Consider the following 115,343-nt stretch of genomic DNA (forward strand, 5'->3'; position numbering starts at 1 on the left):
ATACTCAATGAGCAGCGCGATGATTTTGAGGATCTGCATTATTCTCCCTCCCCGTGTTCGCGCACTTCGGTGATGTTGATCGCGTCGATGCGGCTGCTGTTGAAGAGGTTGAATTTGGTGTCGGAGCCGTGGCAGCCGTCGCCAAAAGTAAAGCCGCAGCCGTTTTTCTCCGGGAAGGCGTCGCGCGCCATTTCGCGGTGGCTGGTCGGGATCACGAAGCGGTCTTCGTAGTTGGCAATGGCCAGATAACGATACATCTCCTCAACCTGCGCCTCGGTCAGGCCCACCTCTTCGATGGCGCGGGTGTCGGTCACGCCTTCCACGGTTTGAGAGCGTTTGTAATGACGCATCGCCATCATGCGCTTCAGGGCGCGCAGCACCGGGCCGGTATCGCCCGCGCTGAGCATGTTTGCAAGGTACTGGACCGGAATGCGCAGGTTCTCTACCGCAGGGAGCACGCCGTCGTTCATCGGCAGGCCGCCCGCGTCGGCGTAAGACTGAATCGGCGACAGCGGCGGAACGTACCAGACCATCGGCAGGGTGCGGTATTCCGGGTGCAGCGGCAGCGCCAGCTTCCAGTCCATCGCCAGTTTATAAACCGGTGAGCGCTGGGCGGCGTCAATGACGTTCTGCGGAATACCTTGTTTGACGGCTTCTTCAATCACCGCCGGATCGTGCGGGTCCAGGAACACGTCGCACTGGCGCTCGTACAGATCGGTTTCATGCTCGGTGCTCGCCGCTTCTTCAATGCGGTCCGCGTCGTACAGCAGCACGCCGAGGTAGCGAATGCGCCCGACGCAGGTTTCGGAGCAGACGGTAGGCTGCCCGGACTCAATGCGCGGATAGCAGAAGATGCATTTTTCCGACTTGCCGCTCTTCCAGTTGAAGTAGATTTTTTTGTACGGACAGCCGCTGATGCACAGGCGCCAGCCGCGGCATTTATCCTGGTCGATCAGCACGATGCCGTCCTCTTCGCGCTTGTAAATTGCGCCGCTCGGACAGGTCGCGGCACAGCTCGGGTTCAGACAGTGCTCGCACAGGCGCGGCAGATACATCATGAAGGTGTTTTCAAACTGGCCGTACATCTCCTTCTGGATCTTCTGGAAGTTGCGGTCGCGGGCGCGTTTTTCAAACTCGCCGCCGAGCAACTCCTCCCAGTTAGGCCCCCAGACGATTTTGTCCATCCGCTTGCCGTCGATGAGCGAGCGGGGGCGGGCGGTCGGGAGATGATCGCCCTCCGGCGCGCGGTGCAGATCCTGATAGTCAAAGGTGAAAGGCTCATAGTAATCGTCGATTTGCGGCATGACGGGGTTAGAAAAAATCTTCGACAGCACGCCGAGCTTGCTGCCAAGACGCGGGGTCAGTTTGCCGTGAATGCCGCGGATCCAGCCGCCTTGCCACTCGTCCTGATCTTCCCAGTTTTTCGGATAGCCGATCCCCGGCTTGGTTTCGACGTTGTTAAACCACGCATATTCCATGCCTTCGCGCCCGGTCCAGACGTTCTTACAGGTGACCGAGCAGGTGTGACACCCAATGCATTTATCGAGATTCAGAACCATGCCAACCTGTGAGCGTATTTTCATTTTTTCGCCTCCTGTACCTGATCCCGACCTTCGCCATCCAGCCAGTTAATGTTTTTCATTTTGCGGATCATGATGAACTCGTCGCGGTTGGAGCCGACGGTGCCGTAATAGTTGAAGCTGTACGCCAGCTGCGCGTAGCCGCCAATCATGTGCGTCGGTTTCGGGCAGACGCGGGTGACGGAGTTGTGGATCCCGCCGCGACGCCCGGTCACCTCTGAACCCGGAATGTTCAGAATGCGCTCCTGGGCGTGGTACATCATGGTCATGCCCGGCGGCACGCGCTGGCTGACCACCGCGCGGGCGGTGAGGGCGCCGTTGGCGTTGAAGGCCTCGATCCAGTCGTTATCCTCGATGCCTAACTCACGGGCGTCGGTCTCGCTGATCCAGACAATCGGCCCGCCGCGCGACAGCGTCTGCATCAGCAGGTTTTCGCTGTAGGTGGAGTGGATGCCCCACTTCTGGTGCGGCGTCAGGAAGTTGAGCGCCTTCTCCGGGAAGCCGTTCGGCGGGATCTCGCGCATATGGGTCACGCTTCGGGTATCGATCGGCGGACGATAGGCCACCAGGCTCTCACCGAAGGCGCGCATCCAGGCGTGATCCTGATACAGCTGCTGACGGCCGGAAAGGGTGCGCCAGGGGATCAGCTCGTGCACGTTGGTGTAGCCTGCGTTATAGGAGACGTGCTCGCTCTCAAGGCCGGACCACGTCGGGCTGGAGATGATTTTGCGCGGCTGCGCCTGGATGTCGCGGAAGCGAATTTTTTCGTCTTCTTTGTTCAACGCCAGGTGGGTGTGGTCGCGCCCGGTTAGCTGGCCCAGCGCTTCCCAGGCCTTCACCGCAACCTGACCGTTGGTTTCAGGCGCGAGGGCGAGGATCACCTCGGAGGCGTCAATCGCCGTCTCGATCAGCGGGCGACCTTTCGCCGGACCGTCGAGCTTGACGTAGTTCAGCTTGCCGAGGAAATCGACCTCGTTTTGCGTATTCCACGAAATGCCTTTCCCGCCGTTGCCGAGCTTGTCCAGCAGCGGGCCGAGAGAGGTGAAGCGCTCGTAGGTTTCGGGATAGTTACGTTCAACGACGGCAATGCTCGGCGCGGTTTTACCGGGGATCAGGTCGCACTCGCCCTTGCGCCAGTCCTGAATATCAAACGGCTGAGACAGTTCCGCCGGGGAGTCGTGCTGCAGCGGCTGCAGCACCACGTCGGTTTCGGTACCCAGATGGCCGACGCAGACTTCGGAGAAGACTTTGGCGAGGCCCTTGTAGATCTCCCAGTCGCTGCGCGATTCCCACGCCGGATCGACGGCGGCGGAGAGCGGGTGAATAAACGGATGCATATCCGAAGTATTCATGTCGTCTTTTTCGTACCAGGTCGCCGTTGGCAGCACGATATCCGAGAACAGGCAGGTGCTGGACATGCGGAAGTCGAGCGTCACCAGCAGGTCGAGCTTGCCCTCGATGGCGGCGGTCTGCCATTCCACCTCCTCAGGCTTCACGTCGTCCGTTGAGCCCAAATCTTCCCCCTGAATCCCGCTTTCGGTGCCCAGCAGGTATTTCAGCATGTATTCGTGGCCTTTCCCGGACGAGCCGAGCAGGTTAGAGCGCCAGACGAACAGGTTACGCGGGTGATTTTTGCCGTTGTCGGGCTGTTCGCAGGCGAAGCGGATATCGCCCGACTTCAACGCCTGAACCGTGTAGTCCTGCGGGGTCATGCCCGCAGCCTCCGCGCGCGCCTTCACGTGCAGCGGGTTAAGGTTGAGCTGCGGGGCAGACGGCAGCCAGCCCATGCGCTCTGCGCGAACGTTGAAGTCGATCAGGTGCCCGGTGAATTTCGACGCGTCGGCCAGCGGGGAGAGCAGCTCCTGCGCGGTCAGCTTTTCATAGCGCCACTGGCTGGCGTGGTTATAGAAATACGACGTGCTGTTCATCTGGCGCGGCGGACGGTTCCAGTCCAGCGCGAAGGCCAGCGGCAGCCAGCCGGTCTGCGGGCGCAGCTTTTCCTGGCCGACATAGTGTGACCAGCCGCCGCCGCTCTGCCCGACGCAGCCGCAGAAGACCAGCATGTTGATCATCCCGCGGTAGTTCATGTCCATGTGATACCAGTGGTTCACCCCGGCACCGAGGATGATCATGGAGCGGCCGTGGGTTTTGTGCGCCGTGTCGGCAAACTCGCGGGCGATTTTTTCTATCAGATAAGCGGGTACGCCGGTAATCTGCTCGCCCCACGCCGGGGTGTAGGCTTTGACCTCGCCGTAGCTGCCCGCCGCGTTGCCGTCTTCCAGACCGCGATCCAGGCCGTAGTTTGCCAGCACAAGATCGTACACGCTGACCACGCGCTTCTGGCTGCCGTCGGCGAGCGTCAGGGTTTTGCTCGGCACGCGGCGCGTCAGCACCGGTTCCTGCTTCACGCTGCGGAAGTGCGGGTTTTCATTGCCGCCAAAGTAGGGGAAGGCGACATCCGCCACGCTGTCATGGGTAATCAGCAGGGAGAGGGTCAGCTCGGTTTCCTGTCCAGCGGCCAGCGACTCCAGGTTCCATTTGCCTTTTTCGCCCCAGCGAAAGCCAATCGAACCGTTCGGCACCACCAGGTTACCGGCTACGTCGAAAGCGATGGTTTTCCACTCCGGGTTATTGGCCTCGCCCAGGCCGTCGGCCAGGTCGGAGGCGCGCAGCATTCGCCCCGGCACCACGCGGCCGTCCTCCTGCTCGTCAAGCAGCACCAGCATCGGCATGTCGGTGTAGCGGCGGCAGTAGTTGAGGAAGTAATCGCTCGGGTTGTCGAGGTGGAACTCTTTGAGGATCACGTGGCCCATCGCCATGGCGAGCGCGCTGTCGGTGCCCTGTTTTGGCGCCAGCCACTGATCGCTCAGCTTGGCGACTTCCGAGAAGTCCGGCGTGATGGCGACGGTTTTTGTGCCTTTGTAGCGCACCTCGGTAAAGAAGTGCGCGTCCGGGGTACGCGTCTGCGGCACGTTCGAGCCCCAGGCGATGATATAGCTGGAGTTATACCAGTCGGCGGACTCCGGCACGTCTGTCTGCTCGCCCCAGGTCATCGGCGAGGCGGGGGGCAAATCGCAGTACCAGTCATAGAAGCTCAGGCAGGTACCGCCGAGCAGGGAAAGATAGCGCGTACCGGCGGCGTAGGAGACCATCGACATTGCCGGAATAGGGGAAAAACCGGCCACGCGGTCCGGGCCGTAGTTTTTGATGGTCCAGACGTTAGCGGCGGCAATCAGCTGGTTTAGCTCTTTCCAGTTCGAGCGGATGAACCCGCCCTTACCGCGCGCCTTCCTGTAGCTCTGCGCCTTTTGCGGATCCTGTTGGATGGCATCCCAGGCCAGCACCGGATCGGTATGTTGTGCCAGCGCCTCGCGCCACAGCTCAATCAGCCTGCGCCGCACCAGCGGGTATTTCAGACGGTTAGCGCTGTAGAGATACCAGGAGTAGCTTGCGCCACGCGGGCAGCCGCGCGGCTCGTGGTTGGGCAGGTCAGGACGCGTACGAGGGTAGTCGGTCTGCTGGGTTTCCCAGGTGACCAGCCCGTTTTTGACGTAAATCTTCCAGCTGCAGGAGCCGGTACAGTTGACCCCGTGGGTGGATCGCACAATTTTGTCGAACTGCCAGCGCTGGCGGTAGCCGTCTTCCCAGTCACGGTTGGTGTTGTACACCTGCCCGTGGCCGTTGGCGAAGCTGTCGCCTTTTGTTTTGAAATAACGAAAGCGATCCAACAGTTTACTCATGACATTTCTCCTGCTTCGATAACATTGCCGGACGGCGCGAGCGCTATCCGGCAAAAGATAATTTGTTATTTTTGTGAGGATTTGCGGCCATACACCAGCCAGGTGACGAACACGCAGACGATGTAAAACACGAGGAATACTTTCATAGCGCCCACGGGCGAGCCGGTCATGGCCAGCGAGGTACCAAACGCCTTAGGAATAAAGAACCCGCCGACCGCACCGATGGCAGAAATAAAGCCCAGCGCCGCCGCGGTTTCTGTCACCGCTTCGTGCTGCGCCTGTTCGTCACTGCCGCCCTGTTGCTTGACGCGGGTGAGGGTGATTTGACGAAAAATAATGGCAATCATCTGGAAGGTGGAGCCGCTGCCCAGCCCGGCGGTGAGGAACAGGCCCATAAAGACCAGGTAGAAGGCAATAAAGCTGCCGGAGCCCGAGCCGGGCAGCGTCAGGAAGATCAGCGCGCTGAAAATGGCCATAAAGACGAAGTTAATCAGCGTTACGCGCACGCCGCCCAGCCTGTCGGAAATCATCCCGCCTGCCGAACGCGCCAGGGCACCAATTAAGGGGCCGAAGAAGGCGAGGTGCAGGATATTCACGTCCGGGAACTGGGTTTTTGACAGCATCGCAAAACCCGCCGAGAAACCGATAAACGAGCCAAAGGTGGCGAGGTAGAGCAGGCTAAGCAGCCAGAGGTGAAAGCGCTTCAGAACCGGAAGCTGGCTGGCGATGGAGGCTTTAGAGCTGGCAATGTCGTTCATACCAAAGAAGGCGGCGATGGTTGCCAGAAGCAGGAGCGGTGCCCAGATCCAGGCCGCGTTTGCCAGCCACATTGTCGAACCGTCGTCCTGAGGTACACCGTGCACGCCCAGGAACGTAAACATCGGCAGGAAGATCACCAGTGGGGCGACCAGCTGCATTACGCTGACGCCCAGATTACCGAGCCCGCCGTTGATTCCCAGCGCGCTACCCTGTTTGGCTTTCGGGAAGAAGAAGCTGATGTTACCCATGCTGGACGCAAAGTTGGCGCCAGCAAAACCGCAGAGGAGGGCAATCACGATAAAGACCCAGTAAGACGTCGCGGTGTTCTGAATCGCGATGCCAAGCCACACGCAGGGAATAATCAGGATCACGGTGCTTAATACCGTCCAGTAGCGCCCGCCGAATATCGGCACCATAAACGAATAGGGTACGCGCAATATCGCGCCAGAAAGGGAAGGTAATGCCGTTAGCATAAAAAGCTGATCGGTGGTGAAATGAAATCCCACTTTATTAAGATTTACCGCAATGGCGCTAAATAACATCCAAACGCAAAACGCCAGCAGCAGACAAGCGACAGAAATCCAAAGGTTTCTTCGGGCAATATGCTTCCCTTTATTCTCCCAAAATTGTTCGTTTTCCGGTTTCCAGTTACTAAGCAGGTAATGATTATTCTTCTCACTTTGTTGTGACATATCGCCCTCTTGCTTACCAAAAAAAAAGAGAAAAATGAAATTAAAACAGAGAGATAACAGAAGAAAAGTCGTTAACGTTATTGGATGTTTTGGGATACTTCTGAAAGGATAGATAAAAAAGCCAACCCCTGAGTTTAGAAAGGGAATAAGGGGTGGCTTTATGTGTTACCAATTGTAACTTTTTTCGGAAAATAATACTTATTAAGAGGTAGCAAACAATTCTAGAGAGATGAGTTTATCGAGATGCTTATTGAACGCGGCATCATCTATTTCGGGCATGTTAAGGACATAAATACCGTCAAGCCCGCATACCAGCCCAATTAGACGCCAGGCAATATTTTCGGCCCGGTCGGTAAGGGTAAATACGCCAGCGTCTCTTCCCGCCCGGATAATGGCAACCGTCTCCTGATGCCACATTTCCATCGTCAGAACATAAGCGCCTTTGATCTCCGCATCGCGGCTGGCGAGGATCTGCGCTTCTCGCCACAGACGGATGTAGGGCTCAATGCCGCCCTCATCGCTGCCGAGCATGGCGTGCAGGCGCTCGCGCCAGGTTGCGTTTTCGCCGACCACCTCGGCATCCAGCAATTCGCGGATGAGGCGCACAAAGGCCAGCGATTTTAGCTCGCCGCCGGAAGCAAAATGGTGGTGGACCTGTCCGGTCGCGACGCCAGCTTCGTTGGCGATCCGCCGCACCGTCATCGCCCCCAGCCCTTCGGCCAGCGCCACGCGCATGGCGGCCTGCAGAATCTCTTCCCGTCGTTCGTCCTTGCTCAGATAACGCATTTTCACTCACTCTCAATGGGGACGAAACGAGTGTAACAAAGAGCTGGACAAGTGTTCAACTTTACGTAGGATCGCGTTCTGGACATGTGTCCAGGTTTTGAGTGAAAAGGAAATTTATGTTTCGTCAGTGGTTAGCGTTAGTGATTATCGTGCTGGTCTATATCCCGGTGGCGATTGACGCGACGGTGCTGCACGTGGCGGCGCCGACATTGAGCATGACGCTGGGCGCCAGCGGGAACGAGCTGCTGTGGATTATTGATATTTACTCGCTGGTGATGGCGGGAATGGTATTGCCGATGGGGGCGCTGGGCGATCGCATTGGCTTTAAGCGCCTGCTGATGATCGGCAGCACCTTATTTGGCCTGTCGTCGCTGGCAGCAGCGTTTGCGCCGTCTGCAGGCTGGCTGATTGCCGCACGCGCCTCGCTGGCGATCGGTGCGGCGATGATCATTCCGGCAACGCTTGCGGGTATCCGCACGCTGTTCGTTGACGCGCGTGACCGTAACATCGCGCTCGGCGTCTGGGCGGCTGTAGGGTCCGGCGGCGCAGCCTTCGGCCCGCTGATTGGCGGCATGCTGCTTGAGCACTTCTACTGGGGCTCGGTATTTTTGATCAACGTGCCTATCGTGCTGGTGGTGGTTTCACTTGCCGCGCGCTTTGTGCCCGCCCAGCGAGGGCGACCGGAACAGCCGCTAAACATCAGCCACGCGATCATGCTGATTGTGGCGATCCTGCTTCTGGTGTACACCGCCAAAACGGCGCTGAAAGGGACGCTGTCTCCGTGGATAGTGGCCTGTACGCTGCTCGTCGGGGCGACAATGCTGTTTATCTTCGTTCGCATTCAGCTGCGCGCCCGCGTGCCGATGATCGACATGCGCCTGTTCTGCCACCGCATCATTTTAAGCGGCGTGGTGATGGCGATGACGGCGATGATAGCGCTGGTGGGCTTTGAGCTGCTGATGGCACAGGAGCTGCAGTTTGTGCACGGCTTCACGCCGTTTGAAGCTGGGATGTTTATGCTGCCGCTGATGGTCGCCAGCGGGTTTAGCGGGCCGATCGCCGGCGTGCTGGTCGGTCGGCTCGGGCTGCGTCTGGTGGCGGCGGGCGGGATGGGGCTGAGCGCGGTGAGCTTTATTGGCCTGTCGATGCTGGATTTCAGCACCCAGCAGCTGCTGGCATCGGCCCTGATGGTGCTGCTCGGCTTTAGCGCGGCCAGCGCGCTGTTGGCGTCCACATCAGCCATTATGGCCGCCGCGCCGAAGGAAAAAGCGGCCGCCGCCGGGGCGATTGAAACCATGTCCTACGAGCTGGGCGCGGGGCTGGGGATCGCGATTTTCGGCCTGCTGTTGACCCGCAGCTTCTCGGCGTCAATCGAACTGCCGCAGGGGCTTAACGCGTCGCTGGTCGATAAAGCTTCGTCTTCCATTGGCGAAGCGGTGAAGGTGGCGCAGGATCTCGCGCCGTCGCTGGCGGAGTCGGTGATTGAGGCGGCGAAAGCGGCGTTTATCACCTCCCACAGCGTGGCGCTCGGCAGCGCGGGCGCGATGCTGCTTATGCTGTCCGTGGGGATCTGGTTTAGCCTGGCGAAGGTGCCGAAGCCGTAAAACACGCCCGGTTTGTCCCCTCTCCCTGTGGGAGAGGGTTAGGGTGAGGGCATCAGGACGCAGAAAAGGTTAGATTTCCTGCGCCGCAGCCAACACGCTGTGCAACAGCACGTTGGCCCCTTTCTCTGACCACTCCGGCAGGATCCTTTCCTCTTCGTTATGGCTTATGCCCTTCACGCAGGGGATAAAGATCATGCTGGCCGGCGCGATTTTGCTGACGTAGCAGGTGTCATGCCCGGCACCGGAAACCATCGGCTTCGACGAATAGCCCAGGTCCGCAACGGCTTTCTCGGTACGCGCCAGACACTCCGCATTAAACGCAATTGGCGCATAGTCGAAGATGCGTTCGACGTGAGCGATAACGCCTCGGGCGCTGAGACTCTCCGCAGCCTCATGCAGCGCCGCCTCCATCGCGTCGAGCGCGCTCTGCTCAGGATGACGAAACTCCACGCTGCACACCACGCGGGACGGCACCACGTTGCGCGAATTCGGCGTGATCTCCGCCATGCCGATCGTCGCGCGTCCGTCCGGTGCGTGTTGATAGCCCGTCTCTTCCACCTTCAGCGCAAGCTCGGCAAACGCGGTTAGCGCATCGCGACGGCTGTGCATGGGCGTGGTCCCCGCGTGCGCAGCAAAACCCTCCAGCGTAATCGTAAACCAGCGCTGCCCCATTGCCGCCCGCACCAGTCCGATATCAATGGCTTCATCTTCCAGAATCGGCCCTTGCTCAATGTGCAGCTCGTAACAGGCGTGGACCGGAAACGCGCGGGCAGGCTGTTCGCCCCGGTAGCCGATGGCTTCCAGCGCGTCGCGAACCGTGACTCGCCTGTTGTCCATGCGGGCGTAAGCAAACTCTTCGGTAAGCTGACCCGCCCAGACGCCCGAAGCGAGCATCGCCGGCGCAAAGCGCGCGCCTTCTTCGTTGGTCCAGTTCACCAGCACGATATCGCGTTCGGTTTCAACGCGGTTATCATTGAGCGTGCGCAGCAGCTCAAGCCCCGCCAGCACGCCGTAAATGCCGTCGTAATTGCCGCCGAGCGGCTGGGAGTCGACGTGCGAGCCGGTCATGACCGGGGCAAGATCGGGATTATTCCCCGCGCGGCGGATAAACATATTGCCCATGCTGTCGACGTCGCAGGTAAAACCCGCCTCCAGCGCCCAGTCGCGCAGCAGGTTGCGCGCGATGCGATCCTCCTCGCTTAGCGCCAGGCGGGTAACGCCCCCGGCGGGCGTGCCGCCGATCTGCGCCATCATCGCAAGCGTCGACCACAGTCGTTCTGCGTTTACGCGGATCATGCCGTGTCCTTTTTGCTGCGGTAGCGGAAGTCGCAGCAGGCGCCGCCCTGCATGATGGTGGTGGTGCGGGTTAGCTCGACGTCTGGCGCGTAGCCGACGATGAACTTTTCATCGCGCGCGCACGACAGCAGATGGCCGATCTCGCCCAGACCCATCTCGTGATACATCTCCGCGTAGCGGCAGCGGGTCACGTTGTAGTTGTACTGCCGATCGTCGGCATCGATCACCTTCACGTCCAGGGCGTTATCTTTCTCCCAAAGGTACTGAAGGGCGATAAAGCTCTTTACGTCTGCTCCGTCAGGCTCTTTGCTGGCAAAGGCTTTGCCCGCGTCAATGGCGGCCTGCTCAATGGCCTCGCCGATGACCGCCTGGGCGCGGGCCTTCCCTATCTCGCGCACCAGGATTTCATAAATCGGCTTAATAATTTCCGCTTCAATTTTGCGGCGGGCGAGAATGCCCAGCTCGTTATTATCACTCATCACATTGCCTCGCTGCGGTTACTTCGCTTTCGCGCCGCCCAGCACGGTCTGCGGCTGCCATTTGCCGTCGACAACCTTATAGACGGTGAACGACGGCGATTTGAGGTTGCCTTCTTTATCAAACGCGATCTGTCCGGTCACGCCTGAGTAGCTGATGGCGCGAAGGGCAGGCAGATACTCCGACGGATCGACGGAGTCGGCTTTTTCCATGGCCGCGACCAGCACGCGAGTGGCGTCGTAGGCGAACGGCGCGTGCAGCTCAATATGCGTGTGGTAGCGCGACTGATACGCCTGCTCGAACGCTTTACCGCCCGGCATCTGGTCAACCGGCAGGCCTGGTTCAAGGGCGACAACGCCTTCACCTTCCTTCTGCGCCAGCTGCAGGAACGTCTGGCTGACAAACCCGCCTGCGCCCATCAGCGTGGCGTTCATGCCCAGCTGTTTAATGCGGCGCGCCAGCGGTGCGGCCTGGCTGTCCACGCCGCCGAAGAAGATCAGGTCGGCATTTTTGCTGCGAATGGCGGTCAGCACGGCGCTGAAGTCCACCGTTTTGTCATCGACGTACTGACGGTCGACAATTTTCACGCCCTGAGCGTCCAGCGATTTGATAAATTCGTCTGCCAGCCCCTGGCCGAAGGCGGTACGGTCGTCGATCACCGCAATGCGTTTCGCTTTCAGGGTATTGACCGCGTACTGACCCGCAAACTGGCCGCCGTCATCGTCATGGCCCATCACGCGGAAGCTGGTGTCAAACCCCTGTTTGGTATAGGCATGACCGGTTGCCACCGGCGCAACCTGCGCGATGCCCGCATCGTGGTAAACGCGCGCGGCCGGAATGCTGGTGCCGGTGTTCCAGTGGCCGACTACGCCCGCCACGCCGCTATCTACCAGGCGCTGCGCCACGGCAACGGCGGTGCGCGGGTCGGACTGATCGTCTTCTGACTGCAGTTTGAAGGTCACCGCTTTGCCGCCGATGGTCGGGTGCTGCTTGTTGATGTCGTCAATCGCCAGCTGCGCACCGTTTTCCAGATCTTTACCGATACGGGCAGACGGGCCCGTCAGCGGGCCGGCCAGACCGATAATCACGGTTTCGCTGTCGGCAGCCCATGCGGCCGAATTGGAAAATCCGCCAAGCAGAAGTGCGGCGCTGAGCGCGCTGAGTTTTACTGTTTTCATTGTTATTCCCTGGTGTTGGTTGGTGTTGTTAAACGGGCATTTCGCCCAAATAAATCTGTGCAATCTTGTCGTCTTCGAGCATTGCCTTCGATGCGCCGTGATGAACAATGCTGCCGCTGTCCATCACCCACGCGTTATCGGTCACTTCCAGCGCCAGTCGGGCGTTTTGCTCGATCAGCAGCAGGGCGACGCCGCGCTCGCGCAGCCCGGCGATAACGGCAAAAATGTTCTCGACCATCTTCGGGGCAAGGCCCATCGAAGGCTCGTCGAGGATCAGCAGGCGCGGGCGGCTGAGCAGGGCGCGGTTGAGCGCCAGGAGCTGTTGCTCGCCGCCGGAAAGTAGCCCGGCAAGCTGATGCTGGCGCTCTCCCAGGCGCGGGAAGCGCTCGAAAATGGCATTCATCTCTTGCTTAACGGTGACAGCGTCACGCCTGAGCCATGCCCCCATCTGCAGATTTTCCAGCACCGTCATGCGGGCGAAGATGCCGCGACCTTCGGGAACCATTACCAGCCCGTCGCGCAGCAGCGCCTCTGACCTGTGCTTGCGCACGTTTTTGCCGTTGAATGCAATCGTGCCGCTAAAGCTTTCGAGCCCGGTAATGGCGCGCACGGTGGAGCTTTTGCCCGCGCCGTTAGCGCCGATCAGCGTGGCCTGTTCCCCTTCGTGCAGGGTGAAGGAGACATCGCGGACCGCCTGAATGCCGCCGTAATGCACGTCCAGACGTTCAACTTTCAGTAATTCAGACATGGGCATTGCCCCCTAGCCAGGCGGCGATGACCGCCGGATCGCGGCGCACGGTCTCCGGCGTACCGCTGGCGAGCGTTTTGCCGTAATCAAGCACCGTCAGGCGATCGCAAATGCCCATCACCAGCTTAACGTCGTGCTCAATCATCAGCAGGGTTTTGCCGTCATCGCGGATGCGGGTAAGCAGCTCGCCAAGCGCGACTTTCTCCACGGCGTTCATTCCGGCGGCGGGCTCGTCCAGCGCCAGCAGGAGCGGATCGGTCGCCAGCGCGCGGGCGATTTCGAGACGGCGCTGATGCCCGTAGGCCAGGTCGCAGGCGCGGTAGTGGGCGAATTTGGCAATGCCGGTGTATTCAAGCCAGTGCCACGCCAGCTCGCGCGTCTCGGCTTCTTCTTCTCGGGCGCGCCCGTGGCGGCTAAGCGCCGCCCACAGGCCGTTGCGGGTGCGCACGTGGCGGCCCACCATCACGTTTTCCAGCACGGACATGTCGTTAAAGAGACGCACGTTCTGGAAGGTACGCGCAATCCCGGCGGCGGTAACTTTCTCGATCTGCTTAGGGAAATAGGGCTTATCGGCAATCGAAAACTCACCGCTGTCCGCCGGATACAGCCCGGTGATCAGGTTAAAGCAGGTCGTTTTTCCCGCCCCGTTGGGGCCGATCAGCCCGTAGATTTCACCCTGATTAATCGAGAGTGAAACGTTGTCCACGGCGGTCAGGCCGCCAAAGCGCTTGGACATATTGCGTACGGTTAGCAGGCTCATGCCTTCACCTCCTTGTGGCGTACCGGCCAGATGCCTGACGGACGAACCAGCATGACCAGCACCAGCGCCAGGCCGTAGAACAGCTGGCGCAAGATTTCCGGATCGACCAGCACCGTGCCGAACAGCGCCTGCTGAACGGGCGCGGCCTGGCTGCGCAGCAGCTCCGGCAGGGCCGTGAGAAGCACCGCACCGAGGATCACGCCCGGAATGTGCCCCATACCGCCCAGCACCACCATCGCCAGCACGGCAATAGATTCCTGCAGCGTAAACGACTCGGGTGAGACAAAGCCCTGGAATGCGCCAAACAGCGCGCCCGCCACGCCGCCGAAAGAGGCGCCCATCGCGAAGGCCAGCAGCTTGTAGTTACGTACGTTGATGCCCATCGCGCGGGCGACGTCTTCATCTTCGCGAATGGCGTGCCACGCGCGACCAATGCGCGAATGCTGCAGGCGCAGGCAAACGAAAATAATGGCTACGATGAACAGCATCAGCAGGTAATACCACAGCCACAGGGCGGGCACCTTAAAGCCGAACCAATGGTAGACGCCGCTGAACTTGAGGCCGAACAGGTTCAGCGTATCCACCCCGGTAATGCCTTTTGCGCCGTTGGTGATGTTTACCGGACGATCGAGGTTGCGCATCAGGATGCGGATGATCTCGCCAAAGCCCAGCGTCACGATGGCCAGATAATCTCCCCGCAGCTTCAGCGTCGGCGCGCCGAGTAAAATGCCGCAGGCCGCTGCAGCCAGCGCCGCTATGGGAATAATCAGCAGCCAGGACGTGTGCAGCCCGTCAGGGAACCAGGCGGCAAGGATCGGGAACGTTTCAAGCAGGTGCGGCGAGGCAAGCAGAGCCGCCAGGTAAGCCCCGACCGCGTAAAAGGCGATAAAGCCCATGTCCAGCAGGCCGGTGTAGCCGACCACAATATTTAGCCCCAGCGCCAGCATAATGTAGAGCAGGGCGAAGTCGATCACGCGCACCCAGTAGTTGCCGCCGAGCTGCGTCGCGACGACGGGGGCAATCAGCAGGGCGAGGCAGAACAAGGTCATGCCTGACCAAAATTTACGCGTCGTCGCCGGAGTCTGTAGTTGAAGGGGCGTCATCGTTTTATGCCCTCTGCGCGACGCGCTCGCCCAGCAGGCCCGCCGGACGGAAAACCAACACCAGAATCAGCACCATAAACGCAAACACGTCCTGATAGTTGCTGCCGAACACGCCGTGAGTCAGTTCACCGAGGTATCCGGCGCCCAGCGCTTCAATAATGCCCAGCAGGATCCCGCCGATCATCGCGCCGCGAATGTTGCCAATCCCGCCCAGCACGGCGGCGGTGAAGGCTTTAATGCCGGGTAAAAAGCCCATGGAGAAACTGGCGTTGCCGTAGTTGCTTGCCATCATTACGCCTGCCAGCGCCGCAAAAACGCCGCCAATGGCAAAGGTCAGGGTAATAATGGCGTTCGGATTCACGCCCATCAGCGTGGCGACGCGCGGATTTTCCGCCACGGCGCGCATGCCGCGCCCGAGTCGGGTGTACTCCACCAGCAGCCAGAGTCCGGTCATCACGATGAGCGCCAGCGCGACGGTGACGATACCGGTGACGGTGACAATGGCGGGCGGATGTTCAGCGCTACCGGACGTCACGGCAATCGGCTCCATGGGAAGGATCTGGGGGAACATCAGGGGGTTGCGAGTCCAGATGACCATCGCCACGGTCTGGAGCAGAACGGAGATGCCAATGCCGGAAATCAGCGGCGCCAGGCGTGGCGCATTGCGCAGGCGGCGATAGGCAAAACGCTCCACCGCCATGGCCAGCAGCGCGCAGACGATCGTCGCCACCAGAAGCGCACAGCCCAGCTGTGCCAGCAGCGGCATATGCGGAAAAGTGCCGTTCAGGGCGTTGACGGCCGAGAGCGTGGTTAACGCACCCACCATCAGAATATCGCCGTGAGCAAAGTTAATAATGCGCAAAATGCCATACACCATGGTATAGCCCAGCGCGATCAGCGCGTAGATGCTGCCCAGCATCACGCCGTTGATCAATTGTTGTATGAGTGTATCCAACGTTCGTACCCGCAAATGACTTTTTCAGCGGCTACCATCCAATAAATGAATAAAATTGTAAAATACACATATATTATTTCTTATGATAAACCGGTATTGCATTATCTTTATGATTTATATGAAGATGATTAGGAGTGGTTTGAGAGCCAAAAGCCTAAAGAAATCAATATATGAATAAAACAGAACAATCAGAGGGTGCTGCAGCTTACGCAGAAAGTCGCCTGGCGAACGATCCGCCGCTGAGGGCAGTCCGCGCCTTTGAGGCCATTGCCCGGCTTGGCAGCGTGACGCTGGCGGCGCAGGAGCTGGATATTTCGCCGTCCGCCGTGAGCCATCAGCTCAAGGTGCTGGAAGGGTATCTGCAAATGCCGCTGACGGAACGCCAGGGGCGCAGGCTGGCGCTGAGCCAGCACGGGCGGGATTACTATCGTTCTATCCGCGCCGCGTTCAACGTGCTGCGCCAGGCAACGGAACACCTCGTGGAGCAGGCGCAAACGCGGCAGGTGACGATAAGCCTGATCCCGCTCTTTGGCATGGGGTGGTTTATTCCTCGCCTGCCTGCCTTCATGCGCGCCAATCCGCAGACGGAAATTAACGTGGTATACGCCAACCACCGCAACTACCTGAGCGATGCCTCGGATATGTCCATTCGCTTTGGAAACGGGCAGTGGGCAGGCTATCAGAGTGAAAAGCTGATTTCCGGGCAGATGGTGCCGGTGTGCAGCCGGGCATTTTTACGCATCCACGGGCATATCGACACGCCGGAGCAGCTGCTGCAAATGCCGCTGCTGCACGACGAGGAGCGTTCAACCTGGCAGCAATGGTTTACCCGGCAGGGGGTGAAGCGTCCGGCGCGGCGCAGCGGCCCCATGTTTGAAGATGGGCTGCTGACGCTGGCGGGAGTTCAGGCGGGTTTAGGCTGCGCCCTGATGCGCGAGCCGCTGATTGCGCCGTACCTGGAGAGCGGGGAGCTGGTGAAAATCTTCGATTTACCCATAGATGACGGGCGCGATTACTACCTTTGCGTGCGCTCGGATTCGGATATGACGGAGGACGGGAAGCTGCTGCAGAACTGGCTACGACGGGCGGCCGGCAGCGAGCAGCCGCAGCGCGCGTAAGGCAAAAAAAAGCCAGCTTATTCAGCTGGCTTTTGCACGGGCAAGTCTTAGAACTGGTAGGTCAGACCCAGTGCCACGATGTTGTCGGTGCCGATGCCTGCCTGACGGGTAAACTTGTTATCGTCGAGCAGGTTGATTTTGTAATCCACGTAGGTGGACATGTTTTTGTTAAAATAGTAGGTCGTGCCGACGTCTACGTATTTAACCAGATCCTGGTCACCGAAGTTCTCGATGTCTTTGCCTTTAGACTGCAGGTAGGCGATGGAAGGGCGCAGACCGAAGTCGAACTGGTACTGAGCAACCACCTCGAAGTTCTGCGCTTTGTTTGCAAAACCGTAGATGTCTGAACGGTCGCCGTTAGAGGTACCGAAGCGGGTTGCATTGTAGGTCTGAGAATACTGCGCCGCGAGGTACACGTTGTTCGCGTCGTATTTCACGCCGCCGCTGTACACTTCTGCGCGATCGCCTTCACCGTAAACGCCGGCAGCATTCTGGTCAGCGGTACGACGGGAAGAGGACATTGCACCACCCACGCTGAAGCCTTCACCCAGATCGTAGGTCAGGGAAGCGCCGTAGCCGTCGCCGTTCTGGTTCAGCAGGCTGCGACCGTTGGTGTTTTCGCCGCTCACGCTGCCGTTTTTGCCCTGGTACTGCAGAGCGAAGTTCAGGCCGTCAACCAGACCGAAGAAGTCCTGGTTACGGTAGGTTGCAACGCCGTTCGCACGAGACTGCAGGAAGTTGTCTGCACCGTAGGTGTCGCCGCCGAATTCTGGCAGAACGTCGGTCCAGGAGGTCACGTCGTAAATTACGCCGTAGTTACGACCGTAATCAAATGAGCCTGCTTCCGCAAACTTCAGACCGGCAAACGCCACACGAGTCCAGGACTGGTTGTCGCTTTCGTCTTTGTTGCCCTGAATCTGGTATTCCCACTGGCCGTAGCCGGACAGCTGGTCGTTAACCTGGGTCTCGCCCTTGAAGCCGATACGCATGTAGGTTTTATCGCCATCAGCGCCAGCATCGTCAGAGAAATAGTGCAGACCTGTTACTTTCCCGTACAGATCCAGTTTGTTACCGTCTTTGTTATAAATCTCAGCTGCGTTTACAACGCCTGCTGCCAGCATGGAAGTGACCGCCACTGCAACTAATTTAAGTTTCATCTTAAATAATCCTTATAATTTTCTTTAGGTATTTCCTGAGCCATTTTTAAACGAATGCTAAACGAGGCTGCTCGTCAATGGCATGCTATTTTTAAGAATGTTGTAGCTCTCTTTCAATAATAAGTTTCAAATTATTAGCGATAATTTCAATTAGTGTGATCGCGATCGGAAAAATTGCCGTAAATGGGAAGGGGTGGATTAGATTTTACTCAAATTACGATTATTTACGCGTCAATGCCGTTGGGGTGAATATAGTTTTCAGCAGGTGCTATTTCCCATCGGGACTATTGGGGATTTTAGTTTTCATAGCGATGCTGGAATATAAATACTTCAAGATAAACAGGTGCTTGAGTTTATTGCTGTGCAAAATGGCATCACGTTTTTTGAAACATCCAGAAACACACTATTGCATTTAATGCTATATAGGACGTGAGTATATGCCGTGAATTAATAACGAAGGGGTGTCAGTTTGTGTCAATTAATGAAAAGGCGCTTACGGTAGGCGGTTAATATAAACAGAAGCTAAACGCGTTTGCTAACATTCTGATGAATATTTTGACGGGCGATCACATTTTAAATTTATGTTAATTATGTTGCCGGATTGAAATTAATCCGGCAACGGGCATAAGAATTATTTTCGGGTGGCGTACCAGCACAGCAGGGAGCCGGCGCATACCATTAGCGCGCCTTGCCAGAAGGCAAACGACAGCGGCGAACTCAGCAATACGGCAGCCAGCGCGGCGGATAATACGGGCGTGAAATAGGAGACCGCAGCCAGTACGGTAACGTTGCCGTGGAGAATGCCGACATTCCATGACGCATAGCCAAATCCGAGCGCAACGCCGCACATTAAAAGCTTCACGACCACCGGGACACTGAACACCATTTCCGGCTGAGCGCTGAGGGCGTATTTCACCCACAGGCTAAGGGCGGTAAGCAATACGAAGAGCGTGATGCCGTTTTGCCCTCTGGCAAATTTGCTCGTCACGGTGCAGTAGGCCGCCCAGATAAAGGCTCCGGCAAAGGCCAGGGCATAGCTCAGCGGGCTGGAGACGACGTTGCGGACGATTTCATCAACGTGCAGTCCATTTTCGCCGCCTAATACCCAACAAACTCCCAGCAGAGAAATCGCTAATCCCGGTATGACCCACAGATTGGATCGTTGTCCGTTAAACAAAATCGCAAATACAATCGTCAGGCTCGGCCAGAGATAATTCACCATGCCCACTTCAATGGCCTGCGAGCGCGTGGCGGCATAGCCCAGGGAGAGCGCCAGGCAAATTTCGTAACTGACAAACAGCACGCTGCCCGCAATAAGGTAGCGTGGCGAAAATTTACGAAGATCGGGAAATCCTACCGTCACCAGACACAGCAATCCGCTGACGGTGTATATCATCGCTGCACCGCCAACCGGCCCAAGCCCCTCGCTCACGCTGCGAATCAGGCCCACCATCGTGCTCCATAACAGGATTGCCGCCAGTCCAATGAGCGTTGCTCTTTTTCTGTCCATTACCTTGCCATCGCCATAAAAATCAAAGGAAAAATTTATAGCATTAATTCCTTTGCTGCTGCGAATAATTCTGTTAGCCCGCTAATCATAAAGAGGTAGCTAAATTCAGCGGGGGTGACTATTAAGGGGGCGAAAAAAGATGACCTTGATTTGACGCAAAAAAATCAGGGACTTTGATGTTAGTTTGCGGCCCGAAGTCTTAGCGCCTATCCCATTAGGCTATTTCATTCGCCATTTTGGCACCGGGCAGTGCTCGAAATCCTCACGTACTACGTGTACGCTCCGGTTTCTGCGCGCTGTCCGGTACCAAACTGGCTTCAACAATTACGCCTACTGGGATAGGCTCTTATTCGAAAACGAGGACAACAATGGACGTCAGCCGCAGACAATTTTTTAAAATCTGCGCGGGCGGTATGGCCGGAACCACGGCAGCCATGCTGGGATTTGCTCCCAAAATGGCGCTGGCTCAGGCGCGCAACTTCAAGCTGCTGCGCGCCAAAGAGATCCGTAACACCTGCACATACTGCTCCGTAGGTTGTGGGCTTTTAATGTATAGCCTGGGCGATGGCGCGAAGAACGCCAAAGAAGCGATTTATCATATTGAAGGGGATCCGGACCATCCGGTAAGCCGCGGGGCGCTTTGCCCGAAAGGGGCGGGGCTGCTGGACTATGTTCACAGCGAAAATCGCCTGCGCTATCCGGAATACCGCGCGCCGGGTTCCGATAAGTGGCAGCGTATCTCCTGGGATGAGGCCTTCTCCCGTATTGCCAAATTAATGAAAGCCGACCGCGACGCCAACTTTATTGAAAAGAACGAGCAGGGCGTAACGGTTAACCGCTGGCTTTCCACCGGGATGCTGTGCGCATCTGCGGCAAGTAATGAAACCGGCATGCTGACGCAAAAATTTGTGCGCTCCCTCGGCATGCTGGCGGTAGACAACCAGGCGCGCGTTTGACACGGACCAACGGTAGCAAGTCTTGCTCCAACATTTGGTCGCGGTGCGATGACCAACCACTGGGTTGATATTAAAAACGCTAACGTCGTGGTGGTGATGGGCGGTAACGCCGCTGAAGCACACCCTGTCGGCTTCCGCTGGGCGATGGAAGCAAAAAACAACAACGATGCGACGGTTATCGTCGTCGATCCGCGCTTTACGCGTACGGCATCGGTGGCCGATATCTATGCGCCAATCCGCTCCGGTACGGACATTACGTTCCTGTCCGGCGTGCTGTTGTACCTGATCGAAAACAACAAAATTAACGCGGAATACGTTAAGCACTACACCAACGCGAACCTGCTGGTGCGGGATGATTTTACCTTCGATGATGGGCTGTTTAGCGGATATGACGCCGAAAAACGCCAGTACGACAAGTCGTCCTGGAACTACCAGTTTGATGAAAACGGCTATGCGATGCGTGACGAAACGCTGACGCACCCGCGCTGCGTGTGGAACCTGCTGAAAGAGCACGTATCCCGCTACACGCCGGACGTCGTGGAGAACATCTGCGGCACGCCGAAGGCCGACTTCCTGAAGGTGTGTGAAGTGCTGGCCTCAACCAGTGCCGCAAACAGAACCACGACGTTCCTGTACGCGCTGGGCTGGACGCAGCATACCGTCGGCGCGCAGAACATCCGCACCATGGCGATGATCCAGCTGCTGCTCGGCAACATGGGGATGGCGGGCGGCGGCGTGAACGCGCTGCGCGGTCACTCCAATATTCAGGGGCTGACCGACCTCGGCCTGCTGTCGACCAGCCTGCCGGGCTACCTGACGCTGCCGTCTGAGAAACAGGCCGATCTGCAAACCTATCTGGCGGCGAATACGCCAAAAGCGACGCTGCCGGATCAGGTGAACTACTGGAGCAACTATCCGAAGTTCTACGTCAGCCTGATGAAATCTTTCTACGGCGACGCGGCGCAGAAGGAGAACGACTGGGGCTTTGAGTGGCTGCCGAAGTGGGATCAGGCCTACGACGTCATTAAGTATTTCAACATGATGGATAAGGGCAACGTCACGGGCTATATCTGCCAGGGCTTTAACCCGGTGGCCTCCTTCCCGGACAAAAACAAAGTCGTTCGCAGCCTGAGCAAGCTGAAGTACATGGTGGTTATCGATCCGCTGGTGACCGAAACCTCTACCTTCTGGCAGAACCACGGTGAATCGAACGATGTCGATCCGGCGTCGATTCAGACCGAAGTGTTCCGCCTGCCGTCCACCTGCTTTGCGGAAGAGGACGGGTCTATTGCTAACTCCGGCCGCTGGCTGCAGTGGCACTGGAAAGGCCAGGACGCACCGGGCGAGGCGCGTAACGACGGCGAGATCCTCGCCGGGATATACCATCGCCTGCGCGAAATGTACCGTACCGAAGGCGGCAAGGGCGCGGAGCCGCTGCTGAAGATGGGCTGGGACTACAAGCAGCCGGACCATCCTGAGTCTGAAGAGGTGGCGAAAGAGAACAACGGCGTGGCGCTGGCGGATCTTTATGACGCTAACGGCAACCTGGTGGCGAAAAAAGGCCAGCTGCTGAACAGCTTCGCGCTGCTGCGCGACGACGGCACCACGGCGTCGTCCTGCTGGATCTACACCGGTAGCTGGACGGAGCAGGGCAACCAGATGGCCAACCGCGATAACGCTGACCCGTCCGGGCTCGGCAATACGCTGGGCTGGGCATGGGCGTGGCCGCTGAACCGCCGCGTGTTGTACAACCGCGCCTCGGCAGATATCAACGGCAAGCCGTGGGATCCGAAGCGCATGCTGATCCAGTGGAACGGGGCGAAGTGGACGGGTAACGACATCCCGGACTACAACACCGCCGCGCCGGGCAGCAACACCGGGCCGTTCATCATGCAGCCGGAAGGTCTGGGCCGTCTGTTTGCCCTCGACAAGCTGGCGGAAGGGCCGTTCCCGGAACACTACGAGCCGATGGAAACGCCGCTGGGGACTAACCCGCTGCACCCGAACGTGGTTTCAAGCCCGGTGGTGCGAATCTACGAAGAGGATGTGCTGCGCCTGGGCAAAAAGGACAAGTTCCCGTACGTGGGAACGACCTATCGCCTGACCGAGCATTTCCACACCTGGACCAAGCACGCACGGCTTAACGCCATCGCGCAGCCGGAACAGTTTGTGGAGATCAGCGAAACGCTGGCGAAGGTGAAGGGCATTGCCAACGGCGACCGTGTGACGGTAAGCAGCAAGCGCGGCTTTATTCGTGCCGTTGCCGTGGTCACCCGCCGTCTGCAGTCGCTGAACGTGCACGGCCAGCAGGTGGAAACCGTCGGTATTCCGCTGCACTGGGGCTTTGAGGGCGTGGCGCAGAAAGGCTACATCGCCAACACCCTGACGCCAAACGTCGGCGATTCCAACTCGCAAACGCCGGAGTACAAAGCGTTTCTGGTCAACATCGAGAAAGCGTAAGGAGCGATTAAATGGCGATGGAAACACAAGACATTATCAAACGCTCCGCGACGAACCCGATAACGCCCGCGCCTCGCGCGCGGGATTATAAGGCAGAGGTCGCCAAGCTTATCGACGTCTCCTCCTGCGTGGGCTGTAAAGCCTGCCAGGTGGCCTGCTCGGAGTGGAACGATATCCGCGACGAGGTGGGGCACTGCGTCGGGGTCTACGACAACCCGGCGGACCTGAGCGCCAAGTCCTGGACGGTGATGCGCTTTAGCGAAACCGACCAGAACGGCAGGCTGGAGTGGCTGATCCGCAAAGACGGCTGTATGCACTGTGAAGATCCGGGCTGCCTGAAGGCGTGCCCGTCTGCCGGTGCGATTATTCAGTACGCCAACGGGATCGTCGACTTCCAGCAGGACAACTGCATCGGCTGCGGATATTGCATCGCGGGCTGTCCGTTTAACATCCCGCGCCTCAATAAAGAGGATAACCGGGTCTATAAATGCACCCTGTGCGTGGACCGCGTCAGCGTGGGGCAGGAACCTGCCTGCGTGAAGACCTGTCCGACCGGGGCTATCCACTTCGGCACCAAGAAAGAGATGCTGGACGTGGCGCAGGAGCGGGTGGACAAGCTAAAAGCGCGCGGCTACGAGAATGCGGGCATTTACAACCCGCAGGGCGTGGGCGGTACGCACGTAATGTACGTATTGCACCATAACGATCAGCCGGAGCTTTACCACAATCTGCCGAAGGACCCGGCGATTGATACGTCAATTAACCTGTGGAAAGGCGCGCTTAAACCGCTCTCTGCGGCGGGCTTTATCGCCACCTTTGCCGGGCTGATTTATCACTACATCGGGATCGGGCCAAACAAAGAGGTGGATGACGACGAGGAGGAGGAACACCATGAGTAAGTCGAAAATGATCGTGCGCACGAAGTTTATCGACCGCGCCTGTCACTGGACGGTGGTGATCTGCTTCTTCCTGGTGGCGGTATCGGGGATTTCGTTCTTCTTCCCGACGCTGCAGTGGCTGACCGAAACCTTCGGGACACCGCTGATGGGGCGTATTCTGCACCCGTTCTTCGGCGTGCTGATCTTCGTGGTGCTGATGTTTATGTTCGTGCGCTTCGTGCATCACAACATCCCGGACAAGCAGGATATTCCGTGGGTGAAAGGGATCGTTGAAGTCCTGAAAGGGAACGAGCATAAGGTCGCGAAGGTGGGCAAGTACAATGCCGGACAGAAGATGATGTTCTGGACCATCATGAGCATGATCTTTGTCCTGCTGGTGACCGGGGTGATTATCTGGCGCCCCTATTTTGCGCACTACTTTCCGATTCAGGTGATTCGTTACGCGCTGCTGATCCACGCGACGTCCGCCATCATTCTGATCCACGCCATCCTGATCCATATGTATATGGCCTTCTGGGTGAAAGGATCGATTAAAGGGATGATTGAAGGGAAGGTGAGCCGCCGCTGGGCGCAAAAACACCATCCGCGCTGGTACCGTGACGTTGAACGTCTGGAAGCGAAAAAAGAGAGTACGGAAGGGATTAAGTAAGGTGAGTCCTGCGCCGTCGGCTTTGCCCGGCGGCGCTTCGCTTGCGCAGACAGGATAAATGCCTGACCGGCTGGCGTCATGTGTTAGTCAATAAACGATCGATTGCCGCGATAACGTCATGACGTGTGTTGCGTAAATTACAAACAAAGTCTTTAGGGTTAATTTTGCTGTTGTTAAGGTTCGTTATCATTGGCGAATAAATTAGAAACGTTTCAAAATCGATATTTACTCCAGGAGCCAGATGGCTCTGCCATAACGGTAACGTAGTGTGTTTCGCCAGCGGCACAATTACGCGCGTGGCAAGATCGTCATAACAATCATCCTGAATGAGCATATAGTAGGGAAGATTTTCCCGGGTAGCTGCCGATGTATTACGGTAAATATTAAATTGTCGCAGCATTAAAGCACCCTGAAAAAATCATCGTCAGTAATGGTTCCATGTTTTTCCACAAACTCATTCATTGTTCGAATAAATGAACGATCCGCTTCCGATGGCTGACGCGGGGCAACGACGTCTGACGCGGTGCGGCGCGGCGGTGCTGTTGGTTTGATACGTCGGGAGGGCGTGTGGTCTGCTGTGTGTTTCATCAATATCTCCTTTGTTGGTGCGGCCATTATCGACCGCAGCCAACAAAAAACAATACCCTTTGCTCTGGTAATATTAACTCTGCGAGCCGTCTTCCAGTAATCTTAGAATTTCTCATCTATATAGCGGAAAGGATATTTAGTCGGTTTCACTTTGCCAATTTTACGCTTCGGTAAATCCATCGCTTCTATATGCAGATCTTTATAAGGGATCTGCGAGAGCAGGTGTGAAATAATATTCAACCGTACCCGCTTCTTATCCTCAGAACGCGCGACAAACCACGGTGCCCAGGCCGTGTCGGTGGCTTTAAACATCGCGTCGCGGGCGGCGGTATATTCATCCCACATATTGAAGGATTTAACATCCATCGGTGAGAGTTTCCAGGTTTTGCGGCCATCGTTAATGCGATCCCGCAGCCTGCGCTCCTGCTCTTTTGGCGTAACCTCAAGCCAGTACTTCAGCAGAATGGTTCCCGCGTCAACCATGGCTTTTTCCATCACCGGCGTTCCGTCCAGAAATTTCTCCACCTGTTCCTCGGTGCAGAACCCCATCACCCGCTCAACGCCCGCGCGGTTATACCAGCTGCGGTCGAAGATGACGATTTCACCCGCAGAGGGCAGATGCGGGACGTAGCGCTGAAAGTAGAGCTGGCTCTTTTCCTTTTCGGTTGGCGCGGGCAGCGCGACAACGCGAAACACGCGGGGACTGACGCGCTCGGTAATGGCCTTGATGGTGCCGCCTTTTCCCGCGCCGTCGCGACCTTCAAAAACAATGCAGACCTTCAGCCCCTTGGCGACGACCCACTGCTGGAGCTTGACCAGCTCAACGTGCAGGCGGCGCAGCTCTTTTTCGTACTCTTTGTTCTTCAGGGCGGGTTTAACCACCTTATCGACGCTGGCTTTGCTCACGGTTTTTGTTTTGATTTTGTCCTGCTTTGCGTTTGCCATAATAACCCTCATCTCCGGATCGGGTGATGTGCTGAACGGACCTTACACGTTGAAGTGTAATTCTGACTGGCAGCCTTCGCGTGAATTTTTGACGTACGTTCCAGACAACGCAGTTTCCCTTCTTGATGCATCGGGTTAGAATGTCGCGATGTACTGTATAAATAAACAGGATGTTGCAATGGCATTGATTCTTGAGGGTGAAAAAATAGGTCGCCACCGCTTTACCGGTGAAAAAATTGAAAACGCGGTCTTTCGCAACTGCGATTTTTCAGGCACGGATTTAACCAGCACGGAATTTATAGGCTGTCAGTTCTATGACCGTGAAAGCCAGAAGGGCGGCAACTTTAGCCGGGCGCAGCTTAAAGATGCCGTCTTCAAAAGCTGCGACTTATCAATGGCCGATTTCAGGCACGCCAGTGCGTTAGGGATCGAAATTCGTGAATGCAGGGCGCAGGGGGCGGATTTTCGCGGGGCCAGCTTTATGAACATGATCACCACGCGGACCTGGTTTTGCAGCGCTTACATTACAAAAAGCAACCTGAGCTACGCCAATTTTTCTAAGGTGGTGCTGGAAAAATGTGAGCTGTGGGAAAACCGCTGGAACGGCGCGCAGATCCTCGGTGCAACATTCAGCGGTTCCGATCTTTCCGGGGGCGAGTTCTCATCATTTGACTGGTGTGCGGCCAATTTTACCCACTGCGATCTTACCAACTCTGAACTGGGCGATTTGGACGTGCGCAGAGTCGATCTGCAGGGCGTCAAGCTGGACAGCTATCAGGCTGCACAGATGATGGAGCGCCTCGGTATCCTTGTGATGGGCTAGCCGTATTCACAACTTACTCCGAAATAATGGATTAACGTGTCAGACGGCTGATTTGAACTGGCTCACCATACAAGATTGTTCAATAATGCTTGCAGCAAACTTTTATCAAGTGGTTGTGGTATATGAAAAAGACGATTTTTTCGTTGGCACTTGGCACCTTTGGCCTTGGCATGGCTGAATTCGGCATTATGGGGGTGTTGACGGAGCTGGCGCACGATACCGGTATCTCGATCCCTTCCGCCGGGAATATGATCTCGTTTTACGCCTTCGGTGTGGTAATAGGCGCGCCGATCGTGGCGCTTTTTTCCAGTAAGTTCTCGTTGAAAACGACGCTGCTGTTTCTGGTCGCCATGTGCGCGGCTGGCAATGCCATTTTTACCTTTTCATCATCGTATTTCTGGCTTGCGGTGGGGCGGTTGATCTCCGGTTTCCCGCACGGGGCCATCTTTGGCGTTGGGGCGATTATCCTGTCGAAGATTGCGCCGCCGGGCAAAGTGACCGTCGCGGTCGCGGGGATGATCGCCGGCATGACGGTCGCCAATCTGGTGGGGGTTCCGCTGGGAACCTGGCTGGGGCACGAATTCAGCTGGCGCTACACGTTCTTCGTGATTGCCATTTTCGATACGCTGGTGATCCTCTCGGTGCTCATGTGGGTGCCAAAAATCCATGATAAATCTGAAACCAAACTGACCGAGCAGTTCCACTTCCTGAAAAAACCGGAACCCTGGCTAATCTTTGCCGCCACGATGTTTGGAAATGCCGGTGTGTTCGCGTGGTTCAGCTTCGTGAAGCCGTTTATGGTCAACGTCTCGGGCTTCTCCGAGGGGCTGATGACGATCATAATGATGCTGATGGGTCTGGGCATGGTGCTCGGGAATCTGTGCAGCGGCAAGCTATCCGGACGCTTCAGCCCGCTGCGTATTGCGGCGACCACCGATATGGCGATCGTGGCATCGCTGCTGCTGCTTTTCGCTTTTGGTGAACACAAAACGGCCTCGCTGGTGATGGGCTTCATCTGCTGTGCCGGGCTGTTCGCGCTCTCCGCGCCGCTGCAAATCCTGCTGCTGCAAAATGCAAAAGGGGGCGAGATGCTGGGCGCCGCAGGCGGGCAGATGGCCTTTAACCTGGGCAGCGCGATTGGCGCCTATTTTGGCGGGATGATGATTACGCTCGGCTTTAGCTGGAGCTACGTCACGCTGCCGGCTGCCATTTTGTCCTTCTCGGCCATGACCTCTCTCTTACTTTATGGCCATGTGATCGCCAAAAAACGTCAGGCCAGCGCGCGCGCGCTGGCCTGATCACGATCAGGAGAGCCAGGGTTCGCCCAGGGTCAACATCAGACGGTTGGCCCAGGCGAAGAACGCGGTAGACTGGACCAGATCCAGCTGTTCAAGCGTGCCCAGCGTCTCTTTTTCCAGTGCTGAAAGGTGCAGGGGAGTCACGGCAGGCGGCGTGACCGACAGCGCTGCCGCAAAGTTGATTTCCGCCTGCCAGCGTGCAGACTGACCCTTGCTCAGGGATTGCCCCGGACGCACCGCCAGCAGCGCTTCTATCGCATTGTCATCCTTCGACAGCTGGCTTGCTTTACGCGCATGGACAGATGCGCAGTAAATGCAGCCGTTGATTTTGCTGACGACCGTGGCCGCCAGCTCGCGTTCAGCGCGCGGCAGGCCCCCCGGCGTGTAAAAAATCCCTTTATCCGTCAGCGTGCGCTGTTCAAGAACGGGCAGGTTGCGTGCGAGCAGGCGGAAATAATCGGAGTCGGTATGGCCAAATTTCGCCAGAATGGCGACCTCATCGTCGCGAAAATCTGCCAGCGGTTTGGCGGCCAGCCACGGCTCCCATCCCAGCTCCCGTTGGGTAAATGCCACCGGTGCCGCTTTGCCGGTTATCGTCGTGGGATTGGTGTGCCAGACGCCAGCCACGGCCTCGACATCGCTCGCGGCCACGGGTTTATCATTCAGCACGCGCAACCCGACGAGCAAACGGCTCTGGAAGCTGACAAAGGCGATCAGCTGTGCCAGGGTGACGATGCCTTCTTTGCTCCATCCCGCCTGTGTCAACGCGTGAAGCGCGCCCGGCGTCGCCTCAACCGGTGAAAAGGTGAGCAGGCGGGCGAAGCTGAGCGCCGGGGTTAGCCGCGCGGAAGTCGGGTCGCCCAGGCCAAAGCCGGCATAGTGTGCGGCCAGCGCCTCAACGTTATGCCATTTGGCGACTTTGGCCGCCACCGCGAAGCGTTCATCCAGCGCAAAGTCGCTCTCCTGCTGGCTGAATAAGGTTTCATAGCTGCCCTGGGCATGACGGGTTGAAGCCTCACGCGTGGTGCGCGCCTCTGCTAGCGGCGTGCCTGGGACGATCTCCGCCAGCTCGGCAAGAATATCCTGACTTAATGCCATAGGTTTCTCCTCAAAGAATGTGGGGGGCAATATGTTCTGCAATCAGCTCAATCGAGCGCAGGGTGTCGCGGTGCGACGGTTCGACCGAATGCACCTGGAATGAGACGTCCGTTGCGCGCGTGAGCACCGAATCTGCTTTTAGCGAGGCCAGCACCGTTTCAGGCGAGCCAATGTGGGCATCAAACTGGCGACGATAATCGTGGACGGTCTCGCCTTTCACCACGTGTCCGGCGGCACGATGCTGCTGAGCCTGCCTGGCTAAGCCCGGCGTGGCGACCTTCAGCGCATAGTCATCGCTATCGGCAACGAACGCGGTGCGGGAGGCGAGGATCCGTGGCGCCACGCCTGCGGGCAGCGCATCAAGATAGGCATCGACAATCGGGTTCTGGATCGCGTCGAGCGTGAGGTCCAGCCCCTCAGCCGGGCGCGGCTGGGTGCGGGAAAGCATCAAGCCGTGTCCGGCCCGCGCGGCGCGCACGGCACCGTCAACGGAGAAGGTCGCTATCCAGATGCGTTCAGCCAGCTGCGGTGCGGGCGGGTAAAGATGGTTATCGGGATGGGTGAGCGAATCCCCGCGCCAGGCGCTTTGGATAAGGTGAAGATGGTCAGCAAAGGCCGCGCCGCGTTCTTCAAACGTCAGGCCAAACGGCAGGAAGGAGGTCGGGGTGCCGCCGGAACCGAAACCCACTTCAAGGCGTCCGTCTGAGAGCAGATCCAGCACGGCGGCGTCCTCTGCGACACGCAGCGGATTTTCCATCGGCAGGGTGATAATGGCCGTACCAAGGCGGATGGTTGTCGTATGGGCGGCAACGTGCGCGAGGAACAGCAGCGGCGACGGCAGCCCGCCTTCGTGTTCATGAAAGTGGTGCTGGGCAATCCAGGCGCTGTTAAAGCCGTGGCGTTCGGCGTGGCGGATCTGCTCCGTCGCCAGGCGATAGCGCTCCTTTGGCGAGGCATCATCCAGCAGGCGGGTGAAAAATCCCAGGCGTTTTCGCGTCATGCGAACTCCTCCGTAGCGGGTAAGAAATGGGGGATGGCGTCAATCAGTTCGCGGGTGTAGTCGTTCTGCGGTGAAGCAAACAGCGTCTCGACCGTGCCCTGTTCAACGATCTGGCCGCTGCGCAGCACGGTGACGCTATGCGCAATGCGGCGAACCGTGGCCAGATCGTGCGTGATAAAGAGATAGGTCAGCCCCAGCTGCTGCTGTAGCTGCTGCAGGAGCGCCAGAATCTGAGCCTGCACGGTGACGTCCAGGGCCGAGGTGGCTTCGTCCAGTACCAGAATGGTCGGGTTAAGTATCAGCGCGCGGGCGATGGCGACGCGCTGGCGTTGCCCGCCGGACAGTTCTCGCGCGGTGCGCGTCAGTATATCAACGGGTAGGGCAACACGCTGCGCGACGGTCTCCACGCGGGTTTTGCGTTCCGCTTTAGTGATGCGGGTAAAGTTCTTCAGCGGCTCTTCGATAATGTCAAAGAGCGTCTGTCGCGGGTCGAGGGAGGCAAACGGATTTTGGTAAACGAACTGAATTTTTTGCCGCAGCTGCCGACGCGCTTCCCGGCTGAGGGTGGTCGCATCAATATCATCGATAATCACGCGACCGCTATCGGCCTGCTCAAACCCGAGCAAAATGCGGGCGAGGGTGGTTTTACCCGACCCCGATTCACCGACCAGCGCGTGGGTGCTGCCGCGCGTCACTTCAACGCTGACGTTATCGAGTGCCTGCAGGTGGTGCCCTCTACCCAGGGAGAATTTTTTGCTGATGGACAGCGCGCGAATAGCGGGCGAAGCCAGCGGACGGCCTGCTACTGGCGGAATGGTCAAACGCTGACCCTGCAAGTCACTCAACAGCTGGCGGGTATAGGCGTGCTGAGGGGTACGAATGATATCGCTCGTGATCCCTTGCTCCTGGACGTCGCCGTGGCGAAAGACCAGCACCCTGTCGGCGCGCTGAGCGGCAAGCGCCAGGTCGTGGGTCACCAACAGGACGGCGGTTCCGGACTCCCGACGCAGTACGTCAAGCAGGTCCAGAATGCGCTTTTGCACGGTGACATCCAGCGCGCTGGTGGGTTCATCGGCGACGATGACGTCCGGCTTTAGGGCAATGGCGATCGCAATCAGTACGCGCTGCTTCATGCCGCCTGAAAGCTGATGGGGATACTGCTTCATGCGCTGCTCCGGATGGCTCAGTCCGACCTTTGTCAGCAGGGCGAGCACCTGCTCGTCGCGCTCGGCGCGGGTCACCTTCTGGTGCAGCTGAATAATTTCGCCCACCTGGGCACCGATGGTTTTCACCGGATTCAACGAGTTACCCGGATCCTGCGGGACGAGGCTGATCCGCGCGCCGCGCAGCGCGTCGAGCCGTTTAGCCGACCACTGGCTTATCTCCTCGCCGTTGAGGCTGATTTTTCCGCCATCGCGCCGGGCGTTTTCCGCCAGCAGGCCAATAATCGCCTGCGCCGTGGTGGTTTTCCCTGAGCCGGATTCGCCGACGAACGCCAGCATTTCGCCGCGCGTGAGGGTAAAGCTGACGTGATGGACCACCTCGCGCCACTGGCGCGCGGTGCGGTAGCTGATCGTCAGGTTTTCCACTGAGAGAACGGTCATGAACGGCCTCCGCTAAACTGTTGGCTGATACGGTTGGTGGCCAGCACGACAGCGATCACCACCAGACCAGGGAAGGTGGTTAGCCACCAGGCGGTAGAGAGATAGTTTCGGCCTTCGGCGATCAGCAGCCCCCACTCGGGAACGGGCGGCGGCGTGCCGTAGCCGAGGAAGCTCAGCGTCGACAGCGCCAGGATAGCCTGACCGAACTGGAGCGTCGCGAAGGCGAGAACCGCCGTTAGCGAGTTGGGCAGAATGTGTCGCCACAGCACGGCAAAGAACGTTCCGCCGCTCCCGTAGGCCGCTTCGACATAATCGGTGTGGCGGATGCGTACCACTTCACCGCGCGCCAGGCGAGCGAAGCTGGCAATGGAGGCGACGCCAACGGCAATCGCCGCGTTGACGGTGCCAAACCCGAGCAGAATGATAACCGTCAGCGACAGCAGCAGGGACGGAATGGACAGCAGCACGTCAACGACACGCATCAACAGGGACTCCACGCGTCCGGCGAACGCCCCGGCAGTCACGCCCAGCCCGGTGCCAAACAGCAGCCCCAGGGTGACGGCGGCGAGCGCGGCACTGAGGGAGTGCGACGCCCCGTAAACAATGCGGGTATACACGTCACGGCCAAGCTGATCGGTGCCGAGCCAGTGGCCCGCCTGCGGGGCCAGACGCTGCGCCCCGGCGATCCCTTCAATCGGGCTGTAGTGGGTAAACAGGCCCGGCGCAACGGCCGCGAGGGCAGCGGCGATAATCACCGCCCACGCCAGCCAAAGCCCCGGCTGCCATTGCAGCCCTTGCCACGAGGGGACGCGTTTTCGCGCAGCGGCAGCATAATCGACAAGACTCATGAAGCACCTCCGGTAACGGTTTGCAGGCGCGGGTCAAACAGCGGCATCAGCAGATCGACCAGCAGGTTTATCAGCACAAAACCGAGTGCGGAAATCATGACGACGGCCTGAAGCACCGCGATATCCTGGTTATTCACCGCCTGCTGGGTCAGCTGCCCGAGCCCGCTGCGGCCAAAAACGGTTTCCGTTATCAGCGCCCCGGCAATCAGCTCGCCTAACAGCAGTCCGGCAATATTTAGAACCGGCAGCAGAGCGTTGCCGGTGACGTGACGCCACAGCACTGCGGTTTCGCTTAGCCCTTTTGCCCGCGCAACGGCCACAAACGGTTGCGCTGCCACCTGGTCCAGGCTGCGCATCAGAATTTGCGCCAGCGGGGCGGAGATCGGAATGGCAACGGTCACGATCGGCAGGATTAGACCCTGCAGCGGCGACGGGTTAATTACCGGGATCAGCCGCAGCTGGAACGAAAAGAGTTGAATCAGGGCGATGCCCAGCCAAAACGTCGGCAGAGAGATAAACAGCACCGGCACTGACTGAATGGTATTGCTCAGCCAGCGTAATCCCGGCAGACGCGATGCAAAGGCCAACGCGAACGCCAGCAGGACCGCCAGTACAAACGCGGGCAGGGCGAGGCTCAGGGTATCCGGTAGATTGCTGGCAATCAGCTCGCTGACCGGCACGCCTGCCTGCAGTGAATAGCCGAAATCCCCGTGCAGCATCGCCAGCAGCGTGTGGGCATACTGTTGCCACAGGGGGCTGTCCGCGCCGTAGGCTACGCGCATCTCCTCGATTTGCGCCGGGCTTAAGCCCAGATCCGGGTTCTGGAATTTAATGAGCACCGCGTCGCCCGGCAGCACCTGAAGCAACACGAACGAGAGGGTGAAGGCGGCCCACAGTACCAGCAGCCCGTGCCCAAAACGTTGAAGAAGTGCGTGGCGCATCGTCAGCTCCTCAGTGTTTTTTAATCCACGCGCCGTAGAACGACGGGCGGCCTACCGCTTCAAAGCTCACGCCTTTTAGCCAGGGGGCACCAGCAAAGACCTGCGGCTCCTCGAAGATCGGAATAACGTAGGCGTTATCCAGCAGATAGCGCTGGGCGTATCCGGTCAGCTGCAGGCGCTTTTGCGGATCGACCTCAGCCGAGATGTTCACCAGAAGTTCATTCAGCCTGTCGTCACGGAAGCTTTTAACTTTGTCGCTGGAGCCGCCTTTTTGCAGCAGCGCGTCGCGGTTAGCGGGGTAGAACATACTTTTCACCACGTCCGGGTCGGCGCGGCCTACTTCGGAGACGGTGAGCGGGGTTTTCAGCGGGTCGAGGTTATCCAGCGTGCGGCTGCCCGCGTCACCGGCCTTCACGCTCAGCGCAACGCCAACCTGGCGCCACTGCTGTGCCACGAGCTGCAGCACCTCTTTGTTTTGCGGCTGCGGCAGGGATTCATAAACGGTCATCGCCAGGCGCTGACCGTCTTTGGTGCGGATCCCGTCGGCACCCGCCTTCCAGCCTGCTTCATCAAGCAACGAATTGGCTTTGGTCGGGTCGAAAGTGAGCTTGTCGCTGAGGTCGACAAAGCCCGCTGCGGAATCAGCGATAACCGATTTGGCCTGCGGATAGTTTGGTGAGAAAAGGGTATCGACCACCTGTTTGGAATTGGTGGCGTGCAGCAGCGCCTGACGAACGCGAAGGTCGGAGACCAGCGGGTTGTCCGGCCGGAAGCTGATGCTGTCGTTTACCCCGCGCGTAGGGGCGGCGTAGATTTTATAGCCCTGATCCGTAGCCTGTTTTTCATCATAGGCCTGAACCTGACGAATAAAGTCGGCCTGACCTGCCAGCAGCGCGCCGACGCGCACGCTGTCTTCCTGGGTCACAATAAATTTAATGCCGTCGAGATTGGCTGGCCCCTGCTGCGCCAGATTTTTTGGCCCCCACCGATAGTCCTTGCGGGCTTCAAGCGTCACTTCGCGACCGAGCTTCTCGTCCTTCACCACAAACGGGCCGGAGCCGATGATATGGCGGGCATCGCCCAGCGCTTCAAAGTTACGCTTCAGCGTGCTCAGCGAGACAAGGCCCGAACCAATGGTTGCCGTGCCCTGAAGGAAGCCCGGCGACGGCTTTTTGAAGTAAAACTTCACGGTCAGCGGATCGACCACTTCGCTGCGATCGTAGTTATTGATCACTTCCGACACCGGCAGGCGCTGTGCTTTATTGCCCAGGCCGTAGGTATCGAAATTTTTGGCCACGGCGTTAGCATCCAGCGGCGTCCCGTCAGAGAAGGTGATGCCGGGACGGATTTTAAAGGTGTACTCGGTTTTATCGGCGTTGGTGGTCCAGCTTTCAGCAACCCAGGGTTCAACCTGCAGCGTTTTCGGGTTCTGCCAGGTCAGCTTGTCCGTAATTTGATTCAGGATCCCGCCGTTGGGATAGAAGCCACCGGCAGGCGGATAGAGGTTCGTGTGGGCCTGCTGTTCAAGATAAATCAATGTGCCGCCCTTCACGGGCGCATCCGCAGCGTAGGCGGTAGCGGTAGCCAGAATCAGCGCCGTCAGCAGCGGCAGGCGAAAGGGGGTTTGCATGGTGAATTCCTTTGTTATCTTCTTGTTAGCGTCGGATTCATCATCGGACGCGGGGCAAAACAAGGGAACAAAGGAATTGAGATAAGGATTGCCGGAAACTGAAAATAAAAAACGCCCCGGAAACGGGGCGATGACAGTGTACTAGACGAATTTCGCCAGCGGGTCGGCGGCGGCAAAGGCCACCGTTTTGTCCGCTGCCGGGGGGTAGATCAGCTCGTTGGTGATGGCGATTTTGATCTTCTTCGCCTCGTCGCGCACCGATTTCACCTCCTGCTCCCAGCCCTCGGTGTAGACCGCGCCCCATGCGCCTAAATCCAGGCAGGTCACGTAGTTCACCTGGCGATAAGGGTAGGGCTCGATGTTGAGCAGGCTGGCGGCTGCGTTGTGTCCGGCGAATTTCCCTAGCTGGATCGCGTGCTGGCAGGTCATCAGCGCCGTGTTACCCGCGTCGTCCGTTTTCGCGTGCGCCATATCCCCCGTGGCATACACGTCCGGACAGTCGGGAACCTGCAGCGACTCGGTGACGATAAGGCGTCCCTGATTATCACGTTCCCCCTCAATCTGCTGGCTAAGCGGGTTTGCCTCAACGCCCGCCGTCCACACCACGGTAGAAGCGGCAATATGTTCCCCGTTTTTTAGCGTTACGCCGTTCGCATCGATTGCTTCAACCTCGCTGTTAAGACGCCATTCCACGCCCAGCTCGCGGCTTGCGTCTTCAACGGTTTTGCGCAGGGCTGCACTGTAACGCCCGCCGATGACGGCACCGCGCTCAACTACGATAACTTTAATCTCAGTATTTTCACCCAAGCGTGCGCGGAGGCGGGCAGGAAGCTCGGTCGCCAGCTCAATGCCGGTAAAACCGCCGCCGCAAACCACCACGGTATTGCGCTCAGGAGAGGCGGGGCGTGAGGTCAGAGAATCCAGGTGCTGCTCGAAGACCTGCGCCGATTCCAGCTGGTCGATATCAAAGGCGTGTTCAGCCAGCCCGGCAATGGAAGGACGTTTGGTCTGGCTACCGGTTGCCAGCACTAAACGTTCGTAGGCTACCGTGGCTTTAAGACCGTCGGCATCCAGGTAGGTAACTTTTTTTGCCTTCGTATCAATACATTCTGCGCTACCCGCAATATACGCTATACCCAGTTCCGCAAACAGTTCGGTGAGCGGCGCGACCAGCGTCGATACGCTTTCTTCATAGAAGCGTGGGCGCACGCGCAGTTCAGGAGCTGGTGCCAGTACGGCGATATTCAGACCGTTATTCCCCTCAAGCGAAGATAGGCGAGCGGCGCTGACCGCGGCCCACATACCGGAAAATCCACTACCCACAATTAAAATCTGCTTCTTCATGTTCGATCCTTTTGATCGTCAGGCCGGATGTCTGACATAACTGCCACTATACTTGTCGGAGTTAACTGCGACAACTTCTTTCTGAGTTAAAAATCGTTATAATGGCCCGAACAGCAAACTGGAGTTACCCATGGCGTTTTACAGTTCCGGTGTGGAATATGGCATTCACAGCCTGATGTGCATGGTGGATGCGAAGGGCAACGAGCGGGAGATGAGCGTCCGGGAAATGGCGGCCCTGCAGGGCGTGCCCTATGATTACCTGGGGAAAATCTTTACCCGACTGTCGCGTGCCGGGCTGGTGATTAGCACCGAGGGCAAGGGCGGGGGATTTAAGCTGGCCAGACCGGCGGAACTGATCACCGTGCTGGATGTTGCCCATGCCATAGATGGTGAAAAAAATATGTTCGAGTGCCGGGAAGTGCGCCAGAGGCTGGCAGTTTTCGATGAAACGCCTCCAGCCTGGGTGTGCGAAGGCCCGTGCGGGGTACGTTCGGTGATGGACAGCGCGCAGCAGCGAATGGAAGAGGAGTTAGCGCGCCACACCATTCTCGACCTGGCGCGCAAGATGTACCGCAAAGCGCCGGACACGTTCCAGATTGAGGTTCAGGCGTGGATTTCTGACCGGCGTTCGTCGTAGAAGTTGGCCGGGTAAGGTGAAGCCTCACCCGGCAGAGACGTTTAGGAACGTAAATCAATCACCATACGGCCACGGATTTGGCCCTGTTCCATCTCTTTGAAAATGGCGTTGATATCTTCCAGCGGGCGCATCGTCACTTTCGGCACCACTTTGCCTTCTGCGGCAAACTGGAAGGCTTCCTGCAGATCCTGGCGCGTACCGACCAGCGACCCGACCACCTGAATGCCGTCCAGAACCAGACGTGGAATATCCAGGCTCATCGCTTCTGGCGGCAGGCCAACCGCGACCACGCGACCACCGGCACGAACGGCGTCAACCGCCGAGTTGAACGCCGCTTTTGCGACAGCAGTGACCACCGCGGCATGTGCGCCACCGGTTTTTTCCTGAATGACTTTTGCTGCGTCTTCATTGCGGGAGTTTACGGTTAAATCCGCGCCCATGCTTGCCGCCAGTTTCAGCTGTTCATCGTTCACGTCGATAGCGATAACTTTGGCATTAAAGACGTTTTTGGCGTATTGCAGCGCAAGGTTGCCCAGCCCGCCCAGGCCATAGATCGCAATCCACTGACCCGGTTTGATATCTGATACCTTCACGGCCTTATAGGTGGTCACGCCCGCACAGGTAATGCTGCTGGCCTCGGCAGAACCCAGACCCTCTGGCACCTTAACCGCGTAATCCGCCGTTACGATGCACTCTTCCGCCATCCCGCCGTCGACGGAATAACCGGCATTTTTCACATCGCGGCACAGGGTTTCGTTCCCGGTATTACAATATTCACAGTGTCCGCAGCCCTCGAAGAACCACGCCACGCTGGCGCGATCGCCCACTTTCAGCGAATGGACGCCCGGCCCAATCTCTTTTACGATCCCAATCCCTTCATGGCCCAGGATCACACCGGTTTTATCGCCGAAATCGCCATTTTTTACGTGAAGGTCGGTGTGGCAAACGCCACAGCATTCCATCTTCAGAAGGGCTTCGCCATGCTTCAGCGAGCGTAGGGTTTTTTCGGTGACGTTGACCTGATGATCCTGTGTAACGACAGCAGCCTTCATGTATTTCTCCTTGTTCATGATGAGTGTCTGCATAGCAGGGTATTACTCACTAAGGATTAATGGATTGGCGCTGTAATGCAAGGTGACGGCAACATAATGTCATAATTTCATTCGATTTCAGATTAAGAATACAGCGTTCCTCTAATAATCAGGGGGGAATAAAAGTGCCAAAAAAACGTCATGTTTCTGTCATGACCCAAACGTAACGTGTTGTCTTCCAAATAACCGAAGAGTTAAAAGACAATGCATCTGGTGAAAAAGCTTCTCGCAATCAGCATCCTCCTGTCCGCTTCCGTACAGGCGCAAAACATCCTCGACTTCCCTCAGCCGGAAAACAATCCGGAAGAGTTTTATGCCGTCACAGAGATCCCGGCGGGAGGCATTATCAAATATGAAACCGATGCCAAAACCGGCTTTATCGTCGCGGATCGTTTCCAGTCCATGCCGGTAGCATACCCGGCGAACTACGGTTCTTTGACCCAGTCCCTGGCAGGTGATGGCGATCCGCTGGATGTAATTTTCTACACCCGCGCACCGATGGCGCCGGGCACGCTTATCAAGCTGCGCGCGATCGGCGTGCTGAAGATGGTCGACGGCGGTGAGAAAGACGACAAAATCGTTGCGGTCCCGGCGAGCAAAATCGACCCGACCTATGACGACGTTAAAGAGCTAAGCGACCTGCCGAAAATAGAAGTACAGCGCCTGGAGTCGTTTTTCCGCGTGTACAAACAGCTGCCGGAAGGGCGCAAAAAAGTGGAGCTGAGCGGCTTCAACGACGCCGCGACGGCGAAGCAGGAAATTAAACAGGCATGGGATGCCTGGAAAGAGAAAAAACCGCAGTAAAAAACTGGCCCGGCGAGGCTACCGCCGGGCCCGGTTTTACAGCTGTGCTTCTATCATCTCAATCTCTTTACGCCATTGCGCCTGCAGCTGCGGCTTTTGATGCTTCGGCTTACGCGCCAGGTCTTCCTCGAGCAGCGTTTCCAGCGCGACCAGCCGTTCAAGCAAATCGTCAAACTCTGAACAGGACTCACCGTTGACCACTGGAGCAGATATCGGTGATGTAAGCCCAGTGCTTTCACGCAGCCGTTCAAATACCGCCTCAGCATCGTGCCATTCGCTCAGCTTTCCGTCCTCAATCAGCCAAAAACGATTGCAGCTTTGGCTGATTAACTGACGATCGTGGCTGACCAGCAGCACGCCACCTTCGAACTGTTGCAGGGTTTCCGCCAGCGCCTCTTTGCCTTCCATGTCCAGATGGTTGGTGGGTTCATCCAGCATCAGCAGGCTATAGCGGGCAAGCGTCAGGCCAACAAACAGCAGGCGAGAACGCTCGCCGCCGCTCAGGGTGCTGACCTTTTGTCCGTGGCGCGCCCAGGGGAACCCGGCGCTAATCAGGGCCATTTTGCGGTTCTGCGGATCGGGGGCAAACGGCTCCAGGGCGTCAAGCAGCGAGGCATCGTCCGGCAGCTGGTGCAGCGTCTGGTCGTAGTAACCTGGCGATACGCGAGGATGGATCTTCAATCCATCGTCTGTCCGTGCATCCGTAAACTGTCGCCAGATGAGCTTCATCAGCGACGATTTACCGCAGCCGTTACGACCCACAATCGCCACCCGATCGCCGCTTTTTAGCCGCGCGATGTCGATGTTGAACAGGTTCGGAAGGCCCGGCGCTGGCGGCACGCCGAGGTTTTCCATCTCCAGCAGGCGGTCAGCCCGAAGCGCGTCGCCGCGAAGGGTTAACGTCCACTGGCTGCCGGCCGTCACTTCCGTCTGGCTCTCCTTTAGCCGTTCGACCTGTTTTTCCATCTGTTTGGCCTTGCGGGACAGATCTTCGTTGTCGTAAACCTTGCCCCAGGTCGCCAGCCGCCTGGCGCTGGCGGCCACGCGGTCGATCTCCTTTTGTTCAGCTTTATGACGCTGCGCATCGCTTTCGTCCCTGGCAGCCAGCGCGCGGCGCGCGGCGGTGCAGGGAAGGGCAAAGTAATGCAGCGTTTTGTCACGCAGGAACCAGCTGCCGTTGGTCACGGCGTCCAGCAGCTGACGGTCGTGCGAAACCAGCACGAAGCTGCCAGCCCAGTTCTGTAAGAACTGCTCAAGCCATAGCATGGTGGGCAGGTCGAGGTGGTTGCTGGGTTCATCCAGAAGGAGGAGATCCGGCTCGCCTATCAGCGCGCGCGCCAGCAGCAGGCGCGTATGCTGTCCGCCGCTCAGGGTGGCGGATTGCAGCGCCATGTCCTGCGGCGTAAAGCCCATGCCCGCCAGCAGCGTTTCGGCTTTCCAGCACAGGCTGTCGCGTTCAGCAGACGGCAGCTGAGCCAGTACCGCATCCAGCATGGTCAGGGGATAAATCGCTTCCGGCAGATGTTGCTCCACGCGCGCCATCAGGCAGTGGCCGGCCAGCGCTACCGTTCCGGCAGCAGGGGAGTCCGTACCGTCCAGAATTTTTAAAAGCGTACTTTTTCCGCAGCCGTTATCGCCCAGCAGACCAATGCGGTCGCCTTTTTTCAGCGTAAAGGAGAGTGAGTCGAAGAGCGTGCCAAACGCCGTATCAACGCGTAAAGATTGTGCAGTGAGTAAAGTGCTCATTGTTGCTTACCCAAGAGTTACAGGCATGGTTATGCCTCGTCAAACATCGCTGACGATAACTCAGTAAGCCCGAGAGAAGGGATTTCAGGGGTTGGTGTCTTCGCTCAAGCAGAAGTTATCGCAGCACGATACCGATAACGCTTGAGCGAGTGCGATCGCCAAATGTATGTGAAACATTGAAAATTTCACGATACAGCATAATTAGCCTCCTTATATGTTGTGAGTTTATAGGTAGCTATCACTATATAACGTTTTTAAGCATAAGCCTACCTTTACCACTTATGGCAGCTCTGCGGTTAACTTAAGCATTTTCACTCTTCATCAGGGTCAATGGAGGTAAAGTACCTTTTGGTCCCCTTCGTTATCATGCGCAACAACGATCGTTCCATGAATCACGATAGATAATATTACCCTCCGTATACTTCCAGGTTATCGCTTCATAGCGCAATTCGAGCGTTTCAAGGTGTGTACTGCTCATACTGTTAGGAGCCAGGTAGGGTGCAACCGTTGTGAACTTGACGTTTTCCAGAATGATATTGAAATACTCGGCCTCAATGCCTGATTCGAGAATTCGGTACATTTTAATTGTGGCTTTCTTCATAGTTCGGCCTTCACAGACAGCGCGGTATAAAAGTGGTGTTGTCTGATCAAACTCCTTTACTATTGTGATAGGGCGATGAACTCGCGTTCCTGTCAGTTTTCCCCAGCTTGGATCTACTGGGATAGTGACACCGTGTGAGAAGGATTTTAACTCGATAGACCCCAGGCGAAGTGGCATAAGGCAATTGCCAACGATCGGAGAACCATTTTCATCTTCAAGCCATAAGTGTGCGGGTGTAGACATAATATTTCCTTATAAATAAGATAGCCTTTGACGGCTACCATTTAACATATCGATAAAAGACAACGATAACGAAAATGCAGAATATGGGGACAGGCCATATCGGTCCATCAGGGAAAAATTGAAAAAAGACAACAGCAAATGCAAGTGTCAATAAGGCAGGGCCGTACATCGATATCAATGACCTGAATATTCGCCTGAAAATCCGTTTAATAAGAATCATTATGCTCATCAAATCAGCCTTCTGATGATATCTGCAATTTCACCATCCAATCCCCATTGTGCTTTAAACGCTCCTGCTCGCTCAAACAATGGTTCTATCAGGAAGTACATCATTTCCAATTCCTGTGCATATAATGCCGAGTAGTACTCTGGATAGGTAATCTGAAGACGACTCGCGCTATCTGCCGCTTTCTGCACAACGCCATATACGCCAATAATCCCAACAAAACCGCCTGCTCTTCGTCCTGTCTGTACACTGAGTTCAAGGCTTATATTCAAGCCTGCAGCAACAAATGATGCTGTTGCTAAAGCAAATCCCGAGTTTGTCAGTGAACTTGCGGCGATATGAATATTTACTGCCATTAGTAATTTTTTGATGTGCTCTAGTTGATCGGAGGTTTTGTGCCGGAATACTTCTTCAAAATAGATTTTGAGCATTTCACACACAACATCTCTATGCCATATTACATGATATACACCCTTAGCAAATCGCATGTCTTGGGACTTTTGCTTCTGACATACATCCTGATATTCAGCAGTAAAGCAAGACGTATAATACAGCGCGCGCGTAGCACCTGCGCCGATCGTTTCAATCTGATTTGATACGGCTTTTCCTACACCCGCTAATGCGTGGTCGAGTTTTAACGCAAGGATGTTATTCGCCTGTAAATAACGTATCACTTGATCGCTATAGTACATAACCGCTCCTTTTTAGTGATGGGAAATGCTAATAAACCCTTAAAACAATCTTTTATTTAGGCAAAAAGTGTTATGCGTAATATTTATATTTCTACGGAATATGCATGGTTGTCGAAATATTAATTTTTTAAATACAGGGCAGGGAGTGCTGTAGTAGCAGAAAAGAAAATAAAGGAAGGAGGGGTTCACGTTCCCTCTCCCGTTGAGGAGAGGGAACGGTCGGAGCGTAGAATTAAATCGAAGTACGACGATAGCTGCGGTATTCCGGCATCCAGTAGTTATCGTCAATGGCCTGCTGCAGCGCATCGGCAGAGGTATTTACCGCCACGCCCTGCTGCTGGGCCATTTTGCCGACCGCAAACGCAATGGCACGGGAGACTTTCTGGATATCTTTCAGCTCCGGCAACACCAGGCCTTCACCATCGTTCACCAGCGGGGAGTGGCCCGCAAGGGTCTCACTTGCCGACATCAGCATTTCGTCAGTAATGCGCGACGCGCCGGAGGCGATAACGCCCAGACCAATGCCCGGGAAGATATAGGAGTTATTGCACTGGGCAATCGGATAAACCTTGTCTTTCCAGACTACCGGATCGAACGGGCTGCCGGTGGCAACCAGCGCATTGCCTTCGGTCCAGGCGATGATGTCCTGCGGCGTCGCTTCCACGCGAGAGGTCGGGTTAGAGAGCGGCATCACGATTGGGCGTTCGCAGTACTTGTGCATCTCGCGAATGATCTCTTCGGTGAAGAGGCCGGTTTGCCCGGAAACGCCGATCAGAATATCCGGCTTCACGTTGCGTACCACGTCGAGCAGGGAGAGCACGTCGTTGTCGGTGTCCCAGTTCTTCAGTCCTTCGCGCTTTTGCACCAGCTTCGTCTGGAACGGGAGCAGGTTTGGCATACCATCCGTCAGCAGGCCAAAGCGATCGACCATGAACACGCGGGAGCGTGCCAGCTCTTCGCTTAATCCTTCGCGCTGGGTCTGGGCGATAATCTGTTCGGCAATGCCGCAGCCCGCAGAGCCTGCGCCGAGGAACACGATTTTCTGATAGCTCAGCTGGCTGCCCGCCGCGCGGCTGGCGGCAATCAGCGTGCCCACGGTGACGGCTGCAGTGCCCTGAATGTCGTCGTTAAACGAGCAGATCTCATCCCGATAGCGGTTCAGCAGCGGCATCGCGTTTTTCTGCGCGAAATCTTCAAACTGCAGCAGCACGTCCGGCCAGCGGTGCTTCACGGCCTGGATGAAATCATCAACGAACTGGTAGTACTCGTCGTCGGTAATGCGCGGGTGGCGCCAGCCCATGTACAGCGGATCGGTCAGCAGCTGCTGGTTGTTAGTACCCACATCAAGCACCACCGGCAGCGTATAGGCCGGGCTGATACCGCCGCACGCGGTGTACAGAGAAAGCTTACCGATTGGAATGCCCATTCCGCCGATGCCCTGGTCGCCAAGGCCAAGAATACGTTCACCGTCGGTCACCACAATCACCTTGATGTTGTGGTTAGGCACGTTCTGCAGAATGTCATCCATGTTGTGACGATTCTGATAGGAGATAAACACGCCGCGGGAGCGACGGTAGATTTCAGAGAAACGCTCGCAGGCCGCGCCGACCGTCGGGGTGTAAATCACCGGCATCATCTCTTCGAGATGATTTTGCACCAGGCGGTAGAAGAGGGTTTCGTTGGTGTCCTGAATGTTTCGCAGGTAGATGTGTTTGTCGATTTCGGTTTTGAAGCCCTGGTACTGTATCCAGGCGCGCTCTGCCTGTTCTTCGATGGTTTCAACCACTTCCGGAAGGAGGCCCAGCAGGTTAAAGCTGCTGCGTTCTTCCATGCTGAAGGCACTGCCTTTGTTCAGGAGGGGGAATTCCAGTAATACCGGACCGGCGTATGGAATATATAAGGAACGATGTTTTTTCAGTTTGTTGTCCATGTCACTCACTCTTTTTTTGAAGATCCGTCCCTGACACTGCTGTTTGTCATCTTTCTGGCCTGTGCTGCGGGGCGCGGTCGGGCAGTATTATAGAGGAGCTAAATACTAATTACCGCAACACATAAAAAAAACACCATCGGGATTACCGATGGTGCTGTGGATTTCGTGCCGGAACTTACTTGCCTGCGTGGCGTTTCCTGCCCGTGGCGTGGGTGACCTGGGTTTCGCTGTCGCCCTCAATCACCACTTTGCGCTGGTTAGACAGCTTGTAGTTCAGTCCCAGAATATGGCGTGCCTGACGGTTCGATTTCATATTAACTCCTCAATCCTGTTGATAGTTTTAAGGACAAGCCTGCTTGCGCAAGCGAAATGTAACCCCTTAGGTTGCAGATCCAGCTTAGCAGGTTTTTACAAAGGTGCGCTTTGCCCGCTCACAACGTAGTTAATGGTCTGCTGGTAGATGTCACTGAGGATGTCATTGTCTGTGGCTTCCACCCACCGGGTCAGTTCCATCAAAATGTCATCTTCAGTCACAGCACCGTGCTCGGCGTGAAGACCTTGCGCAATCGCGTTCACGAGTTCTGGTTGTGCTGATGTAGTATTTGCCGGGTAATAAGTAAACATGCTGCCTCCGTTCGTTATCTGTTTAATGTTACGGCTTGCAAAATCGTAATTCGCATTCAGAGTGACAAATATTTTTGCCGTTGTGGTTCAGATTCGTCCTGGAAATAAAAATATCATATGCCTTAGCACAGAAATAAAATTTAGGGTTTCCAGCGGCGTAAATTTGTTGTTTTTTCGTAGGGCATCGGTGAAGGCCAGGAAATCAATTCCACAATGCTGCCCCATGGCGTTTGACCATAACAGAAAGCATTCCCTTCGCCCTGCTCGTCCGGGAAGGTGAGCGGCTTCGGCTCTGTAAACATTTCGCCCCCGGCGGCGGTAAATGCAGTGACGGCAGCGTCAAAATCATCAACATAAACAGCAAAGTGCTGCAGGCCGAAGTCGCTTGCACGGGCAGGCATACCCTGCTCAGGGCCGTGCATTTCGAAGAGTTCTATGCCGGGTCCGTGGGGCATGGCGAGCATGCGGATGGCGCGGATTTTAGTGCCGGGGAATAATCTCAGCGTGTGCTGCTGGGCGGAGTGGTCAATATTATCGGTTTCGGCATCGACAGAGTGATATAAAACCTGTGCGCCGAAAGCGCGTTCAAAAAATAGGGTGGATTTTTCAATGTCGGGCACCGTAATACCGATGTGGTCGATGCCCCTTACCGATGAATGCATATTTATCTCCTGCTATAAAAAATATAAATATAGCAGAAGATTGTCAGGCTATTACCACTTCATTTCGCCGGTATTGACTTTGGCGCTCAGTTCCAGCGAGCTGTCCTCAGCCAGGTTCGGCCACTGTTTTTTCATCGCGCTGATGACGCCAGCCGAATCTTTATGCTTCGATAACGCCACGTCAAACTGCTGCAGATACTGGCGGGTAAAGTCGATAGCGCCCGTTCCCGCAGGAGGGGTTCCGAGGTAATGCCCTGGAATAACGCGCTCTGGCTTATGGGCGGCCATGTTATCCAGCGTTTCCTGCCACTGCTTACGGCTTTCTGGCGTTTGCGTGTCCGCCGTCCACAGGTGAATGCCCCAGGAAACGCCGGTCCCGCCGAGGATCGTTTTCGCCGATGGGACCCACACGTAGGCCGCGTAGCTGTCTGCCTGCTCGATATCAACCTTCTCGCCATCCACCATAAACGTGTTGGAGGCGATGACCTGCGGCACAACCAGCTGCGTTGGCGCACCGTCCTTCATCTGCGGACCCCAGAAGGCGAGCTTGGCATCTTTTGTGGCGTTGATATGGTCAACGACCTGCTGCGTCGCCACCACCTTCGCATTCGGGAAAGCCTTCACCAGCGGCTGCAGCCCGAAATAGAAGTCAGGGTCGCCGGACGTGATCACGATCTTGTTCAACGTTTTACCGCTTCGGCGAATTTTCTCCACCAGCGCTTCGCCGTACTTGACGCTGAACTGCGCGTCAAACAGCACGGCCTCGGTTGGGCCTGAAACCAGCGTGGAAGAGACGGCAAAAATACCCTTTTCCTGCGGGTTATAGGTATCAATGGTCAACGGCGCAGCGAAAACGGCCGGGGTGAAAAGGGCGCACAGCACAGCAAGGCGGGTGATTTTCATTCTATTATCTCTGTTCTTCAGTAAAGTCTCTATTGTACGGATCTCTTCATTTGCCAGAATTCCTGAAACAAGACATGCTTAGTTTCATAATCCGAGCAAATGGAGCAAAGAATGGATCGCGTTATTGCCGCCCAGGTCTATAACCGCATATGCGAGCTGGGGAGCTTAAGCGCCGCGGCGAGAGCGCTGGGGATCTCCCGGCCCATGGTCAGCCGCTATCTCGAACAGATGGAGAAATGGGCGGGCACGCGGCTGGTGAACCGGTCTACGCGCAAGCTGACGCTTACGGCGGCAGGGGAGAAAGTGCTGTTGAAAACGCGCACGCTTTCGCAGATCTCACAGGAAATTGAAGATCAGTCCGCGAAGGATTTACCTTCCGGGACGCTGCGGGTCGCCTGCGCGCACTTTACCGCCATGCACATGATTGCCCCGGTGCTGCCGCAGCTTCTGTCGCGCTATCCCCAGCTGCGCATCGAGCTGGACGTGAACAACCATCCGGTGAGCCTGGTCGGGGAGCGCATTGATGTCGCCGTCCGCATCACCGATAACCCCGAGCCGGGGATGATTGCCCGCCGTCTGGGGGAGTGCCGATCCGTACTGTGCGCATCGCCGCAGTATCTCGCGACCCACGGAACGCCGCAGCAGCCAGCGGATTTAGCCGGACACAACTGCCTCCACTACAGCTTTTTCGCCGGTCAGTCGTGGCACTTTCTGACGCCAGAAGGAGAAAGCCTGAGCGTCGCGGTGAGCGGCAATCTTAGCGCCAGTATCTCCTCGCTGCTGATGGATGCGGCGGTCAAGGATTGCGGCATTGCGATGCTGCCCGAGCGCGAAGCGCAGCAGGCGCTGGAGCAGGGATTGCTGGTTCCCGTGCTGGAGCAACTGACGCCGAAACCCCTGGCCATCCATGGCATTTATCAGTCCCGCGACTACCAGCCCGCAGCGCTGCGCGTGCTTTTGGACGAGATTGCCCGTTACCTGAGCTGACCTATTTTGCCGCCAGCCAGGGCGTTTCCGTGCTCCAGAAGATAATGTCTGCACCAAGATAATCCTCGGCGAACTGCACAAACTCGTCACGGGTGAAGGGTTTGCCCGTGTTCGGGTTTTTGTAGGTCAACGTCGGCTCCTGAACGGCCATCGCCACCAGCGGCAGTCTGCCTTTGTAGTGATTGAACAGAGGGTATGCGTTTTTCATCTGCGCCTTGCGGTGTGGAACGATATCCGGACCGCCGAGGCCGATGCTGTTGGCGCTGGCAAAGGCAAACAGTCGCCCCATGTAGTTGTGGTCATTATTCCATTCGCACGGCCAGAAGTTGACGTACTGAACAACATGGGATTTTGTGAACACTTTTCGCGCGAAGGCCAGGTTTTCCATTTCCCCGGCAAAATAGCTGTCGCAGGTGAAGCCCTTAGGCGGTTTTTTCTCGTCAAGGTCGATAGCGGTTTCCGGCAGGTTGACGCCGTACACTTCGCCATCAAAACGCCTGGCGATAGCGGCCAGCAGCGCCTGATAACGTTCGCGTACGGCCGGGTTCCACTGTTGCGCCACCCAGCCTGCGCCCACCGGTTTTCCTTCGCCCGGGTTATCAAACTGCGGCGAAATGCCTCCGCCGTAGCGGGCATCCTGCATCAGATAATCAGGAACGTAACGGGCGTCCTGTTCGAAAAAACGATCCTGGATCTGGATGAAGAGCTTTTTGTTGGCGGCCTTGAGGCGGGCCAGATCCTCTTCAATTTGCGAAAAATTGTATTTGTCTTTCTCAGGCTCCAGCGCGCGCCAGCTGTAGACGATCTGCGCTCCGCCTATATCGCTGCGGGAGATCGGCAAAGCGGCGGCGTCCAGTTCGCCCGAGCTGGTATAGATAAAATTCTCGGGCGTTTTCGCCAGCAGGGGAAGCGCTACGACCAGCGATGTTAAGGCAGCGGCCATTCTGATAGTCAGGGTCATGATCAAGTCCTTTATGTCATCAGATACTCAGATTTCTCTGCGTTCCGGGGCGTGTCGGATGTGTAGTCTATACTTAACCCTTTGTAAGCCAAAAGGAGAGCAAGAATGACGATTCATAAGCACGGTTCAGCACACTGGTCTGGCGACATTAAGCGCGGCAAAGGGACGGTTTCCACAGAGAGCGGCGTTCTTAACCAACAACCCTACGGCTTTAATACCCGTTTCGAAGGTGAAAAAGGCACTAACCCGGAAGAGCTGATTGGCGCGGCGCACGCGGCCTGCTTCTCAATGGCGCTGTCGCTCATGCTGGGTGAAGCGGGTTATACCGCCGATTCCATTGATACCACGGCAGATGTGTCGCTGGATAAAACCGACGGCGGTTTTGCGATTACGAAAGTCGCGCTGCAGAGCAAGGTAACGGTGCCGGGCATCGACCCTCAGCAGTTTGACGGCATTATCCAGAAAGCGAAGGCGGGTTGCCCGGTGTCGCAGCTGCTCAAGGCAGAAATTACGCTGGATTATAAGCTGAACTAAGCCCGAGCCGGGTTAACGCCCGGCTATCCTTTTAGCCCCACAGGAAATACCTCTGCAAGCCACGCAATAAATACCCTCAGACGATGGGTCAAATGCCGGTTCTGCGGATAGACCACGTGAAAAGGGTAGACCTTAGGCCGCCAGTCCTGCAGGATTTCAACCAGGCTTCCCGACTTTAGGTGATGCTGCGCCGCATATCCAAACGTCTGAATAATTCCCAGCCCCGCCAGCGCGGCGGCCAGATGCGCATTACTTTCATTTACCCCCAGATAGTGCGGCACGCTTATTTCAAGCGCCTCGCCATCTTGCCTGAAGCGGAACGGAGAGGCTCGGCCGCTCACGGGCGAAAGATAACTTACCAGCTTATGGCCGTTGCGCAGCTCCTGTGGGTACGCCGGTACGCCGTGGTTTTTTAGATACCCCGGCGCGGCGCAGGTGACCATTTCCGCATCGCCAATGTGGCGCGCGATGAGCGATGAATCATCCAGCGGGCCCCCGCGGATCACGCAGTCTACATTGCCGCTAATCAAATCAACGGGTCGGTCAGCGACGCCCAAATCGATGCGGATATCCGGGTTACGCTGCATAAAGTCAGGAAGCAGGGGGATCAGCACGTCCCGCGCCGTTGAGCCCCCGACGTCAATGCGTAAATGGCCCTTTGGCGTACAGCAAGACGCCCGAAACGAGGTGTCAATATCCTCGATATCGATGAGCACCCGCGAGGCTTTTTCATAATACTCCTCACCCTCCAGCGTGGTGACGACGCGGCGCGTGGTGCGGTGCAGGAGGCGGGTTTCCAGGTGCGCTTCCAGCGATTTTACCAGCTTGCTAAGCGTGGCAATCGGCATGTTCAGGGAGTCAGCCGCTCGGGTAAAGCTCCCTGATTCCACCACCCGCGCGAAGGCGCGCATCGCCATAAGTTGATCCACGCGTTTCCCCTCTGATTATTTCTCTGTGTGAATAGTCATTTTCATTTTTGCCCATTTTTCACTAATCCTGCAAGCGCTACAGTCTGTCCGACGCATCCTAAACCACGACAAAAGGTACACGACATGAATACATCGCTTTCAGGAAAAATTGCACTGGTCACCGGCGGCAGCACCGGCATTGGTCTTGCTACCGCGCAGGAGCTGGCGGCGCAGGGCGCTAAGGTCTATATCACCGGGCGCCGTCAGGCAGAGCTGGACGCGGCGGTAGCGGAAATCTCCCCGGCGGCAGCGGGCATCCGTGCTGATGTTTCAAAACTGGCGGACCTGGACCGGGTCTATGCGCAAATAGCCAAAGAAGAGGGGCGCCTCGATATTCTCTTCGCCAACGCAGGGGGCGGTGACATGCTGCCGCTAGGGGCCATCACGGAGGAGCAGTTTGACCGAATTTTTGGCACCAACGTGCGCGGCGTGCTGTTCACGGTGCAAAAGGCGCTGCCGCTGCTGTCCGCCGGGTCGTCCATTATCCTGACCGGATCGACGGTGTCCGTTAAAGGAACCGCCAACTTCAGCGTGTATAGCGCCAGCAAAGCGGCGGTGCGCAACTTTGCCCGCTCCTGGGCGCTGGATTTACAGGGGCGCGGCATCCGCGTCAACGTGGTCAGCCCCGGCCCGATCAAAACGCCAGGCCTTGGCGACCTGGTGCCGGAAGAGCATCGTCAGGGATTGTATGACGCACTGGCCGCTCAGGTGCCGCTGGGCCGCTTGGGCGCGCCGGGTGAAGTGGGTAAAGCGGTTGCGTTTCTGGCCTCGGACGCCGCGAGCTTTATCAACGCCGTCGAGCTGTTTGTCGATGGTGGCATGGCGCAAATTTAAGGCTGATATAACGCGGTGAGATCGCCACCGAGGCGGCGGTTTTTCAGAGGACGAGCGGCGTCGCGCAGCGACTGCGTGACGCTGTCACATTTCACGAGGGTACAGTACGGCTCAAGCCACTGGCGATCCTGCCTGTCGTTACGCAAAACATACGATGCAAGCCGCTGGAGTGCATGGTTATTTTCCGCAAGGAGATCCACGTGATTTGCCTGCGCAAAGCTCGCTATCATCACCAGTGGCTGCAGAGCGTAGTTGTGATAGGCCACCGCGCGAGCGCGTCGTTTACGCTCGTTCGGCAGCGTGCCGTCTGCGCCGATCTGCCCGGCAGCGATGCGATACTCTTTCACCGACCAGTCAAACAGATCCCGTCGATTCAGCGCCACGGATGTCGCCATCACCGACCAGGCCGCCCAGTAGCTGTGGTTGTTGGTTTTTTCCAGCGGCAGTCCGTCCCAGTCTGCAATCGTCTGGTCTGCAAGCCGCCCCAGCCACCGGTCGACGCTTAACGGGGCCTTCAGCGGTTTTCCAGGCATAAACTTCAGCTCCAGCCAGCCGGTTGCCAGCGTGGCAAGCGCCCATTTGCGCATTGAACGTCCGGTATGGTTTGCCCTGCGGGAGGTTAACGCGCTCGCATCGGCCCAGCGCTGATAGCCTGTGACAATGCACGATAGCGTTTGGGGATCGCCGCTTCGCTTATATCGCCAGATCATCTGCGATATGCCGCGCTCAAAGTCGGTTATGGACTGCGTCTCTTCCCGAAATGCTTTCTCAGCCTGCGGATTGAGCGTAGCCCGGGCGCTATCCGAGCCCTCGTATTTGCTGCGAAACTCCAGCGGGGAGGTATAAGGCGCGGGCAGATCGAGACATTGACCCGCCTCAGCGTGAGGCAGGGGTTGGGTAAAACCAGACGGGGGAACGAGCTGCGCTGCACAGACGTATGCTGGCGAGCACAGCAGAAGTATTAGGCTACGCATCAGTTCACTTTACGCCAGCAGCTTAGATCGCGCCAGCGTCACGCTTTCTGCCGTTTCGCTTCGGTGAAGAGGTCAGCGCCTTCACATTTTTGTTAAGATATAAGCACTGTGAATAAGAAAGGGATAGCGGCATGGCAAATCTGCCCTGGCGTATCAGCGTGCGGCTGATGGTTTTCTTAAAGAAAACCGCGATGGTTCTGGGGATTGTGCTGCTTGTGCTGCTTGCCGTGCGGGTGTATCTCTCGCAGCAGGGGCCAGAACTGCACCTGTGGCACACGTGGCGCGCCGACGAAATGTCAGTGCAGGAGATGGATCGGGCCAGCTTCGCGCAGTATGTATCCCGCGAAAATACGATCTTCTCCAGCCTTGATGCGGACGTAACGGCAAAAACGGATCGGGATGAGCGTACGCCGCTGAACCGCTACTATCGCCAGAGCCTGGTCTGGCCTGGACAGTTTTCGCCCGACGCCAACCGTTCCTTTGTGCTGATGCCCAGCGGCAAGCCGCGCGGGGCGGTCGTGCTTCTGCACGGGCTGACCGATTCGCCCTACAGCGTTAAGCACATTGCGCTGGATTATCAGCAGCACGGTTTCGTGGCCGTGGTGCCCCGGCTGCCCGGACACGGAACGGCGCCCGGTGCCCTGACGAACGTTGACTGGGAGATGTGGCTGGCGGCGACGCGGCTTGGCGTACGCGAGGCGACCCGTCTGGCGGGTAAGGATGTTCCCCTGCATCTGGTGGGCTACTCTAACGGCGGGGCGCTGGCGATGAAATATGCGCTCGATGCGCTCGATTCGTCGACGCTTCGCAGGCCGCAGCAGCTTGTCCTGCTCTCGCCGATGATCGGCGTCACCGCATTCGCGCGTTTTGCCGGATTCGCCGGACTGCCCGCGCTGCTACCCGCCTTTGCGAAAGCGGCGTGGCTCAATATTGCGCCGGAATATAATCCCTATAAGTACAACTCGTTCCCGGTCAATGCGGCGCGCCAGTCGTGGCTGTTGACGCAGGCGCTGCAGCAGCAGCTCAGCCAGGACGCGCACGAGAATACGCTGGCACGGCTGCCGCCGGTGCTGGCGTTTCAGTCGGTTATGGATTCAACCGTCAGCACCCGCGCGGTGGTGACGGAGCTTTTTGATCGGCTTCCGGCCAACGGCAGCGAACTGGTGGTGTTTGATATTAATCAGGCCGGGAGCTTCCGGCCGCTCTTCAGGCCGTCATCATGGACCGCGCTCTCAGAATTACTCCCCGCGGCATCCCGGCGTTACAGTGTCACCGTTTTGACGAACGCCCGCGCCGACAGCTTCGATACGGTAGCCAAAACGACCCCGGCGGGCAGTACGCGTGAAACCACCGTGCCGCTGTCGGTCTCTTATCCACAAGAGGTTTATTCGCTGTCGCACGTGGCGGTGCCGTTTCCGCCGAACGACGATCTGTATGGTCGCCATCCTGATGAAAAAAATCGCTTCGGCATCAGCCTGGGAACGATTGCCCTGTGGGGAGAGACGTCCGTGCTAAGCGTCGGAAAAGACGCGCTGATGCGCGTGACCTCGAATCCGTTTTACAGCTACATGCAGGAGAGAATCGACAGGCGTATCGAGGGTGAAAAAACGCCGTGAAACATATGTGCAATGAATGCATTAGCCAGCAAACATAGAGTATGCTAGAGAATCATTTTCGGGCGCATTTCTCTCATCGGGACCGGTTACTGTGCTGACTACTCTAATTTATCGAAGCCAGTTAAATTCTTCCTGCGATTCCGCGCAGCTCGGTGCGCTGGTTGAACGGGCGAGGTTTCGCAATGCGGGACGCAATATCACCGGTATTTTGCTCTCCAACGGGCACGAGATCCTGCAAATTCTCGAAGGTTCGGAAGAGAGCGTTGTTACGCTTTTTCATAAAATTCGCGATGATAAACGCCACTACGGTGTGGTAGAGCTGATGCGGGACTACGGCCCCCGCAGGCGTTTTGAGAATGCCGGGATGCTGCTGTTCGATCTCCAGGTCAAATCACCAAAACAGGTTTTGCAGTCGGTTCTTCACTACAGCAAGCTCAATAGCTACCTGACATCTGACGATCGGGTATTTAAGTTTATCCAGACGTTTATCACCGGAAAAAAAGCTACTTCCTCCGCTGCGCTGTTTGACGCGAATAAATGGACACTCTCGCGTGAAAACTTACCCTTTGGCGAGGGCGTCGGCCTTATCGCCAATCAGTCCTGCCAGTTTGCCCTCCAGCCGATAGTCGAGCCGACGCAGGGAAAAATCAGCTCCCTTGAGGCGCTGATCCGCGGCAACGACGGCGGTAGCCCGGAGCATTTCTTTAATACCCTCGACCCGGAGAAGATCTACGACGTCGATTTGAAGACCAAAGCCTATGCGTTTGCCCTGGCGAAAACGCTGGGGATTGGCGACCACAAAATTGCGGTTAATTTGCTGCCGATGTCGCTGGTCAAAGTGCCCGGTGCCGTCGAGTTTTTGGTTCAACAGATCAAGCTCAACGGGCTGCAGCCGGAGCAGGTGGTCGTCGAAGTCACGGAAAACGAGATGATTTCCGGCTTCAACAAGTTTAACAGCGCCATCAAACAGCTGCGTGCCGAAGGCGTTGGCCTGGCCATTGATGATTTCGGTTCCGGCTATGCGGGGCTGTCTCTGCTAACGAAATTCCAGCCGGATAAAATCAAAATTGACCGGGAAATCATCAGCAACATCCATCTGAGCGGCCCGAAGCAGGCGATTGTGAAGTCGATTGTGAGCTGCTGTACTGACCTGGAAATTACGCTCGTGGCGGAAGGTATCGAAAAGATTGAGGAGTGGTGTTGGCTGGAGTCCGCCGGTATTCGCCGTTTTCAGGGCTTTTTGTTTGCCCGACCCCAGCTTAACGGCGTGGGTGATATCAGCTGGCCGCACCTGGCGCGCTAGCGTAATTCACGCGCTGACGTTTCCTCCTGTTGCACTCCTGTGCTTAAATAGCTAAAACGGTTTAACATTGTTTAGCTGAGGGTGAAATGGAAAAAATTTGGGTACTGGGCGATGCGGTTGTGGATTTACTGCCCGATGGCGCAGGGAGATTGCTGCAATGTCCCGGCGGCGCACCGGCAAATGTGGCGGTAGGGATTGCCCGTCTGGGCGGCAAAAGCGCGTTTATCGGCAGGGTGGGTGACGATCCCTTTGGGCGCTTTATGCAGCAAACCCTCACGGACGAGCGGGTTGACATGGAGTGGATGCGCCGCGATCCGGCGCATCGCACCTCAACGGTGGTGGTCGATCTGGACGCGCAGGGCGAACGCTCGTTTACCTTTATGGTTCGCCCGAGCGCGGATTTGTTCCTGGAGCCCGGCGATCTGCCGCCGTTTAACACCGGCGAATGGCTGCACGTCTGTTCCATTGCGCTAAGCGCCGAGCCCAGCCGTTCCGCGACGTTCGAAGCGATGGCGAGGATTAAACAGGCTGGCGGCTCCGTCAGTTTTGACCCCAATATTCGCGCCGACCTCTGGCAGGACGATGCCGAACTGCGCCGCTGTCTTGAAATGGCCTTAGCCTGTGCGGACGTGGTGAAACTTTCCGTTGAAGAGCTGGCTTTTCTCACCGGCAATGCCCGGGTGGAGGACGGGCTGTCGGCCCTGATGAGCATCTGCAGGGCCAGACTGGTGCTGATCACCCAGGGCAAAGAGGGGGTTAGCGTCTGGCATGAAGGGAAAATCGCGCATTACCCCGCTGCACCAGTCGAATGCATCGATACCACCGGCGCGGGAGATGCCTTCGTCGCCGGGCTTCTTTACGGCCTGGCACGCGACGGTAGCGGCACGGCTGACGTTGCCCCCATTATTGCGTTGGCCCAGCGCTGCGGGGCGCTCGCGACAACGGCAAAGGGCGCGATGACCGCGCTGCCGTACCAGCACGAACTCTAACGCCTCTTATCAAGGCCGCATTCGCGGCCTGAACTGTCGCCCCGATCACACTTACTAAATCGGTTTAGCAAAATAGGTTGCCCATCCAAAATTCATCAGTTTAGTATCAGCAACCTAAACCGGTTTAGCAATTTAGCAGAGAATAAACACTTTATTAAGGGATGCGACAAAATGTATAAAAAACGCAGACTTGCCGTGATGATAGGCATGCTGGCCGGAAGTACCTCTGTTTTTGCCCAAACGGATATGACGAGTATCGAATCGCGTCTGGCAGCGCTGGAGCAGCGTCTGCAGGATGCTGAAACCCGCGCGCAGCGGGCTGAAAAACGCGCCGCTGCGGCTGAACAAAAGACGCAGCAGCTGGTGGTGGCTCAGCAGCAGGCGCAAACCACCGCGCATGACGTTTCCCAGCGTACCGCCGCGCTTGAGGAGAAAGCGGATCGAAGCAGCGGGTTTGAGTTCCATGGCTACGCCCGTTCAGGCCTGCTGATGAACGACGCGGCGTCCAGCAGCAAAAGCGGTCCGTACCTGACGCCTGCCGGGGAGACCGGTGGGGCAGTTGGACGTCTGGGTAACGAAGCGGACACTTACGTTGAGCTGAACGTGGAGCATAAGCAGACGCTCGACAACGGCGCGACCACGCGCTTCAAAGCCATGCTTGCCGATGGGCAGAAAACCTATAACGACTGGTCTGCGGACAGCAGCGACCTGAATATACGCCAGGCCTTTGCCGAACTGGGCAATTTGCCCGACTTTAGCGGCGCGCTGAAGGGCAGCACCTTCTGGGCGGGGAAACGCTTCGACCGGGACAACTTTGATATTCACTGGCTGGACTCCGACGTGGTGTTCCTGGCGGGCACAGGCGGCGGCGTGTATGACGTGAAGTGGAATGACGCCCTGCGGAGCAACTTCTCGATTTATGGCCGTAACTTCGGCAGCGAGGAGGAGATCGACAATAACGTTCAGAACTACATCCTCAGCATGAACCACTTCGCCGGACCGCTGCAGGTGATGGTGAGCGGCCTGCGGGCAAAAGATAACGACGATCGCAAAGACAGCAGCGGCGATCTGATCAAAACCGACGCGGCCAATAAGGGCGTTCATGCCCTGGTTGGCCTGCACAACGAGAGCTTCTACGGCCTGCGCGAAGGTTCTGCCAAAACGGCGCTGCTCTACGGCCACGGGCTGGGGGCAGAGGTGAAAAGCATCGGTTCGGACGGCGCGCTGCTGTCAGAGGCCGATACCTGGCGCTTTGCAAGTTATGGCGTCACGCCGCTCGGAAGCGGATGGCACATTGCGCCCGCCGTGCTGGCGCAGAGCAGCAAAGACCGCTACGTCAAGAGTGACAGCTACGAGTGGATCACGCTCAACGCCCGCCTCATCAAAGAGGTTACGCAGAACTTCGCCCTCGCGTTTGAGGGCAGCTATCAGTACATGGACTTAAACCCGGAAGGCTACAAGGATCGTAATGCCGTGAACGGCAGCTTCTACAAGCTGACCTTCGCGCCGACGTTAAAGGCGGGCAAGATCGGCGACTTCTTTAGCCGTCCGGAGCTACGCCTGTTCGCCACCTGGATGGACTGGAGCAGCAAACTGGATAACTACGCGAGCGATGACGCCTTTGGAAGCAGCGGATTCAACGCTGGCGGGGAATGGAACTTTGGGGTTCAGATGGAAACCTGGTTCTAACCTTTTACGCTCCCGCGCGACGGGGGCGTTTTCAACATCATAAAAATGAAGTCAGGCAGAGGTTACTATGGATTTTGATAATATCGCCCGCGAGCTTATTCCACTGCTCGGTGGCAAAGAGAACATCGCCAGCGCCGCGCACTGCGCAACGCGTCTGCGTCTGGTGCTGGTTGACGATGCGCTGGCCGATCGGCAGGCGATCGGTAAGGTGGACGGCGTAAAGGGCTGTTTTCATAATGCCGGACAGATGCAGGTGATTTTCGGCACGGGCGTGGTCAATAAGGTCTATGCCGCGTTCATTCAGGCGGCGGGGATCGGCGAATCCAGCAAGTCCGAAGCGGCGAATATCGCGGCGCGGAAGCTGAACCCGTTCCAGCGCATTGCGCGTCTGCTCTCCAATATTTTTGTGCCGATTATCCCGGCGATTGTGGCCTCTGGCTTGCTGATGGGCCTGCTGGGCATGGTAAAAACCTACGGCTGGGTTAACGCGGATAACGCGCTCTACATCATGCTGGACATGTGCAGTTCGGCGGCCTTTATCATCCTGCCGATCCTGATTGGCTTCACCGCGGCGCGTGAGTTTGGCGGTAACCCGTATCTGGGGGCGACGCTTGGCGGGATCTTAACCCACCCGGCGCTGACCAACGCCTGGGGCGTGGCCTCCGGTTTCCACACCATGAATTTCTTCGGGCTTGAAATCGCCATGATCGGCTATCAGGGCACGGTATTCCCGGTGCTGCTGGCCGTCTGGTTTATGAGCATCGTGGAGAAAAACCTGCGCCGCGCGATCCCGGACGCGCTGGATCTGATTTTGACACCGTTCCTCACCGTCATTATTTCCGGCTTTATCGCGCTGCTGATCATCGGCCCCGCCGGACGCGCGCTGGGCGACGGCATCTCGTTCATTCTCAGTACGCTAATCGAGCACGCGGGCTGGCTGGCCGGACTGCTGTTTGGCGGCCTGTATTCGGTGATTGTGATCACCGGTATTCACCACAGCTTCCACGCTATCGAAGCCGGTTTGCTGGGTAATCCGTCCATAGGGGTTAACTTCCTGCTGCCGATCTGGGCGATGGCAAACGTGGCGCAGGGCGGCGCCTGCCTGGCGGTATGGTTCAAAACGAAGGATGCGAAGATCAAGGCCATTACCTTACCGTCGGCGTTTTCTGCGATGCTGGGCATCACCGAAGCGGCGATATTCGGTATCAACCTGCGCTTCGTGAAACCCTTCATCGCCGCGCTGATCGGCGGCGCGGTGGGCGGCGCCTGGGTGGTGTCGGTCCACGTTTACATGACCGCGGTAGGGCTGACCGCTATCCCGGGGATGGCGATCGTGCAGGCCAGCTCGCTGCTCAACTATATTATCGGCATGGTCATTGCCTTCGGCGTGGCGTTTACCGTCTCGCTGCTGCTGAAATACAAAACGGACTCTGAATAATGCTATTACCGTCTCGCTGGCCTGCCGTGCTGCAGGCCGTCATGAAAGGTCAGCCGCGCGCGCTGGCGGACAGCCATTATCCGCAGTGGCACCCCGCGCCGGTGACGGGGCTGATGAACGACCCCAACGGCTTTATCTTTTTTGCCGGGCGCTATCATCTGTTTTATCAATGGAATCCGCTGGGCTGTGACCATCGCTACAAGTGCTGGGGCCACTGGAGCTCCGCCGACCTGGTACGCTGGGCGCATGAGCCGATGGCGCTAATGCCCGATGAAGAGTATGACCGCAACGGGTGCTACTCCGGCAGCGCGGTGGATAACAACGGCGTGCTGACGCTGTGCTATACCGGCAACGTGAAGTTTGACGACGGCGGCCGCACGGCCTGGCAGTGTCTGGCCGTGCAGAATGAAGATGGCAGTTTCACGAAGCGGGGGCCCGTGCTGCCGCTGCCAGAGGGTTATACCGGACACGTTCGCGACCCGAAGGTCTGGAAGCACGAGGGCACCTGGTACATGGTGCTGGGCGCGCAGGATCTCCAGAAACGGGGCAAAGTGCTGCTCTTCGCCTCTGACGATTTGCACCGCTGGCACTCCTGCGGCGAGATTGCGGGCCATGGGATTAACGGCCTCGCGCAGGCCGGGTATATGTGGGAGTGTCCGGATCTGTTTGCCCTCGACGGGACGCACGTTTTGATTTGCTGCCCGCAGGGGCTGGCGCGCGAGCCGCATCGCTATCTCAATACCTACCCGGCGGTCTGGATGAGCGGGGCGTTTGACTATCAGGCGGCTTCGTTTTCGCACGGCGAGCTGCACGAGCTGGATGCCGGATTCGAGTTTTACGCCCCGCAAACCACCCTGGCGGAAGACGGGCGCCGCATTCTGATTGGCTGGATGGGCGTACCGGACGGAGAAGAGATGCTGCAGCCAACGCGCGCGCGCGGCTGGCTCCACCAGATGACCTGCCCGCGCGTGCTGCGGTACCGCGACGGCAAGCTGTGGCAAACCCCGGCGCGCGAGCTGGAACAGCTGCGAGAGTCCGAACATCAGTGGCGGGGTCATGCCAGCGCTGCGCCGGTGCTGGATGCCACCCGCCTTGAGTTTGAGCTGAGCGCGCCTTTCGTTAACGTCGATTTTGCCGGAGCACTATGGCTCTGCCTGGAGGACGGCGGATTACGCCTGGAGCGCGCCAGCCTGCAAACCGGTGAAACCCTGACGCGCTACTGGCGGGGTGAGGTCCACCGTTTGCGCATACTCTGCGACCGTTCAAGCGTTGAAATTTTCATCAATAACGGCGAAGGGGTGATGAGCAGCCGCTATTTTCCTGACCATCCTGCCCGGGTTCGCTTCGAAGGTGCGTCAGACATCACATTACGATACTGGTCGCTGCGCGGCTGCATGATAGAATAGCGGTTTTAGCAGCCGGATCTAAGTCGTTGTGAGAAAAACAAAACGCGTCACAATAAAAGACATCGCGGAGCTGGCGGGGGTATCAAAAGCCACCGCCAGCCTGGTACTGAACGGACGCAGCAAAGAGCTTCGGGTGGCGGAAGAAACGCGCGAGCGCGTGCTGGCGATTGCGAAAGAGCATCACTATCAGCCCAGCATACACGCCCGCTCGCTGCGGGATAACCGCAGCCACACCGTCGGCCTTGTGGTGCCGGAGATCACCAACTACGGTTTCGCCGTCTTTTCTCACGAGCTGGAGACGCTCTGCCGCGAGGCGGGCGTCCAGCTGCTGATCTCCTGCAACGATGAAAACCCGGGGCAGGAAACCGTGGTGGTCAATAACATGGTTGCGCGCCAGGTCGACGGCCTTATTGTCGCCTCCAGCATGCTCAGCGACGCTGACTATCAAAAGCTGAGCGAACAGTTGCCCGTTGTTCTGTTTGACCGCCACATGAACGACAGCTCTCTGCCGCTGGTCATAACCGACTCCATTACCCCCACGGCGGCACTGGTGGCTGACATTGCACGCCAGCATCCTGATGAGTTCTATTTTATCGGCGGCCAGCCGCGCCTTTCACCGACGCGCGATCGTCTTGAGGGGTTTAAGCAAGGCCTGCGTGAGGCCAACGTTGAGCTGCGCCCGGAGTGGATCATTCACGGCAGTTACCACCCAAGCTCAGGATATGAGATGTTTGCCGAGCTTTGCGCGCGCTTAGGCCGCCCGCCAAAAGCGCTTTTCACCGCCGCCTGCGGCCTGCTGGAGGGCGTGCTGCGCTATATGGGCCAGCATAACCTGCTGCAAAGCGATATCCGTCTTGCCAGTTTTGACGATCACTACCTCTACGACTCGCTCACGCTCCCTGTCGATACAGTCCGTCAGGATAATCGCCAGCTGGCATGGCACTGCTTTGATCTGATCGGCAAGCTGATTGAAGGTGAATCCCCGGAACCGTTGCAGCGAAAGCTGGATGCGACCCTGCAGCGGCGGTATAAGCCTACAGGGATGTAGGCCGGATAAGCGCAGCGCCACTCGGCAAAAAAAAACTGCACATATTCAGCAATATTTTTCCCTCTCATTCGTCTACCTCATCACACGCCATAATCATTGAAAGCAAACGAGGTAAAGATGAGAGATTTCACTCTGCACGGAAGAGAACGCGGACGCGGGTTTGGCCGCCATCGTATGGGCAAGGGGCTGGTGATTGGCGCGGTGATTTTCGTCGCGCTGGGCCTGCTGGTAATGTCCCTGTGGAACGCCTTACTCCCGGCCATTCTGGGCGTGAAGGCCATCGGTTTCTGGCAGGCGCTGGGAATTCTGGTCCTGAGCCGGATTTTGTTCGGCGGCCTCGGATTTCGTCCGGGCATGTTCGGCGCGCACCGACGCATGCATGAGCGCTGGATGAAGATGACGCCAGAGCAGCGGGAAGCCTTTATGCAGCAGCGGCGCGAAGGGTTTGGTCGTCACGGGCATGGTCACTGCGGCAGGCACGGGCATCGGGACGATAAACGTGACGACACTGCCGCAAAAGCGCCGGAAGCGGAGTGAGCGAGGTGAAGGCCGGAGAAGCGGGTGGCTCCCTGCTCATGTCGGCCATCAGCGCCTGTCGCTCCCGGCTTAGCGCCTTTATACGCGGACGAACGGCAATCCGCGATGATGCGGAAGATATCCTGCAGGAAGTGACCTACCAGCTGATGAAAGTGGAGCAGCCGGTAGAGAACGTCGCCGCGTGGCTGTTCCGCGCTGCCCGCAACGAAATGACCGACCGGGCGCGGAAAAAGCGTGAAGTTCCGTTCTCCGGCTATTTCACCGCGGATGATGAAGAGGGTTTTGCGGAAGATGAGATAGCCGAAACGCTGTTCGGCGTACCGCAAACGCCGGATGAGGCGTATCTCAACGCGCTGCAATGGGAGGAACTGGAGCAGGCCCTGAGCGAGCTTCCGCCGCCCCAGCGCGAGGTTTTCGAGAAAACCGAGCTTCAGGGGTTCAGCATTAAAAGGCTGGCGGAGGAAACGGGCGCCAGCGAGCAGGCGTTGCTATCGCGCAAGCATAAAGCGGTCCTTTCGCTGCGCACGCGGCTGCGTGACGTGTATGACGCGCTAACGGGCGAGTAAGCACGTCAGACAAAACCTTACAATGCCGGGACTTGTAGATTCATCACTATCGTTTATGATCGGGGCGTCTGATAATTCTGGAACGTTATGCGCAACCGTCAGCTTCCTGGAAAATTGCTTTTGATAATCACGTGCCTGGCGATGGTGATTTGCCTCGTTCAGCGTGCGGTCTATCTTAACCATTTTTTACAGGGACTGGGGCAGGAGACGCAAACGACCCTGACTGTCGACGCCCCCGTTCAAAAAGGGGATGTTGAGCCATCCGGGCCTTCGCCCTGTCAGCTAGGCGCTCACTCGCTGCTTTGCGCTCAGCCGCTGTTCTTTGACGGCGCGCTGGCGGCCATCATTATCTTCCTCGCCCTGATCCCGCTCCTCGCTGAAGCCCAAATCCGGCCTTTCAGGGAACAACCCGTTCAGGCACCGCCCCCCAGGATACACCTCAAAAACTGCGTTTTCCGTGAATGAAAATCATCGTCACCACGCGATAATTTTCACTATTCACGGAGTAAAACATGTTTAAGGTATTCAGGGGATTCGTCTTCCTGTTGCTGTCCTGCGTTGGCATAGCCCATGCGGCAGATACAGGCTGGCTGGTTTCTCCGCAAAACGATCATGCCCGTATTCGCTTTCAGGCGGAAAGGGATCACAACCGCATTATTGGCCTGCTGAGCGTCGAGCTGCAGCCCGGCTGGAAGACCTACTGGCGTTCACCCGGCGAGGGCGGCGTTGCGCCGAAAATCAGCTGGCCGAGCGGCGTAAAAGACGACTGGTACTGGCCGGTGCCTTCGCGTTTCGACATCTCCGGTATGACCACCCAGGGCTACCACAACCGCGTCGCTATTCCGATAGTGCTCACCGGAGCACAGGCCGACGCGCTTGAGGGTACGCTTACGCTCTCGACCTGCAGCAACGTCTGTCTGTTAACGGACTATACGCTGCATCTCGACTTAACCATCCCTGCACCAGAGGGGTTTCGTGCTGCCTTTGAACAGGCGATGCGTTCAATTCCCGATGATTCAGGCGTCTCATCGAATCTCACCGCCTGGTTTTCCGACGGCAACCTGATGATTACCGGGACGACGGAGGGCGAATGGGTCACGCCGGGGATCTACTTTGATCCGCTGGAGGGCGATATTCTGCCGGGCGAACCGGTCATCAAGCACAGCGGGAACCAGCTGAACGTATCCGTTCCGGTGACGGATGAGTGGGGCGATAAGCCTGCCTCGCTGGAAGGGAAGGCCGTGTCGTTTGTGCTTACCAATGGCGATAACGCTCAGCAAACGGTGATAAACGTGGGGGCGAAGCCTGCTGAATCGGGTGAACAAGGGTCGTCTTCCGGGGTGGGCAAAATGCTGGCCTTTGCGCTGCTGGGCGGGCTGATCCTGAACCTGATGCCCTGCGTGCTGCCGGTGATGGGCATGAAGCTCAGCGGCGTCCTTCAGGCAGGTTCAGACCAGCGAAAGATTCGCCTGCGTTTTCTGGCGACCAGCGCCGGTATCCTGACGTCCTTTGCGCTGCTGGCGGCGATGGTGACCGCGCTCAAGCTAGCCGGCGCGTCGCTGGGATGGGGAATTCAGTTCCAGAACCCCTGGTTTATCGGCCTGATGGTCGCCGTGACGTTTCTCTTCGCCCTGAATCTCTTCGGTGCTTTTGAGGTTTTACTCCCTTCCTCCGCAACCGGGCGGCTGGCGACGGCAGGCGGAACGGGGATTACCGGCAGCTTCTGCGAAGGCGTATTTGCCACGCTGCTCGCCACGCCGTGCTCGGCACCTTTCCTCGGGACTGCCGTGGCCTTTGCGCTGGCTGCACCGCTGCATTTGCTGTGGCTCATCTTCCTGATGCTGGGCGTGGGCATGAGTTTACCCTGGCTGTTCGTTGCCCTGATCCCTAAAACCGCCGGGTGGCTTCCAAAACCAGGACGCTGGATGAACGCGCTGAAGGTCATACTCGGCCTGATGATGCTGGCCTCCAGCCTCTGGCTGACGACGCTGCTCGGCCTGCATCTTGGCGAGGCGGTCAGCCACGTTATGATGCTGATCCTGACGGTGGTAGCGATCGCGGCGTACGGGATTACCGGGCAAAAAACGTCACCGCTTTTCTGGTGCGTGGTCATCGCATTGTCTGTTTTTGCGGGATATCAGCTGCGCGGGGCGATCATCCCATCGCCCGCTACCGCTCAGCGAAATGATGCTCAGACGATCCCGTGGCAGCCGCTAAGCGAAGAGGCTATACGGGCTGCGCTTGCGCAGGGGAAGCGCGTTTTTGTGGATATCTCGGCGGACTGGTGCGTCACCTGTAAGGTCAATGAGCATCGTGTGCTGAACCAGCCCGATCTGATCGCCGCCCTGCGTCAGGAGGACGTGGTGGCGCTTCGCGGCGACTGGAGCCGGCCCTCCGCGCTCATCGCGGATTTCCTGGAGAAGCGAAACCGCTACGCCATCCCGTTCAATCAGGTGTATGGCCCCGGATTACCGGAGGGAGAGATCCTCTCTCCGTTGCTGGATAAAAACACGCTGATGACGACCCTGAACAATGCTAAAGGCTAACCCTGCTATGAAAAAAATCGTTATTACGCTGCTGCTGCTTTTCGTGTCGGCACAGGCCATGTCCGCGGAACCGCTGACGGCAGAACAAGAGCAGCGCGCTCAAAAGATGGTGTACGATTTCCTGTTTAACGACCCTGACTCACCGCGGATCGGAGCCAAAAATCCCACGCTCACGCTGGTGGTGTTTACGGACTATAACTGCCCGTACTGCAAAAAATTCGATCCTTATTTAGAGAAGATCGTCGAAAAATACCCGGACGTGGCGGTAGTGTTTAAGTTTCTGCCCTTTCGCTCGGAAAGCTCGCTGACCTCCGCGCGCGATGCCCTGACCGTCTGGCGTTCGCATCCGGAACAGTTTATGAAGCTCAACGAAACCCTGATGGCGAAAAAGGGCTATCACGACGACGCCAGCATAAAGGAGGCGCAGAGGCGGGCCGGGGTGAACGTCACGGCGCCTGATGATGAAAGCCTGATAACCATCAAACGTAGCCTGATCGTTGCCGAAAAAATGGGTATTCAGGGAACGCCTGCAACCCTAATAGGCGAGGGGCTGCTGCCTGGCTGGGTGCCGTACGAACAGTTCGATGAAATGGTCAGCGACGCGCTGAAAAACCGCTAACCTGAAGGGGGCTTGATGCCCCCGACAATACCGGAGAGGGAAATGAAAAAATTAGCGTTACTTTCGCTGCTGATGGCGTCAGGGCTTGCTCAGGCAGCCGAGTCGATTCCGGACGTCATAAAAAATTTCGGACAGCAGCAGGATATCAAGATCGTGAAGAAGATCGCCGCGCCCGGTGGCGCACCCGCCTGGCTGGGGCAGTATCAGGATATGGGCGTGATGCTCTTTTTAACGCCCGACGGGAAGCATGTGATTTCCGGTTATCTTTATGATGATAAAGGCAAAAATCTCAGCGAAGGCTATTTCCAGAAGGAGCTCTACGCGCCGATGGGGCGCGAAATGTGGAAGACGCTCAACGCGGCGCATCCTTTGAAAGAAGGGGCGGATAACGCGCCGCGCAAAGTTTTCGTGTTTGCCGATCCGTTCTGCCCGTACTGCAAGGCGTTCTGGGCTGAAGCGCAGCCGTGGGTGAAGGCGGGTAAAGTCCAGCTGAACACGCTGCTGGTGGCGTTTCTCAACCCTAACAGCGGGCGCAATGCGTCCGCGATCCTGAACGCTAAAGATCCGGTCGCGGCCTGGAAAGAGTATGAGCTTTCCGGCGGGAAAAAGCTGCCGAAACCAGAAGGCGCGGCCACGCGCGAAACCGTTGAAATACTGCAGAAGCACCAGGCGTTAATGGACAGCCTCGGGGCGAACGCCACGCCGGCGATTTACTACCTGAACGACGAAAACGAACTTCAGCAGGTGGTCGGTATGCCGAACGCGGCGCAGCTTGAAGCGATGTTTGGGCCGAAGCCGTAAAAACAAAAGGCAGGAGCATCGCGCTTCTGCCTTTTTAACCGTTTAACTTCCCCAGCGGTTGCGGAGGTAGCTCACCGCTTCCTGCGTTTGCGGCTGGTTGAGGTAGTCCTCGCGGAAGAGAATGGTGCCATTGACGTTCGGCAGGGAGTCGTTCAGGTCGAGCTGTTTCTTCAGCTCCGGCACGCCGCCCTGGACCGTCCAGTCCGGCTCATTTTTCGATGGCTCACCCACCTTATAAAACGCAATGCCAATATACAGGCGCGTATGCGTCGGTTTCACCACCTCGGCCCACCATTTTGTCAGCACGTCATAGCGGGCGGCATCCCGGGCGAACGGCCAGTATATCTGCGGCGCGATGTAGTCCAGCAGCCCTTGCTGCACCCACTGGCGCGTATCGGCGTAGGATTCGTCATAAGCCGCCGCCCCCCGGGTATCGGAACCCGCCGGATCGAACGAACGGTTGCGCCAGACGCCGGCCGGGCTGACGCCAAACTCAACGTCGGGTTTCGTCTGTTTAATCGCTCTGGACACCTGCACGATCAGCTGCTGGGTGTTGTGGCGTCGCCAGTCGGCTTTGGAGGCAAAGCCCTGGCCGTACCGTCTGTACGTCTGCAGGTCATTGAGCGCAGAGCCTGGCGATTCGGTGTAAAAGTAATCGTCAAACTGGACGCCGTCTATCGGGTAGTTCGCCACCACTTCGGTAACGACTTTGGTTATCCAGTCGCGCACCTCCGGGATGCCGGGATCGAGAACAAAGCGATCGCCGGAGACGCGAACCCACTCGGGATGCTGCACGTACACGCTGGAAGGATGCTGCGACGACGTCCGGTTAAGAGCCGCAATGGTTGAAGGCCGGGTATTCGTGGATACGCGATAAGGGTTGAACCAGGCATGGACCTTCATCACGCGCTTATGCGCTTCATCCAGCATAAACTGCAGCGGATCGTATCCCGGGTACTCGCCAATATTCCCCGTCAGCATATCGGACCAGGGCAGGATTTTCGACGACCAGAGCGCGGTGCTGTCGGGCTTTACCTGGAAGAAAACCGTATTGATGCCGAGGCCCTGCAGTTTATCCAGCTTATCCTTCAGCGCCTGCTTTTGCTGCGCGATGCGCATTTCCGCGCTTTTACCGTTTACCGATGAAACCGGAGGCCAGTCGAGTCGTGAGACGGTTGCCAGCCAAATCCCACGCATCGGCTCGCCGGCGTGCTGAGAGGGTTTACCCACCGGCGGAAGGGGGGTGACGAGTGATTTCGGTGGTTTAGATGCACAACTAACAAGTAAAAGTGCGCAGCCAACCAGCGCACCAATCCGTTTTACATGTCGCGTCATTTGCGTATTAGCTCTTAGTGATCCGACTATTGGCCCAGGGGTTAAAGGCGGGTTCTTCCGGTTCGCGTGTTCCCTCTTCGTTAAGGGAATCAAGGTACAGGGCCTCAACCTCCGCGCGCGCCCACGGCGTGCGGCGCAGGAATTTCAGGCTCGACTTCACGCTTGGGTCTTTTCTGAAGCAGTTAATTTTGATTCGGTCGCCCAACTCGCTCCAGCCATATCGCGCCACCAGGGCGTTGACCTGCATTTCGAGCGTTACGCCATGTAAAGGATCTTTAGAACCAGGAGTACTCATAGGCGTCAGGTTGTCTCATTGTTAGTGGGGATGAACGATGAGAGGGTACAAGAAAGCGGGAAAGGGGGCAATTCAAGCATGAGATCCTTCACCACAGAAAAGGGTGAAGGATCGGGTTTTCGCCGTTCGCGTTATTTTTTAAACAGTTCCGGTGCCCACGGCGTTGGGTCCACGTCCATAAACGGCGCGCGTTCAAAGCGGGACTTCAGCGCCCACGGCACGGTGCAGTCGAAGATCGTTTTACAGCTGATGCCGTTGCCGCGAATCGAATGGCTGTAGTCCGATGCCTGGGACGGGTCCAGCTGGTGGCCGCGGATCCCCGGCAGATTGGTGATGCTGACATCCCCCTGCATTCGGGTAGTCATCGCCCAGAGAATGTCGTCGCTGTCGAAGATATCCACGTCTTCGTCGACAAGGATGATATTTTTAAGCTCCGAATAGGTGGCAAGGGCGATCAGCGCGGCCTGGCCCTGACGTCCTTCGTCGGAAGGCTGACGTTTTTTCACCTGCAAAATACCGAGGAATTTACCGCCGCCCGCGGTATGGGCATAGACGTTTTGCAGAAAGCCGGGGATCGCTTCTTCAACCGCGTTGCGGATGCTGGCCTCCGTGGGTAAACCGGCCAGAGTGGTGTGCTCTTCGCCCGGCCCGACCAGCGTCTGCAGGATGGCGTGATTGCGCATCGTCACGGCTTTGACCTTGATAACGGGCAGGGAGGGATTCGCTTCGCCGCAGTAGCCGGGGAATTCCGGCATCGCGTGTCCGGTATTGGTGTGCTGATCTTCCCGGACGCGCACGCCCGGCAGCAGTTCGCCCTCAATGATGATTTCCGCACGGGCAATGGCTTTTTCCTGCACCGCCACGCCCTGTACCAGCTCAACCGGTTTCTGGCGTAATGCGCCCGCCACGCCTAACTCGTTGTAGCCAAACGGCGTGGTAGGTGCCTCAAAGCAGGCACCGATATAAATAGCCGGGTCCAGCCCCATATTGATGGTCACCGGCAGCGGTTTACCCGCCTCTTCAGCTTTCTTACGGAACACTTCGATATGGCGGCCGGCGGCAAGGAACATGGAAAGCTCGTCGCGCTCCTGCACGCAGAGGCGGTGAATGGTGACGTCGGTCAGCGAAGCGTCTTCCGGATCGCTCGCCAGCACCAGGCCAAGGCAGAAAAACGGGCCTGCATCTATCGGGGTGTTGGTTGGGGCGGGCAGAAGCTTGCGCAGGTCAAAATCAGGATCGTCGGCGTAAAATACCTGTTCCTGACAGGGGGCCTGCGTGGCCGGAACGACGACCGGCGCGATCGGCGCTTTTACCGCCTGGCCCACGTGCTTTGCCAGTTCGGAGGGTTCGCAGCCCAGCAGCAGCGCCGCGCGCTCCCGGCTGGCGTGCATCCCCACCAGGATGCGTGAGCCAGGGTAGCCCTTCACGCTGTTAAACATCATGGCCGGCCCGGTGCGGGTAGGCCGTTTCACCGTACCGCCTGCGCCGATGTGGCGATAGACGCCCGCCAGCTCGGCGTTGGGATCGACCGGGTGATAAGTTTCAATATACTGGCCTTCGTGTTGCTGCAGCAGGTCGATGGCGCTTCTGAGATCGTTGATTGGGTTTTCCATAGTTTTCTCCCTCGGATGAATGCCACCATTGTTATTCGAACGAGGGATACCATCAATTGCATCATTAATGCTATTTTGATATGAAAATTCATATCAATTTTCGGAGGCCCGCTATGCAGTTTCGACTGATGCGCAATTTCATCGCTGTCGCTGAGGAACTCCACATGCACCGGGCGGCAGAGCGCCTGAACATGGCGCAGCCCGCGCTGAGCCAGCAGATTAAAACCCTGGAAGAACGCCTGGGCGTGACGTTATTCAGCCGGGCGAACCGGCGCCTGACGCTGACGCCGGCCGGGGAAGCGTTCCTGAATAAATCCAGAGTTGCCATCGCCATGACGGAGCAGGCGATCCTTGACGCCCGACAAACGGCGAGAGGCGAGCAGGGGCTATTAAATCTGGGATGCGTATCGAGCGCCATGTTCGACAGCAGGCTGCCTGCGGTCCTGCGCGAGCTGCACGCTAAGTGGCCAGCTATCAACATTTCCCTGATGACGGGGAACGTGCAAAACCTGTATGCCGCCGTGCAGAGCAACCAGCTGGATGTCGCCATCATCCGCGCACCGCTCCCGATGCTTCCCGACGATCTGCAAAGCCGCCCCTTTACCACCGAGAAAACGGTGCTGGCGCTGCCGCGTCAACATTCGCTCGCCGGTTCCGCCGCGCTGACGCTCGCATCCGTGAAGGACGAAAAGTGGATTTCCCTGCGCGATCCCGAGGGCATGGGTCTGGAGCAATACTTTTATGACGTCTGCAGCGGCGCAGGGTTCCAGCCTCACGTCGTGCAAAACGCCACCGATGTGCCCACGGTGATTAGCCTTGTCGCCGCGGGGTTTGGTATCGCCTTGCTGCCCGCCTCGGCGCGGGCGGTGAGTTTAGAAAATGTGGTCTATGCGGATATCATCGACCGCCTCAAGAAGAGCGAGCTGACGCTGGTGTGCCACCGCGTCATTCGCTCGGAGGTGTTAAAGCGGTTTCTGCATACGCTTGAAGGCTAGCGCCCGGCGTATTTTCATTTGGCATCGCGGTTGGTATAGGTCACCGGGACCCAGGCGTAGCCGCTACGTTCGCCCTTCATCACGTAGCCAATGCCCGGAAACGGCAGGTGCGGTGCCGCAATCAAATCTCTGTTTTCCACAAAATCCGCAAAGGCGTGATTGCGCACGCGCGCCGCGCCGTCCTGGTCTTGATCGTAGACGATAGTGATATTGGGCTGCGGGAACTGCACTGCCGCGACGTGGATAATATCGCCAACAAAGGTCACCTTTTCACCTTTGCTCTCCAGCGTGTAAAACGCCGAACCCGGCGTGTGTCCGGGGTGAACCGTGCCGGTAATGCCAGGCAGCAGCGCCTCGGTGCCGGAGAACGACTGAACTTTACCGGCATCAAGGTACGGCTTCAGGGTTTTGCGCGCGACGTCGAAGAAATTCTGGCTGTAGCCGGTTTTTTTCTGATTTTCTTCGTTAAAGAAAAAGTCGATATCCGGTTTGCCGACGAACACCCGTGCGTTGGTGAAGACACGCTGTCCGTCTTTCACCAGGCCCCCAGCGTGGTCGGAGTGGGCGTGGGTCAGCAGGATGTCGGTGATATCCTCCGGCTTGATGCCCTGCGTCGCCAGGCTTTCCATCAGCCGCCCGCCGTTGCCTGGGCCAAAGAGCTGGCCGGACCCGGTGTCCACCAGAACTTTGTGGCCGGGTAGGGCGAAGTAGTAGACGTTAATAGAGGCTTCAACGGGATTGGTCTGGGCGTTTTTCGCCAGCAGCGCGTCGGTGTTTTGCTCGCTCGTGCGGCGCAGTAATTTGTGAAGGTCCTGCGCCACGCTGCCGTCGGTAAACGACGTCACAATGACGCTTCCTACCTGAACGTTGTAGCCGCCCGCCTGCTGCTTTGCAACGTGCTGTGGCGTATTGGCCGCCGCGTGCATGACAGGGTAAAAAAGCAGTGAACAGGCTAACAGCGTTGGTAGCGCGAATTTTTTAACGGTGAACATGATGGGCTCCTCGATCGTTACTCCATCATAGTTCAAACAGAGTGTTTCAGGAGGCGTGACCTGCCCCTAAATTGAACAGGTCACAGGAGACATTAGAGAACGCCGGTACCGCCGTCGGAGCACCACACCTGGCCGGAGGCGTAGGAACAGGTATCCGAAGCAAACAGCACGTACAGCGGGGCGATTTCAACCGGCTGGCCCGGCCTGCCCAGCGGCGTGTCTTCGCCAAACTGCTGAACCTTCGACTGCGGCTGACCGCCGCTCGACTGCAGCGGCGTCCAGTACGGGCCGGGCGCTACCGCGTTAACCCGGATGCCGCGCGGCCCAAGCTGCTTGGCAAGCGATTTGGTAAACGCCACGTTGCAGGCTTTGGTCTGCGCGTAGTCCACCAGAATTTCGCTGGGTTTGAAGGCCTGAACGGAGGAGGTATTGATGATAACGGCGCCTTCCTTCAGATGGCGCAGCGCGGCCTTGGTGATCCAGAAGGGCGCGTAAACGTTGGTTTTGAACGTGGCGTCAAAATCGGCGGTGGTAAGATTGTCGATGGATTCGCAATACTGCTGGCGACCCGCGTTATTGACCAGAATATCCAGCCCTCCAAGCTCCGCAACGGCTTTTTCTACCAGCGTGTCGCAAAACGACTCAACGCGAATGTCGCCGGGAATGGCAACGGCCTTGCGGCCTTCGGCCTGGATCAGCGCAATTACGGCTGCCGCGTCAGACTCTTCCTCCGGCAGGTAGCCAATCGCGACGTCGGCACCTTCTCGCGCATAGGCGATGGCAACCGCGCGGCCAATCCCGGAATCTCCGCCGGTGATCAGCGCTTTTTTGCCGGCCAGCTTTCCTGAACCGATATAACTTGTTTCACCATGATCCGGTAACGGTTTCATTTCCGATGCCAGCCCGGGTGCCAGCTGCGGTTGTTCCGCAAAAGGCGGACGAGGGTAATGCAGCGTGTGGTTATTTCCTGTAGACATACCGGCCTCCTTAATAGTGAATTTCAAGATTAGCCGCAAATTAAGCGCTGGTTTGCAAAATTCACAAATTCAGATAAATCTCTATTTCTTGTTCAGGCATAAATATCTGCGTCACGTCAGCATGTAATACCAGAACAGCGCGACCTCATCTTTTTCCGGTAATGCATTGTAGAGATAACGATCGTATCCCCCCAGGGTAAAGCCATAATGACGGTAGAACAGGCACGCCGAAACGTTCACGTTTTGCGTTTCAAGCCTGAGCCCGGGGGCACTGACGCTGCGCGCCCAGACGTGCGCTGCAGCCATTAGCTTATGCGCCGCTCCCGTTCTGCGTTTGCCACGCTCTACCGCGATGTAATCAACGGAAATAAATTTATTCCAGCCCAGGGATGCGGTAATAAACCCCACGATATCGTCCTCATCCGTTTCGGCGACCAGAAATATCGCATCCGGGTTGACGCAATGATTTTCCAGCGTCTGGAGATCGAGCTCATACGTTTTTAGATAAGGCTCATTAAGCGCCTCGATATGCAGGTCACAATGGATAAAAGGCTCTCTTGCAATTTGATTCACCGTAAAAGAAAAATCACAACATTCAATGCGGGGGAGGTCCGTACTTAATCCTTTTCGAATCTGCATGGTATTCCTTATGTCAGCGTAATAAATAAAGAATAGACGAAGCGGCAAATAATGGTGGCGTAACGCACTTTAGTTCCTGGTCTAAGCTTGTACTTCATGCTGCGTAAAATGTGGGTCAGTTGAGGACGATGAATGGAATTCAGAACGTTTAAAAAGCAGTGGGGCGCTGAGTTTATTTCCAGTGACGTTGTGCGTTTTCGCGTCTGGGCGGAAGGGCAAAAAGATCTCACGCTGCGTCTGTCGGATAACGATATTCCGATGATGGCGACCGGCAACGGCTGGTTTCAGGTAGACGTGCCCGGTCTTGCGCACGGCGTGGAATATCAGTACGTATTGCAGGACGGAATGGCCATTCCCGATCCCGCTTCCCGCGCGCAAAAAGGCGACGTCAACGGGCCCTCCCTGGCGATCGATCCTGGCCGATACCTGCACGCTAACCGTGGCTGGAAAGGGCGGGCGTGGGAAGAGACCGTCGTTTACGAACTGCACATCGGCACCTTCACGCCTGAGGGAACCTTCAGCGCGGCCATTGCTAAGCTGCCCTATCTGGCCGAGCTCGGTATTACCCAGCTTGAAGTGATGCCCGTCTCCCAGTTTGGCGGCGCGCGCGGCTGGGGATATGACGGCGTGCTGCTGTACGCCCCGCATTCGGCCTACGGTACGCCGGAGGATTTCCACGCCTTCATCGATGCCGCGCACGGGCTGGGAATTGCCGTGGTGCTGGATATTGTGCTTAACCACTTCGGGCCGGAGGGGAATTATTTACCCTTGCTGTCGCCCGCGTTTTTCGACGAGGAGCGCACGACGCCCTGGGGCAGCGGCATCGCCTACGAGAATCCTGCGGTCAGATCCTATATCACCGACGTCCCCCTGTACTGGCTGACGGAATACCATCTTGATGGCCTGCGGTTTGATGCCATCGACCAGATAAAAGATCCCTCGCCAAAGCATATTCTGGTTGAGATCGCCGAGCGGATCCGCGAAACCCTTCCGGATCGCCATATTCACCTCACCACGGAAGACAGCCGCAACGTGATTTTTCTGCACCCGCGCGACGAGCGGGGCGACGCGCCGCTGTTTACCGCCGAGTGGAACGATGACTTTCACAACGCGGCCCACGCGTTTGCGACGGGTGAATCGCACGCCTATTACCAGGACTTTGCGCTTGAGCCGGAAAAGAAATTTGCCCGGGCGCTCACCGAGGGGTTTGTCTATCAGGGCGAGGTTTCGCCCCAGACCGGGGAGCCGCGTGGCGTAGCATGTCTTGCCCAGCCGCCCCAGTTTTTTGTCGATTTTATCCAGAACCACGATCAGACAGGCAATCGCGCGCAGGGCGAGCGGCTTATCACCCTGGCCGGGCCGGATAAAACGCGCGTGCTCCTCGCCGCGCTGCTGCTTTCCCCGCATATCCCGCTGCTGTTCATGGGGGAAGAGTATGGCGAAACTCATCCCTTCCTGTTCTTTACCGATTTTCACGGCGATTTGGCTAAGGCCGTGCGCGAAGGGCGCGCAAAAGAGTTCACGGGACACGCCGGACACGATGAGTCCGTGCCGGACCCGAATGACGTGCATACCTTTGTTCGCTCGCGGATCGACTGGAATAAGATCGCAACCGATGATGGAAAAACCTGGCTTCGGCTAACGCGAAACCTGCTTACGCTGCGGCACCGCCATATCGTGCCCTTGCTTCGCCAGGGGGCACGCGCTGAGGGGCAGGTTCTCCAGACGTCTTCCGGCATGGTGGCCGTGCGCTGGCGCTTCCCCGGCGGGACGCTGTCGCTGGCGCTGAACATCGGCAAGGAGGCGGTAGATAAGCCCGCTTTGGCCGGTAAACCGCTTTTTGCCTGGCCGGAGCCGAGCGGGCATTTGCCTCCGAACAGTATCGTCGTGCATTTTGCTGATGGAGAAGCATCGATATGATCCCTTCCGCTACGTACCGCATTCAGTTTCGCAACGGCATGACCTTTGACCGGGTGGTTGGGCTTATCCCGTACCTGAAGGATTTGGGCATTAGCCACCTTTACGCTTCGCCCGTCTTCACGGCAGCATCAGGTTCTACGCACGGCTATGACGTGACCGATCCTAACGAGATAGACCCTGCGATTGGCGGACGGGAAGGCTTCGATCGCATGGCCGCCGCCCTTAAACGGGCAGGCATGGGGCTGATACTGGATATTGTGCCAAACCATATGTCGACCTCGCTGGAAAACCGCTGGTGGCGAGACGTTATTCAGCATGGCCAGCAGAGCCGCTACGCGCGCTATTTTGATATCGACTGGTCGCGTCCGCTTACGCTGCCTTTCCTCGGCGACACCTTTGAGGCGGAGCTGGAGAAAGGGGCTATTACGCTAAAGCGTGACAGTGTCACGGGTGAGGTCTCTCTGGCCTATTATGATAATGACTATCCGCTCAATCCCGGCACCTTTTCGGAGGATAAGCGCATTGCCGATATCCACGAGGCGCAAAGCTGGCGGCTGATGTCCTGGCGGGAAGCGCCTAAAAATCTATCCTGGCGTCGCTTCTTTGAGATCACCGGCCTGGTCGGCGTCAGGGTGGAGGACGAGGCGGTATTTGACGATACGCACCGCCTCATCCTCGAGCTGGTTCACGGCGGCGTCGTCGACGGACTGCGCATTGACCATATCGACGGCCTGGCGGATCCGCTGGGCTATCTTCAGCGCCTGCGCCAGGAGACGGGCCCGGAGTGCTATATCACGGTGGAAAAAATTCTCGCGAAGGGAGAACAGCTTCCGGCGGAATGGCCGGTATCGGGCACCACCGGGTATGAATTTATCGCCTCGCTTGCGGAAGTGCTGGTGGACGATAGCAGCCTTGAGCAGCTTGAGGCGATCCATAACGAGACGTTGGGTGTAGCAGTAGACAGGCACGCTGAACTGCGCGATGCCAAAGGATTGATGACCGATCGCAATTTTGAGGGGGAGTTCACCACGCTGCTTACCCTCGCGACCGCGCTGGCCGAACGCAACGGCGTTGAGCTGCCGCGCGACGACGTACGCCACGCGCTGCGCGAGCTGCTCATCGCGTTTCCGGTTTATCGCACCTACGGCACGGCGGAGGGACTAACGCCGCCAGACGTTGCGCTGCTGAATCGGGTGATTGCCAGCGTGAACGCCTCTGAAGCCGCGCTGAGCCTGATCGTGCGTATCCTCACCGGCGATCTGCCCGTAAACGATCGCGATACGGCAGCCCTGTTCAGAACCCGCTTCCAGCAGCTAACCGGCCCGTTAATGGCAAAATCCGTGGAGGACACGCTGTTCTTCCGCCACAACCTTGAGCTTGCCCTTAACGAAGTGGGTGCCGACCCCACGCCGCGCGCGTTTTCGCTATCGCGGTTTCATCAGGAGATGCGCATCCGGCTCGCGCGACAGCCTGACGCGCTGCTCGGAACGTCGACGCACGACACCAAGCGCGGCGAGGATGCCAGGGCGCGTCTGTATACGCTCACCGAGGCCCCCGAACGATGGGGGGCAAACCTGGCGCGCTGGCGACAGATGAACCAGACGCAGGTGCGTTTCCTCAATGACGGCACCGCACCGAACGCCGCCGATACGTGGATGATCTATCAGGCGCTGGCCGGGGTCTGGCCTGCAACCCTCTCCCCGGACGACTGGGAAGGGCTCACGTCGCTTGAAGCGCGTTTCCTCGGCTTTATCGAAAAAGCGCTGCGCGAGGCCAAGCAGCGTACCGACTGGATCGACAGCAACGAGGACTACGAGAGCGTGGTGATGGACTATGTCCGGCACCTGCTGTCCCCGGACAACACGCTGTTCCTGCATGATTTCAGCGAGTCTTTACAGCCCTTTATTCGCGCCGGGCTCATGAACAGCCTGAGCCAGACGGTAATCAAGCTCACCGCGCCCGGCGTGCCGGACATCTACCAGGGCAGCGAAGCGCTGAATTTCAGCCTGGTCGACCCGGATAACCGTCTGGAGCCGGACTTTCCTGCGCTGGTCGAAAACCTCAGCAACGCCGATCCCGGCGTGTTTAGCGATGAACAGCGCTGGCGCGACGGCAGCGTGAAGCAGTATGTCACCGCTACGCTGCTACGGCTCCGGCCGCATTACCCCGAACTTTTCCGCTATGGCGACTGGCTGCCGCTGAAGGTGTCCGGCGAGCGCGAGGAAAACCTGATTGTCTACGCCCGCGTGCAGGGCGACGAGGCGCTTATCGTTGCCGTTCCGCGACTGGTCTTTGACGTCTCGGCCAATGAAAAGCTGTGGGCCAATACCCTCGTCACAGTTCCGCAGGAGCTGGTTGGGAAACGCTATCGGGACGTGTTTAGCGGCGAGAGCCGAATTCTGCAGGAGACGCTGGATCTAACCTCAGAAAAGGGATGTGTGCTGGTTCTGCTTACCTGCGAATAATCGTGGAGAATAACAATGGATAACAGGTTTGAAATTCGGGCCGGTCACGGCCAGCAGTTAGGGGCGAATTACGACGGAAAAGGGGTCAACTTTGCGCTGTTTTCCGCGCACGCGGAGCGGGTGGAGCTGTGCCTGTTCGATCCGTCCGGGAGCACGGAAATCGCCCGCCTTGAGCTGCCGGAATATACCCATGAAGTCTGGCACGGCTACGTGCCCGATCTGAAGCCCGGCGCCCTATATGGATACCGCGTCTACGGCCCATACGATCCGGAAAACGGACACCGCTTTAATCCGCATAAGCTGCTTATCGATCCCTACGCGCGTGAACTGGCAGGCGACCTGAACTGGAACGAAGCCCATTTTGGCTACGAGCTGGGGCACGACGAACTCGATTTGAGCTTTGACGCGCGCGACAGCGCGGCTTTTACGCCGAAATGCAGGGTTATCGATCCCAATGCGTTCGACTGGCAGGATAGCAACCGGCCCAGCGTGCCCTGGCCGAATACCGTCGTGTATGAAAGTCACGTTAAAGGGTTTACCCAGATGAATCCGGCGATCCCCTCCGGGCTGCGCGGTACGTTCGAAGGTATGGGGCATAAAGCCTCGGTCGATTACCTCAAAAGCCTCGGCGTTACCTCGGTTGAGCTGCTTCCCGTGCACTGGTTCCCGGATGACCAGCATCTGCTCGATCGCGGTCTGAAAAACTTCTGGGGATATAACACGCTCGGCTTCTTTGCCCCAGCGTCGCGCTATTACGGCCCGGCGGGTATCCAGGGATTCCGCGATATGGTGCGCGCGTATCATGACGCGGGCATTGAGGTGATCCTCGACGTGGTCTATAACCACACGGCGGAAGGTAACGAGCTGGGCCCTACGCTCTCGTTCAAGGGCATTGATAACTACAGCTACTACCGCACGCTGCCGGACCAGCACCGGTACTACATTAACGACACCGGGACGGGAAATACGGTCAACACCTCGCACCCGCGCGTGCTGCAGATGGTGATGGACTCCCTGCGCTACTGGGCCGAATCCATGCACATTGACGGCTTCCGCTTTGATCTGGGAACGATACTCGGACGCGAACCCGAAGGTTTCGATCCGCGCGGCGGCTTTTTCGATGCCGTGACGCAGGACCCGGTGTTATCGAAGCTGAAGCTTATCGGCGAGCCCTGGGATATCGGCCCCGGCGGCTATCAGGTGGGCGGCTTCCCGCCGGGCTGGGGCGAGTGGAACGATAAATACCGCGACACCGTGCGCGAATACTGGAAGGGCGATAACGTCTCTAACGACTTTGCCGCGCGCCTGCTCGGCTCGGGTGATTTGTACGATCTGCGCGGACGTCGCCCCTGGGCCAGCGTCAACTTTATTACCGCCCACGATGGCTTCACGCTAAATGACCTGGTGTCGTACAACGAGAAGCATAACGCCGACAACGGGGAGGACAATAACGACGGGCATAACGATAACCGGTCGTACAACTACGGTGAAGAAGGCCCGACGGACAATCCGGATATCCTTGCGACGCGCGAGCGGCAGAAGCGCAATTTCCTGACTACGCTGCTGTTTTCTCACGGCACGCCGATGCTGCTGGCGGGCGACGAGTTTGGCCGCACGCAGAAGGGCAATAACAACGGTTACTGTCAGGACAGCGAGATCTCGTGGATCGACTGGAAAGGGCTATCCGAAAACGATGTCGCGCTGCGCGACTTCACCCGCCGTCTCATTGCCCTACGCGCAGCACAGCCGTTACTACGCCGTGAGAGCTGGCGCGACGGGCTGGAGATCCGCTGGTTTAATGCGGGCGGCGGGCCGCAGCAGTCAGAGCAGTGGGACGAGGGCTCGACGCTGGGCGTATCCATCAGCCGGCCCGACCTCGTTCAGGAGGAAGGCGTCTGGCACGATATGCTGATGTTGTTCAATCCGTTTGAAGGCCCGGTTCCGTTCCAGATCCCGCAGTTTGGCGAAGGCGGCTGGGTGCTTGAACTGTCTACAGCTGAAGATACTGCAGGCGGAACGGTTATCACCCAGGCCGTGGATTACGAGCTGGCCGGACGCAGTATCTCGCTTTTCAGACGCCCCTAACTCACAGCGATGCCGCCGCCCGCGCGGCGGTATCGTACAGGGAGGAGATCGTGCGCAGCAGCTGCGCGGTTTCCCCGATAGACGTTCCTGAAATCCCGCTTTCCCCATGGATGTTGATCAGACAGGTTTCCCGCACGTCGCGGTATTTCATGCACAGCGCTTTTCCCTCATCCGTTGTGGAGAAAAAGAGCTCTTTCCCCGCTTTTTCACTGGTCACGTAGCCCGCCTTAACCAGCTTTTTCAGGGCATACGTCACCACGTGGGTATCCTCTACGTTGAGCACGAAGCAGATATCCGCCAGCTTTTTCTTGCGGTTGCGGTGATTCACGTGGTGCAGCAGAGAAACGTCAAACGCCCCCATATCCGGCTCGCCCGCCGCCGTCATGCAGCGCACCATCCACTTATTGAAAGCGTTGCTGGTCATGATCAGCGCGTATTCCAGTTCCGATAGCTCCGCGCAACGCTCGGACACCAGGTGACGGGACGAGACAATACGGCCATCCGAAATATCGTCGTGGTTTGAGGCAACACTCTTTTTTGCGGTCATAACGTTCCTTAGCCAGAAATGTAAACTCATCGATAAAATAAGAACATTTTATTGATAAATTGTTTACATGTTTTTGCGGTTCAGATATAGCTTTTTAGCGCAGGTTTTGTGGAGCCTGACGCAAAACACAACATCGCACGCCGCAAATTAAAAAAATAGCCGACGGCGCGCAACGCTCACTTTGGATAGGGTAAACGTTTATGGACGGTTCTACGCTGTTGCCGCTGATCGGGATTCCGATCGTGGTTATTGGTTTTGCACTGCGCTTCAACCCGCTGCTGGTTGTGGTGGTGGCGGGGCTGGCGACGGGCCTGCTGGTCGGTATGGATTTCGGGATGCTGCTGGAGACGTTTGGCGAGAAGTTTGTGAATAGCCGATCGCTGGCCACCTTCATCCTGATCCTGCCGGTCATTGGCCTGCTGGAATACTACGGGCTTAAAGAACGCGCTCAGGCCTGGGTGGCGAAGATCGCCAGCGCTACCTCGGCGCGTATTCTGATGCTCTACTTCGTGGCGCGTGAGGGGACGGCGGCGCTGGGGCTGATGTCCCTGGGGGGCCACGCCCAGACCGTGCGTCCGCTGCTGGCACCGATGGCCGAAGGGGCGGCGCTGAACGAATATGGCGAGCTGCCGCAGCATATTCGCGACAAAATTAAAGCCCATGCCGCCGCGTGCGACAATATCGCGGTCTTCTTCGGGGAAGATATCTTTATCGCCTTCGGCGCGGTACTGCTGATCGACGCCTTCCTGAAGGAGAACGGGATCGAGGGGATCGAGCCGCTGCACATCGGCCTGTGGGCCATTCCGACCGCCATTGCGGCATTGATTATTCATATGACGCGCCTGCTGCGTCTGGATGCCAGCATCCGCCGCGACGTGATGGCCTGGAAAGCCGCGCAGGGAACGCAGGAGGCCGCGCAATGATGACCTTAATCACCATTAACCGCGTTTACTACCTGATCGGCTTTGTCGTGATGCTGCTGGTGGTCATGACCCTGCGCGATCGCGCCAATCCTAAACGCTTTACCACCGCGCTGTTCTGGTTCCTGTTCGGCGGGATCTTCCTCTTTGGCGACCTGATGGTGCAGGAGCTGGGAAAATCGCTGGCTTATCGCATCATCGGCGGTGCGGTTATCGTTATTGCGCTGCTGGCGGGCTTTGGGCTGGTCGGGAAAGGACACTATAAAATGTCCACCGAGGAGGAGCGCGTCGCCTCGTCGGAACGGCTGAAAAACTGGCTGTTCTTACCGGCGCTGATGATCCCCGTGGTGACGGTGATCGGCACGTTGTTCCTGAAGGGCGTGTCGATTGGCGGCGTTTATTTGCTCGACCAGAAGCAGCTCACCCTGGCCGCGCTCTGCGTTGCCTGTGTCGCGGCTATTCTGACCGGCTGGTGGCTGACGAAGGGTACGCCGCTTCACGCCGTGCGTCAGTCCCGTCGACTGGTGGATACCATCGGCTGGGCGGTGATCCTGCCGCAGATGCTCGCCATGCTGGGCGGGGTGTTTGTGGTCGCCAATACCGGCGATTCCGTGCAAAAGGTGGTAAGCCTGTTTGTGAACCCGGATAGCCGCTTCATGCTGGTGGTGATCTACTGCGTGGGGATGGCGCTGTTTACCATGATCATGGGTAACGCGTTTGCGGCCTTCCCGGTTTTAAGCGCCGGCATTGCGCTGCCGTTCCTGATTAACGTCCACCACGGTAATCCCGCGCCGCTGCTGGCAATTGGCATGTACGCAGGCTACTGCGGCACGCTGATGACGCCGATGGCCGCGAACTTCAATATCGTTCCCGCCGCGCTGCTGGAGCTGAAGGACAAATATCAGGTGATCAAAATCCAGATCCCGACCGCGTTGACCCTGCTGGTGGTGAACGTGTTCTTAATGTATTTCCTCGTGTTTCGCTAAGGAGCTGTTATGGAATTAACGCAACATCAGGCCGACGCGTTTGCCCGGATGCCTTTGACCTACCTGCGCCAGGAATATCCGAACCACATTATGCATCTGCTTAATGATGACGGCGACGTTCTGCCGCCGCGCGAGCTGCACCCGATTTTCTACGGCTGCTTTGACTGGCACTCGGCGGTGCACGGCTACTGGCTGCTGCTGCGCTGCGTTCGCCTTTATCCGGCGCTGTCGTGCCGGGACGAGATCGTCGGGCTCTTTGACGAGCACATCACGCAGGAGAAGGTGGCGCAGGAGCTGGCCTATTTCAACGCGCCGTTCCGCGCCTCGTTTGAGCGTCCATATGGCTACGGCTGGCTGCTGGCGCTGGCGCAGGAGCTGAAGCTGTCTACCATCCCGCAGGCCCGGGAGTGGTTCCAGACGCTGCAGCCGCTAACCCTGGATATCCGTAACCGGCTGGTGGACTACCTCAGCAAGCTTACCTATCCCATCCGCGTCGGGACGCACTACAACACGGCGTTTGCGCTGGCGCTAGGGCTGGACTACGCCCGTGAAGTGAAGGACAGCGCCCTTGAGCAAGCCATACTTGAGGCCTCAACGCGGTTTTACCTCGCGGATACGCGCTATCCTGCGCACTACGAGCCGGGCGGCGATGAGTATATTTCCGGGGCGCTGACCGAAGCCTTGCTGATGAGCAAGGTCGCGGATAACTTCCCGGCGTGGTTCGATGATTTCCTGCCCGACGTGGCGTCCATTACGGCACTGATGAACCCGGCGGAAGTGAGCGATCGTACCGATCCGAAAATCGCCCATCTTGATGGACTAAACCTGAGCCGCGCCTGGTGCATGAAGCATATCGCGAAGGCATTGCCGGACAATCATGCCGCGCAGCAGGCGCTAAGCAACGCGGTAGAGAAGCACCTGGCGGCTAGCGTGGAGCACGTGGTAGGAAGCCACTACAGCGGCGGCCACTGGCTGGCGAGCTTTGCGCTGCTGGCGCTGGAGTAAGCAGGATTCGGGTGCAGCGATAACGTAACGCTGCACCCGACGTTATGCGGACGCCCGCACCGCTTTTCGCAGCCGGCTGACGCTGAACGTCATCGCCGTCGCAGAAGCCGCCACGGCAATCCACAGAGCCAGGTGTACAGCCGCCTGAGGCGCCACCGCCAGCAAAACCCCGACAACGGCTGCACCAAGACATTGTCCGAACGTTCTCGCGATGGACAATACCCCGGAGCCATAGCTCGAATATTCTCTGGAGACGTTTGACAGCATCTCCCGGTTGTTAGGACTCTGGAAACACCCAAACCCCACGCCGCACACCAGGCTGCGCAGGCAGATATCCCAGGCCGCAGGGCTGGCGGGCAGGGTCGCCAGCAGAATTAACCCCAGAACGAAAATCATCAGCCCCAGGGTAGAAATCAGCGGCGCAGACAGGCTATCTGCCCAGCGTCCCGCATGTGGCGCAACCAGCACGATACCAATAGGCCATGGCGTAAACAGCAGCGCGGAGGCGACGGGGCTAAAGCCGTACGCGCTCTGAAACAGGAACGGCAGCGCGATAAAGGTGATGCCCTGGCTGACAAAGGAGGCCAGCGACGTTAACGCGGCAAGGGTAAAGCGGCTATTGCGAAAAATGACGGGGGGTAACAGCGGATTGCGGGTGCGGCGAATATGCCAGATAAACGTCAGGCCGCTGGCCAGTGCGAGGATCCCCCATCCAGCGGACGCCAGGCTGTTGGCTGCCATAACCGCTGCGCCCAGAAAGGTGGCTGAAAGAACGGCACCGGCCGCATCAAAAGGCGCGCTGGCGGACGATGTTTTTCGCGGCAACGACCTGAACGCCAGCAGCAGGGCAATACTCCCGGGAATAATGTTGATTGCAAACAGCCATTGCCAGCTGAACGTATCCAGAATTGCGCCGCCCAGCACCGGCCCGATGGCGCTGCTGCTGGCAATCAGCAGGGCGTGCAGCCCAAGAATGCGGCCAAGCAGCCGCCCGGGAAAAACGGATCGGAGGATCGCCGGCGCAATGCTTAGCGTTGCCGCGCCGCCGATGCCCTGCAAAATGCGCATCCCAATGAGCAGTTCCGGCGTGCGCGCCAGGGCGCAGCCGATTGAGGTCAACGTAAAGATCGCCAGGCCTGCCAGAAAAACAGGGCGATATCCCACCCGGGTGGCGAGTGCGGCGAAAATTGCCAGCGTCATTGCCGCCGAGAGCAGATAACCGTTGGCGAACCAGACCGCCACGTTCGCCGGGATCTGCATCGCGCTCTGCATAGCGGGCAGCGCAATGCCGATCATGGTGCCGTCAAATACCCCCATCAGCGTGGTCATCATCACGGCGGCCATCACCCGCGCGCGTTCACGCCCAGGTAGCCCCTCATCGCCGGGCAGGTTTGTAAAAAGCGTCATCGTGTTTACTCCAGGAGAGAATGTTGATGACGAAACTATAATCATGGGTTATACAGGGCGGAAGACGCAGCAGTTGCACTTGATAGTTGCATACAACGCCCGCTATGAGGATTTCACGTGGCCGATCCGGATTTTAATTTACTCGTCGCGCTGGACATACTGCTGGCCGAGGCCAGCGTCGCAGGGGCGGCGCGACGCTTAAACCTGAGCACGTCCGCCATGAGCCGCACCCTTAGCAGGCTGAGAGAGGTGACCGGCGACCCGATCCTGGTGCGGGCAGGGCGTAACATGGTGTTAACGCCCTGGGCCGAGGCCACGCGCGATCGCGCCCGACGCGCGGTGCACGAGGCGAGGGCGGTGCTGCAGCCCTCGCTGGAAACCCTAAAGGTTGAAACGCTTGAACGGCTCTTCACTATTCGCGCCAACGATGGCTTTGTGGTGGCATTCGGGCCCGCGCTGATCGCTGCGATAGCGGAGGCTGCGCCCGGCGTCTGTATCCGCTTTGCGCCCAAGCCGGAGAAAACGTCGCGCTACCTTCGCGAAGGGCTGGTCGATCTGGAAGTCGGCGTGCAGAGCAATATGGGGCCCGAAATTCGTCTGCAGAGGCTGTTTCAGGACCGGTTTATCGGTGCGGTTCGCAAGGAACATCCGCTCGCATCGCTGCCGGTAATCGGCGTCGACGACTATATCGCCTGGGGACACGTGGTGGCCTCGCCAGAAGGGACGCTGCACGGGTTTGTGGATGACGTGCTGGCGGAGTCCGGCCGGACGCGAAACGTGGTCAGCGTTGTGCCCGGGTTTCCGACGGCGCTATCCGTGGCGCTGGCATCGGATTTAGTTGCCATGGTTCCCGCGCTCTACCTGATTAACCCGCAGATGACCGACAAACTGCATCTTTTTGAACTGCCGTTCAAAACCCGGAGCATAACGGTGTCGCAGATGTGGCATCCGAGAATGGAAAACGATCCGGGGCATCGATGGCTGAGGGCGAAAATTCTTGAGGTATGCGGCACCGTGCGCGAAAGGTAAGGCAGCCATCCGCTGGCTGCCACATTCGGCTTGCGCCATTACGCCGCGCTCTTGAATTCCCGGGCGGGCAGCAGCGTTTTACCGCCCTTTAGCGTGAACAGGGAAATGACGGTAAAACTCAAGGTAATACAGCCGAGAACGAGATAGGCCTGGTGGAACCCAACGGTGTCATACATTCGTCCGACCCACGCCGACAATACAACGCCCGACAGCTGCTTCGACAGGTTGAAGCCAATTAAGAACAGCGTTGCCGACAGTTTGGGGTTAAACGCAGAGGAGATATATTTAAAGGTCCCGACCAGCAGGAAAGGCAGCTCAAACATATGCAGCATTTTCAGAATAACCACCTCGACTGCCGATGAGGCAAATGACGAACCTAAAATACGTGCCGACATAATAACGCCTGCGGCTAACAGCGCGTTTTTCGCGCCAATCCGGTTCACGATAGCGGGGGCGAAGAACATTATTGTCGCGTTCAGTAATTCTCCTCCGGTCGTCACAAAACCAAACACTTCGGTTCCGCGCTGCGGGCTGGAGAAAAAGCCCTTAAAGAAGTTGGCAAACTGCTGGTCGAAGACGTCATAGACGCTGGCAACGCCCACAACGTAGACGATAAATCCCCAGAAGCGCGGCATGCGCAGCAGCTCGGCCGCGGTGCGCATTGAGAACGCCTTCCGGTTCGCGCCCAGCGCGTCGATGACAAGCTCGCTGTTGCTGCCTTCGGGTTTTGACATCCACAGCAGTATGCCGAGCACGAGGGCGAATCCGGAGGCGATCCAGAAGGTAATGTTCGGGTCGATGCCAAACAAAATGCCGGTTATTGACGCGCACAGCGCCCAGCCTACGCATCCTGATACGCGTACTTTTCCGTACTCAAAGCGGTTAGCGCGGCTGACGCGTTCAATATAGGCCTCGACCGCCCCGGATCCGCTGGAGAACACGACCCCAAGGTAGATCCCTCCCGCCAGCGCACCGGCGAAAATGTTCATCTGCAGCAGCGGCGACAGTACAAAAATAAAGAAGGGCGCGAACAAAATCAGTAAGACGGTAATGGTCCACAGCAGGTGCTTACGCAATCCCAGCTTGTCAGAAATCAGACCAAAGACCGGCTGGAAGATAATCGCAAAGAGCGAAATAGAGGAGAAAACTATTCCCGTCTCCGTCTTGGTCAAATGATTAACGTCCGCCAGCCAGACCGGGAAAAAGGGGAAGTAGGCAGACATAATGAAGTAGTAGAAGAAAAAGAACAGCATAAAGTAAATGAAATTATGCCGTTCCTTTGGTGCAAGTTCAGAGAGTTTCATTGTGACTGTTCCATAGGGTTATGCCTTCAAGAATCGGAGTATTTTTTTAAATGTCATTCGCTGGACAAGATGGATGATTTATCAAATATTTCCGCGTAAGCCGCAACGGTAGAGAATTTGAAATTTATTGACGATCACGAAATGCCACCATGACGATAGGAATTTGTCGTTTTTTCGACATAGAATGTTAGCGAACGACATTGTTGTTATTACGTTAAGGAGAAGGCGATGCAGCGCCGCACGGCAACCCTCGAAGATGTGGCTCACGAAGCGGGGGTCTCAGAACAGACCGTCTCACGCGTGCTTAATAAACCCGACGTCGTTTCTGAGCGTACCCGCGAGAAGGTCATTCGTGCGATGCAGGCGTTGCACTATGTCCCCAACCGCTCGGCACAGCTGCTGGCGGGTAAATCATCCCCGTCGATCGGGTTGATTACGGCCTCCCTGACCCTGCACGCGCCCTCGCAAATCGCGGCGGCGATAAAAAGCCACGCGATCGTGCATCAGCTTGAGGTCGCGATTGCGATGCCGGCGATGGCGGATTACGACTCGCTGCAGGCGCGGCTCAATGAGTTTCGCGCGCAGAACATACGGGGCGCGATCGTCAACCTGCCGCTTGAGGGCAGCACTGCGGAAAGGCTGGTGAGTGAGAATCCGGATATTTGCTGTCTGTTTTTAGATATTTCGCCGGACACTAACGTCAGCTGCGTCCGTTTTGATCATCATGATGGCTGCGGGGCCTGCGTCAGCCATCTTTGGGAGCTGGGGCACCGGCATTTCGGACTGCTGGCAGGGCCTGAAAGCTCCGTCTCGGCGCGGATGCGCCTGAGCAGCTGGCGGGAAACGCTGCATCGACACGGCGTGAGCAATGCGGTCACCGTGTTCGGTGACTGGAGCGCGGCCAGCGGCTGGCATAAGGCTTTCGAATTGTTACATCAGCATCCCCGAATCACTGCCATCGTGGTGGCGAACGATCAGATGGCGCTGGGCGTGCTGAGCGCCCTGGCGCAGCTAAACCGCACGGGAAGCAGGGCTGTTTCCGTTACCGGCTATGACGATACGGCGGACAGCCTCTATTTTCAGCCGCCGCTGACGACCGTGGCGCAGGATTTCAACAAGCTCGGCAAGCGGGCCGTTGAGCTGTTAATTCAGCAAATGGCCGCACCGCAGATCCGTGTTCGCGAGCTGCTGCCGACGCGCCTGGTTGTTCGTCAGTCAACCTGGCCATTATCCGATGACGCGAGGAGTGATAACGCGCCGTTAATCGCGCAGCTTAAATCTCTGATTGAGAAACTGTGAGGATCGCCGCCCATGCTCACGGCTTCTGTTCCGCCCGCTCTTTACCCACGAGCAGGGTGGTTAAGACGAAAGATAAAACCAGCGCCATCGCCACGCCCGCAAGGGCAAACATGAAGTACGGACCGATGTAGGCCGGCAGGCTGAAAATGCTCGACAGGATGTAACCGTAAAGCCGCACGCCGAAAAAGGCGATGAAGGCCGAGGCCAGCGAGCTGGCAACCGTGGCGGCAATAAAGGCCTTTTTATAGCGGGTCAGAACGCCAAACAGTGCAGGCTCGGTAATCCCCAGCAGCGCGGAGATGGCGGCGGAAAGCGTCACCGTTTTTTCCTGGCGATCTTTACTTAAACGCCAGATGGCGAACGTCGCGCCCGCAATGGCCATGTTGGCCATAAACATCATGGGCATCAGCATGTCATAGCCGCGGTCGCTGAAGTTTTGCAGCGCGATTGGCGTCATGGCATGGTGCATGCCGGTCAGGATAGCAATCGGGCGAATCGCGCCAACAATCAATCCGGCAAAACTTGCCGACACGCTGAATAACCCTTCAATAAACAGCGCCAGCCCTTTGCCTAACCAAATCCCAATAGGGCCGATCACCACCAGGGCCGCCAGCGCGCCGATAAACAGGGTCAGGGTAGGGGTGAACACCGTTTTGAGCACATCAGGCATAATGCTGTCGACCCAGCGGTGAATATAGCTCAGGGTCAGGATCGAGAAGATCACCGGAATGACGCTGGCGGAATAGTTGAATACCGAGACCGGAATCGCATTAAGCAGCCAGAGCGCGCTCACGGCCCCCTCCTGGTGCGTCGCCAGCGCTTTCGCCGCGTCGATCAGCGACGGATACATCAGACAGGCCGCAATGGCCGCTGCCAGATATTCGTTGGTTTTAAAGATTTTCGACGCCGATACCGCAAGGAAAAACGGCAGGAAATAAAACACGCCGCTTGCGATCAGATCGATAATCATCACGGTTTCGCTTTTTGCGGAAACGACCTTCAGCGCAATGAGGCCAGCAAGTAAACCTTTGATCATCCCGGCACCGGCTATCGCCGGAACAATCGGGCCAAACACGCCGGAAACCGTGTCCATAAACAGGGAGACCAGGCTTTTACGCCCCTTGGCCGACTCCGTCTCTGAAGGCGCGTTGTCGTCCATCACGCTGAGCATGTGCTCGTACCAGGTATTGACCTTCGGACCGATAATGACCTGAAACTGATCGCTCTGGAGCTGGGCACCCAGCACGCCCGGCAGTTTTTTAATCTCGTTTTGATCCACTTTATTATCGTCAATGAGATCGAAGCGCAGCCGCGTCATGCAGTGCCAGACTTTATTGATATTCCCCTGGCCGCCGACCAGACGAATAATATTATTTATGGCTTCTTGCGTCCCCATGAAAAACTCCTGCCGAGTGTTGTTGTCGTTTTAATGTCGTACTGAAGGATAATTAAACTCAAACGACAAAACAAACCAATGAAATTTGATTTTGCTCACAAAATCTTTACGCATGAGCCTTTTAGAGCATACCGAGAAGGAATTGGTCTGGTTTTTGTAGGATATTGAATCATATTTCGGACCAAAATAAATAATAAAAAAAAGGTTTACCCATCCTCATTTTTAGGGCGATGATATTCAGCAGATTGTATTACTACTGCGCTGTTAAGGAGTTATTTCGTGAACCCCGTCATCATCAAGAATATCGAATGTTTTATTACCCGACCGGACAGGCATAATCTGGTGACGGTGCGCGTCACGACGGAGCAGGGCGTGACGGGGCATGGTTGCGCGACGTTCCAGCAGCGGCCACTGGCGGTTAAAACGCTCGTCGATGAGTATCTAACACCGCTGCTGATTGGCCGCGATGCTAACAATATCGAAGACCTGTGGCAGATGATGAACGTCAACGCCTACTGGCGCAACGGTCCCATCATGAACAATGCTATTTCAGGCGTAGATATGGCGCTGTGGGATATCAAAGGACAGATTGCCGGAATGCCGCTTTATCAACTCTTTGGCGGAAAATCCCGTGATGCGATCCCGGCCTACAGCCACGCCAGCGGGGAGACGCTGGAACAGCTGTTCACCTCCGTAGATGCGCTGATTGCGCAAGGTTATCGCCATATTCGCTGTCAGCTCGGGTTTTACGGCGGTACGCCGTCTGAACTGCACGCCCCGGATAATCCGACCTCCGGGGCCTGGTTCGATCAGCAAGAGTACATGAGCAATACCGTCGAGATGTTCCGGGCGCTGCGCGAGAAATACGGCTGGAAGCTGCACATTTTGCATGATGTACACGAACGTTTATTCCCACAGCAGGCCATACAGCTGGCAAAACAGCTCGAGCAATATCAGCCGTATTTTATCGAAGACATTCTTCCACCGCAGCAAAGCGCGTGGCTGGAACAGGTGCGTCAGCAAAGCTGTGTTCCGCTGGCGATGGGGGAACTGTTCAACAATCCAGCCGAGTGGCATGACCCGATCGTTAACCGGCGTATCGACTTTATCCGCTGTCACGTATCGCAAATCGGCGGGATCACGCCCGCGCTCAAGCTGGCGCATCTCTGTCACGCCTTCGGCGTACGCCTTGCCTGGCATGGTCCTGGCGATATGACGCCAATCGGCGTTGCGGTGAATACGCACCTGAATATTCATCTTCACAACGCGGCCATTCAGGAGTTTATTCCACGGTCAGAGATGACGGATCGGATTTTCCCAGGCGCTCCGGAAGTCAAAGAAGGCTTTGTGTATCCGCCGCTGAAGGACGGAATAGGGGTGGGATTTAACGAGGAACTGGCGCTGGCGCATCCGGTTGTCTATCGCCCACATGAATGGACGCAGAGCCGATTACCGGACGGCGCCATTCATACTCCCTGATTTTGACGCCAGGTCAAATTGTCGTGGTTATAGGGAATGACGTAGGTGCAGCTATAGTTGATATCAATAATATCGCTGACCTCAAATACCCGGCCACCCTCGAGAATTCCCCGATTGTTGATATGCATTGCCGGGCTGCCTTTCTTGCAGCCCAGTATTAGCGCCTGTTCTCGGTTCACGCTGACGGCGCGATAGGTGGTTAACATATGGGAGATCGTCAATCCCTTGCTCAATACATATTGTTGAATTGAGCGTTCAATTGCCTGCTGATTGAGGTCGGGAAAATCCGCCACCGGCATGCTGGAAATTTCCAGCTGCACGGGCGCGTTGTCAACGTAGCGCAGGCGGCAGAAATGCCAGATGAAGCTTTCGTCATCGATACCAAAAATCTGCTGGGCTGCACGGTCCGGACGTCTTTTATGCAGGCTAATCATCCGGTAGCGGATCTGGTCGAAGCGTTTCTCTGTTATGGAGTTATAGACCAAAGGGTTAGTGCGCGCATGCTCGTTAATCCACGTGCCGGATCCCTGAACAATTCGCACAACGCCAATGCTGACCAATTTTTCGAGCGCTTCGCGGATGGTAGATCGCGAAACGCCATACTCCTCAGCGAGCTGTCTTTCCGGCGGAAGCTTGCGCGGGCCAGGGCTGGTCTGCTGGTAGATTTTGCTGAGCAGATCCTGGGTGACAAACTCTTTTTTCTTCATCGTGTTTACCTGAATAGATTTCTCAAAAATCAATACTCATACTTTATTTCATCCATCAATTCAATATTCCCAACCTCATTGTATATAAACTCTAAATTATTAAATATATTTTCAATATCCAGAACCAATGTGTTACGTATTAGTTCAAGTTCTTTTTCAGTCCTCGCACTTAAACCGTTTCGTATTATCTCTTCAGCCTTATCAAAATCAAAGCCTTCTGGAAAGTATGATTTGTAATCAAGGGCAATACCTAAAATATCTAAAGCTTCAATGTGGGCATTGGTAACACCATTTTTGTGAGCTATTGCATTTCTTGTATTTCTGAGGCCTTCTTGATTTGATTTTAAAGTTCGCAACGCATCTAATAACTTGAAATAATGTTGATTCTCAGCCAGGCGTTTTTCAATAATTTGTATATTTCCAATTTTATCGATCACAGAATCTGGGAGCATTATTGATTTTCCAACCAATGAGTAACAACGATCTATCAGCCCAAATAAAGACAAGTAAAAATGTTCTAAATGATATTGATAATGTTTCTCAAACTCAAAAGTAGATGGTATAAATGTATTCCGCTTCAAATATTCCATTGATAGATTTAAAGTATCATACGCATTTTGCAATGAGACGGCTCTTGAAAAAACATCTCTGGCGTAGTCCTCCCTATAGGTAATCTGAATACCTTCAGACCCTTCACTGACTTTAATCATTTTCTTTGTGTACGATAAAAAGAAAGGACTTAAGATATGCAAAATCTTATGTGTGGAAAACAATAGCACCTCCATTTTTAGTGAAGTTTAATGTAGTTTTTCTCAAAAGAAGCTAATAAATGTATTTTTCAAGGCGAAATGAGCTAGACGGAAAGGCTGCTGAATCATTTGCTAGTAATGCCACAAGTACAGCCAGTGCTTCCCAGCCAGTAACTTTTGTCAAACTAAGTCCTTGAATAGGATTGATGAGCGTTTCGTTTACAGCATTTTTTGGCATTGTAACATTCTGATTACCTTTAAAAATTCCATATCCTTTGGGCTCTGTTTTCTTTGCCCCTTCCAGAACAACAATGCTCTCAGGCCAATACTCAACCTGCAATTTACCCTTATTACTAAGGTGATCGTAAATTGCTTGTATAACTTTGTTAGCGCTAACTTTGGTAGTAAAGGCGACGATATGGAAAGGGACACAGGTATTGGTCACTTTTGATAGACCAGACGCACTTCGTGGCACATCTTTGGCAGCAACCATAGATGAGAGGGCCCCTGAAAGTACATCGGTTGGTTTTGGATTTGTCGCCTTACCCGTTGTAATCTCGGACTTAACTTCAATGACAGAAATGCATGCATCGGATGGTACAAGGCGGATGAAGCCATCGTGTATATGAATCTGTGGCAGTTCACCGGAGTGAAGAATCAAATCTAACTGCCCGGAAAGATCATTATTTGGAGCATGTCCAACGATCTGCCCAGTGGACCAAGATGCTGTCGAGGGCAGGTGGTTTTCTAAAACTGATCTAATAAATGCTTCGCGTAATGCTCCCGTCACTACAGTATGGCTAGCTGATTTGCTGTCCTCATACATAGAAAGCAACGTGCTGCGAAGACCTTCGAAATGATTACATACCCGAGTCATGTATCGTTATACCTAACAAAAATGCGTCGGAAGTAATTATACACACTCTTTATTATACAGTGCGTCAATGTTTTTGACATTGAGCAAGCCTGAGTTACTAACCACAGTGAAGAGAGTTCTCACGCATTGAGCAGTGGATAAGAAAATTATCCTTTCATGATTAATTTAACTTATGTTGATCACAAATGTTGTTCATAGAGAGCATATTTTATAATGCATTGTTTTTGTATGATATTTATCAGCCTTGTCCATTTTGCCAAAAAATTTACTTCATGAACCAATCCCGAATAGCAGCATTGCGACTGTTTTGATGAATTTCGATTCACCGTACTTCGTCTCGGACCAAGCGAACTTGCTCTACGTCCACTTAGTGCCAATGGCAGATGTTGTTAAGCTCATGCAGTATGGATTCACGAAGAACATACGTTATTTTTTGTCCTGATTGACTCGGAATGAAAGCTCCTGATGGCTCTCTTTTCACTCGCTGTAGCGATCTGCAAGATAACCGGTTTGTCCCTTAAGCAGCACTGTGATTTTAAACAGCGCCTCGGCTACATCGACGGAACTAAATGTTTCTCGACTATTCTCTAAGGCAACTTGCGGCATTTACAAAAAAGAGCCGGGTTTTACCCGGCTCTTTTTAGCTGATTTCAAAATCTTTTAATTCCCCACCTTCAGCAATCAGATTTGAGATCCGCTTCGGCATTCGCCCCTGACCTGACCATGTTTTTGACTCTCCAGTTTCGTTAGTATATCGATACTTCGCGGGGCGGGTGGAGCGCGTCCTTTTAGCCTTACCCGGAGAGCCAATAGCAGCTAAAAGTTCGGAGGGGTCGATACCCTCATCAAGCATCATCTGACGAAGTGTTTCCAGTTTATCGCGGCGCTGACTTTCATTTGCAAGACGTAATGTCTCTTCTTCTCGTCGTTCTATAAGAATAATTTTAAACTTTTCCAGAACATCTTCCAGTACATCTAATGACATTTCACGAGTCTGAGAACGTAAGGCACGGATATTGTTTAACTGTGTTAGAGCATCTGACATAAAGAGACCTTTTAAAGTTTTTTCGTTGTTCAGCAAATACCAATGTCGACGGTTGCTCATCGACCCGATTTTTCTTACTGAGCATTTTAATTCGATTGGGACATATTGTTATTAACGAGGTTTAGACTACTTATATAAATCTCTTGTCGCAAGAAAAAATTAAGAAGAATGTGCAAGAACTAAATTACAACTCCTACGAAATGTCCATGCATTTTTGAAAGTACTTAAAACTATGATGCCAGGAGTCATCCGGAGAGCCTTTTTATATCCTCATAACTTATTGCTTCAGTCACACCTGATGAGATTTAAAATGAGGAGAGACAGCGCCGCCACTTAGCGAGGTTTTTCACAAATGGCAAGATGGCACGCAGGGGAGAGACACCTGCATTTGTCAGAAGGTAGCGAATTACTCTCTCTTTATAGAGGTGTTTCTAAAAAGTGTAATGTAAAAAAAAGCCTGCTGTTAGCAGGCCATAAATGTTTTCAACTCATTTTTTGTTCGATTCTGATAAATAGGGTAAGCATGCAATTAAACGTGGAGCAGAGAGCATGACAAAAATGCTATAAATATTTCTTGGCCGCATCAAGTATCTCCTGTGACGTTAACTCCCTGTCAGTAGCCACGTAAACAATACCATGATCGCCAGTTAAGGAAGGAAAACCTGCAGACATAATCCAAAGATGTGTTTCTTCACCGTTTGGATATTCCTGCCTGATAGAGGATATACCTTCCAGAACGGTCATGACTTTACAGGATTCAGCATTAAAGAAAACAAGGACTTTAATCATATTCTATTACCCTGTTCTCTCGTGGATATTAACTGGCAGATGCCATTAAGGTCAAAGCCATTACGCACTTCTTATTTAACATGTGGTTAGTTTGTGCTTTTAGACTTTTTATGCAGTAGTACTGCACTTCATCACATCGGTTAGCATACTCATAATTTTGAAAAATATGCTGATCAGATATTATGAATAAACGACTTTCATCTGATTTAAGTTATGGATCTGTCTACTCAGGAATAATCCTTCATCGTTATCGCAGACCCACAATGATTTATTTATCGCAAAGTGTTACGTTTGCAGCAGCAGGACCCTTGTCTCCGCGGTGAATGGCGAATTCAACTTTCTGACCTTCAAATAAAGTTTTAAAGTTGTCGCCATCAAGTGCAGACAAATGGACAAAGATATCTTTGCTGCCATCAAGAGGAGAGATGAAGCCAAAACCTTTGTCTTCGTTAAACCATTTAACCAGGCCCATAATTCTAGAGGTCATACTGACTCCGTTATACATAATTGTATTGATAGTAAACGTATAGGATTAAACATATGGACTCAAAAGAGGGGATATCAACGATAGCGCCTGGTAATGAGAACTGCCCGGAAAATTTCTAACTTTCATTAGTACATCGAACTGATGGGATTCATTAAGGCACAGGGAATCGATATAAGCAAATTATCTTTTAGCCGTCCAGAGGTCCTGTAGGGAAAATAAAAGTGGCTGAATGCCATTTTCAATGTATAGTCTTTACGTGTTTTCAATAAGGAATTGACTTGTCCCATAAAATGACAGGAATTGTCAAAAGCTTTGATATTCTTAGTGGTAAAGGCCTCATCATCCCATCTGATGGACGAAAAGACGTTCTGCTTCACATTTCAGCCGTTAACTCTCGCGAATCAGAATTACTCATCCCTGGAAGCCGCATAGAGTTTTGCCGGATAAACGGTCTCAGGGGGCCTGTGGCTGCGAACATTTATCTTTCCTGATTTTCAGTGTGTCAAAATAGATAGATTAAAACTTAACCACATGTGGTACGGTGAAGCTCATTCATTGAAAGGTTAATGGTTATGTCTGTTATCAATTACGCAATGAAATTCTTCAGCAGTGCGTCTACTGCCACTGCAGCCTGTCCTGTTTGTGGCTTAAAATCAGTACAACCGTTGTCAAAAATCCGGCTCAACCAGACCATGCTTTGCCCCGGATGTAAGGCTCTGTTTATCTCCCGACGCTAGCTCGACCAAAACCGCAGAACAGAGCTCATGTCCTATACTTATGTTAGATTCCGGCAGCTGTTAAATCCCTGATGCCTGACGCCCATCCTGAGAGAACGTTTCTGAACTGATTTCGCAACTGCTCCTGCGCGCTAACGTTGCATCAGAGCAATGCTATGAAAATGATCCCCAGAGCGTGGTTTAACCGCTCCCGTATAGTGATGAATGCTGCCGAAAACATAACGTTTTCGGCGAACGATCCTGCCGGTGAAAGCTCGCCGCGGTCGGAACTCTTTTCGACCGTCCAGATGGAACGCTACGGCCAGAAGCTGGCGCGGACTCATAAAGTATCACCGGATAGGCATCCTTATTATCTTCTGAAACGGCTTGGCGACAATGAGGCCGTCATTACCCAAAACTGCTATGAGCTTAACGCGGGTAAAAAGACCAGTATCATGCCCGCCGGTGAATGGCTGCTGGACAATTATTATCTGATTGAGGAACAAATCCGCACTGTCCGCCAGCATCTGCCGAAAAGCTTTGGCAAAGGTCTTCCGTCGCTTGTATCGCCGTTGAATTGCCCACGAATTTATCATATTGCATCAGAGGCCATTGCTCACGGCGATGGCCGCTGGGATGCTGCCAGCCTGACCAGCTATCTCACTGCCTATCAACAGGTGACGCCGCTGACGCTGGGTGAAGTCTGGGCGTTACCGGGAATGCTGCGCCTTGCGCTGATTGAAAATCTTCGTCGTATCAGTATGGAAGTGATAAAAGCGCAGCAGGACAGAAACCTTGCTGATACGTGGATAACAAGGATTGTCGAATGCGCAGAGAGTGCGCCTGGTGATTTAATCATGGTGGTTGCCGATATGGCGCGCTCCCGACCTCCGTTAACCAGTGCGTTTGTCGCAGAGCTGGTGCGGCGCCTGCAGGGGCATGGCAACGCGCTGTCGTTACCTCTGACCTGGGTTGATCAGTGCCTTCGGGAACAGGGGATCACCACTGACGTTCTCATACATAGTTTCAATCAGCAACTTGCCGCCAGCCAGCTGTCCGTCAGTAACAGCATCGCGGGCCTGCGTTTATTGAGTGAAACGGACTGGGCTGATTTCACCGAAACGATAAGCGTTGTCGAACAGGCATTACGCAATGATCCTGCCGGCATCTATCCCCGGATGCACTTCAATACCCGGGATCATTACCGGCACGTAGTTGAGGTTCTGGCCAGGGACAGCGGTCTCAGCGAGCCTGAGGTTGCTGAGAAGGTGCTGGCGCTTTCAGAGGAAAAAGCGCCCGATACACCGGAACATCATGTTGGTTATTATCTTGCGGGCGAAGGTCGACAGGCGCTGGATATTCATCTCCTGGCAGACGCCTCAAGGCTCATACGCTTGCGGCACAGTTTCAACAGAATAACCCTGCTGTCATGGCTTGGAAGCCTGGCGTTGCTGACAACCGCAGCGACCGCAGCAATATTGCACGAAACCGCCATGCAGGGCGCAGACTGGCTATTGATCGCGGTGATATTACCTCTGATTATCGCATTAACTCAGTTAATGAGCGATTTGCTCAGTGATGCAACCACCCGTTTTCGCGTTCCTCGACCCTTGCCGGGGATGGATTTTTCAGCCGGTATTCCCGCTGACAGTGCCACCATGTTAGTCATTCCCTGCATGTTGACCAGCCACGAAAGTTTCAGCCAGCTCCTCACCAGTCTTGAAGTCTGCTGGTTGGGGAATGAAAACGAAAATCTCAGGTTCGCGCTGCTCACTGATTTTGCTGATTCTGAAAATGAACCCTCGCCGGAAAGTCACGCGCTGCTCAGACAGGCTATCGCCGATACGCAGGCGCTTAATCGCCGCTACCCCTCCGGCCGACCACGTTTTTATCTGTTACATCGCCAGCCTGAATGGAACCCCTCGGAAGGAGCGTGGATGGGCTATGAACGCAAGCGGGGAAAACTGGCGTTACTGAACAGCTGGTTGCGCAATCCCGGAACGCAATTCGTCAGCGTTGCAGAGATGCCTGCCCACCTTTTACCGGGTCACATAAAATACGTCATTACCCTGGACAGCGATACGGTACTCCCGCGCGATACGGCACACAAACTCGTCGCGACGATGGCGCATCCGCTGAATACGCCTGAGTATGATCCGGTACGCCAGAGGGTTGTCAAAGGATTCGGTATTTTACAGCCCGGTCTTGCGGAGGAGATACCACGCAACGGTCAGGGGCGTTACGCAGCCCTGCGCAGCAGCGTACCGGGCAATAACCCTTATTCGATGATGTCTTCGGATATTTATCAGGATCTCTTTGGGGAAGGCTCGTTTGTGGGCAAAGGGATTTACGATGTTGATATTTTTATGCAGGCCACTACCAACATCTGCCCGGAAAATCTGGTACTCAGCCACGATCTGCTTGAAGGATGCTATGCACGTTCGGGTCTGCTGAGCGAGGTGTTACTGTACGAACAGTACCCTAATAATTATCTGTCGGATGTTGCACGACGTTCACGCTGGATCCGGGGTGACTGGCAACTGCTTAACTGGCTAAAACCACGCGTCAGAAAAACCGATGGAACCCGGGTCAGGAATCCGCTGACCGCGCTTTCTTACTGGAAATTACTCGATAATCTACGTCGCAGTCTGGTCGCCCCCTCCTTACTGATATTGCTGTTCTTCGCTCTGCTTTGGGTACCCAACCCGGTTTACTGGCTGGGCATACTGTTGCTGATATGGCTGTTGCCAGCCATCCTCTGCATCAGCCACGACCTTCTGCATAAACCTCTGCGTCGCCGCGTGAAGCCGCATCTGTTAATGGTGGGGGCGGGCGCGCTAAAGCGTCTGTCAGGTATCAGCCTTAATTTTGCGATACTGCCGCACGAAGCCGGATATTCGCTGAAAGCGATCGCCGTGACGCTATGGCGACTGGGGTTAAGCAGGCGTCACCTCAGCCAGTGGGTCAGCCACAGCCAGGACAGCAGTCAGGCCAGACCCACTGTTGCACGTTTTTATCAGGCGATGTGGCTGAACGTTGCCGGTGGCGTGGCGCTGACAATACTGACCGGACAATTTGCCCCGCAGCTGCTGGGGATTGCGTTACCGATCAGTTTGGTATGGTGTGTGGCACCGCTGCTGATGAGCTGGCTGAGTCGCCAGCCCGTGCGTAAGGTTTTTTCGCCTAATCAGGAACAAAAACAGCTGTTACGCCAGACAAGCCGTGAAATCTGGGCTTTTTTTGAAACATTTGCCACAGCAAAAGAGAACTGGCTTCCGCCTGATAATTATCAGGAAATACCACAACCGACGGTGGCACACCGAACTTCTCCTACCAATATTGGTCTTTCACTTATGGCTAACCTGACGGCATGGGACTTTGGCTACCTGCCTGGCGGAGAGGTGCTCCGGCGCGTGTCGCTCACGCTCGACACGATGGATAAAATGGAGCACTACCGGGGCCATCTCTACAACTGGTATGACACCCGTACGCTGGCCCCCCTAAGTCCACGCTATATCTCCAGCGTCGACAGCGGCAATATGGCCGGGCATTTATTGACCCTTCGTGCAGGCCTGTCCGCCATGCGTCATCAGCCTGTTTTAAGCAACCAACAGATACTGGCAGGACTGAACGATACGCTGGATATTCTGGAAAAACAGTGGGGTAAGAACCCACCTGACAGCCTGAGACTGCTGCGCAAGCATTGCCTGAACGCGGTGTCGCTCTCTCCGCAGGCGCTTTTCAGCGAACTGAAAAGCATGCGCACCCAGTGCAACCATCTGACCAGCGCATGTCATCAGGGATCTCCTCTTCAGATGCGCTGGGCTGGACATCTGGAGCATCAACTGGTTCAGCTTTGCCATGAGTGGTCTCTGTTGCTTGGCTGGTTGCCTGCATCCTGGAATGAACAGACGCTGCCGACGCTGAGCGAGCTTGCCCGTCCGACATTAACCGGTACAGGAACGCCTCCGGCGTCAGTGGCGGAGCAGGCCCGAATGCGACTCAATATTATCACCGAGCTGGAACAGCGGCTGGATGAGCATGCCCGGATGGATTTCGCCTTTCTGTACAGTGAAGCAACCAGTCTGCTCAGCGTCGGTTATAACTGTGACACCAATATGCCTGACAAAAGCCACTACGATCTCCTGCCGTCTGAAATCCGCCTGACCAGTTTTCTTGCCATTGCGACTAATCAGCTGCCTCTTAAAAGCTGGTACGCGCTGGGTCGATTGTTTACCACGATTGATAATGAAACTGCCCTGATGTCATGGAGCGGATCCATGTTTGAATATCTGATGCCAAATCTGGTGATGCCCACCTGGCCCGGCAGCCTGCTCGATGAAATGAGTCAGTCGGCGGTTATGCGCCAGATTCATTGGGGGAAAGAACGCGGGGTACCATGGGGTGTTTCAGAGTCTGGCTATCATGCTTTTGATGTTCAGCATAATTATCAGTATCAGGCATTTGGCGTACCGGGGCTCGGTCTACGCAGGGGACTTGCCGATGACATGGTTGTTGCTCCTTACGCCACGCTGCTGGCGCTGATGGTTTCCCCACAGAGAGCCTGTGAAAACCTGTTCAGGCTGCAAAAAAATGGTGCACGCGGAGAATACGGCTTTTATGAAGCGCTGGACTATACCCCCTCACGTCTTGCAACCGGTCAGCTCTATGCGGTGGTACAGTCCTGGATGGCGCATCACCAGGGTATGGCATTTCAGGCGCTGGCTCATGTGCTGCTTGACGCCCCCATGACTGAACGCTTTATGTCCAGCACGGTATTCCGGTCAGCGAGTCTGCTGTTACAGGAGCGCGTGCCGGATGCGGTCGATCTGTACAGTCCGCGCCGTCATTTTGAATCTCATGAGGGCATGGTCAAACCCGTTCGCTATGAACCCCGTATTTTCTATAGCGTGGATACCCCCTCCCCGGATATTCAACTCCTGTCCAACGGCCATTATCATCTGATGTTGACCGCGGGCGGCGGTGGTTACAGTCGCTGGAATGATATTGCACTAACGCGCTGGCGCAGTGATACCACCCGTGATAACTGGGGAGCATTCTGCTACATCCGCGATACCCAGACGGGAGATGTGTGGAGCAATACTTGGCAACCAACAGGCTACACCAGCGGACAAGACGAGGAAGTGTTGTTCACCGATGCGGGGGCAGAATTCAGACGCAGCTTAGGGGGACTCAGCGTCAAAACTCAGGTGGTGATCTCTCCGGAGGATGATGTTGAATTGCGACGGCTCACACTGATTCATCGTGGTCGTAAGCCTCGCTCTCTGGAGCTGACAACCTATGCTGAAGTGGTACTGGCACCTGATGCCAGCGATCTGGCACACCCGGCATTCAGCAATTTGTTTATTCAGACTGAGCTGGCTCCTGAGCGTGACGCTATTCTTTGCCACCGGCGCCCGCGCTCACCGGATGAACCGGGCCCTTGCCTGTTTCACATGATGGTGGTGCACGGCGATAACCGACATAACGTGTCGTTTGAAACGGACAGGGCAAGGTTTATTGGACGTGGCAGAAACCCTGCGAATGCACAGGCAATAGAGACGGGAGGGATGCTAGGCAACACGTCGGGCTCGGTGCTGGATCCGATACTGGCAATTCGCAACGCCATCATTCTGCAGCCAGGGCAGCCGGTTACGATTGATATCATTTATGGCATCAGCGAGACCCGTCAGCAGAGCCTGGCGTTGCTGGAGAAATATCGCGATTACCCTATCGCCGATCGCGTCTTTGAACTGGCCTGGTCTCACAGTCTGGTGGTATTGCGCCAGATGAACGCCAGTGAAGATGATGCCACGTTGTTCAATAGTCTCGCCAGCGCTGTGCTTTACCCTGTCCAGGAGCTGCGCGCCGAAGGCCAGGCGATCGGCCGCAACCGGCGTGGCCAGTCCGGACTGTGGGGCTGGGCAATTTCAGGGGATCTGCCGATAGTGCTGCTGAGTATAACCAGCGAGGAAAGTATCACCTCAGTGACCACACTGATTCAGGCACACCGTTACTGGAGACAGAAAGGGCTGGATGTTGATTTAGTTATCCTGAATAACAGCCCCGGCGGCTACCAGCAGGGATTACAAAATCAGATTATGGAGTTAATTTATGCCGGGTCTGAAGCCAGTCTGCTGGATAAAAAGGGCGGGCTTTTTGTCCGCAACGGTGAGCATCTCTCCGCTGAGGATAAGTTGCTTTTGATGAGCGTGGCCTGTCTTTATCTTGATGACCGCGCAGGGGGTATTAATGAGCAGCTTAACCAGCGTATTCATACCCTGAAATCGCCGGCAAGGGCATTCATTCCGCGTGCTGTGCGCGAGCGTAATCAACATACGGACTGGAGCCCTGATACCAGTCAGTTATGCCATTTCAATGGGTACGGTGGATTTTCTCAGGATGGGCGGGAGTATCAGATCGTCCTTCGGGAAAATGCGCTTACACCGGCTCCCTGGTCGAACATACTGGCAAATTCTCGTTTTGGCAGTGTGATCTCAGAGGCAGGGCAGGCCTATACCTGGTATGAGAATGCCCATGAATACCGGTTGACGCCGTGGGAGAACGATCCGGTGAGCGATCGCAGCGGCGAGGCATTTTACCTGCGCGATGAAGAGAGCGGGGAGTGCTGGTCGCCGACGGCTTTACCTGTTCGCGGACACGGTGATTACCTGACCCGCCATGGTTTTGGCTACAGCGTTTTTGCCCATCGTGAGAGTGGTATAGACAGCGAGTTGACGGTCCTGGTTGCTGAAGAAGATCCGGTTAAACTGGTGCTCCTGACGCTCAGTAACTCTTCGGGACGGACACGTCAACTTTCCGTCACAGGCTATGTAGAGTGGACGCTCGGAGAAACACGAACGCGCTCAGCCCCTCACATTGTGACACATGTGGCCAGAACGCCCGGCGGCTGCGGGATACTTGCGAATAACTTTTATGGTGATAATGGTGGCGGCCGAACTGCATTTTTTGCCGTCAGCGGTAATGACTGTTCTCTGACAGGGGACCGCCGGGAGTTTATTGGCCGTAATGGTTCCCTTCACGCCCCTTCGGCTATGAAACTGCAAAAGCTTTCTGGTAAGACGGGGGCCGGTCTGGATCCCTGCGGAGCGGTGCAATCGGCGGTTACATTAATTGACGGGGACCAGAGGACGTTTATTTTTATCCTCGGCGCAGAGGAGAATGATGTCTGTGCTCAGGAGACGCTGGCCCGCTACATGAACGAGGATACGGTCCGCCAGGAGCTGAACCGGATTCATAATCACTGGCACAATGTTCTCGATAAAATCGTAGTTAACACCCCCGACACGTCCGTAAATTTACTGGTTAATGGTTGGCTGCTTTATCAGACGGTCGCCTGCCGTCTTATGGCCCGGAGTGGCTACTATCAGTCTGGCGGTGCATTTGGTTTTCGCGATCAGCTGCAGGATACGCTGGCTCTGAGCCACGCTGCTCCGGACCGGATGCGTGAACAGATAATACTCTGTGCATCACGGCAGTTTATCGAGGGGGATGTGCAGCACTGGTGGCACCCGCCACACGGCAACGGTGTGCGTACCCGCTGTTCCGATGACTATCTTTGGCTGCCGCTTGCTGTTTGCCACTATGTTGAAACGACGGGGGATATGGATGCACTGGAAATACGCATTCCTTATCTGGAAGGACGCTCGCTTCAGCTTGGTGAAGAGTCTGTCTATGACACGCCGGTCATCAGCGGCACCGAAGAGACACTCTGGTTACACTGCGTCAAAGCTATTCACTATGGACTTCGCTTCGGGGAGCATGGCCTGCCGCTGATGGGGGCTGGTGACTGGAATGACGGGATGAACCGGGTGGGTATCGAAGGCAAAGGTGAAAGCGTCTGGCTGGGCTTCTTCCTGTACGACATTTTGCAGCGGTTTGCAGCGCTGGCGGAGCACAGGCTGGATGAAAGCGTCGCCGCGATGTGCCGTTCACAGGCTCTGCGCCTGCAAAGTAATCTCGAAGCCCACGCCTGGGATGGGGAATGGTACCGGCGCGGGTATTTTGACGATGGTACTCCCCTGGGATCGAAAACCTCACAGGACTGCCGGATTGATGCGATTGCGCAGAGCTGGTCTGTATTGTCCGGCGCCGCGAGCCCGGGACGGTGCGCAAAGGCCATGCAGGCGCTGGATAAGCACCTTGTGGATAACGAAGGAGGGCTGATCAAACTGTTAACGCCTCCTTTCGACGGACACGGTCCAAATCCGGGCTACATACAGGGGTACCTGCCCGGCGTGCGGGAAAACGGAGGGCAGTATACGCATGGCGCCATCTGGGCAGTGATGGCCTTTGCCCGAATGGGGAATGCCGAACGAGCCTGGCAACTCTGGTCAATGCTCAGCCCTATAAATCATACCCTGAATGCGGACTCTGTCGGGATTTATAAAGCTGAGCCTTATGTCATGAGTGCTGATGTCTACAGTGTCGCTCCCCATACCGGACGTGCAGGGTGGAGCTGGTATACCGGTTCTGCAGCCTGGGCCTGGCGTTTACTTACCGAGGGATTACTGGGGATAAAACGTTCCGGCACTGACTTTAGTGTTCATGCCAGGTTACCGGATGAGTGGTCCTCTTTTTCTATGGCATATCAATATGGTGAAAGCCATTATCAGATTAGTGTTTCACGCGGCGATGCAGAATATTGCGTGACGCTGGATGGTGTTCTCCTCCCTGATGACAGAATACCGCTGAAGGATGATGGACAAAACCATACGGTTGAGATCATTCAGAACTGACACTTATCCCGGAGGTGCATTAACGTCTGCCGTTAATGCGCTGATTATCCCTGAGAACATCAATCGCAGTCTGCATGGCGATTTTGTCATCCCGCCTTTTTTGTTTGTCCTGTATGACCTGAAGGTATTCCAGCAAGGTGCGGGTATTAATCGGTCGGCCCTGTTTACCCACAGCCAGCACGGCTTCTCCAAGAATAATTTTCACAGGCGGTAATTGTGCCGGATACCAGTCAAGGGTGTCTTCTGATTTCATCTTAAATTTCTCACGGAAGGGTAGTGTATCATAAATAAGACGTTCAATTTTCAATATCTGATATCCTGATTCAGACACAATTTAACATAACTTATGCCAGTTATTTTTATATTAAAGCGTATAATAATTACTGTATTCCTCAGAGAATTATTTATGTCTTATACAAATGGGCTCAGGTATTTTAAAGAAAGACCGGTTCATGTTGCCTGCCCGGTATGTGCACACAGAGCCGATCAGAAAGCAGGTAAACTAAGAAAAGATGCGGTTCTTGAGTGCCCTGCCTGCGGACTGTTGTTCAGACCTTCAGAATGCTGGTGTATCGGCGGCTGATCAGCTTCTGCCACTTAACGTCAGTGATGTCGGAAAATGACAACATTCCTCCTGTACTGCTGTTGTCGAGGGTATGATAATGAAATCTAAAAAATCTGTTTTTATTGAAGGGCATATCATGTCGAACAGCTGTCACGGACAGCCTGGCCAACCTTTCTGTATTCACCGGGTCAGGTTTAGTAATGGTAAATATGCGATTATTCGGGTGGCATCCGGGATATGTTTCAAACCAGGCGAAATTATTCAACGAAACGATTGTGAGTGGTTTTATAAACTTACCAAAATTCGGCTTCTTTCTTTTGAGTACCTTGATGATGATGAATCAAGAAGACAATTCCTTGAGTATCAATGATAAAATCATGGGTTTATAACAGAATAAATTTGCTGACTTACAATTCACCCCTGGCTCTTTAAATTATTCACCAGTCATTGGGGAATATTTTTTCCTGAATTTAGATGAATTAAATTATCTAAAACAAAATGTATCGCTAAAGACGAATTGCCTCATTGTTTTCCTTTTGCGTTATAACCTTCATTAGCATTAAGGAAATTTATGGCACAGACTTTTACTCATAATTTACTTCATCCTCGCCACTGGCTTACCTGGTCTGGTTTGGGTCTGCTGTGGCTTCTCGTTCAACTTCCTTACCCGGTTTTACATATTCTGGGCTCTGGCCTTGGAAAAATATCCAGACCCTTTCTGAAACGCCGGGAACGGATTGCGATTAGAAATATCGAACTGTGCTTTCCCGAGATGACACCGTTTGCCCGGAGCCAGATGGTCAATAAAAACTTTGTTTCTCTCGGGCTGGGACTGATGGAAACAGGAATGGCCTGGTTCTGGAGCGATGCGAGAGTCAAAAAATGGTTTGATGTCGAAGGGCTTGAAAACCTGACCGGTGCGACAAGAGGAGTAATGGTCGTCGGGATTCATTTTATATCCCTTGAGTTGTGTGGAAGAGTAATGGGGTTATGCCATCCTATGATCGCAACGTATCGCCCACACAATGATCCATTAATGGAATGGGTACAGACAAAAGGGCGTATGCGTTCAAATAAGGCTATGATTAATCGACGTAATTTATCAGGTTTTGTTCATGCGCTAAAAGCAGGTGAGGCCGTTTGGTTTGCACCAGACCAGGATTATGGGTCTAAAGGAAGCGTTTTTGCACCTTTTTTCTCGGTAAAAAAAGCAGCCACGACGAACGGAACGTATGCTTTGTCAAAACTCGCTGGTGCAGACTTGATCACACTTAGCATGATTCGACGTAGCGATAAAAAAGGTTATCACATGTATATCAGCAATCCGTTGTCAGGCTATCCAGGGGAAGACAAGATCGCCGCAGCGGCTTATATGAACAAGATCATCGAGCGTGAAATTCTCCGTGCTCCTGAGCAATACCTGTGGATGCATCGCAGGTTCAAAACGCGTCCTGAAGGCGAAGTCTCTTTATACAAATGAACAACTCTACTTGTCACGAGCCAGAGTCTATCTTTCTTGCCACTGCGTATTTGTAAAAAATGCGATAAGGAATTTTCGATCGGATTCATGCTAACGATGGGTTGACTGACAGCCAAGGTTAATCAATTAAACCGGTTCGGATTTGAAGGTCCGTTTTTCGCTCATAGCGGACCTTCAGATGCCAGAATTATGACGACTTATGTAGTTCCCGAATCATATGGTTGGCCAACAGGCTTTCCACCGGTATAACCGAATTGATTTTTACCGCTTTGACAATTTCTATCAACGAAAGGGTATTTTGCGCTAATTGGTCTCGCAATTCACTTACTTCAGCCTGCAACTGCTGGTTTCTGGCCAGCAAAGCCTGACGGGTTTTGCGGTTGACGTATTGCTGTTTTTCTTTTGGGCGTAGATTCAATGGGCCAAGTTGCTGGTCAACATAGGCAGCAATTAGGCGTTTACGCTCTAGGCTGCTCAGCGTACTTAAACCACCGTTAACGATACCTTTTGCCTTGAGCCTAATATGCAGGGCCTTGGCGGAAATAGGGGACTTGTCAAAGCCTTCAACCAGCATCAGTTGTAATTCGTGCTCAATCAGTGTGTTCAGTTCCTTGCCGCGCATCAATCATTCTCCTGCATCAATTGTTGGTATTCAAGTGCAAAAAGCTGGGCCAGTGTACGGACTTTGCCCTCGGTGATTACTCCACCAGACAACACACTCTCAGCAGCAACCAGTTGTTGAGTCTTGGCACGACGATGCCATTGTGCTTGTATTGCCTCGAGTTGCTGTAACCGTCGTTCGATGTCGGCCAGTCTGGTCTGGTAATCAGGCTGATGTTGAGTAAGTTGGGTCAACTTCGAATGTGCTTGCTGTAAAGCCTGTTTTTTGGCAATCAGATTTGGTAGCTCATCTATCCGGCCTGTCAGCGTGAAATGTTCACAAAAGGCAGCACTCTGGCATTTCAGTCGATAAGGACATCCCCAGAGGTTAACTTCCCGCATACAGGAGCCAAATTTCAGCGGATACAGCACGGCATGTCTTGCCACCATGTCAGAGGCTTGCTCTGGTCCTTCTGCGTCGCGGATTTCTTCAAAGGCGGCAGCAACATCTTCAAAGAGGCCGTTAGCAAATGACGCCTCGACAAACCTGGCTACATCATTCCGATCGTCAAAAGTATGCAGGTTGGCTTTGATGGTATTGTCCAAAGTCATGTGTTCCGTGACCGCCAGTTGGCCGGTCCGTTTGACGATATCCAGTGGCGTAGCAATGGAGGACGAAGAGGGCGAGACAGTTAGTGCTGTCGAAATCGGCTGCAAGGGCACCAACGAGGCGGCTTTTCGCCGTTCTGCAAGCGCCAGATGTTGATAATGCTGATTCTGCGTGATGTCCACTCGACCCATCAACATTGCCTGTAAGTGGTCAGAGATATCCGCAATAGCAAGAAAGGTATTGATGTTGTGCCGGGGAATGTGGGTACGCATCCGCGTCGAGGTGCCATCCTCCTCCAGTAATTGATATTTGCTGAATACTGATCCATCAGGCTCAACGTTGCCTAAGAATTTATTCATAAGTGTGTTAGTGAAGGGTATCGGTGTAGCCAGCAAAGCCAGTGTGCGCTTCAATGCCAGCGAACCCTTCTCGTGTAGAAATAGCAGATCCTCGTAGTTAACTTGGTAGCGTTTGCCATTTTCCATCCAGGCGTGTGTACAGGGTTCGTTGGCATTCGCCAGGCCAAATTCGGTCTTAATGTAATGATTGAGAGCAGTCTTGGAATAATAGATAGATTTGCTGTTTTTCGGGCCTGGTATTTCTTGAACGGGCAGCACACCTCTTTTGCTAAGGGCTTTGGATGTTTTGTCCCGTTGTCCTGCCCGGCCCCGAAAACTTGAGGTAGTTTGGGTGATGTACTTCACCACATCGTCCAGTTCGACTCGTTCACCGGGCATGTTGCTGATGGCCTGTGGCAGGTAATCAGCAAAAGATTTTGCCCGTAGATAGGTAAGATGGCTGCGTATTGGTGCGGTCAACATTTTAACGGTACTGAATATACTCTCGACCAGCGGTACTGCCAGCGGTTCTACCCAATGCGTTCGCTCCCCAGCACCTTTGACACCAACATAACGGATACCAAGAAAATAATCGGGTAATCCCTTGTCCTGAAATCGTTTGCAGATTGCCGGATCATCAATCTGGCGTTTAAACAGGGCATCCTGTCTGAGATTAAACGCTTCAATGGAGCGAAAGCCGGTAATAACCAATAACAACAGGCAATTTAACGCGATTTTCTCAGCATCACTTTCCACCCGCTGGATTAATGCAACTATGTTCAGAAATCCGCGAATGGTAATCAACGCATCTTCACCATCGGTAGTGGTATCAGACAGCTTGGCCTGCTGTTTCAGCGCCATGGTTTCCCGGGCTTTGCGGGTCAAGTTGGTTTTGTTGGTATACTTCACATCAGAGTTGTATTGCAGTTTAACCAACGTAAATGTGAAGTGATTGACCAATTTTTGAAGGCTAACGCACCGCCCTTTATAGTTAGCTGTATTGGGGTCACTAGGAGATGAAACGCTACTGAGAAGATCCATCGCTCGTTGAATGACAACTGTGCTCAGGTAAGATGGATGGGTCTGTCCTGTCTCATAAAGCATCGCATGGTACCATCGTTTCAGAATCATCAAAGTTGCCTTTGCCACCGCTGGCGACATACTCCTATTTCCCTGTCGGTAAACCACTACCAGCATAGCTTTCATGAACTGACTATATTCTTTGTCGATGGGCAGATGTTCTACAATACCTTTGAATCTGTTCATCTCATCAAAACGTAATGTATTTCTGCCGTTCCCTCGCAACCATCCACTTCCCTGGTTACCACTTACCCAGATATGATCATTCCATGTTTGGGCAAAATCAGCAGACAGGTGCTGTTCGAACCATTTTTTTTGCTCTTCAATAAAAGCCTGAAAATGCTCAAAGTGATTTTTCATTGGACTTCACCTGTTCCTGATGAAAACGGCAGCGGGCGATAACAGACTCAATTTCAAACTGTGTGGTTTCATGGATTAAAATGAGCGGATTTCGGGAATTACCTACACCGTCTGAAATAGCGATTAGTTCATCGACTTCTTTTTTGACGCATTCAAGTAGAGCCTGATGTTCACCATCCGTAAAAGGGCGATAATACAGACAGCCGTAACAAGAACGCACTTCGCTGAAAGGGCATGTACTACTGTTCCTGGAGCAACCACCAATTTTATCATGCAACTCGTCACCAACGAGTCCCACCACTGGATGGCCTTTCCAATGTGCTGAGTCGACCAGTTCCCCAGTGAGCATCATAGCCACCATATTTTGCCAAACGGGATTCGACCCAAGCGCTTTAGCACGGATCAAGGCCAACGCGGGAGTTGCCATAATGTAGTATTTAGCTACGGCAAGAGAGGTGTGCCCCAGTACATGTGCTATCTCTTCAGCGCTAGCACCTTGCATCGCCAAAGAGTGCCCAACATTGTGGCGTAAATCAGTGGGTGTAATTGTGGGCAATGCAGCTTCGCCACATGCTACGGCGGCTTGATATTCAGGAGGACAGAAATTTAGGATTGCCTGATTAATTGCCTGAGACACATAATGCGGAGCTGAAACGCTGAAATCGAATAGTTTATCTTCGGGGTTTTTCTTGTATCTCACGGTATAGTTCATAATTAACTCCCCAATTTCTGGGGGGATCGCCAGAAATAACCGCTCTGTCGTCACTCGTCTTTGTTTAGCATATGGTAAAAAAACACTGTATCGAATCAGACCAGATTCCTGATTTCGTGTATCGATACGAACATCTTTGACCGCCAGCCTAGCGAGTTGTACTGGGCGTGCACCCGTTACATAAGCCAACCCAAGGATAGCTGCATTGCGCACTTCGCTGTGACTGAAACTTTTGCCATCGCGTAACAACGAAGCCATTTCAAACAGTCCATTGCAAATCATGTTTTTTTCAAGAGGGTCAAGAATATTATCGATTTCTTGGTAAACCCCCCAATGTTCGAGATACGGTCGAGGGACGAACTCAAGATCATCGTAATCTTCAAGATTGAAACCTGGGAATGTTTCAGCACAAAGTATTTTTAATCCGAATAACACGGAATAAAAAGTAGCATTATCAATATCCTCTTTTTCGATAAATAATCGGAGCGTACCAAGCGAAAACCCACCATGTTCTCGACAATATGAAATGATATTCCTCCAATCAAGGTGCAACGCTGGAAGTTTGGTTGGAAATCTCGTCGATGCATATTTGAAACAGATATACTTGTTTAATTTATTTGAGATATAATCTTGATTGAAAACAAGATATCGCCGACTGCCTGAATAATCGAAAGTCCATTTATTTCCTTTGTTAACAATATATTTATCATCAAACTCCATTGCCGTTTTTAGATAAATTCGATCAGGAATATCGAGTTCAAAGATAGCCTTAGCTAAATCAGGAGGGTAAACTGAGTTCCCTTCGTCAGATTTTAATGCATTATCAAATGATGTCATCGTTATATCTATCCATTATAGTATCTAACGTATTATGTAGCGCTGCATTGTCTTGAATAATTCGTTGGACATTGGCAGCATTAGCCTGCTCAGACAGGAAACGTTTTGCATATAGATCAGGCATTTGACTTGTCGGACTCCATCCCCCCATCAGTCGTAGTTCATCTTTGGCTTCTTCCATTATCCCTGAGAGGGAAGGGACTTCAGCAATAAAGTGTGTTTTATTTTGCTGGCTTTTCAAATATTTTAAATGCCATATTTTTTGCAATGTCAAAAAGGCCCAAGTATGTCGGGTTGTATGCGGAGTCAATCGTTGCAACGAGTCAGAGTACAACGGTGATTTGTACTCTGGATATTGGTTAGTGAAGACCTGATCTATTTTCGAAAAAATAGAATGAACTGATGTGTAGGACAAAGGCTTCGCTGACTGTTGACTCGATGTAAAGATGAAATCGTGTTTATCAGTTTTTGGTCGAAGCTTTGCTATATAAATGCTTAAAAAAATATAATCCTGCTTATCGAGCTCCAACACACGATTAGCCCATGCATTTTTGAGAGATGGCGCATTCTTTCTTGGTTCGTATGCCTCGTCGACAGTTGTCACAATCAAACTAAACTTATCACCTTTTAAATTAGGTTTAATTGAGCTGCACTCTAACAACAATAGCTCACCTGTTCGTAAACCATAATTTAACAACAGACGAATAATCAAAAAATTGCGGAACTGAAGATGCCCGGAAGGGAAAGGATTTAGCGGGTTATGCTTTTGGGCAGAAGAGGGGGTTATTATTCCATACAGGCTGAGCACCATTGCCCCAGACAAACTCTGAAATCCTTGGCTGCTGTGACTATGTTGCGAAAATTTGTTTGATGTAAGCGTTCGATAATTCTCCCGGCAAAGCTGTAAACGGGTGTGTAAACGCGAAGCCAAAAGTGATAATGCTTTGGGAGAGTCATCCCGGTATGCAGGTGATATGTAGGTGTTAATCAAAAAAGAAATGAAATGGATCACAGCACGAACTCTAACTGTATGAGTTAAGCTATTGGCTTTTGTGATTCTCGTTAAAGACAACACATTTGACTGGACGTTGTGGCCATTTTCTAGATACATCCAAAATGCGGGCATTTCACCGACAGCAATGTCTGGATTGTGGTCAGATGAATAGAAGCTGTAGCAAAACGAGACACCATACTTTTGCCTCCAGAATTCGTAAAAAAACTTCACAGATTGAAGTGAAGCTGACTGTGTGGACAATGAGCGGAAAGCCAAATGGTCAATATGGTACCTAAGGGGATACAGCAACGGCAGAGAGGTTTCCAAGTCCATCAGGATCCATCGCCTTTTACGGCCTGAGATAACCAACTGCTTTAGTGAATACACAATATTTACCTCAAAATTATCATGGATATGAAGAGAATGTACTCTGTACCTAATGCAAGAAACGAGAGGGAGATCAGAAATCCTAACGTATTGATTTATCAGTTAGTGGGAGTGTCATATGAACTTATTTACCACAGTAGGTGATTTAACATAATATACATTATGCGCACTAACTGTATCATGCGTCCAATCTGACATTTCATGGATAACCGAGGCTTCATCTTTTTTAGCTCGAAATGCTCATCACCCCAGCCACAAACCACCAATCAGCTTCTATACTACTTTCCAACGTATCAGCTTTTTAGGATCTGACGATGTTTGACCATGTTAAGTTCGGCGTTAGCGATTATGAAAGAAGTAAAACCTTTTTCCTCAAGGCCCTTCAACCGCTTGGCATCGCCATCATTGATGAAGGTGCTCCAGACTACGGGGTTGAAATGAGTTCCGGCAACGTGTCGCTTTGCCTTTTTCAGACGCATGAAAAACCTGCGCCACTTCATCTGGCATTTGTGGCAGCGACGCGTAATCAGGTCGATGAATTTTATACTGCCGCTTTGCTCGCCGGTGCGCAGGATAATGGCGCTCCTGGGCTGCGGCCTTACGGCGAACACTATTATGCCGCATTCGTTATTGCGCCTGATGGCCATAACATTGAAGCCGTGTGTCATGCTACCGATGAGATTTAACGCCGTGGTTCCCGTGCTTATCTAAAACTCCACTGCGCTGTAATGACAAAAACAGATGGAATGATAATGCCGACGTCCATGCCAAAGTAAGAGGTAAAATTGTACTGAAACCCGTGATAAATATAGGGAGAAAAACCTATGCCTGTGACTTTCTGGAAATCATGATATGAGCCGTGATCGCCACAATCCTTGAACGCATCGAAGAAAAACTCGCCGACGTATCCATATATCCCTTTAAATACCCAGCCGTTTTCCCAGCCAACCCAGTCTCGGCGCACGCCGGCAGCCAGGCATCTGTCGTTAAAGCTGTTCTTCATCGTTCCCAGCACAACGCTATTTTTCGAATCTTCAGAAAATTTTCTCTCCACGGAAAAGAAGTTATTCTCAAAATTTTCAGTGTATTGACCATGATTATTCGTTAAGTGATAAACATATGACCCCGTATTAATGGAGTACAGGTTTATCTCTTCGGCGTAGCTATTCATGGCGATAAAACACAAAAAACAGGCTGAATACCCTCTCCTGCCGGATCTTACCGTGTCGACCTTGCTCATATTCACTCGCATCTGAAGGTGAACTGTACAAATTTTAGCATAGTTTTGCGCTCAGCAGTCCGCATGAAACTGCTTGTATGTGCACAATGTTGCACGTTAATATGCTTTGGTGGATTCTGGCTAGCGCAGAGTACGCAATTACGTGCTATATCGTGCATTATAACCGTATAAACATTTCGCGAGGCTGTATGACACAACAATTGATCCTCATCGCCGGGCCCTACCGCAGCGGCACCGACGGCATTCAGGAACGAATCGATGCTAATCTGCAAAGGCTGGAAAGCGCCGCGCTTGAGGTTTACCAGCGTGGACATGTACCGGTGATCGGTGAATGGCTGGCCTTGCCGCTGGCAAAAGCTGCAGGTTCGACAGCAATTGGCGACGAAATCAGTGAAGCGATGCTGTATCCCGTTGCGCACAGGCTGATTGCAAAATGTGATGCAATCTACCGTATTCCGGGAGCATCCAAGGGCGCGGATATGGATATTGTGGTCGCCCAAAAGCTTGGGCTGAATATTTATACCAACATTGAGAGTATCCCTCAGGCTTAGTGATTCACGAAAACCTGTCCTGGCTCAGGCTACCTGACAAACGAGCATGCAGTCTGAGCACATTCGATGTAATGGTTTCTGCCACTTTCTGCGAAAAATCCTCCGGTAATGACGCCCTCACCGCCTGCAGGGACTGCGGGACTTTCTCTGCGAGCTCTCTCAGGATTTCCAGCATCCGGTCCTGCGGGAACTTCACGGCTTTTGCGGTGGCCAGCAAATGACGCGGCTGGATCTTATCAATAGCACTTTTG

Annotated in this window: 103 protein-coding genes and 1 pseudogene (2 of these 104 only partly in view); 43 read left to right on the forward strand and 61 right to left on the reverse strand. The window is 55.4% G+C overall.

The features are described 5' to 3' along the window. The 5 genes from narW to E0L20_RS02625 form a co-directional block, all read right to left on the reverse strand. On the reverse strand, positions 1-39 hold the 5' end (the start) of the coding sequence (narW, locus tag E0L20_RS02605) for a nitrate reductase molybdenum cofactor assembly chaperone (RefSeq protein WP_131632552.1). 657 nt of this gene lie to the left of the window's left edge; only the first 39 of its 696 coding nucleotides appear in the window; its start codon is at positions 37-39; the stop codon falls past the left edge of the window. Beyond that, entirely contained in the window at positions 39-1,583 is a 1,545-nt protein-coding gene (narH, locus tag E0L20_RS02610; protein WP_131632553.1) for a nitrate reductase subunit beta, read from the reverse strand. The genes narW and narH overlap by 1 nt, the downstream gene beginning before the upstream one ends. Beyond that, complete coding sequence (locus tag E0L20_RS02615) at positions 1,580-5,320, reverse strand: nitrate reductase subunit alpha (RefSeq protein WP_131632554.1); 3,741 nt, start codon at positions 5,318-5,320, stop codon at positions 1,580-1,582. The genes narH and E0L20_RS02615 overlap by 4 nt, the downstream gene beginning before the upstream one ends. A gap of 65 nt (positions 5,321-5,385) precedes the next feature. Beyond that, positions 5,386-6,771 carry a NarK family nitrate/nitrite MFS transporter gene (locus E0L20_RS02620; RefSeq protein ID WP_131632555.1) on the reverse strand — a complete coding sequence of 462 codons (1,386 nt, stop codon included), beginning with the start codon at positions 6,769-6,771 and terminating at the stop codon, positions 5,386-5,388. Positions 6,772-6,972: 201 nt separating this feature from the next. After that, complete coding sequence (locus tag E0L20_RS02625; protein ID WP_131632805.1) at positions 6,973-7,557, reverse strand: TetR family transcriptional regulator; 585 nt, start codon at positions 7,555-7,557, stop codon at positions 6,973-6,975. 116 nt (positions 7,558-7,673) lie between these two features. Between E0L20_RS02625 and E0L20_RS02630 the strand changes: the two genes are divergently transcribed. Continuing rightward, entirely contained in the window at positions 7,674-9,161 is a 1,488-nt protein-coding gene (locus E0L20_RS02630; RefSeq protein WP_131632556.1) for an MFS transporter, read from the forward strand. Positions 9,162-9,230: 69 nt separating this feature from the next. Here E0L20_RS02630 and E0L20_RS02635 read toward each other — a convergent pair whose 3' ends face one another. From E0L20_RS02635 to E0L20_RS02665, 7 genes are read right to left on the reverse strand one after another with little or no spacing between them, the layout of a single operon-like run. Beyond that, entirely contained in the window at positions 9,231-10,457 is a 1,227-nt protein-coding gene (locus tag E0L20_RS02635) for a Zn-dependent hydrolase (protein WP_131632557.1), read from the reverse strand. Next, entirely contained in the window at positions 10,454-10,936 is a 483-nt protein-coding gene (locus tag E0L20_RS02640; RefSeq protein WP_131632558.1) for an L-2-amino-thiazoline-4-carboxylic acid hydrolase, read from the reverse strand. The genes E0L20_RS02635 and E0L20_RS02640 overlap by 4 nt, the downstream gene beginning before the upstream one ends. Positions 10,937-10,954: 18 nt before the next feature. Then, entirely contained in the window at positions 10,955-12,112 is a 1,158-nt protein-coding gene (locus E0L20_RS02645; RefSeq protein WP_131632559.1) for a branched-chain amino acid ABC transporter substrate-binding protein, read from the reverse strand. A gap of 28 nt (positions 12,113-12,140) precedes the next feature. Next, positions 12,141-12,860 carry an ABC transporter ATP-binding protein gene (locus E0L20_RS02650; RefSeq protein ID WP_131632560.1) on the reverse strand — a complete coding sequence of 240 codons (720 nt, stop codon included), beginning with the start codon at positions 12,858-12,860 and terminating at the stop codon, positions 12,141-12,143. After that, the gene (locus tag E0L20_RS02655; RefSeq protein ID WP_131632561.1) at positions 12,853-13,620 is read right to left on the reverse strand and encodes an ABC transporter ATP-binding protein; all 768 of its coding nucleotides are present in this window, start codon (positions 13,618-13,620) and stop codon (positions 12,853-12,855) included. Before E0L20_RS02655 ends, E0L20_RS02650 begins: the two co-directional genes overlap by 8 nt. Next, positions 13,617-14,723, reverse strand: coding sequence for a branched-chain amino acid ABC transporter permease (locus E0L20_RS02660; RefSeq protein ID WP_131632562.1), 1,107 nt, complete (start codon positions 14,721-14,723; stop codon positions 13,617-13,619). Before E0L20_RS02660 ends, E0L20_RS02655 begins: the two co-directional genes overlap by 4 nt. A gap of 4 nt (positions 14,724-14,727) precedes the next feature. After that, entirely contained in the window at positions 14,728-15,678 is a 951-nt protein-coding gene (locus tag E0L20_RS02665) for a branched-chain amino acid ABC transporter permease (protein WP_131632563.1), read from the reverse strand. Between the two features lie 170 nt (positions 15,679-15,848). Here E0L20_RS02665 and E0L20_RS02670 point away from each other — a divergent pair, with 170 nt between their 5' ends. Then, positions 15,849-16,796, forward strand: coding sequence for a LysR substrate-binding domain-containing protein (locus E0L20_RS02670; RefSeq protein ID WP_131632564.1), 948 nt, complete (start codon positions 15,849-15,851; stop codon positions 16,794-16,796). A gap of 47 nt (positions 16,797-16,843) precedes the next feature. On the opposite strand, the gene E0L20_RS02675 is transcribed toward E0L20_RS02670, so the two are convergent. Beyond that, positions 16,844-17,953, reverse strand: coding sequence for a porin OmpC (locus tag E0L20_RS02675; protein ID WP_131632565.1), 1,110 nt, complete (start codon positions 17,951-17,953; stop codon positions 16,844-16,846). Between the two features lie 631 nt (positions 17,954-18,584). Next, positions 18,585-19,463 carry an aromatic amino acid DMT transporter YddG gene (gene yddG, locus E0L20_RS02680; protein ID WP_131632566.1) on the reverse strand — a complete coding sequence of 293 codons (879 nt, stop codon included), beginning with the start codon at positions 19,461-19,463 and terminating at the stop codon, positions 18,585-18,587. 368 nt (positions 19,464-19,831) lie between these two features. Here yddG and fdnG point away from each other — a divergent pair, with 368 nt between their 5' ends. The 3 genes from fdnG to fdnI are packed head-to-tail and all read left to right on the forward strand — an operon-like array spanning position 19,832 to position 24,427. Then, positions 19,832-22,879 carry a formate dehydrogenase-N subunit alpha gene (gene fdnG, locus E0L20_RS02690; protein ID WP_165500675.1) on the forward strand — a complete coding sequence of 1,016 codons (3,048 nt, stop codon included), beginning with the start codon at positions 19,832-19,834 and terminating at the stop codon, positions 22,877-22,879. A gap of 11 nt (positions 22,880-22,890) precedes the next feature. Continuing rightward, positions 22,891-23,778, forward strand: a complete 888-nt coding sequence (fdxH, locus tag E0L20_RS02695; RefSeq protein WP_010431389.1) for a formate dehydrogenase subunit beta — start codon at positions 22,891-22,893, stop codon at positions 23,776-23,778. Then, positions 23,771-24,427, forward strand: a complete 657-nt coding sequence (gene fdnI, locus E0L20_RS02700) for a formate dehydrogenase-N subunit gamma (RefSeq protein ID WP_131632569.1) — start codon at positions 23,771-23,773, stop codon at positions 24,425-24,427. Before fdxH ends, fdnI begins: the two co-directional genes overlap by 8 nt. A gap of 76 nt (positions 24,428-24,503) precedes the next feature. Here fdnI and E0L20_RS02705 read toward each other — a convergent pair whose 3' ends face one another. The 3 genes from E0L20_RS02705 to ppk2 form a co-directional block, all read right to left on the reverse strand. Beyond that, complete coding sequence (locus E0L20_RS02705) at positions 24,504-24,827, reverse strand: CcdB family protein (RefSeq protein WP_131632570.1); 324 nt, start codon at positions 24,825-24,827, stop codon at positions 24,504-24,506. Beyond that, positions 24,827-25,015, reverse strand: a complete 189-nt coding sequence (locus tag E0L20_RS02710; RefSeq protein ID WP_242673378.1) for a hypothetical protein — start codon at positions 25,013-25,015, stop codon at positions 24,827-24,829. Before E0L20_RS02710 ends, E0L20_RS02705 begins: the two co-directional genes overlap by 1 nt. A 102-nt stretch (positions 25,016-25,117) precedes the next feature. Next, positions 25,118-25,960 carry a polyphosphate kinase 2 gene (ppk2, locus tag E0L20_RS02715; RefSeq protein ID WP_242673379.1) on the reverse strand — a complete coding sequence of 281 codons (843 nt, stop codon included), beginning with the start codon at positions 25,958-25,960 and terminating at the stop codon, positions 25,118-25,120. Positions 25,961-26,138: 178 nt separating this feature from the next. On the opposite strand from ppk2, the gene E0L20_RS02720 reads away from it, so the two are divergent. Beyond that, positions 26,139-26,783, forward strand: coding sequence for a Qnr family pentapeptide repeat protein (locus E0L20_RS02720; RefSeq protein WP_131632571.1), 645 nt, complete (start codon positions 26,139-26,141; stop codon positions 26,781-26,783). 122 nt (positions 26,784-26,905) lie between these two features. Next, positions 26,906-28,081 carry an MFS transporter AraJ gene (gene araJ, locus E0L20_RS02725; protein ID WP_131632572.1) on the forward strand — a complete coding sequence of 392 codons (1,176 nt, stop codon included), beginning with the start codon at positions 26,906-26,908 and terminating at the stop codon, positions 28,079-28,081. Between the two features lie 6 nt (positions 28,082-28,087). Here the strand turns inward: araJ and E0L20_RS02730 are convergent, their stop codons facing one another. The 7 genes from E0L20_RS02730 to E0L20_RS02760 all read right to left on the reverse strand — a co-directional run bounded on the left by E0L20_RS02730 (position 28,088) and on the right by E0L20_RS02760 (position 36,546). Further along, complete coding sequence (locus E0L20_RS02730; RefSeq protein WP_131632573.1) at positions 28,088-29,179, reverse strand: alkylhydroperoxidase domain protein; 1,092 nt, start codon at positions 29,177-29,179, stop codon at positions 28,088-28,090. Positions 29,180-29,189: 10 nt separating this feature from the next. Further along, positions 29,190-30,179: a putative FMN-dependent luciferase-like monooxygenase gene (locus tag E0L20_RS02735; protein ID WP_131632574.1), complete on the reverse strand. Its 990-nt coding sequence runs from the start codon at positions 30,177-30,179 to the stop codon at positions 29,190-29,192. Continuing rightward, positions 30,176-31,783: a dipeptide ABC transporter ATP-binding protein gene (locus E0L20_RS02740; protein WP_131632575.1), complete on the reverse strand. Its 1,608-nt coding sequence runs from the start codon at positions 31,781-31,783 to the stop codon at positions 30,176-30,178. The genes E0L20_RS02735 and E0L20_RS02740 overlap by 4 nt, the downstream gene beginning before the upstream one ends. Next, the gene (locus E0L20_RS02745) at positions 31,780-32,631 is read right to left on the reverse strand and encodes an ABC transporter permease (RefSeq protein ID WP_131632576.1); all 852 of its coding nucleotides are present in this window, start codon (positions 32,629-32,631) and stop codon (positions 31,780-31,782) included. Before E0L20_RS02745 ends, E0L20_RS02740 begins: the two co-directional genes overlap by 4 nt. Beyond that, on the reverse strand, positions 32,628-33,572 hold the full coding sequence (locus E0L20_RS02750; protein ID WP_131632577.1) for an ABC transporter permease: 945 nt from the start codon (positions 33,570-33,572) through the stop codon (positions 32,628-32,630). The genes E0L20_RS02745 and E0L20_RS02750 overlap by 4 nt, the downstream gene beginning before the upstream one ends. A 10-nt stretch (positions 33,573-33,582) precedes the next feature. Then, positions 33,583-35,202 carry a TIGR04028 family ABC transporter substrate-binding protein gene (locus tag E0L20_RS02755; RefSeq protein ID WP_131632578.1) on the reverse strand — a complete coding sequence of 540 codons (1,620 nt, stop codon included), beginning with the start codon at positions 35,200-35,202 and terminating at the stop codon, positions 33,583-33,585. A gap of 141 nt (positions 35,203-35,343) precedes the next feature. After that, the gene (locus tag E0L20_RS02760; RefSeq protein WP_131632579.1) at positions 35,344-36,546 is read right to left on the reverse strand and encodes an NAD(P)/FAD-dependent oxidoreductase; all 1,203 of its coding nucleotides are present in this window, start codon (positions 36,544-36,546) and stop codon (positions 35,344-35,346) included. 130 nt (positions 36,547-36,676) lie between these two features. Between E0L20_RS02760 and E0L20_RS02765 the strand changes: the two genes are divergently transcribed. After that, positions 36,677-37,183, forward strand: coding sequence for an RrF2 family transcriptional regulator (locus tag E0L20_RS02765; RefSeq protein ID WP_131632580.1), 507 nt, complete (start codon positions 36,677-36,679; stop codon positions 37,181-37,183). Between the two features lie 41 nt (positions 37,184-37,224). Here the strand turns inward: E0L20_RS02765 and adhP are convergent, their stop codons facing one another. After that, positions 37,225-38,235, reverse strand: a complete 1,011-nt coding sequence (adhP, locus tag E0L20_RS02770) for an alcohol dehydrogenase AdhP (RefSeq protein WP_131632581.1) — start codon at positions 38,233-38,235, stop codon at positions 37,225-37,227. Positions 38,236-38,478: 243 nt separating this feature from the next. On the opposite strand from adhP, the gene E0L20_RS02775 reads away from it, so the two are divergent. Further along, on the forward strand, positions 38,479-39,078 hold the full coding sequence (locus tag E0L20_RS02775) for an inorganic diphosphatase (RefSeq protein WP_131632582.1): 600 nt from the start codon (positions 38,479-38,481) through the stop codon (positions 39,076-39,078). Positions 39,079-39,114: 36 nt separating this feature from the next. On the opposite strand, the gene E0L20_RS02780 is transcribed toward E0L20_RS02775, so the two are convergent. The 9 genes from E0L20_RS02780 to E0L20_RS02820 form a co-directional block, all read right to left on the reverse strand. After that, complete coding sequence (locus tag E0L20_RS02780; RefSeq protein ID WP_131632583.1) at positions 39,115-40,824, reverse strand: ABC-F family ATP-binding cassette domain-containing protein; 1,710 nt, start codon at positions 40,822-40,824, stop codon at positions 39,115-39,117. Between the two features lie 364 nt (positions 40,825-41,188). Continuing rightward, on the reverse strand, positions 41,189-41,668 hold the full coding sequence (locus E0L20_RS02785) for an Hcp family type VI secretion system effector (RefSeq protein ID WP_131632584.1): 480 nt from the start codon (positions 41,666-41,668) through the stop codon (positions 41,189-41,191). Between the two features lie 34 nt (positions 41,669-41,702). Then, positions 41,703-41,891 (reverse strand): hypothetical protein, encoded by a 189-nt coding sequence (locus tag E0L20_RS23985; protein WP_120158352.1) that lies wholly within the window; start codon positions 41,889-41,891, stop codon positions 41,703-41,705. 5 nt (positions 41,892-41,896) lie between these two features. After that, positions 41,897-42,586, reverse strand: coding sequence for a hypothetical protein (locus E0L20_RS02795; RefSeq protein WP_131632585.1), 690 nt, complete (start codon positions 42,584-42,586; stop codon positions 41,897-41,899). 232 nt (positions 42,587-42,818) lie between these two features. Beyond that, on the reverse strand, positions 42,819-44,516 hold the full coding sequence (locus tag E0L20_RS02800) for an NAD-dependent malic enzyme (protein WP_131632586.1): 1,698 nt from the start codon (positions 44,514-44,516) through the stop codon (positions 42,819-42,821). Between the two features lie 175 nt (positions 44,517-44,691). Then, positions 44,692-44,829 (reverse strand): stationary-phase-induced ribosome-associated protein, encoded by a 138-nt coding sequence (gene sra / locus E0L20_RS02805; protein ID WP_013096533.1) that lies wholly within the window; start codon positions 44,827-44,829, stop codon positions 44,692-44,694. 95 nt (positions 44,830-44,924) lie between these two features. Next, positions 44,925-45,140, reverse strand: coding sequence for a biofilm-dependent modulation protein (gene bdm / locus E0L20_RS02810; RefSeq protein WP_131632587.1), 216 nt, complete (start codon positions 45,138-45,140; stop codon positions 44,925-44,927). Positions 45,141-45,280: 140 nt separating this feature from the next. After that, a complete protein-coding gene (locus E0L20_RS02815) occupies positions 45,281-45,802 on the reverse strand; it encodes a VOC family protein (RefSeq protein WP_131632588.1) in 522 nt (173 codons plus the stop codon). Between the two features lie 51 nt (positions 45,803-45,853). Further along, a complete protein-coding gene (locus tag E0L20_RS02820) occupies positions 45,854-46,705 on the reverse strand; it encodes a Vmh family MBL fold metallo-hydrolase (RefSeq protein WP_131632589.1) in 852 nt (283 codons plus the stop codon). Between the two features lie 111 nt (positions 46,706-46,816). On the opposite strand from E0L20_RS02820, the gene E0L20_RS02825 reads away from it, so the two are divergent. Then, positions 46,817-47,692, forward strand: a complete 876-nt coding sequence (locus E0L20_RS02825) for a LysR family transcriptional regulator (RefSeq protein WP_207389433.1) — start codon at positions 46,817-46,819, stop codon at positions 47,690-47,692. 1 nt (position 47,693) lies between these two features. Here the strand turns inward: E0L20_RS02825 and E0L20_RS02830 are convergent, their stop codons facing one another. After that, a complete protein-coding gene (locus E0L20_RS02830; protein WP_131632591.1) occupies positions 47,694-48,653 on the reverse strand; it encodes a hypothetical protein in 960 nt (319 codons plus the stop codon). Between the two features lie 105 nt (positions 48,654-48,758). Between E0L20_RS02830 and E0L20_RS02835 the strand changes: the two genes are divergently transcribed. Then, positions 48,759-49,187, forward strand: coding sequence for an OsmC family protein (locus E0L20_RS02835; protein WP_131632592.1), 429 nt, complete (start codon positions 48,759-48,761; stop codon positions 49,185-49,187). Between the two features lie 23 nt (positions 49,188-49,210). Here the strand turns inward: E0L20_RS02835 and E0L20_RS02840 are convergent, their stop codons facing one another. Further along, positions 49,211-50,116, reverse strand: coding sequence for a LysR family transcriptional regulator (locus E0L20_RS02840; RefSeq protein ID WP_131632593.1), 906 nt, complete (start codon positions 50,114-50,116; stop codon positions 49,211-49,213). A gap of 123 nt (positions 50,117-50,239) precedes the next feature. Here E0L20_RS02840 and E0L20_RS02845 point away from each other — a divergent pair, with 123 nt between their 5' ends. After that, positions 50,240-50,989 carry an SDR family NAD(P)-dependent oxidoreductase gene (locus tag E0L20_RS02845; RefSeq protein WP_131632594.1) on the forward strand — a complete coding sequence of 250 codons (750 nt, stop codon included), beginning with the start codon at positions 50,240-50,242 and terminating at the stop codon, positions 50,987-50,989. Here the strand turns inward: E0L20_RS02845 and E0L20_RS02850 are convergent. Next, on the reverse strand, positions 50,986-51,963 hold the full coding sequence (locus E0L20_RS02850; RefSeq protein WP_131632595.1) for a mannuronate-specific alginate lyase: 978 nt from the start codon (positions 51,961-51,963) through the stop codon (positions 50,986-50,988). The two genes, E0L20_RS02845 and E0L20_RS02850, sit on opposite strands and share 4 nt — an antisense overlap. Positions 51,964-52,094: 131 nt before the next feature. Here E0L20_RS02850 and E0L20_RS02855 point away from each other — a divergent pair, with 131 nt between their 5' ends. From E0L20_RS02855 to dsbG, 13 genes are all read left to right on the forward strand, one after another. Beyond that, on the forward strand, positions 52,095-53,579 hold the full coding sequence (locus tag E0L20_RS02855) for an alpha/beta hydrolase (RefSeq protein ID WP_131632596.1): 1,485 nt from the start codon (positions 52,095-52,097) through the stop codon (positions 53,577-53,579). Between the two features lie 91 nt (positions 53,580-53,670). After that, entirely contained in the window at positions 53,671-54,882 is a 1,212-nt protein-coding gene (locus E0L20_RS02860) for a diguanylate phosphodiesterase (protein WP_131632597.1), read from the forward strand. 86 nt (positions 54,883-54,968) lie between these two features. Further along, complete coding sequence (locus E0L20_RS02865; RefSeq protein ID WP_131632598.1) at positions 54,969-55,871, forward strand: aminoimidazole riboside kinase; 903 nt, start codon at positions 54,969-54,971, stop codon at positions 55,869-55,871. 171 nt (positions 55,872-56,042) lie between these two features. Next, on the forward strand, positions 56,043-57,560 hold the full coding sequence (locus E0L20_RS02870; RefSeq protein WP_131632599.1) for a carbohydrate porin: 1,518 nt from the start codon (positions 56,043-56,045) through the stop codon (positions 57,558-57,560). A 67-nt stretch (positions 57,561-57,627) separates the two neighbouring features. After that, positions 57,628-58,998: a sucrose-specific PTS transporter subunit IIBC gene (locus E0L20_RS02875; RefSeq protein ID WP_131632600.1), complete on the forward strand. Its 1,371-nt coding sequence runs from the start codon at positions 57,628-57,630 to the stop codon at positions 58,996-58,998. Continuing rightward, entirely contained in the window at positions 58,998-60,404 is a 1,407-nt protein-coding gene (locus E0L20_RS02880) for a sucrose-6-phosphate hydrolase (protein WP_131632601.1), read from the forward strand. Before E0L20_RS02875 ends, E0L20_RS02880 begins: the two co-directional genes overlap by 1 nt. A 28-nt stretch (positions 60,405-60,432) precedes the next feature. After that, positions 60,433-61,452: a LacI family DNA-binding transcriptional regulator gene (locus E0L20_RS02885; RefSeq protein ID WP_131632602.1), complete on the forward strand. Its 1,020-nt coding sequence runs from the start codon at positions 60,433-60,435 to the stop codon at positions 61,450-61,452. Between the two features lie 117 nt (positions 61,453-61,569). Then, positions 61,570-61,989 (forward strand): hypothetical protein, encoded by a 420-nt coding sequence (locus E0L20_RS02890; RefSeq protein ID WP_131632603.1) that lies wholly within the window; start codon positions 61,570-61,572, stop codon positions 61,987-61,989. After that, positions 61,986-62,555 carry an RNA polymerase sigma factor gene (locus E0L20_RS02895; protein ID WP_131632604.1) on the forward strand — a complete coding sequence of 190 codons (570 nt, stop codon included), beginning with the start codon at positions 61,986-61,988 and terminating at the stop codon, positions 62,553-62,555. The genes E0L20_RS02890 and E0L20_RS02895 overlap by 4 nt, the downstream gene beginning before the upstream one ends. A gap of 87 nt (positions 62,556-62,642) precedes the next feature. Next, positions 62,643-63,020 carry a hypothetical protein gene (locus tag E0L20_RS02900; protein ID WP_131632605.1) on the forward strand — a complete coding sequence of 126 codons (378 nt, stop codon included), beginning with the start codon at positions 62,643-62,645 and terminating at the stop codon, positions 63,018-63,020. 47 nt (positions 63,021-63,067) lie between these two features. Continuing rightward, positions 63,068-65,101: a protein-disulfide reductase DsbD family protein gene (locus E0L20_RS02905; RefSeq protein ID WP_131632606.1), complete on the forward strand. Its 2,034-nt coding sequence runs from the start codon at positions 63,068-63,070 to the stop codon at positions 65,099-65,101. Between the two features lie 7 nt (positions 65,102-65,108). Continuing rightward, positions 65,109-65,720 carry a DsbA family protein gene (locus tag E0L20_RS02910; protein WP_131632607.1) on the forward strand — a complete coding sequence of 204 codons (612 nt, stop codon included), beginning with the start codon at positions 65,109-65,111 and terminating at the stop codon, positions 65,718-65,720. A 42-nt stretch (positions 65,721-65,762) separates the two neighbouring features. Next, entirely contained in the window at positions 65,763-66,521 is a 759-nt protein-coding gene (gene dsbG, locus E0L20_RS02915; RefSeq protein ID WP_131632608.1) for a thiol:disulfide interchange protein DsbG, read from the forward strand. Between the two features lie 42 nt (positions 66,522-66,563). On the opposite strand, the gene E0L20_RS02920 is transcribed toward dsbG, so the two are convergent. From E0L20_RS02920 to E0L20_RS02930, 3 genes are all read right to left on the reverse strand, one after another. Further along, on the reverse strand, positions 66,564-67,856 hold the full coding sequence (locus E0L20_RS02920) for a glycoside hydrolase family 10-like protein (RefSeq protein WP_131632609.1): 1,293 nt from the start codon (positions 67,854-67,856) through the stop codon (positions 66,564-66,566). Between the two features lie 7 nt (positions 67,857-67,863). Then, positions 67,864-68,151 carry a VF530 family protein gene (locus E0L20_RS02925; RefSeq protein WP_131632610.1) on the reverse strand — a complete coding sequence of 96 codons (288 nt, stop codon included), beginning with the start codon at positions 68,149-68,151 and terminating at the stop codon, positions 67,864-67,866. A gap of 131 nt (positions 68,152-68,282) precedes the next feature. Continuing rightward, positions 68,283-69,764, reverse strand: a complete 1,482-nt coding sequence (locus tag E0L20_RS02930) for a UbiD family decarboxylase (RefSeq protein ID WP_131632611.1) — start codon at positions 69,762-69,764, stop codon at positions 68,283-68,285. 113 nt (positions 69,765-69,877) lie between these two features. Here E0L20_RS02930 and E0L20_RS02935 point away from each other — a divergent pair, with 113 nt between their 5' ends. Beyond that, the gene (locus tag E0L20_RS02935) at positions 69,878-70,759 is read left to right on the forward strand and encodes a LysR substrate-binding domain-containing protein (RefSeq protein ID WP_131632612.1); all 882 of its coding nucleotides are present in this window, start codon (positions 69,878-69,880) and stop codon (positions 70,757-70,759) included. Between the two features lie 14 nt (positions 70,760-70,773). On the opposite strand, the gene E0L20_RS02940 is transcribed toward E0L20_RS02935, so the two are convergent. The 3 genes from E0L20_RS02940 to E0L20_RS02950 all read right to left on the reverse strand — a co-directional run bounded on the left by E0L20_RS02940 (position 70,774) and on the right by E0L20_RS02950 (position 73,367). After that, positions 70,774-71,751, reverse strand: coding sequence for an MBL fold metallo-hydrolase (locus E0L20_RS02940; RefSeq protein ID WP_131632613.1), 978 nt, complete (start codon positions 71,749-71,751; stop codon positions 70,774-70,776). A gap of 92 nt (positions 71,752-71,843) precedes the next feature. Further along, positions 71,844-72,728, reverse strand: coding sequence for an SDR family oxidoreductase (locus tag E0L20_RS02945; protein ID WP_131632614.1), 885 nt, complete (start codon positions 72,726-72,728; stop codon positions 71,844-71,846). A gap of 111 nt (positions 72,729-72,839) precedes the next feature. Next, a complete protein-coding gene (locus E0L20_RS02950; protein ID WP_131632615.1) occupies positions 72,840-73,367 on the reverse strand; it encodes a GNAT family N-acetyltransferase in 528 nt (175 codons plus the stop codon). Positions 73,368-73,499: 132 nt separating this feature from the next. On the opposite strand from E0L20_RS02950, the gene treZ reads away from it, so the two are divergent. From treZ to glgX, 3 genes are read left to right on the forward strand one after another with little or no spacing between them, the layout of a single operon-like run. Next, positions 73,500-75,287, forward strand: coding sequence for a malto-oligosyltrehalose trehalohydrolase (treZ, locus tag E0L20_RS02955; RefSeq protein ID WP_131632616.1), 1,788 nt, complete (start codon positions 73,500-73,502; stop codon positions 75,285-75,287). Beyond that, positions 75,284-77,752 carry a malto-oligosyltrehalose synthase gene (treY, locus tag E0L20_RS02960; RefSeq protein WP_131632617.1) on the forward strand — a complete coding sequence of 823 codons (2,469 nt, stop codon included), beginning with the start codon at positions 75,284-75,286 and terminating at the stop codon, positions 77,750-77,752. The genes treZ and treY overlap by 4 nt, the downstream gene beginning before the upstream one ends. Before the next feature lie 15 nt (positions 77,753-77,767). Next, positions 77,768-79,837, forward strand: a complete 2,070-nt coding sequence (gene glgX / locus E0L20_RS02965; protein ID WP_396127620.1) for a glycogen debranching protein GlgX — start codon at positions 77,768-77,770, stop codon at positions 79,835-79,837. Position 79,838: 1 nt separating this feature from the next. Here the strand turns inward: glgX and E0L20_RS02970 are convergent, their stop codons facing one another. Next, positions 79,839-80,384: a winged helix DNA-binding protein gene (locus tag E0L20_RS02970; protein ID WP_131632619.1), complete on the reverse strand. Its 546-nt coding sequence runs from the start codon at positions 80,382-80,384 to the stop codon at positions 79,839-79,841. Positions 80,385-80,584: 200 nt separating this feature from the next. Here E0L20_RS02970 and E0L20_RS02975 point away from each other — a divergent pair, with 200 nt between their 5' ends. The 3 genes from E0L20_RS02975 to E0L20_RS02985 are packed head-to-tail and all read left to right on the forward strand — an operon-like array spanning position 80,585 to position 83,295. Then, a complete protein-coding gene (locus E0L20_RS02975; RefSeq protein WP_131632620.1) occupies positions 80,585-81,307 on the forward strand; it encodes a DUF969 domain-containing protein in 723 nt (240 codons plus the stop codon). After that, on the forward strand, positions 81,304-82,290 hold the full coding sequence (locus E0L20_RS02980) for a DUF979 domain-containing protein (protein WP_131632621.1): 987 nt from the start codon (positions 81,304-81,306) through the stop codon (positions 82,288-82,290). Before E0L20_RS02975 ends, E0L20_RS02980 begins: the two co-directional genes overlap by 4 nt. A gap of 9 nt (positions 82,291-82,299) precedes the next feature. Then, positions 82,300-83,295 carry a DUF2891 domain-containing protein gene (locus tag E0L20_RS02985; RefSeq protein ID WP_131632622.1) on the forward strand — a complete coding sequence of 332 codons (996 nt, stop codon included), beginning with the start codon at positions 82,300-82,302 and terminating at the stop codon, positions 83,293-83,295. Between the two features lie 42 nt (positions 83,296-83,337). On the opposite strand, the gene E0L20_RS02990 is transcribed toward E0L20_RS02985, so the two are convergent. After that, complete coding sequence (locus tag E0L20_RS02990) at positions 83,338-84,702, reverse strand: MFS transporter (protein WP_131632623.1); 1,365 nt, start codon at positions 84,700-84,702, stop codon at positions 83,338-83,340. 117 nt (positions 84,703-84,819) lie between these two features. On the opposite strand from E0L20_RS02990, the gene E0L20_RS02995 reads away from it, so the two are divergent. Then, complete coding sequence (locus E0L20_RS02995) at positions 84,820-85,731, forward strand: LysR family transcriptional regulator (protein WP_131632624.1); 912 nt, start codon at positions 84,820-84,822, stop codon at positions 85,729-85,731. Between the two features lie 38 nt (positions 85,732-85,769). On the opposite strand, the gene E0L20_RS03000 is transcribed toward E0L20_RS02995, so the two are convergent. Further along, the gene (locus E0L20_RS03000) at positions 85,770-87,035 is read right to left on the reverse strand and encodes an MFS transporter (protein ID WP_131632625.1); all 1,266 of its coding nucleotides are present in this window, start codon (positions 87,033-87,035) and stop codon (positions 85,770-85,772) included. 228 nt (positions 87,036-87,263) lie between these two features. Between E0L20_RS03000 and E0L20_RS03005 the strand changes: the two genes are divergently transcribed. Next, a complete protein-coding gene (locus tag E0L20_RS03005) occupies positions 87,264-88,334 on the forward strand; it encodes a LacI family DNA-binding transcriptional regulator (protein ID WP_131632626.1) in 1,071 nt (356 codons plus the stop codon). 16 nt (positions 88,335-88,350) lie between these two features. Here the strand turns inward: E0L20_RS03005 and E0L20_RS03010 are convergent, their stop codons facing one another. After that, the gene (locus E0L20_RS03010) at positions 88,351-89,730 is read right to left on the reverse strand and encodes a PTS transporter subunit EIIC (protein WP_131632627.1); all 1,380 of its coding nucleotides are present in this window, start codon (positions 89,728-89,730) and stop codon (positions 88,351-88,353) included. Between the two features lie 279 nt (positions 89,731-90,009). Here E0L20_RS03010 and E0L20_RS03015 point away from each other — a divergent pair, with 279 nt between their 5' ends. Next, positions 90,010-91,209: an enolase C-terminal domain-like protein gene (locus E0L20_RS03015; protein ID WP_131632628.1), complete on the forward strand. Its 1,200-nt coding sequence runs from the start codon at positions 90,010-90,012 to the stop codon at positions 91,207-91,209. On the opposite strand, the gene E0L20_RS03020 is transcribed toward E0L20_RS03015, so the two are convergent. The 7 genes and pseudogenes from E0L20_RS03020 to E0L20_RS03050 form a co-directional block, all read right to left on the reverse strand. Continuing rightward, complete coding sequence (locus E0L20_RS03020; RefSeq protein ID WP_131632629.1) at positions 91,197-91,916, reverse strand: GntR family transcriptional regulator; 720 nt, start codon at positions 91,914-91,916, stop codon at positions 91,197-91,199. The genes E0L20_RS03015 and E0L20_RS03020 overlap by 13 nt on opposite strands. A gap of 29 nt (positions 91,917-91,945) precedes the next feature. Next, entirely contained in the window at positions 91,946-92,626 is a 681-nt protein-coding gene (locus tag E0L20_RS03025) for a Cthe_2314 family HEPN domain-containing protein (protein ID WP_131632630.1), read from the reverse strand. A 112-nt stretch (positions 92,627-92,738) separates the two neighbouring features. Next, positions 92,739-93,491, reverse strand: a complete 753-nt coding sequence (locus tag E0L20_RS03030; protein WP_131632631.1) for a DUF6602 domain-containing protein — start codon at positions 93,489-93,491, stop codon at positions 92,739-92,741. A 528-nt stretch (positions 93,492-94,019) separates the two neighbouring features. Beyond that, positions 94,020-94,130: pseudogene (locus E0L20_RS03035) on the reverse strand (arsenical resistance protein ArsH); the annotation flags it as partial. Between the two features lie 52 nt (positions 94,131-94,182). Beyond that, positions 94,183-94,587, reverse strand: coding sequence for an H-NS family histone-like protein (locus tag E0L20_RS03040; RefSeq protein WP_016247216.1), 405 nt, complete (start codon positions 94,585-94,587; stop codon positions 94,183-94,185). Between the two features lie 561 nt (positions 94,588-95,148). After that, on the reverse strand, positions 95,149-95,376 hold the full coding sequence (locus tag E0L20_RS03045; RefSeq protein ID WP_016247217.1) for a hypothetical protein: 228 nt from the start codon (positions 95,374-95,376) through the stop codon (positions 95,149-95,151). Between the two features lie 268 nt (positions 95,377-95,644). Then, a complete protein-coding gene (locus E0L20_RS03050) occupies positions 95,645-95,863 on the reverse strand; it encodes a cold shock domain-containing protein (RefSeq protein ID WP_000203924.1) in 219 nt (72 codons plus the stop codon). 278 nt (positions 95,864-96,141) lie between these two features. Between E0L20_RS03050 and cspF the strand changes: the two genes are divergently transcribed. From cspF to E0L20_RS03060, 3 genes are all read left to right on the forward strand, one after another. Continuing rightward, the gene (cspF, locus tag E0L20_RS03055) at positions 96,142-96,354 is read left to right on the forward strand and encodes a cold shock-like protein CspF (protein WP_001446195.1); all 213 of its coding nucleotides are present in this window, start codon (positions 96,142-96,144) and stop codon (positions 96,352-96,354) included. An 81-nt stretch (positions 96,355-96,435) separates the two neighbouring features. Next, positions 96,436-96,600, forward strand: a complete 165-nt coding sequence (locus E0L20_RS23990; protein WP_213076230.1) for a YnfU family zinc-binding protein — start codon at positions 96,436-96,438, stop codon at positions 96,598-96,600. Between the two features lie 155 nt (positions 96,601-96,755). After that, positions 96,756-105,338 carry a GH36-type glycosyl hydrolase domain-containing protein gene (locus E0L20_RS03060; protein ID WP_131632632.1) on the forward strand — a complete coding sequence of 2,861 codons (8,583 nt, stop codon included), beginning with the start codon at positions 96,756-96,758 and terminating at the stop codon, positions 105,336-105,338. 19 nt (positions 105,339-105,357) lie between these two features. Here E0L20_RS03060 and E0L20_RS03065 read toward each other — a convergent pair whose 3' ends face one another. After that, positions 105,358-105,591, reverse strand: coding sequence for a hypothetical protein (locus E0L20_RS03065; protein ID WP_001446196.1), 234 nt, complete (start codon positions 105,589-105,591; stop codon positions 105,358-105,360). Positions 105,592-105,744: 153 nt separating this feature from the next. Here E0L20_RS03065 and E0L20_RS24260 point away from each other — a divergent pair, with 153 nt between their 5' ends. The 3 genes from E0L20_RS24260 (at position 105,745) to lpxP (ending at position 107,383) form a co-directional block, all read left to right on the forward strand. Continuing rightward, positions 105,745-105,921: a YnfU family zinc-binding protein gene (locus tag E0L20_RS24260; protein WP_213076229.1), complete on the forward strand. Its 177-nt coding sequence runs from the start codon at positions 105,745-105,747 to the stop codon at positions 105,919-105,921. A gap of 79 nt (positions 105,922-106,000) precedes the next feature. After that, complete coding sequence (locus tag E0L20_RS23925; protein WP_016247220.1) at positions 106,001-106,273, forward strand: hypothetical protein; 273 nt, start codon at positions 106,001-106,003, stop codon at positions 106,271-106,273. Between the two features lie 201 nt (positions 106,274-106,474). Further along, a complete protein-coding gene (lpxP, locus tag E0L20_RS03075) occupies positions 106,475-107,383 on the forward strand; it encodes a kdo(2)-lipid IV(A) palmitoleoyltransferase (RefSeq protein ID WP_097338260.1) in 909 nt (302 codons plus the stop codon). A gap of 187 nt (positions 107,384-107,570) precedes the next feature. Here lpxP and E0L20_RS03080 read toward each other — a convergent pair whose 3' ends face one another. The 4 genes from E0L20_RS03080 to E0L20_RS03095 are packed head-to-tail and all read right to left on the reverse strand — an operon-like array spanning position 107,571 to position 113,247. Beyond that, positions 107,571-108,005, reverse strand: coding sequence for a hypothetical protein (locus E0L20_RS03080; RefSeq protein WP_001214175.1), 435 nt, complete (start codon positions 108,003-108,005; stop codon positions 107,571-107,573). Beyond that, positions 108,005-110,371: a hypothetical protein gene (locus tag E0L20_RS03085; protein WP_131632633.1), complete on the reverse strand. Its 2,367-nt coding sequence runs from the start codon at positions 110,369-110,371 to the stop codon at positions 108,005-108,007. The genes E0L20_RS03080 and E0L20_RS03085 overlap by 1 nt, the downstream gene beginning before the upstream one ends. Further along, a complete protein-coding gene (locus E0L20_RS03090; RefSeq protein ID WP_000200283.1) occupies positions 110,355-111,920 on the reverse strand; it encodes a site-specific integrase in 1,566 nt (521 codons plus the stop codon). The genes E0L20_RS03085 and E0L20_RS03090 overlap by 17 nt, the downstream gene beginning before the upstream one ends. Then, positions 111,907-113,247 carry a site-specific integrase gene (locus tag E0L20_RS03095; protein ID WP_129897327.1) on the reverse strand — a complete coding sequence of 447 codons (1,341 nt, stop codon included), beginning with the start codon at positions 113,245-113,247 and terminating at the stop codon, positions 111,907-111,909. The genes E0L20_RS03090 and E0L20_RS03095 overlap by 14 nt, the downstream gene beginning before the upstream one ends. Before the next feature lie 368 nt (positions 113,248-113,615). Here E0L20_RS03095 and E0L20_RS03100 point away from each other — a divergent pair, with 368 nt between their 5' ends. Beyond that, a complete protein-coding gene (locus E0L20_RS03100) occupies positions 113,616-113,987 on the forward strand; it encodes a VOC family protein (protein WP_131632634.1) in 372 nt (123 codons plus the stop codon). A gap of 17 nt (positions 113,988-114,004) precedes the next feature. Here E0L20_RS03100 and E0L20_RS03105 read toward each other — a convergent pair whose 3' ends face one another. Beyond that, positions 114,005-114,472 carry a hypothetical protein gene (locus E0L20_RS03105; protein WP_131632807.1) on the reverse strand — a complete coding sequence of 156 codons (468 nt, stop codon included), beginning with the start codon at positions 114,470-114,472 and terminating at the stop codon, positions 114,005-114,007. Positions 114,473-114,729: 257 nt separating this feature from the next. Here E0L20_RS03105 and E0L20_RS03110 point away from each other — a divergent pair, with 257 nt between their 5' ends. Continuing rightward, entirely contained in the window at positions 114,730-115,092 is a 363-nt protein-coding gene (locus E0L20_RS03110; RefSeq protein ID WP_131632635.1) for a TIR domain-containing protein, read from the forward strand. A 4-nt stretch (positions 115,093-115,096) separates the two neighbouring features. Here E0L20_RS03110 and E0L20_RS03115 read toward each other — a convergent pair whose 3' ends face one another. Then, positions 115,097-115,343 carry the 3' end of a type II toxin-antitoxin system HipA family toxin gene (locus tag E0L20_RS03115; RefSeq protein WP_131632636.1) on the reverse strand. The gene runs 1,085 nt beyond the window's last position, so 247 of the gene's 1,332 nt are visible here — the last part of the coding sequence; its start codon lies beyond the right edge, outside the window — the gene reads right to left on this strand; it ends in the stop codon at positions 115,097-115,099.

This window comes from Enterobacter wuhouensis (assembly GCF_004331265.1).
Classification (GTDB): domain Bacteria; phylum Pseudomonadota; class Gammaproteobacteria; order Enterobacterales; family Enterobacteriaceae; genus Enterobacter; species Enterobacter wuhouensis.

What these genes read in the sequence shown, in the direction of transcription:
- E0L20_RS02635 (WP_131632557.1), bottom strand. Translation starts at nt 10,457, where the DNA reads ATGATCCGCGTAAACGCAGAACGACTGTGGTCGACGCTTGCGATGATG.
- E0L20_RS02645 (WP_131632559.1), bottom strand. Translation starts at nt 12,112, where the DNA reads ATGAAAACAGTAAAACTCAGCGCGCTCAGCGCCGCACTTCTGCTTGGC.
- E0L20_RS02675 (WP_131632565.1), bottom strand. Translation starts at nt 17,953, where the DNA reads ATGAAACTTAAATTAGTTGCAGTGGCGGTCACTTCCATGCTGGCAGCA.
- E0L20_RS03065 (WP_001446196.1), bottom strand. Translation starts at nt 105,591, where the DNA reads ATGAAATCAGAAGACACCCTTGACTGGTATCCGGCACAATTACCGCCT.
- araJ (WP_131632572.1), top strand. Translation starts at nt 26,906, where the DNA reads ATGAAAAAGACGATTTTTTCGTTGGCACTTGGCACCTTTGGCCTTGGC.
- E0L20_RS02775 (WP_131632582.1), top strand. Translation starts at nt 38,479, where the DNA reads ATGCATCTGGTGAAAAAGCTTCTCGCAATCAGCATCCTCCTGTCCGCT.
- E0L20_RS03045 (WP_016247217.1), bottom strand. Translation starts at nt 95,376, where the DNA reads ATGATTAAAGTCCTTGTTTTCTTTAATGCTGAATCCTGTAAAGTCATG.
- E0L20_RS03010 (WP_131632627.1), bottom strand. Translation starts at nt 89,730, where the DNA reads ATGGGGACGCAAGAAGCCATAAATAATATTATTCGTCTGGTCGGCGGC.
- E0L20_RS03005 (WP_131632626.1), top strand. Translation starts at nt 87,264, where the DNA reads ATGCAGCGCCGCACGGCAACCCTCGAAGATGTGGCTCACGAAGCGGGG.
- E0L20_RS02920 (WP_131632609.1), bottom strand. Translation starts at nt 67,856, where the DNA reads ATGACGCGACATGTAAAACGGATTGGTGCGCTGGTTGGCTGCGCACTT.
- E0L20_RS03080 (WP_001214175.1), bottom strand. Translation starts at nt 108,005, where the DNA reads ATGCGCGGCAAGGAACTGAACACACTGATTGAGCACGAATTACAACTG.
- E0L20_RS02985 (WP_131632622.1), top strand. Translation starts at nt 82,300, where the DNA reads ATGGAATTAACGCAACATCAGGCCGACGCGTTTGCCCGGATGCCTTTG.
- ppk2 (WP_242673379.1), bottom strand. Translation starts at nt 25,960, where the DNA reads ATGGCAAACGCAAAGCAGGACAAAATCAAAACAAAAACCGTGAGCAAA.
- E0L20_RS03050 (WP_000203924.1), bottom strand. Translation starts at nt 95,863, where the DNA reads ATGACCTCTAGAATTATGGGCCTGGTTAAATGGTTTAACGAAGACAAA.
- E0L20_RS02980 (WP_131632621.1), top strand. Translation starts at nt 81,304, where the DNA reads ATGATGACCTTAATCACCATTAACCGCGTTTACTACCTGATCGGCTTT.
- E0L20_RS02615 (WP_131632554.1), bottom strand. Translation starts at nt 5,320, where the DNA reads ATGAGTAAACTGTTGGATCGCTTTCGTTATTTCAAAACAAAAGGCGAC.
- E0L20_RS03030 (WP_131632631.1), bottom strand. Translation starts at nt 93,491, where the DNA reads ATGTATGAGGACAGCAAATCAGCTAGCCATACTGTAGTGACGGGAGCA.
- E0L20_RS02880 (WP_131632601.1), top strand. Translation starts at nt 58,998, where the DNA reads ATGCTATTACCGTCTCGCTGGCCTGCCGTGCTGCAGGCCGTCATGAAA.
- E0L20_RS24260 (WP_213076229.1), top strand. Translation starts at nt 105,745, where the DNA reads ATGTCTTATACAAATGGGCTCAGGTATTTTAAAGAAAGACCGGTTCAT.
- E0L20_RS02845 (WP_131632594.1), top strand. Translation starts at nt 50,240, where the DNA reads ATGAATACATCGCTTTCAGGAAAAATTGCACTGGTCACCGGCGGCAGC.
- E0L20_RS03040 (WP_016247216.1), bottom strand. Translation starts at nt 94,587, where the DNA reads ATGTCAGATGCTCTAACACAGTTAAACAATATCCGTGCCTTACGTTCT.
- E0L20_RS02745 (WP_131632576.1), bottom strand. Translation starts at nt 32,631, where the DNA reads ATGAGTCTTGTCGATTATGCTGCCGCTGCGCGAAAACGCGTCCCCTCG.
- E0L20_RS02815 (WP_131632588.1), bottom strand. Translation starts at nt 45,802, where the DNA reads ATGCATTCATCGGTAAGGGGCATCGACCACATCGGTATTACGGTGCCC.
- E0L20_RS02835 (WP_131632592.1), top strand. Translation starts at nt 48,759, where the DNA reads ATGACGATTCATAAGCACGGTTCAGCACACTGGTCTGGCGACATTAAG.
- E0L20_RS03105 (WP_131632807.1), bottom strand. Translation starts at nt 114,472, where the DNA reads ATGAATAGCTACGCCGAAGAGATAAACCTGTACTCCATTAATACGGGG.
- treZ (WP_131632616.1), top strand. Translation starts at nt 73,500, where the DNA reads ATGGAATTCAGAACGTTTAAAAAGCAGTGGGGCGCTGAGTTTATTTCC.
- E0L20_RS23925 (WP_016247220.1), top strand. Translation starts at nt 106,001, where the DNA reads ATGAAATCTAAAAAATCTGTTTTTATTGAAGGGCATATCATGTCGAAC.
- E0L20_RS02760 (WP_131632579.1), bottom strand. Translation starts at nt 36,546, where the DNA reads ATGAAGAAGCAGATTTTAATTGTGGGTAGTGGATTTTCCGGTATGTGG.
- E0L20_RS03085 (WP_131632633.1), bottom strand. Translation starts at nt 110,371, where the DNA reads ATGAAAAATCACTTTGAGCATTTTCAGGCTTTTATTGAAGAGCAAAAA.
- E0L20_RS03090 (WP_000200283.1), bottom strand. Translation starts at nt 111,920, where the DNA reads ATGACATCATTTGATAATGCATTAAAATCTGACGAAGGGAACTCAGTT.
- E0L20_RS02670 (WP_131632564.1), top strand. Translation starts at nt 15,849, where the DNA reads ATGAATAAAACAGAACAATCAGAGGGTGCTGCAGCTTACGCAGAAAGT.
- E0L20_RS02755 (WP_131632578.1), bottom strand. Translation starts at nt 35,202, where the DNA reads ATGCAAACCCCCTTTCGCCTGCCGCTGCTGACGGCGCTGATTCTGGCT.
- E0L20_RS03095 (WP_129897327.1), bottom strand. Translation starts at nt 113,247, where the DNA reads ATGGACTTGGAAACCTCTCTGCCGTTGCTGTATCCCCTTAGGTACCAT.
- E0L20_RS02740 (WP_131632575.1), bottom strand. Translation starts at nt 31,783, where the DNA reads ATGACCGTTCTCTCAGTGGAAAACCTGACGATCAGCTACCGCACCGCG.
- E0L20_RS02830 (WP_131632591.1), bottom strand. Translation starts at nt 48,653, where the DNA reads ATGACCCTGACTATCAGAATGGCCGCTGCCTTAACATCGCTGGTCGTA.
- E0L20_RS02785 (WP_131632584.1), bottom strand. Translation starts at nt 41,668, where the DNA reads ATGTCTACACCCGCACACTTATGGCTTGAAGATGAAAATGGTTCTCCG.
- E0L20_RS02890 (WP_131632603.1), top strand. Translation starts at nt 61,570, where the DNA reads ATGAGAGATTTCACTCTGCACGGAAGAGAACGCGGACGCGGGTTTGGC.
- adhP (WP_131632581.1), bottom strand. Translation starts at nt 38,235, where the DNA reads ATGAAGGCTGCTGTCGTTACACAGGATCATCAGGTCAACGTCACCGAA.
- E0L20_RS02905 (WP_131632606.1), top strand. Translation starts at nt 63,068, where the DNA reads ATGTTTAAGGTATTCAGGGGATTCGTCTTCCTGTTGCTGTCCTGCGTT.
- E0L20_RS02900 (WP_131632605.1), top strand. Translation starts at nt 62,643, where the DNA reads ATGCGCAACCGTCAGCTTCCTGGAAAATTGCTTTTGATAATCACGTGC.
- E0L20_RS02870 (WP_131632599.1), top strand. Translation starts at nt 56,043, where the DNA reads ATGTATAAAAAACGCAGACTTGCCGTGATGATAGGCATGCTGGCCGGA.
- yddG (WP_131632566.1), bottom strand. Translation starts at nt 19,463, where the DNA reads ATGGACAGAAAAAGAGCAACGCTCATTGGACTGGCGGCAATCCTGTTA.
- fdxH (WP_010431389.1), top strand. Translation starts at nt 22,891, where the DNA reads ATGGCGATGGAAACACAAGACATTATCAAACGCTCCGCGACGAACCCG.
- E0L20_RS02720 (WP_131632571.1), top strand. Translation starts at nt 26,139, where the DNA reads ATGGCATTGATTCTTGAGGGTGAAAAAATAGGTCGCCACCGCTTTACC.
- E0L20_RS02855 (WP_131632596.1), top strand. Translation starts at nt 52,095, where the DNA reads ATGGCAAATCTGCCCTGGCGTATCAGCGTGCGGCTGATGGTTTTCTTA.
- E0L20_RS02825 (WP_207389433.1), top strand. Translation starts at nt 46,817, where the DNA reads ATGGATCGCGTTATTGCCGCCCAGGTCTATAACCGCATATGCGAGCTG.
- E0L20_RS03000 (WP_131632625.1), bottom strand. Translation starts at nt 87,035, where the DNA reads ATGAAACTCTCTGAACTTGCACCAAAGGAACGGCATAATTTCATTTAC.
- fdnI (WP_131632569.1), top strand. Translation starts at nt 23,771, where the DNA reads ATGAGTAAGTCGAAAATGATCGTGCGCACGAAGTTTATCGACCGCGCC.
- glgX (WP_396127620.1), top strand. Translation starts at nt 77,768, where the DNA reads ATGGATAACAGGTTTGAAATTCGGGCCGGTCACGGCCAGCAGTTAGGG.
- E0L20_RS02940 (WP_131632613.1), bottom strand. Translation starts at nt 71,751, where the DNA reads ATGTTCACCGTTAAAAAATTCGCGCTACCAACGCTGTTAGCCTGTTCA.
- E0L20_RS02735 (WP_131632574.1), bottom strand. Translation starts at nt 30,179, where the DNA reads ATGACGCGAAAACGCCTGGGATTTTTCACCCGCCTGCTGGATGATGCC.
- E0L20_RS03020 (WP_131632629.1), bottom strand. Translation starts at nt 91,916, where the DNA reads ATGAAGAAAAAAGAGTTTGTCACCCAGGATCTGCTCAGCAAAATCTAC.
- E0L20_RS02655 (WP_131632561.1), bottom strand. Translation starts at nt 13,620, where the DNA reads ATGAGCCTGCTAACCGTACGCAATATGTCCAAGCGCTTTGGCGGCCTG.
- E0L20_RS02795 (WP_131632585.1), bottom strand. Translation starts at nt 42,586, where the DNA reads ATGTACTATAGCGATCAAGTGATACGTTATTTACAGGCGAATAACATC.
- E0L20_RS02630 (WP_131632556.1), top strand. Translation starts at nt 7,674, where the DNA reads ATGTTTCGTCAGTGGTTAGCGTTAGTGATTATCGTGCTGGTCTATATC.
- E0L20_RS02925 (WP_131632610.1), bottom strand. Translation starts at nt 68,151, where the DNA reads ATGAGTACTCCTGGTTCTAAAGATCCTTTACATGGCGTAACGCTCGAA.
- E0L20_RS02650 (WP_131632560.1), bottom strand. Translation starts at nt 12,860, where the DNA reads ATGTCTGAATTACTGAAAGTTGAACGTCTGGACGTGCATTACGGCGGC.
- sra (WP_013096533.1), bottom strand. Translation starts at nt 44,829, where the DNA reads ATGAAATCGAACCGTCAGGCACGCCATATTCTGGGACTGAACTACAAG.
- E0L20_RS02950 (WP_131632615.1), bottom strand. Translation starts at nt 73,367, where the DNA reads ATGCAGATTCGAAAAGGATTAAGTACGGACCTCCCCCGCATTGAATGT.
- dsbG (WP_131632608.1), top strand. Translation starts at nt 65,763, where the DNA reads ATGAAAAAATTAGCGTTACTTTCGCTGCTGATGGCGTCAGGGCTTGCT.
- E0L20_RS02990 (WP_131632623.1), bottom strand. Translation starts at nt 84,702, where the DNA reads ATGACGCTTTTTACAAACCTGCCCGGCGATGAGGGGCTACCTGGGCGT.
- E0L20_RS02935 (WP_131632612.1), top strand. Translation starts at nt 69,878, where the DNA reads ATGCAGTTTCGACTGATGCGCAATTTCATCGCTGTCGCTGAGGAACTC.
- E0L20_RS02705 (WP_131632570.1), bottom strand. Translation starts at nt 24,827, where the DNA reads ATGCTGCGACAATTTAATATTTACCGTAATACATCGGCAGCTACCCGG.
- E0L20_RS02625 (WP_131632805.1), bottom strand. Translation starts at nt 7,557, where the DNA reads ATGCGTTATCTGAGCAAGGACGAACGACGGGAAGAGATTCTGCAGGCC.
- E0L20_RS02800 (WP_131632586.1), bottom strand. Translation starts at nt 44,516, where the DNA reads ATGGACAACAAACTGAAAAAACATCGTTCCTTATATATTCCATACGCC.
- E0L20_RS03110 (WP_131632635.1), top strand. Translation starts at nt 114,730, where the DNA reads ATGACACAACAATTGATCCTCATCGCCGGGCCCTACCGCAGCGGCACC.
- E0L20_RS02780 (WP_131632583.1), bottom strand. Translation starts at nt 40,824, where the DNA reads ATGAGCACTTTACTCACTGCACAATCTTTACGCGTTGATACGGCGTTT.
- E0L20_RS02875 (WP_131632600.1), top strand. Translation starts at nt 57,628, where the DNA reads ATGGATTTTGATAATATCGCCCGCGAGCTTATTCCACTGCTCGGTGGC.
- E0L20_RS02710 (WP_242673378.1), bottom strand. Translation starts at nt 25,015, where the DNA reads ATGAAACACACAGCAGACCACACGCCCTCCCGACGTATCAAACCAACA.
- E0L20_RS03100 (WP_131632634.1), top strand. Translation starts at nt 113,616, where the DNA reads ATGTTTGACCATGTTAAGTTCGGCGTTAGCGATTATGAAAGAAGTAAA.
- E0L20_RS02850 (WP_131632595.1), bottom strand. Translation starts at nt 51,963, where the DNA reads ATGCGTAGCCTAATACTTCTGCTGTGCTCGCCAGCATACGTCTGTGCA.
- E0L20_RS02730 (WP_131632573.1), bottom strand. Translation starts at nt 29,179, where the DNA reads ATGGCATTAAGTCAGGATATTCTTGCCGAGCTGGCGGAGATCGTCCCA.
- E0L20_RS02620 (WP_131632555.1), bottom strand. Translation starts at nt 6,771, where the DNA reads ATGTCACAACAAAGTGAGAAGAATAATCATTACCTGCTTAGTAACTGG.
- bdm (WP_131632587.1), bottom strand. Translation starts at nt 45,140, where the DNA reads ATGTTTACTTATTACCCGGCAAATACTACATCAGCACAACCAGAACTC.
- E0L20_RS03060 (WP_131632632.1), top strand. Translation starts at nt 96,756, where the DNA reads ATGAAAATGATCCCCAGAGCGTGGTTTAACCGCTCCCGTATAGTGATG.
- narH (WP_131632553.1), bottom strand. Translation starts at nt 1,583, where the DNA reads ATGAAAATACGCTCACAGGTTGGCATGGTTCTGAATCTCGATAAATGC.
- E0L20_RS02930 (WP_131632611.1), bottom strand. Translation starts at nt 69,764, where the DNA reads ATGGAAAACCCAATCAACGATCTCAGAAGCGCCATCGACCTGCTGCAG.
- lpxP (WP_097338260.1), top strand. Translation starts at nt 106,475, where the DNA reads ATGGCACAGACTTTTACTCATAATTTACTTCATCCTCGCCACTGGCTT.
- E0L20_RS02970 (WP_131632619.1), bottom strand. Translation starts at nt 80,384, where the DNA reads ATGACCGCAAAAAAGAGTGTTGCCTCAAACCACGACGATATTTCGGAT.
- E0L20_RS02945 (WP_131632614.1), bottom strand. Translation starts at nt 72,728, where the DNA reads ATGTCTACAGGAAATAACCACACGCTGCATTACCCTCGTCCGCCTTTT.
- E0L20_RS02865 (WP_131632598.1), top strand. Translation starts at nt 54,969, where the DNA reads ATGGAAAAAATTTGGGTACTGGGCGATGCGGTTGTGGATTTACTGCCC.
- E0L20_RS02820 (WP_131632589.1), bottom strand. Translation starts at nt 46,705, where the DNA reads ATGAAAATCACCCGCCTTGCTGTGCTGTGCGCCCTTTTCACCCCGGCC.
- E0L20_RS02660 (WP_131632562.1), bottom strand. Translation starts at nt 14,723, where the DNA reads ATGACGCCCCTTCAACTACAGACTCCGGCGACGACGCGTAAATTTTGG.
- E0L20_RS02640 (WP_131632558.1), bottom strand. Translation starts at nt 10,936, where the DNA reads ATGAGTGATAATAACGAGCTGGGCATTCTCGCCCGCCGCAAAATTGAA.
- E0L20_RS23990 (WP_213076230.1), top strand. Translation starts at nt 96,436, where the DNA reads ATGTCTGTTATCAATTACGCAATGAAATTCTTCAGCAGTGCGTCTACT.
- E0L20_RS02975 (WP_131632620.1), top strand. Translation starts at nt 80,585, where the DNA reads ATGGACGGTTCTACGCTGTTGCCGCTGATCGGGATTCCGATCGTGGTT.
- E0L20_RS02910 (WP_131632607.1), top strand. Translation starts at nt 65,109, where the DNA reads ATGAAAAAAATCGTTATTACGCTGCTGCTGCTTTTCGTGTCGGCACAG.
- E0L20_RS03025 (WP_131632630.1), bottom strand. Translation starts at nt 92,626, where the DNA reads ATGATTAAAGTCAGTGAAGGGTCTGAAGGTATTCAGATTACCTATAGG.
- E0L20_RS02765 (WP_131632580.1), top strand. Translation starts at nt 36,677, where the DNA reads ATGGCGTTTTACAGTTCCGGTGTGGAATATGGCATTCACAGCCTGATG.
- E0L20_RS02750 (WP_131632577.1), bottom strand. Translation starts at nt 33,572, where the DNA reads ATGCGCCACGCACTTCTTCAACGTTTTGGGCACGGGCTGCTGGTACTG.
- treY (WP_131632617.1), top strand. Translation starts at nt 75,284, where the DNA reads ATGATCCCTTCCGCTACGTACCGCATTCAGTTTCGCAACGGCATGACC.